The sequence below is a fragment of the Streptomyces sp. NPDC002669 genome (assembly GCF_042889165.1).
Taxonomy (GTDB): domain Bacteria; phylum Actinomycetota; class Actinomycetes; order Streptomycetales; family Streptomycetaceae; genus Streptomyces.
Window position 1 is genome coordinate 1 of sequence record NZ_JBIAQQ010000017.1, and the last position, 114952, is coordinate 114952.

92 protein-coding genes and 1 pseudogene (1 of these 93 cut by a window edge) are annotated in these 114952 nt (G+C 73.3%); 45 read left to right on the forward strand and 48 right to left on the reverse strand.

Annotated features, from left to right (window positions below; translation table 11 throughout):
• Positions 1-1156 (forward strand): DUF6986 family protein (locus ACFYW1_RS23870; RefSeq protein WP_388996645.1); only part of this gene is annotated, 1156 nt, incomplete at its 5' end.
• 27 nt (positions 1157-1183) lie between these two features.
• On the opposite strand, the gene ACFYW1_RS23875 is transcribed toward ACFYW1_RS23870, so the two are convergent.
• Entirely contained in the window at positions 1184-2212 is a 1029-nt protein-coding gene (locus ACFYW1_RS23875) for a LacI family DNA-binding transcriptional regulator (protein ID WP_388996648.1), read from the reverse strand.
• Positions 2213-2475: 263 nt separating this feature from the next.
• Between ACFYW1_RS23875 and ACFYW1_RS23880 the strand changes: the two genes are divergently transcribed.
• On the forward strand, positions 2476-3414 hold the full coding sequence (locus ACFYW1_RS23880; RefSeq protein ID WP_388996651.1) for an ROK family protein: 939 nt from the start codon (positions 2476-2478) through the stop codon (positions 3412-3414).
• A 124-nt stretch (positions 3415-3538) separates the two neighbouring features.
• Positions 3539-3725 (forward strand): annotated as a pseudogene (locus tag ACFYW1_RS23885) (carbohydrate ABC transporter permease); the annotation flags it as partial.
• Between the two features lie 46 nt (positions 3726-3771).
• On the opposite strand, the gene ACFYW1_RS23890 reads toward ACFYW1_RS23885, so the two are convergent.
• Positions 3772-4296 (reverse strand): excalibur calcium-binding domain-containing protein, encoded by a 525-nt coding sequence (locus ACFYW1_RS23890; protein WP_388996654.1) that lies wholly within the window; start codon positions 4294-4296, stop codon positions 3772-3774.
• Between the two features lie 387 nt (positions 4297-4683).
• Between ACFYW1_RS23890 and ACFYW1_RS23895 the strand changes: the two genes are divergently transcribed.
• Positions 4684-5721, forward strand: a complete 1038-nt coding sequence (locus tag ACFYW1_RS23895) for an NUDIX domain-containing protein (protein ID WP_388996657.1) — start codon at positions 4684-4686, stop codon at positions 5719-5721.
• On the opposite strand, the gene ACFYW1_RS23900 is transcribed toward ACFYW1_RS23895, so the two are convergent.
• From ACFYW1_RS23900 to ACFYW1_RS23915, 4 genes are all read right to left on the reverse strand, one after another.
• Positions 5680-6390, reverse strand: a complete 711-nt coding sequence (locus tag ACFYW1_RS23900) for an MBL fold metallo-hydrolase (protein ID WP_388996660.1) — start codon at positions 6388-6390, stop codon at positions 5680-5682. The two genes, ACFYW1_RS23895 and ACFYW1_RS23900, sit on opposite strands and share 42 nt — an antisense overlap.
• Positions 6391-6519: 129 nt before the next feature.
• Positions 6520-7680 (reverse strand): DUF1266 domain-containing protein, encoded by a 1161-nt coding sequence (locus tag ACFYW1_RS23905; protein ID WP_388996663.1) that lies wholly within the window; start codon positions 7678-7680, stop codon positions 6520-6522.
• Entirely contained in the window at positions 7677-8837 is a 1161-nt protein-coding gene (locus ACFYW1_RS23910; protein ID WP_388996666.1) for a DUF1266 domain-containing protein, read from the reverse strand. The genes ACFYW1_RS23905 and ACFYW1_RS23910 overlap by 4 nt, the downstream gene beginning before the upstream one ends.
• A gap of 92 nt (positions 8838-8929) precedes the next feature.
• The gene (locus tag ACFYW1_RS23915; protein ID WP_388996669.1) at positions 8930-10294 is read right to left on the reverse strand and encodes a dipeptidase; all 1365 of its coding nucleotides are present in this window, start codon (positions 10292-10294) and stop codon (positions 8930-8932) included.
• Between the two features lie 183 nt (positions 10295-10477).
• Here ACFYW1_RS23915 and ACFYW1_RS23920 point away from each other — a divergent pair, with 183 nt between their 5' ends.
• Positions 10478-11692, forward strand: coding sequence for a geranylgeranyl reductase family protein (locus ACFYW1_RS23920; protein ID WP_187438762.1), 1215 nt, complete (start codon positions 10478-10480; stop codon positions 11690-11692).
• Positions 11693-11809: 117 nt separating this feature from the next.
• On the opposite strand, the gene ACFYW1_RS23925 is transcribed toward ACFYW1_RS23920, so the two are convergent.
• Positions 11810-12217, reverse strand: coding sequence for a nitroreductase family deazaflavin-dependent oxidoreductase (locus tag ACFYW1_RS23925; RefSeq protein ID WP_388997085.1), 408 nt, complete (start codon positions 12215-12217; stop codon positions 11810-11812).
• A 235-nt stretch (positions 12218-12452) separates the two neighbouring features.
• Between ACFYW1_RS23925 and ACFYW1_RS23930 the strand changes: the two genes are divergently transcribed.
• The 3 genes from ACFYW1_RS23930 (at position 12453) to ACFYW1_RS23940 (ending at position 15316) form a co-directional block, all read left to right on the forward strand.
• Complete coding sequence (locus ACFYW1_RS23930) at positions 12453-13178, forward strand: TetR/AcrR family transcriptional regulator (protein WP_388996673.1); 726 nt, start codon at positions 12453-12455, stop codon at positions 13176-13178.
• 189 nt (positions 13179-13367) lie between these two features.
• Positions 13368-14654 (forward strand): sensor histidine kinase, encoded by a 1287-nt coding sequence (locus tag ACFYW1_RS23935; protein WP_388996676.1) that lies wholly within the window; start codon positions 13368-13370, stop codon positions 14652-14654.
• A complete protein-coding gene (locus ACFYW1_RS23940; protein WP_388996679.1) occupies positions 14651-15316 on the forward strand; it encodes a response regulator in 666 nt (221 codons plus the stop codon). The genes ACFYW1_RS23935 and ACFYW1_RS23940 overlap by 4 nt, the downstream gene beginning before the upstream one ends.
• Before the next feature lie 77 nt (positions 15317-15393).
• Here the strand turns inward: ACFYW1_RS23940 and ACFYW1_RS23945 are convergent, their stop codons facing one another.
• Both ACFYW1_RS23945 and ACFYW1_RS23950 read right to left on the reverse strand, forming a co-directional pair.
• Positions 15394-16149 carry a maleylpyruvate isomerase family mycothiol-dependent enzyme gene (locus ACFYW1_RS23945; protein ID WP_388996682.1) on the reverse strand — a complete coding sequence of 252 codons (756 nt, stop codon included), beginning with the start codon at positions 16147-16149 and terminating at the stop codon, positions 15394-15396.
• Positions 16146-17435, reverse strand: coding sequence for an MFS transporter (locus tag ACFYW1_RS23950; RefSeq protein WP_388996686.1), 1290 nt, complete (start codon positions 17433-17435; stop codon positions 16146-16148). The genes ACFYW1_RS23945 and ACFYW1_RS23950 overlap by 4 nt, the downstream gene beginning before the upstream one ends.
• Positions 17436-17557: 122 nt before the next feature.
• Between ACFYW1_RS23950 and ACFYW1_RS23955 the strand changes: the two genes are divergently transcribed.
• Positions 17558-18772: an ROK family protein gene (locus ACFYW1_RS23955; RefSeq protein WP_388996689.1), complete on the forward strand. Its 1215-nt coding sequence runs from the start codon at positions 17558-17560 to the stop codon at positions 18770-18772.
• A gap of 196 nt (positions 18773-18968) precedes the next feature.
• Positions 18969-19259, forward strand: a complete 291-nt coding sequence (locus tag ACFYW1_RS23960) for an SHOCT domain-containing protein (RefSeq protein ID WP_388996692.1) — start codon at positions 18969-18971, stop codon at positions 19257-19259.
• Between the two features lie 179 nt (positions 19260-19438).
• Here the strand turns inward: ACFYW1_RS23960 and ACFYW1_RS23965 are convergent, their stop codons facing one another.
• Entirely contained in the window at positions 19439-19960 is a 522-nt protein-coding gene (locus ACFYW1_RS23965) for an ATP-binding protein (RefSeq protein WP_388996696.1), read from the reverse strand.
• 187 nt (positions 19961-20147) lie between these two features.
• Complete coding sequence (locus ACFYW1_RS23970; RefSeq protein WP_388996699.1) at positions 20148-20465, reverse strand: hypothetical protein; 318 nt, start codon at positions 20463-20465, stop codon at positions 20148-20150.
• A 194-nt stretch (positions 20466-20659) separates the two neighbouring features.
• Between ACFYW1_RS23970 and ACFYW1_RS23975 the strand changes: the two genes are divergently transcribed.
• A complete protein-coding gene (locus ACFYW1_RS23975) occupies positions 20660-21793 on the forward strand; it encodes a PLP-dependent cysteine synthase family protein (protein ID WP_388996702.1) in 1134 nt (377 codons plus the stop codon).
• Between the two features lie 29 nt (positions 21794-21822).
• Here the strand turns inward: ACFYW1_RS23975 and ACFYW1_RS23980 are convergent, their stop codons facing one another.
• The 4 genes from ACFYW1_RS23980 to ACFYW1_RS23995 form a co-directional block, all read right to left on the reverse strand.
• Entirely contained in the window at positions 21823-22302 is a 480-nt protein-coding gene (locus ACFYW1_RS23980) for an SRPBCC family protein (RefSeq protein WP_388996705.1), read from the reverse strand.
• Positions 22303-22363: 61 nt separating this feature from the next.
• A complete protein-coding gene (locus tag ACFYW1_RS23985; protein ID WP_388996708.1) occupies positions 22364-23911 on the reverse strand; it encodes an SDR family oxidoreductase in 1548 nt (515 codons plus the stop codon).
• A 105-nt stretch (positions 23912-24016) separates the two neighbouring features.
• The gene (locus ACFYW1_RS23990; RefSeq protein ID WP_388996710.1) at positions 24017-24460 is read right to left on the reverse strand and encodes an SRPBCC family protein; all 444 of its coding nucleotides are present in this window, start codon (positions 24458-24460) and stop codon (positions 24017-24019) included.
• A gap of 99 nt (positions 24461-24559) precedes the next feature.
• A complete protein-coding gene (locus ACFYW1_RS23995; protein WP_388996713.1) occupies positions 24560-25396 on the reverse strand; it encodes a DeoR/GlpR family DNA-binding transcription regulator in 837 nt (278 codons plus the stop codon).
• Positions 25397-25584: 188 nt separating this feature from the next.
• On the opposite strand from ACFYW1_RS23995, the gene ACFYW1_RS24000 reads away from it, so the two are divergent.
• Positions 25585-27963: a hypothetical protein gene (locus ACFYW1_RS24000; protein WP_388996716.1), complete on the forward strand. Its 2379-nt coding sequence runs from the start codon at positions 25585-25587 to the stop codon at positions 27961-27963.
• On the opposite strand, the gene ACFYW1_RS24005 is transcribed toward ACFYW1_RS24000, so the two are convergent.
• From ACFYW1_RS24005 to ACFYW1_RS24020, 4 genes are all read right to left on the reverse strand, one after another.
• Positions 27933-30371: a right-handed parallel beta-helix repeat-containing protein gene (locus ACFYW1_RS24005; protein ID WP_388996719.1), complete on the reverse strand. Its 2439-nt coding sequence runs from the start codon at positions 30369-30371 to the stop codon at positions 27933-27935. The two genes, ACFYW1_RS24000 and ACFYW1_RS24005, sit on opposite strands and share 31 nt — an antisense overlap.
• A gap of 152 nt (positions 30372-30523) precedes the next feature.
• Entirely contained in the window at positions 30524-31162 is a 639-nt protein-coding gene (locus ACFYW1_RS24010; protein WP_388996722.1) for a hypothetical protein, read from the reverse strand.
• Positions 31163-31355: 193 nt separating this feature from the next.
• Positions 31356-31838: a DUF6643 family protein gene (locus ACFYW1_RS24015; protein WP_388996725.1), complete on the reverse strand. Its 483-nt coding sequence runs from the start codon at positions 31836-31838 to the stop codon at positions 31356-31358.
• A gap of 494 nt (positions 31839-32332) precedes the next feature.
• Positions 32333-33121 (reverse strand): SAM-dependent methyltransferase, encoded by a 789-nt coding sequence (locus ACFYW1_RS24020; protein WP_388996728.1) that lies wholly within the window; start codon positions 33119-33121, stop codon positions 32333-32335.
• A gap of 440 nt (positions 33122-33561) precedes the next feature.
• Here ACFYW1_RS24020 and ACFYW1_RS24025 point away from each other — a divergent pair, with 440 nt between their 5' ends.
• A complete protein-coding gene (locus tag ACFYW1_RS24025) occupies positions 33562-34872 on the forward strand; it encodes a TerD family protein (protein ID WP_388996731.1) in 1311 nt (436 codons plus the stop codon).
• Positions 34873-34923: 51 nt separating this feature from the next.
• Here the strand turns inward: ACFYW1_RS24025 and ACFYW1_RS24030 are convergent, their stop codons facing one another.
• Positions 34924-36096 (reverse strand): glycosyltransferase, encoded by a 1173-nt coding sequence (locus ACFYW1_RS24030; RefSeq protein WP_388996734.1) that lies wholly within the window; start codon positions 36094-36096, stop codon positions 34924-34926.
• Positions 36097-36154: 58 nt separating this feature from the next.
• Between ACFYW1_RS24030 and ACFYW1_RS24035 the strand changes: the two genes are divergently transcribed.
• The 4 genes from ACFYW1_RS24035 (at position 36155) to ACFYW1_RS24050 (ending at position 39793) form a co-directional block, all read left to right on the forward strand.
• Complete coding sequence (locus ACFYW1_RS24035) at positions 36155-36940, forward strand: glutamate racemase (RefSeq protein ID WP_388996737.1); 786 nt, start codon at positions 36155-36157, stop codon at positions 36938-36940.
• A gap of 59 nt (positions 36941-36999) precedes the next feature.
• Positions 37000-37563: a hypothetical protein gene (locus ACFYW1_RS24040; protein ID WP_388996740.1), complete on the forward strand. Its 564-nt coding sequence runs from the start codon at positions 37000-37002 to the stop codon at positions 37561-37563.
• Positions 37564-37687: 124 nt separating this feature from the next.
• Positions 37688-39283, forward strand: coding sequence for an apolipoprotein N-acyltransferase (gene lnt, locus ACFYW1_RS24045; protein ID WP_388996743.1), 1596 nt, complete (start codon positions 37688-37690; stop codon positions 39281-39283).
• 30 nt (positions 39284-39313) lie between these two features.
• Positions 39314-39793: an NUDIX domain-containing protein gene (locus ACFYW1_RS24050; RefSeq protein ID WP_388996746.1), complete on the forward strand. Its 480-nt coding sequence runs from the start codon at positions 39314-39316 to the stop codon at positions 39791-39793.
• 85 nt (positions 39794-39878) lie between these two features.
• Here ACFYW1_RS24050 and ACFYW1_RS24055 read toward each other — a convergent pair whose 3' ends face one another.
• Complete coding sequence (locus ACFYW1_RS24055) at positions 39879-42269, reverse strand: ATP-binding cassette domain-containing protein (protein WP_388996749.1); 2391 nt, start codon at positions 42267-42269, stop codon at positions 39879-39881.
• Positions 42270-42855: 586 nt separating this feature from the next.
• Here ACFYW1_RS24055 and ACFYW1_RS24060 point away from each other — a divergent pair.
• From ACFYW1_RS24060 to ACFYW1_RS24070, 3 genes are all read left to right on the forward strand, one after another.
• Complete coding sequence (locus ACFYW1_RS24060) at positions 42856-43944, forward strand: polyprenyl synthetase family protein (RefSeq protein WP_388996752.1); 1089 nt, start codon at positions 42856-42858, stop codon at positions 43942-43944.
• A gap of 95 nt (positions 43945-44039) precedes the next feature.
• The gene (locus ACFYW1_RS24065; RefSeq protein WP_388996754.1) at positions 44040-44633 is read left to right on the forward strand and encodes a PadR family transcriptional regulator; all 594 of its coding nucleotides are present in this window, start codon (positions 44040-44042) and stop codon (positions 44631-44633) included.
• A gap of 128 nt (positions 44634-44761) precedes the next feature.
• Positions 44762-46489, forward strand: coding sequence for an acyl-CoA dehydrogenase family protein (locus ACFYW1_RS24070; protein WP_388996757.1), 1728 nt, complete (start codon positions 44762-44764; stop codon positions 46487-46489).
• A gap of 81 nt (positions 46490-46570) precedes the next feature.
• On the opposite strand, the gene ACFYW1_RS24075 is transcribed toward ACFYW1_RS24070, so the two are convergent.
• On the reverse strand, positions 46571-47890 hold the full coding sequence (locus tag ACFYW1_RS24075; protein ID WP_388996760.1) for a phytase: 1320 nt from the start codon (positions 47888-47890) through the stop codon (positions 46571-46573).
• Between the two features lie 272 nt (positions 47891-48162).
• On the opposite strand from ACFYW1_RS24075, the gene htpG reads away from it, so the two are divergent.
• The 5 genes from htpG to ACFYW1_RS24100 all read left to right on the forward strand — a co-directional run bounded on the left by htpG (position 48163) and on the right by ACFYW1_RS24100 (position 56065).
• Entirely contained in the window at positions 48163-50094 is a 1932-nt protein-coding gene (gene htpG, locus ACFYW1_RS24080) for a molecular chaperone HtpG (RefSeq protein ID WP_388996763.1), read from the forward strand.
• A gap of 342 nt (positions 50095-50436) precedes the next feature.
• Entirely contained in the window at positions 50437-51912 is a 1476-nt protein-coding gene (locus ACFYW1_RS24085; protein ID WP_388996766.1) for an MFS transporter, read from the forward strand.
• A gap of 221 nt (positions 51913-52133) precedes the next feature.
• Positions 52134-53522, forward strand: a complete 1389-nt coding sequence (locus ACFYW1_RS24090; RefSeq protein ID WP_388997088.1) for an MFS transporter — start codon at positions 52134-52136, stop codon at positions 53520-53522.
• Between the two features lie 92 nt (positions 53523-53614).
• Positions 53615-54760, forward strand: coding sequence for a glycosyltransferase (locus ACFYW1_RS24095; protein WP_388996769.1), 1146 nt, complete (start codon positions 53615-53617; stop codon positions 54758-54760).
• A gap of 99 nt (positions 54761-54859) precedes the next feature.
• Complete coding sequence (locus ACFYW1_RS24100) at positions 54860-56065, forward strand: aromatic acid exporter family protein (RefSeq protein WP_388996772.1); 1206 nt, start codon at positions 54860-54862, stop codon at positions 56063-56065.
• A 45-nt stretch (positions 56066-56110) separates the two neighbouring features.
• Here the strand turns inward: ACFYW1_RS24100 and ACFYW1_RS24105 are convergent, their stop codons facing one another.
• Positions 56111-58318 (reverse strand): FAD-dependent oxidoreductase, encoded by a 2208-nt coding sequence (locus tag ACFYW1_RS24105; RefSeq protein ID WP_388996775.1) that lies wholly within the window; start codon positions 58316-58318, stop codon positions 56111-56113.
• Between the two features lie 94 nt (positions 58319-58412).
• Complete coding sequence (locus ACFYW1_RS24110) at positions 58413-60218, reverse strand: hypothetical protein (protein WP_388996778.1); 1806 nt, start codon at positions 60216-60218, stop codon at positions 58413-58415.
• A 262-nt stretch (positions 60219-60480) separates the two neighbouring features.
• Between ACFYW1_RS24110 and ACFYW1_RS24115 the strand changes: the two genes are divergently transcribed.
• From ACFYW1_RS24115 to ACFYW1_RS24145, 7 genes are all read left to right on the forward strand, one after another.
• The gene (locus tag ACFYW1_RS24115) at positions 60481-61860 is read left to right on the forward strand and encodes an extracellular solute-binding protein (protein ID WP_388996781.1); all 1380 of its coding nucleotides are present in this window, start codon (positions 60481-60483) and stop codon (positions 61858-61860) included.
• A gap of 58 nt (positions 61861-61918) precedes the next feature.
• A complete protein-coding gene (locus ACFYW1_RS24120; RefSeq protein ID WP_388996784.1) occupies positions 61919-62950 on the forward strand; it encodes a carbohydrate ABC transporter permease in 1032 nt (343 codons plus the stop codon).
• Complete coding sequence (locus ACFYW1_RS24125) at positions 62950-63876, forward strand: carbohydrate ABC transporter permease (RefSeq protein ID WP_388996787.1); 927 nt, start codon at positions 62950-62952, stop codon at positions 63874-63876. Before ACFYW1_RS24120 ends, ACFYW1_RS24125 begins: the two co-directional genes overlap by 1 nt.
• A gap of 175 nt (positions 63877-64051) precedes the next feature.
• Entirely contained in the window at positions 64052-66847 is a 2796-nt protein-coding gene (locus ACFYW1_RS24130) for a hypothetical protein (RefSeq protein WP_388996790.1), read from the forward strand.
• Between the two features lie 105 nt (positions 66848-66952).
• Positions 66953-67927: an acetylxylan esterase gene (locus ACFYW1_RS24135; RefSeq protein ID WP_388996793.1), complete on the forward strand. Its 975-nt coding sequence runs from the start codon at positions 66953-66955 to the stop codon at positions 67925-67927.
• 111 nt (positions 67928-68038) lie between these two features.
• Positions 68039-68749, forward strand: coding sequence for a hypothetical protein (locus ACFYW1_RS24140; protein WP_388996796.1), 711 nt, complete (start codon positions 68039-68041; stop codon positions 68747-68749).
• On the forward strand, positions 68746-69387 hold the full coding sequence (locus ACFYW1_RS24145; protein ID WP_388996799.1) for a hypothetical protein: 642 nt from the start codon (positions 68746-68748) through the stop codon (positions 69385-69387). Before ACFYW1_RS24140 ends, ACFYW1_RS24145 begins: the two co-directional genes overlap by 4 nt.
• Before the next feature lie 30 nt (positions 69388-69417).
• Here ACFYW1_RS24145 and ACFYW1_RS24150 read toward each other — a convergent pair whose 3' ends face one another.
• The 11 genes from ACFYW1_RS24150 to ACFYW1_RS24200 form a co-directional block, all read right to left on the reverse strand.
• A complete protein-coding gene (locus ACFYW1_RS24150) occupies positions 69418-71139 on the reverse strand; it encodes a protein kinase (RefSeq protein ID WP_388996802.1) in 1722 nt (573 codons plus the stop codon).
• A gap of 55 nt (positions 71140-71194) precedes the next feature.
• Positions 71195-74209: an alpha-mannosidase gene (locus ACFYW1_RS24155; RefSeq protein ID WP_388996805.1), complete on the reverse strand. Its 3015-nt coding sequence runs from the start codon at positions 74207-74209 to the stop codon at positions 71195-71197.
• Between the two features lie 122 nt (positions 74210-74331).
• On the reverse strand, positions 74332-75045 hold the full coding sequence (locus ACFYW1_RS24160; RefSeq protein WP_388996808.1) for a polysaccharide deacetylase family protein: 714 nt from the start codon (positions 75043-75045) through the stop codon (positions 74332-74334).
• Positions 75042-76145, reverse strand: coding sequence for a Gfo/Idh/MocA family protein (locus tag ACFYW1_RS24165; protein WP_388996811.1), 1104 nt, complete (start codon positions 76143-76145; stop codon positions 75042-75044). Before ACFYW1_RS24165 ends, ACFYW1_RS24160 begins: the two co-directional genes overlap by 4 nt.
• 104 nt (positions 76146-76249) lie before the next feature.
• Positions 76250-77884, reverse strand: coding sequence for an FAD-dependent oxidoreductase (locus ACFYW1_RS24170; protein ID WP_388996814.1), 1635 nt, complete (start codon positions 77882-77884; stop codon positions 76250-76252).
• A gap of 14 nt (positions 77885-77898) precedes the next feature.
• The gene (locus ACFYW1_RS24175) at positions 77899-79071 is read right to left on the reverse strand and encodes a LacI family DNA-binding transcriptional regulator (RefSeq protein ID WP_388996818.1); all 1173 of its coding nucleotides are present in this window, start codon (positions 79069-79071) and stop codon (positions 77899-77901) included.
• A 222-nt stretch (positions 79072-79293) separates the two neighbouring features.
• Positions 79294-80364: a LacI family DNA-binding transcriptional regulator gene (locus ACFYW1_RS24180; protein WP_388996821.1), complete on the reverse strand. Its 1071-nt coding sequence runs from the start codon at positions 80362-80364 to the stop codon at positions 79294-79296.
• Between the two features lie 88 nt (positions 80365-80452).
• On the reverse strand, positions 80453-81691 hold the full coding sequence (locus ACFYW1_RS24185) for a mandelate racemase/muconate lactonizing enzyme family protein (protein ID WP_388996824.1): 1239 nt from the start codon (positions 81689-81691) through the stop codon (positions 80453-80455).
• Positions 81692-81703: 12 nt separating this feature from the next.
• Positions 81704-82666: a D-2-hydroxyacid dehydrogenase gene (locus ACFYW1_RS24190; RefSeq protein ID WP_388996827.1), complete on the reverse strand. Its 963-nt coding sequence runs from the start codon at positions 82664-82666 to the stop codon at positions 81704-81706.
• On the reverse strand, positions 82663-83640 hold the full coding sequence (locus ACFYW1_RS24195) for a PmoA family protein (protein WP_388996830.1): 978 nt from the start codon (positions 83638-83640) through the stop codon (positions 82663-82665). The genes ACFYW1_RS24190 and ACFYW1_RS24195 overlap by 4 nt, the downstream gene beginning before the upstream one ends.
• 174 nt (positions 83641-83814) lie before the next feature.
• On the reverse strand, positions 83815-84006 hold the full coding sequence (locus ACFYW1_RS24200; RefSeq protein ID WP_388996833.1) for a DUF6381 family protein: 192 nt from the start codon (positions 84004-84006) through the stop codon (positions 83815-83817).
• Positions 84007-84134: 128 nt separating this feature from the next.
• Here ACFYW1_RS24200 and ACFYW1_RS24205 point away from each other — a divergent pair, with 128 nt between their 5' ends.
• Positions 84135-84851: a ribonuclease H gene (locus ACFYW1_RS24205; RefSeq protein ID WP_388996836.1), complete on the forward strand. Its 717-nt coding sequence runs from the start codon at positions 84135-84137 to the stop codon at positions 84849-84851.
• A gap of 234 nt (positions 84852-85085) precedes the next feature.
• On the forward strand, positions 85086-85877 hold the full coding sequence (locus ACFYW1_RS24210; protein WP_388996839.1) for a CDP-alcohol phosphatidyltransferase family protein: 792 nt from the start codon (positions 85086-85088) through the stop codon (positions 85875-85877).
• On the opposite strand, the gene ACFYW1_RS24215 is transcribed toward ACFYW1_RS24210, so the two are convergent.
• Entirely contained in the window at positions 85843-86292 is a 450-nt protein-coding gene (locus ACFYW1_RS24215) for an adenylyltransferase/cytidyltransferase family protein (RefSeq protein ID WP_356935603.1), read from the reverse strand. The genes ACFYW1_RS24210 and ACFYW1_RS24215 overlap by 35 nt on opposite strands.
• 234 nt (positions 86293-86526) lie before the next feature.
• On the opposite strand from ACFYW1_RS24215, the gene ACFYW1_RS24220 reads away from it, so the two are divergent.
• The 3 genes from ACFYW1_RS24220 to ACFYW1_RS24230 are packed head-to-tail and all read left to right on the forward strand — an operon-like array spanning position 86527 to position 90727.
• On the forward strand, positions 86527-87792 hold the full coding sequence (locus tag ACFYW1_RS24220; protein ID WP_388996842.1) for a glycosyltransferase: 1266 nt from the start codon (positions 86527-86529) through the stop codon (positions 87790-87792).
• Positions 87789-89477, forward strand: a complete 1689-nt coding sequence (locus ACFYW1_RS24225; RefSeq protein ID WP_388996845.1) for a lipopolysaccharide biosynthesis protein — start codon at positions 87789-87791, stop codon at positions 89475-89477. The genes ACFYW1_RS24220 and ACFYW1_RS24225 overlap by 4 nt, the downstream gene beginning before the upstream one ends.
• Positions 89474-90727: a hypothetical protein gene (locus ACFYW1_RS24230; RefSeq protein ID WP_388996848.1), complete on the forward strand. Its 1254-nt coding sequence runs from the start codon at positions 89474-89476 to the stop codon at positions 90725-90727. Before ACFYW1_RS24225 ends, ACFYW1_RS24230 begins: the two co-directional genes overlap by 4 nt.
• On the opposite strand, the gene ACFYW1_RS24235 is transcribed toward ACFYW1_RS24230, so the two are convergent.
• Positions 90687-92198 (reverse strand): hypothetical protein, encoded by a 1512-nt coding sequence (locus ACFYW1_RS24235; protein ID WP_388996851.1) that lies wholly within the window; start codon positions 92196-92198, stop codon positions 90687-90689. The two genes, ACFYW1_RS24230 and ACFYW1_RS24235, sit on opposite strands and share 41 nt — an antisense overlap.
• 105 nt (positions 92199-92303) lie before the next feature.
• Between ACFYW1_RS24235 and ACFYW1_RS24240 the strand changes: the two genes are divergently transcribed.
• A complete protein-coding gene (locus tag ACFYW1_RS24240; RefSeq protein ID WP_388996854.1) occupies positions 92304-93461 on the forward strand; it encodes a glycosyltransferase in 1158 nt (385 codons plus the stop codon).
• 4 nt (positions 93462-93465) lie between these two features.
• Here the strand turns inward: ACFYW1_RS24240 and ACFYW1_RS24245 are convergent, their stop codons facing one another.
• The 4 genes from ACFYW1_RS24245 to gmd form a co-directional block, all read right to left on the reverse strand.
• The gene (locus ACFYW1_RS24245; RefSeq protein WP_388996857.1) at positions 93466-94293 is read right to left on the reverse strand and encodes a glycosyltransferase family 2 protein; all 828 of its coding nucleotides are present in this window, start codon (positions 94291-94293) and stop codon (positions 93466-93468) included.
• On the reverse strand, positions 94290-94985 hold the full coding sequence (locus tag ACFYW1_RS24250; RefSeq protein WP_388996859.1) for a hypothetical protein: 696 nt from the start codon (positions 94983-94985) through the stop codon (positions 94290-94292). Before ACFYW1_RS24250 ends, ACFYW1_RS24245 begins: the two co-directional genes overlap by 4 nt.
• On the reverse strand, positions 94982-97243 hold the full coding sequence (locus ACFYW1_RS24255; protein ID WP_388996862.1) for a LamG-like jellyroll fold domain-containing protein: 2262 nt from the start codon (positions 97241-97243) through the stop codon (positions 94982-94984). The genes ACFYW1_RS24250 and ACFYW1_RS24255 overlap by 4 nt, the downstream gene beginning before the upstream one ends.
• Before the next feature lie 408 nt (positions 97244-97651).
• Entirely contained in the window at positions 97652-98665 is a 1014-nt protein-coding gene (gene gmd, locus ACFYW1_RS24260) for a GDP-mannose 4,6-dehydratase (protein WP_388996865.1), read from the reverse strand.
• Positions 98666-98794: 129 nt separating this feature from the next.
• On the opposite strand from gmd, the gene ACFYW1_RS24265 reads away from it, so the two are divergent.
• Positions 98795-99781, forward strand: coding sequence for a GDP-L-fucose synthase family protein (locus tag ACFYW1_RS24265; protein ID WP_388996868.1), 987 nt, complete (start codon positions 98795-98797; stop codon positions 99779-99781).
• Between the two features lie 57 nt (positions 99782-99838).
• Here the strand turns inward: ACFYW1_RS24265 and ACFYW1_RS24270 are convergent, their stop codons facing one another.
• The 3 genes from ACFYW1_RS24270 to ACFYW1_RS24280 form a co-directional block, all read right to left on the reverse strand.
• Positions 99839-101332: an exopolysaccharide biosynthesis polyprenyl glycosylphosphotransferase gene (locus ACFYW1_RS24270; protein WP_388996871.1), complete on the reverse strand. Its 1494-nt coding sequence runs from the start codon at positions 101330-101332 to the stop codon at positions 99839-99841.
• Between the two features lie 717 nt (positions 101333-102049).
• Positions 102050-103045 (reverse strand): MASE1 domain-containing protein, encoded by a 996-nt coding sequence (locus tag ACFYW1_RS24275; protein ID WP_388996874.1) that lies wholly within the window; start codon positions 103043-103045, stop codon positions 102050-102052.
• A gap of 68 nt (positions 103046-103113) precedes the next feature.
• Positions 103114-103944: a PP2C family protein-serine/threonine phosphatase gene (locus ACFYW1_RS24280; RefSeq protein ID WP_388996876.1), complete on the reverse strand. Its 831-nt coding sequence runs from the start codon at positions 103942-103944 to the stop codon at positions 103114-103116.
• Between the two features lie 255 nt (positions 103945-104199).
• Between ACFYW1_RS24280 and ACFYW1_RS24285 the strand changes: the two genes are divergently transcribed.
• On the forward strand, positions 104200-104499 hold the full coding sequence (locus tag ACFYW1_RS24285; RefSeq protein ID WP_356935589.1) for a DUF1876 domain-containing protein: 300 nt from the start codon (positions 104200-104202) through the stop codon (positions 104497-104499).
• A gap of 138 nt (positions 104500-104637) precedes the next feature.
• The gene (locus ACFYW1_RS24290; protein WP_388996880.1) at positions 104638-105750 is read left to right on the forward strand and encodes an XdhC family protein; all 1113 of its coding nucleotides are present in this window, start codon (positions 104638-104640) and stop codon (positions 105748-105750) included.
• A gap of 90 nt (positions 105751-105840) precedes the next feature.
• Here ACFYW1_RS24290 and ACFYW1_RS24295 read toward each other — a convergent pair whose 3' ends face one another.
• Positions 105841-107544, reverse strand: coding sequence for an acyl-CoA dehydrogenase family protein (locus tag ACFYW1_RS24295; protein WP_388996882.1), 1704 nt, complete (start codon positions 107542-107544; stop codon positions 105841-105843).
• An 83-nt stretch (positions 107545-107627) separates the two neighbouring features.
• Positions 107628-108239 carry a TetR/AcrR family transcriptional regulator gene (locus tag ACFYW1_RS24300; protein ID WP_388996885.1) on the reverse strand — a complete coding sequence of 204 codons (612 nt, stop codon included), beginning with the start codon at positions 108237-108239 and terminating at the stop codon, positions 107628-107630.
• Positions 108240-108513: 274 nt separating this feature from the next.
• Here ACFYW1_RS24300 and ACFYW1_RS24305 point away from each other — a divergent pair, with 274 nt between their 5' ends.
• The gene (locus ACFYW1_RS24305) at positions 108514-110199 is read left to right on the forward strand and encodes a histidinol-phosphatase (protein WP_388996888.1); all 1686 of its coding nucleotides are present in this window, start codon (positions 108514-108516) and stop codon (positions 110197-110199) included.
• A 52-nt stretch (positions 110200-110251) separates the two neighbouring features.
• Here the strand turns inward: ACFYW1_RS24305 and pgm are convergent, their stop codons facing one another.
• Positions 110252-111892, reverse strand: a complete 1641-nt coding sequence (pgm, locus tag ACFYW1_RS24310) for a phosphoglucomutase (alpha-D-glucose-1,6-bisphosphate-dependent) (protein ID WP_388996891.1) — start codon at positions 111890-111892, stop codon at positions 110252-110254.
• 252 nt (positions 111893-112144) lie between these two features.
• Here pgm and ACFYW1_RS24315 point away from each other — a divergent pair, with 252 nt between their 5' ends.
• Together ACFYW1_RS24315 and ACFYW1_RS24320 are read left to right on the forward strand one after the other, a co-directional pair.
• Positions 112145-112663 carry a GNAT family N-acetyltransferase gene (locus ACFYW1_RS24315; protein ID WP_388997091.1) on the forward strand — a complete coding sequence of 173 codons (519 nt, stop codon included), beginning with the start codon at positions 112145-112147 and terminating at the stop codon, positions 112661-112663.
• Between the two features lie 104 nt (positions 112664-112767).
• The gene (locus tag ACFYW1_RS24320) at positions 112768-113085 is read left to right on the forward strand and encodes a cupin (protein WP_283850208.1); all 318 of its coding nucleotides are present in this window, start codon (positions 112768-112770) and stop codon (positions 113083-113085) included.
• Here the strand turns inward: ACFYW1_RS24320 and ACFYW1_RS24325 are convergent.
• On the reverse strand, positions 113075-114334 hold the full coding sequence (locus ACFYW1_RS24325; RefSeq protein ID WP_388996895.1) for an MFS transporter: 1260 nt from the start codon (positions 114332-114334) through the stop codon (positions 113075-113077). The two genes, ACFYW1_RS24320 and ACFYW1_RS24325, sit on opposite strands and share 11 nt — an antisense overlap.
• Before the next feature lie 78 nt (positions 114335-114412).
• Between ACFYW1_RS24325 and ACFYW1_RS24330 the strand changes: the two genes are divergently transcribed.
• Positions 114413-114952, forward strand: the 5' portion of a protein-coding gene (locus ACFYW1_RS24330; protein WP_388996898.1) for a LysR family transcriptional regulator. The gene runs 345 nt beyond the window's last position; 540 of the gene's 885 nt are visible here — the first part of the coding sequence; it begins with the start codon at positions 114413-114415; its stop codon lies off the right edge, out of view.

The following is a 114952-nucleotide window of genomic DNA, read 5'->3' on the forward strand; positions in this document are numbered from 1 at the left end:
CGTACCCGGCGACACGTTCGCCGCGGGCACCATCCGCTCCTGGGGCGACCGGGCGCTGGAGGCCCTCGACGAACACGCCCCCGACGCCGCCGCGTTCGCCGCCGTCCTCGGCATCCCGGACGAGCTCGCCGGCCCCGTTCACGACCGGGTGCGCGCCAAGCTGGAGCGCGAGCCGGTCGAGGACCTGCGCATCGACTTCGAGGACGGTTACGGCCCCCGTCCCGACGCCGAGGAGGACGCGGCCGCGGCCCGTGCCGCCCGGCTGGTCTCGGAGGCGTACGCGAACGGCACGGCGGCCCCGTACACGGGCATCCGGATGAAGTGCATGGAGGCCGCCGTGCGCGACCGGGGCATCCGCACCACGGACATCTTCCTCACCGGTCTCATGCGGGCGGGCGGCCTCCCCGACGGGCTGGTCCTCACCCTGCCCAAGGTGACGTACCCGGAGCAGGTCACCGCCTTCGTCCGGCTCCTGGAGGCGTTCGAGGAGGCCCACGGCCTGCCTGCCGGGCGGCTCGGCTTCGAGATCCAGATCGAGACCAGCCAGTCCATCCTCGCCGCCGACGGCACCGCCGCCGTCGCCCGCATGATCGACGCCGCCCGGGGCCGGGCCACCGGCCTGCACTACGGCACCTTCGACTACAGCGCCTGCGTCGGCGTCAGCGCCGCCTACCAGGCCAGCGACCACCCGGCCGCCGACCACGCCAAGGCCGTCATGCAGGTGGCCGCCGCGGGCACCGGCGTACGGGTCTCCGACGGCTCCACCAACGTCCTGCCGGTCGGCCCCACCGACCGGGTGCACGAGGCATGGCGGCTCCACTACGGACTCACCCGCCGGGCCCTGGCCCGCGCCTACTACCAGGGCTGGGACATGCACCCGGGCCACCTGCCGACCCGCTACGCGGCCGTGTACACCTTCTACCGCGAGGGTCTGGAGCAGGCCGCGGCCCGCCTCGCCGCGTACGTGGCCAAGGCCGGCGGGGACGTCATGGACGAACCCGCCACGGCCAAGGCGCTCAGCGGCTACCTCCTGCGCGGCATCGACTGCGGCGCCCTGGACACCGCCGAGGTGGCCCGCCTGACCGGGCTGACCCGTGCGGACCTGGACGCGTTCGCCTCGCCGCGGCGGGCCGGGCTCACGGTGACCGCGCCCTGACGGCCGGCCGCCGGGGCGCCGCGCGGCTCAGGCGGGCGGCAGCTCGCCCGAGCCGCGCGGGATGAGCGTGGTGGGCAGCTCCACGCGGGCCGGAGTGTGATCGGCGCCGTCCAGGCGGCGGAAGAGGTGCTCGGCGGCGGTGCGGCCCACGGCGGCGGCGTCCTGGGAGATGACGGTGATGCCGAGCAGATCGGCGAGTTCGATGTCGTCGAAGCCGACCAGGGCGATGCGGCGCTCCTGCTCCGCGAGGACGCGCACCGCCGTCACCGTCACCCGGTTGTTGCCCGCGAAGATCGCGGTGACGGGCTCGGGGCCGGAGAGCATCCCCTCGACGGCGGCCCGGACCCGGTCGGGCCCGGTGGAGCCGAGGGAGACCCAGGCGTCCTCGACCCGCGTACCGGCGTCCGCCATCGCCGCGTGGTAGCCGCGCAGCCGCTCGGTGGCCGTGTGGATGTGCGGCCGGTCGCCGATGAAGCCGATCCGCCGGTGGCCGTGCGCGATCAGGTGGGCGACGCCCTCGCGGGCACCGCCGAAGCTGTCGGAGAGGACCGTGTCGGCGTCGACCCGGCCCGCCGGGCGGTCCACGAAGACGGTGGCGACGCCCGCCTTGATCTCCGGCTCCAGGTAACGGTGGTCGTCACCGGCCGGGATCACGATCAGCCCGTCCACCCGGCGGGCGCACAGCGCGAGCACGAGCTCCTGCTCGCGCTCCGGGTCCTCGGCGCTCGACCCGTTGATGAGCAGGGCGCCGTGGGCCCGGGCCACCTCCTCGACCGCGCGGCTCAGCGGACCGTAGAACGGGTCGGCGAGGTCCTCCAGGACCAGGCCGATCGAGGCGGTGCGGCCCTTGCGCAGGACCCGCGCGCTGTCGTTGCGGCGGAAGCCGAGCGCCTCGATGGCCTCCTGGACCCGGCGCTCGGTGTCGGGGGTGACGCCCGGCTCGCTGTTGACCACGCGGGAGACCGTCTTGAGGCCCACCCCGGCGCGGGCGGCGACGTCCTTCATGGTCGGCCGGTTGCCGTAACGGGGCTCGGGGTGACGGGCGGTCTCGGCCACGATGCGCTGTCCTGTCCTCGGGGGCGGGCGGTCCGGCGGGGGTCCGCGGGCGTCGCCACGGGGACGGCCGGAGGCTGTGCCGTCGAGCATAGGCCCTGGACAACGTTGTCAACTGAATGGAGACTGGGCAGACCGATTCCTGACCCCCGGGGTCCTTTGTTCGGATCGGGCCGGACCGGCGCATGCGTGCCGAGCCTCGCGAGTCCGGCATGATCCGGAGGGGAAGCCCCAGGTCCCCGCCGCCTACTCACGGAGCCTCACCGATGCATACCGACCTCGTCGCCGCGCTGGACATCGGCGGTACCAAGATCGCCGCCGCGCTGGTGGACGGCGACGGCGGGCTGCTCGTGCGGGCGCAGCGGCCGACCCCCGCCCGGGAGGGCGCCGAGACGGTGATGGCGGCGGTGGAGGAGGTCGTCGCCGAGGTGTCCGCCGCCCCGTCGTGGGAACGGGTGAGGGCCGTCGGAATCGGCAGCGCGGGCCCGGTGGACGCGTCGGCCGGCACGGTCAGCCCCGTCAACGTCCCGGCCTGGCGCGACTTCCCGCTGGTGGAGCGGGTCGGCAAGGCGGCGGGCGGACTGCCCGTCGAACTGGTCGGCGACGGGGTCGCGATGACGGCCGCCGAGCACTGGCTGGGCGCCGCCCGGGGGTACGACAACGCGCTCTGCATGGTGGTGTCCACGGGGGTCGGCGGCGGGCTGGTCCTCGGCGGCAGGCTCCACCCCGGCCCCACGGGCAACGCCGGACACATCGGCCACCTCAGCGTGGACCTGGACGGCGACCCGTGCCCGTGCGGTTCGCGCGGCTGCGTCGAGCGCATCGCCAGCGGTCCGAACATCGCCCGCCGGGCGAGGGAGGCCGGCTGGCGGCCCGGCCCGGACGGCGACGACTCGGCCGCCGCGGTGGCCGCCGCGGCGCGCGCCGGGGACCCGGTCGCCCTCGCGTCGTTCGAGCGCGCCGCGCAGGCCCTGGCCGCCGGGATCGCGGCCACCGCCACGCTCGTCGAGATCGACATCGCGGTGGTCGGCGGGGGAGTGGCCGGCGCGGGCGACGTCCTCTTCGGCCCGCTGCGCCGCGCCCTGCGCCAGTACGCCACGCTCTCCTTCGTCCGGCAGCTCACGGTGGCCCCGGCGGTGATGGGTACCGACGCCGGGCTGGTGGGCGCCGCCGCGGCGGCGATGAGGGTGGGCGCCCGGGGGTGACGGGAGCCGTCCGGCGGGCGCGTGACCGGGCTGTGGCAGGGGCCGCCCACCCCCGCCGGAGCCGCTCGGGCCGGATCGGGGTCCACGCCTTCCTCATGGCGGTCTCCCTCGGCTTCCTCGCCCGGCGCCGGTCTTCGTCTCCGACGGCGACGAGCTCCCCGGCCCTGAACAACCTCGGGGGCCAGTTCTTCACGGACTGCAACCCGCGCGGCGCGGGCCCGGTGATCGTCGCCCTGCCCCCGGTCGTGGTCTTCCCGCTGCTCCAACGGCACTTCATCGCGGGATTCGCCCTCGGGCCCGGCAAGGGCTGAGCACCGTCCCGGACCCGAGGAAGGGGCGCCCCGCCCCGGGCGGCCGCTACTCGCAGCCGACCCCGTCCCCGTCCCGGTCGAGATGGCGGCCGTAGCCGGGCTGGCCCACGCGGATGGGGTCGGCGCCGGCCGCGCGCACGGCGCTGCAGTTGGCGTAGTACGTGCTGCTGCCGCCGCCCCCGCCCGACCCGGATCCGCCGGAGTTCCCCTCGTCCTCGGCCTCGGGCGGGACGGTCACCCGGACGGTCCGGGTCTTCGTGACGGTCGGCGCCGGCTCCGGGCTCGCGGTCACCGTCTCGGTGACGGTCGGCGCCGGGGTGGCCGTCACCGTGGCCGTGGCGGTCACCGTGGCGGACGGTGCGGCCTCGGCGTCCGCGGTCTTCTCCGTCCTGGCCGGATCGTCCGCGCCGCCGATGCCCATGCCGATGAAGAGCAGGAGGAGGGCGGCCGGGATCAGGATCCGCTTGCGCGCCCACTTCGGACGGGAGTCCGGCGAAGGGGGCGGCCCGTACGGGTTGTTGGCGGGCGGCAGGGGCGGCTGACCCCACGGCGGCTGCTGACTTCGAGACATATGTCCCCCCTGGTACGGCTCATGGAGGGATGAACGTAACTGCCCCGTCGAACGCCCAGGAGTCACATGTTCCGTTGGTGATTCAATTGTGATGAAAAGGTGGAAGGTCAGTGCCCGGGTGGTGGTCGCGGCATCCGTCGGCATGTGCGGCGCCGCCCGGTGACGGGCCTGCCGCACCCGGCCGGGCGGGGACGTTTCCCGCCCTCCTCTCCGCTTCGACTCCCTTTGTGCGCCCTGGTACCGGCCACGGGCCCGACCGGAGCCGTGCCGCGGGCGCGGGCGGCGGACGGTCGTCGGTTCCGTTCGGGCAACAAGCATCGCCACGGCCTGGTTTTCGCGGCAGGGTGTTGCGGGCAAGCCACAGGGGGCTACGGAAGAGGGGGAACCGTGATCATCTGGATCAACGGTGCGTTCGGCGCGGGCAAGACGAGCGCCGCGCGCGAACTGATCGATCTGATCCCGAACAGCACCTTCTACGACCCCGAACTGGTCGGCGCGGGGCTGCGCCATCTGCTGCCCCAGAAGAGGCTCGCCGAGGTGACGGACTTCCAGGACCTGCCGATCTGGCGGCGTCTGGTGGTGGACACCGCGGCGGCCCTGCTCGCCGAGGTGCCAGGGGTGCTGGTGGTACCGATGACACTGCTGCGCCAGGAGTATCGCGACGAGATCTTCGGCGGGCTCGCCTCCCGCCGCATCCCCGTGCGCCATGTCCTGCTCTCACCTGAGGAAACGATCCTGCGTCAACGGATCGCCGACCGGGTGGAATTCCCCGACGACCCGGAGCACAGCGAGCGGGTACGGCAGTGGGCCCACCAGCACATCGAGCCCTACCGGGCGGCGCTGCACTGGCTCGCCCAGGACGCCCACGTCATCGACACCGGCACGCTCACCCCGTCCGAGACGGCCGGGCTCATCGCCGAGGCGGTCAGCAGCGGGGCGGCGTCCCCGTGCGAGATCGTGCAGACGCCCGAGCCCACCGGGGAGACCGTGGCGGCCGGCGTCCTGCTCTTCGACGAACACGACCGGGTGCTGCTCGTCGACCCGACGTACAAGCCCGGCTGGGAGTTCCCCGGCGGGGTGGTCGAGTCCGGGGAGGCACCCGCCCAGGCCGGCATCCGCGAAGTGGCCGAGGAGATAGGCATCCACCTCGACCGGGTGCCGAAACTCCTCGTCGTCGACTGGGAGGCGCCCCACCCGCCCGGTTACGGGGGGCTGCGGCTGCTCTTCGACGGCGGACTGCTGACCGGCGCGGACGCCGGACGGCTGCTGCTGCCCGGCTCCGAACTGCGCGGCTGGCGGTTCGTCACCGAGGACGAGGCGGCCACCCTGCTGCCCCCGACCCGCTACGAACGGCTGCGCTGGGCCCTGCGCGCCCGGGAGCGGTCAACCGTGCTCAACCTGGAGGCCGGAGTCCCGGTCGGCTGAGGCGAGCATCGCGGCGGCGGCGCCGGTGGTGAGCGGATCGCCGTGGCCGAAGCAGACCGTGGCCGGCTCCAGCGCCGCCAGCCGCCGGAAGGAGGCCACGGCCTGCGCCCGGTCGATGTTGAACACACCCAGCATCACCCGGTCGACCCCGGCCACGCAGTCCCCGGTGAACAGCACGCCGTGGTGCGGCAGATGGATCCCGATGGAGCCCGGGGTGTGGCCCGGCGCGTGGACCACCCGGGCCCCCGGGCCGAAGCCGATCTCGTCGCCGTCGGCCAGCTCCCGGTCGACCCGGGTCGGCGGGGCGGGCGGAACGGTGCGCGCGTGCTCCCACAGCGGGCGTTCCCAGTCGAGCAGGACCGGGTCGGCGATCTTCTCCTCGTCCCGGATCACCGCCGCGTCCAGGCCGTGGGCGAGGATCTCGGCGCCGTACCGGTCGGCGAGCTCCTGCGCGGCGCCGTAGTGGTCGCAGTGCCCGTGGGTGATCACGATCCGCGAGATGCGGGCCGGGTCCAGGCCCAGGCCGCGCACCCCGCCCTCGATCGCGGCCGCCGCGTCGACGTCGCCCGCGTCGATCAGGGTGAGGTCGGTGCCGTCGCGCCACAGGTACGCCTGGCCGATGCGGAAGCGGAACATGTGCAGTTGGGGGAGTACTTCGACGATGTCCATGCCGCGAACGTACGTGGACGGCCCGCCCGGAGTCGCCGTTCTACGCTCTGGGCGAGCTTCGCCGAACGCGTAGCGGCGCCGCGGCCGCGCGAGCGCCCCGGGGCACGCGGGAGGAGACGCGGACCGGGGTCAGCGCCAGGGAACGTTCCGCCACGGACTGCCCTCGTCCGTCGCCAGGAGACGGTGGGCGGTGACGTTCTGCTCGTAGTACGTGCCGTACTGCTCGTCGTCGAAGCGCAGCACCCGGCCCAGTGTGTACGCGGCGGAGAAGTCCTCCCACGACGCGTAGGCGGACCTGCTCAGCGCCCCCGCGTGCACGATCGCCCGCTCGGCCTCGTGGGGGTGGCAGAACCGGGCGGACAGCCCCCAGCGGGCCAGGTTCACGGCCCGCCCGTAGTCGTAGCCGACCGTGGTGGTGACCGCCCCGTCCGGCGCCAGCAGTCCGTCGGCGCGAAACCGCGCCTCGTACCGGACGATGCGCCGCACCAGCTCCTCGACGTGCAGGACCGTGTCATGGCCCAGCCCGAGGTCCTGGACGTGCCCGGCGGCGGTCTCGCGCCACAGGTCGACGGGCGGCGGCCCGCCGAGAGAGGCCCGCAGCCGCTCCCGCACCCGGAGCGCGAAATCGGGCTCCGGCGGACTGTTCCGGCCGTCCAGCAGATGCTTCAACTGCTCCTGCCAGCCGGCGCGTTCGGTGATGCCCCACGCCTCGCGGAGCAGTTCGAGCTCATCGGCGTAACCGCGGTACACCGCACCGACCTCGTTCCACGGCACGCCGTTCCCGATCGCCAGATGCGCGCCGCAGGCCAGGCCGTGGGCGAGCGGCCCGTGCAGCGCGCCGTGCCGCAGCGCGATCAGCCGGCCCCCGGACGGCCGGTCGTTCTCCGCGTGGCACCGCAGCCACATCGCGCGGTGCTGCGCGGTGGTGGGAAGAAGGACCTGTGCCGGGCTGCCGGGGTTGACCACCAGCGACTGCCGCGGGTCGGACCAGCCGAACTCGGCGATCCACTTGAGGGAGACCCGGTGGAACACCCACTCGGGATGCCAGGGCGGCAGCATGCCGTGAGTGAGCACCTGGCGCCAGGAGCGTCCCGCCCCGTCGCGGTCGGAGCGCCAGACCACCATGTCGGGCTCCGCGTCGACCTCCGCCTTCGGCGCCAGGATGTAGAGGCGCGCATCGGCCAGTACCCGCAGCTGCGCCTCCACGTCGCCGCGCGCCCCGGCCTCGTGCAACAGGTGCTCGGTCACGGTGGGGGCGGCCCAGGGCGCCGGGTGCGGACGGGGGTTCATGACCACGGGATGTTCCGGTAGGGGCTCGTCGGGTCCCGGGTGAGGATGCGGTGCTGGGTCAGCGACTGCGCGTACTTCTCCTCGGCGTCGTCCTCGCCGTCGAACGCGATCATCCGGGTCAGGGCGTAGCCGAGGGAGAACTCCTCCCAGGAGCGGTACGTCCGGCGCGCCAGCTCACCGATCCGCACGACGGCCCGCTCGGCCTCCTGCGGGTCGCAGTAGCGCGCCCCCAGCCCCATCCGTACGACATTGACGGCACGGCCGTGGTCGAAGGCGGACAGGGTGTCGATCCGACCGCCGGGAGCGAGGACGCCGTCGGCGCGGAACCGCTCCTCGTACCGTGCCACGCGCCGGAGCGCCTGGTCCGCCTCCGCCAGGTCACCGGCCGGTGCGCCGCGCCGGCCCAGCGCCCCGGCGACGCCCTCGGACCACTCCTGGAGGCAGGGCGTGCGCCCCAGCCGGTCGGCCAGCGCGCGCCGGACCCGGAGCACCGACTCATGGGTGCGGCCGACGAGGCGGGCGGCCATCAGCGCGTCGAGGGTCTGCCGGTGGTCGGCGCGGCTCTCGATCTCCCACGGGTTGCGCAGCCATGCGCGATCCGTCGCGTAGTCCGCGTAGGCGGTGCCGAGCCGGTTCCAGACGAGGCCGTTGTGCACGGCGAGATGGGCGCCGACGGCCAGGCCGTGCGCGACCGGGCCGTGCAGCGGACCGCCGCCGTCCGTGAGCAGCAGACCCGCCGGCGGTCCGGCGGACCGCGCGTCGGCGGCCGCCCACGCCCTGCGGTTCCTCGGGCGGGCGTCGAGGGTGAACGCGCCCGGCGTCGCGAGGTTCACACCGAGCCGCCACCTGTTGTCCGGCCAGCGACCGGCGAGCTCCGTCAGCGTCGTCCGGCGGAACACCCACTCCGGATGCCAGGGCGGCAGCATGCCGGCCGTCAGCACCGGGACGCACGTCCGGCCGGTCACGGGGTCGTGCTGCGAGGGGAACGGGGCGATGTACCCCGGGGCGTCGGCGTGCAGCCGGGCGACCATCACATGGAGCCGGCAGCGGGAGAGCGTGTCGAGCACCGCTTCCGGATCCCCGCTCGCCCCGGACTCCCGCAGCAGTCGTTCGGTCTCCGTCGGCGGCGCCCAGCCGGTTTCCGTCCCCGTCGTCACGGGCCGATCCTACGGAACCGGGCCCGGGCCGACCCGTGGCGGGTCGGTCCGGGCCCGGACCGCCGGAACCCGGCGCGGTCGGTGACGCGGGATCAGGACTGCTTGGACTGCGCGTAGTTGAGCAGGAACAGGGCCTCGGCGAGGGACAGCCGCTCCAGCTCCTGGGGGGACACGCTCTCGTTCACCGCGTGGATCTGCGCCTCCGGCTCGCTCAGACCGATCAGCAGGATCTCCGCCTCCGGGTAGAGGGCGGCGAGGGTGTTGCAGAGCGGGATCGAGCCGCCCATCCCGGACGTCTGCATCTTCTCGCCGGGGTACGCCACCTCCATCGCCTGCGCCATGGACGTGTACGCGGGACTGGAGGTGTCCGCGCGGAACGGCTGGCCCTGGCCGACCTGTTCCACCGTGATCCTGGCCCCCCACGGGGTGTGGGCCCTGAGGTGCGCGGTCAGCAGCTCGGTCGCCTCGGCCGCGTCCTGGCCCGGCGGCACCCGCAGGCTGATCTGCGCGCGGGCGCTCGCCTGCACCGAGGGCGTCGCGCCGAGCACCGGCGGGCAGTCGATGCCGATGACGGTGACGGCGGGCCGGGCCCAGATGCGGTCGGCGACCGTGCCCGTGCCGATCAGCCCGACGCCGTCGAGGACCTTGGCGTCCTGGCGGAAGTCGGCCTCCGGGTACTGCAGCCCCTCCCACTCGGTGTCCGTGGCCAGCCCGTCCACGGTCGTGGTGCCGTCCTCGGCGCGCAGCGACGCCAGCAGCTGGATCATCGCGGCCAGGGCGTCCGGGGCGGCGCCGCCGAACTGCCCGGAGTGCAGGTTGCCTTCGAGGGTGTCGAGCGTGACCCGCAGCATCGTCATGCCGCGCAGCGTCGCGGTGACCGTCGGCAGGCCGACCCGGAAGTTGCCGGTGTCGCCGATGACGATGGTGTCGGCGGCCAGCAGCTCGGGGTGCGCCTCCGCGTACCGCTCCAGGCCGCCGGTGCCCTGCTCCTCGGAGCCCTCGGCGATCACCTTGACGGAGACCGGGACGCCGCCGTTCGCCTTGAGGGCGCGCAGGGCGAGCAGGTGCATGATGAAGCCGCCCTTGCAGTCGGCCGAGCCCCGGCCGTACCAGCGGCCGTCGCGCTCCGTCAGCTCGAACGGCGGGGAGAGCCAGGCGGACTCGTCGAGCGGCGGCTGCACGTCGTAGTGCGCGTAGAGCAGCACGGTCGGGGCGCCGGCCGGGCCGGGCAGGAAGCCGTAGACCGACCGTGTCCCGTCGGGGGTGTCGAGAAGGGCGACGTCCTGGAAGTCCTCGGCGCGCAGCGCGTCGGCGACCCAGTCGGCGGCCGCCTCGCACTCGCTCTTCGGGAACTGCGCGGGATCCGCCACCGACTGGAAGGCCACCAGCTCCGTCAGCTCCGCCTTGGCACGGGGCATCAGCGAGGCGATGGTCTCGGAAATCGGACGGGCGGTCATGGGCACGCTCCTCATGGGTGCGACGTTATGTGTACGAATCCGGCTACATGCATGCCGGGGGTGCGGCGGTGCGTGCAGGGCGAACGCACGGCCGATCCTCCCACAGGGGGGACCGGGACCGGCGCGCCGTAGGATGCCGTGAGCAGCATGGGCCACTGGTGGGATCGGGAGCAGAAGCACATCGTGAGCAGCGAGAACGCAGACGCCGTACATGAGCACGAAGAACCGGCCGTGTGGGACGTGGTCGTAGTCGGCGGCGGACCGGCCGGAGCCTCCGCTGCATACGCGGCGGCGGTGGCCGGCCGACGGGTGCTGCTCCTGGAGAAGGCGGAACTTCCCCGCTACAAGACCTGTGGCGGCGGCATCATCGGCTTTTCGCGCGATTCGCTGCCGCCGGGGTTCGAACTGCCGCTGCGGGACCGGATCCACGCGGTCACGTTCTCGCTCAACGGCAGGCTGGCGCGGACCCGCCGCTCCAAGCGGATGCTCTTCGGGCTCATCAACCGTCCCGAGTTCGACGCGGGCCTGGTCGAGGAGGCGCAGAAGGCGGGCGCCGAACTCCGCACCGGCGCGACGGTGACGAGGGTCGAGCAGCACGGCGCCTCGGTGCCGGACCGGCGCACGGTCGCCGTGGTGCTGTCCGGCGGCGAGACGATCCTGGCCCGCGCGGTCGTCGGTGCCGACGGCAGCGCGGGGCGGATAGGAGCCCATGTCGGGGTGAAGCTCGACCAGGTGGACCTCGGCCTGGAGGCGGAGATCCCGGTTCCGGCCACGGTCGCGGAGGACTGGGCGGGCCGGGTGCTGATCGACTGGGGCCCCATGCCCGGCAGTTACGGCTGGGTGTTCCCCAAGGGCGACGTCCTGACCGTCGGTGTGATCTCGGCACGGGGCGACGGCGCGGGGACCAAGCGGTACCTGGAGGACTTCATCGCCCGGCTCGGTCTGGCCGGCTTCGAGCCGAAGATCTCCTCCGGGCATCTGACGCGCTGCCGCAGCGAGGACTCCCCGCTGTCGCGCGGGCGGGTGCTGGTGTGCGGCGACGCGGCGGGGCTGCTGGAACCGTGGACCCGCGAGGGGATCTCCTTCGCGCTGCGGTCGGGACGGCTCGCCGGTGAGTGGGCGGTCCGGATCGCGGAGTCGCACGACGCGGTGGACGCCAGGCGCCAGGCGCTGAACTACGCCTTCGCCATCAAGGCCGGTCTGGGCGTCGAGATGGGTGTCGGCCGGCGCATGCTGAAGCTCTTCGAGCGCCGCCCGGGAGTGCTGCACGCGGTGCTGACGGGATTCCGCCCGGCCTGGAACGCGTTCGCCGGAGTCACCCGGGGGACGACCTCGCTCGGCGAACTGGTCCGTACGCATCCGCTGGCGCAGCGGGCCCTGTCGGCGATGGACCGCTAGCGGCGACGGGCCGCCGGGGTTTCGGCCCGATGCGTGCGGGGCGGGCCGGGGCCGAGCGGCCGGGAGTCCGGTCCACGAGGCGTCGGGTGGGCGGGGCGTGCGGGGCGGGCCGGACGGTCAGCCCCGCACGGTGAACCGGAAGACGGGGTGGTCCGGGCAGGCGGCCAGGATCTCGGCGTCCGTGGACTTCGCGGTGACGCCCCGGAAGTACTCGTTGACCTGCCAGCCCCACTGCTCCAGATAGGTCCGGACGATCATCGCCTTCTCCGCGTCGTCCGCGATCTCCACGGCGTCGAAGGCGCGGACCTTCCGCCCCACCCGCAGCTCGCCGCCGCCGGCGGCCCGCATGTTGCGCACCCACTGCGAGTGGCCCCGGGCGGAGACGAGGTACTGCCCGCCCTCGTGGGTGTGCGGGTTCACGGGGATGCGCTGCATCTGCCCGCTCTTGCGGCCGCGCACCGACAGTTCGGCCGAGCCCTGGAGGCTGATGCCGTGCCGGGCGAGCCAGCCGATGATGCTGTTCATCCGGACGTTGAAGGCGCTGCCCCGGAGGTAGTACGGCTGTGCCTGGGCGGGGGCCTGTGCCGGGTGCTGGGGCTGGACCCGGGTCTGAGCCGTCTGCTCCTGGGACATGGTGACTCCTTCACACTTTGAGAGCGGTGCTCTCGCTTGAGATCAGTGTGCACGAGAGTGGTGCTCGAAATCAAGAGCGGTGCTCTCATTGTTGGTCGGTGCTCTCTCTCGTGGCAGACTGGCGGGCATGAGCACAGTCCGAGGAGTCCGGGAACGGGCCCGTATCGAGATCACGGCAGCGATCAAGGACGAGGCGAAGAAGCAGCTCGCGGCCGAGGGCGCGGCGAAGCTCTCGTTGCGCGCCGTCGCGCGGGAGCTGGGCATGGCGTCCTCCGCCCTCTACCGCTACTTCCCCAGCCGCGACGAGCTGCTCACGGCCCTGATCGTCGACGCGTACGACGCCGTGGGCGAAACCGCCGAGGCCGCCCACCGCGCCGCCGTGGCCGAGGCCGCCCCGCACCTCGCGCGCTGGATCGCCGTGGCCCGCTCCGTACGCGACTGGGCCCTGGCCCACCCCCACGAGTACGCCCTGATCTACGGCTCGCCCGTGCCCGGCTACACCGCGCCCCAGACGACGGTCGGCCCCGCGGCACGCGTCGGCCGGATCCTGATCCGTGTGGTCGCGGACGCCTACCACTCGGACGGACTCGCCCTGCCTCCGCTCGCCGACGACCTGCGCGCGGAGGCCGGGCGGATGGCCGCCGAGATCGCCCCCGAGCTTCCCCCGGAGGCAGCGGCCCCGCTGATCGCCGCCTGGTCGCAGCTGTTCGGACTGGTCTCCTTCGAGGTCTTCGGCCAGTTCCACAAGGTCGTGGAGGCCCGCGAGACCTTCTTCCGGGAAGCCGTCACCGAACTGGCCCGCTCGGTCGGCCTGCTCGACAGCCGCCGGGGCCGGGATTCCTTCCGCCCCTGAGGAACCACCCGGCACGGCCGGAGGTGCGTGGTAGGAGGGGTGCATCGTCCGGGGACGCGCGGTGTCCAAAGCGGTCGTGGCGGTCGGGGCGCCGCGCCGGGCCCGTACGCCCGTACTCCACCGGGAGTACGGGCGACCACCACGCCCGGCTGACGTCCTTGCCGGGGCTCGCGGTCTAGCGTGACCGGCATGGAAGAGCAGCGCTCACGCAGAGGCGGCGGCCCCTTCCGGCCGCACGGCGAGCCGCCCCGGTGGCTGACGGACGAGCGGGGGGAGGCGGCCGGCCGCCTCCCCTGGGCCTCGACGATCCTGATCGGCGTCCTCGTCATGGTCGGATCGACCGTCGCGGCCCGCTGGCAGGTGGACGAGCGGGCGCCGCTCGACCCCTTCGCGCGGCTGCTGCTCCTCCTGGCCGTCGCCGTGCTCCTGCTGCGCCACCGCCACCCCGTGGCGGCCGTCTTCGGCGCTTCGGCCGCGGTGACGGTCTACCTGGCGGCCGGCTATCCGTACGGGCCGGTCTTCCTGGCCGTCGCCGTGGGCTGCTTCGGCGCCGTCGTCTCGGGGCACCGGAAGGCCGCCTGGGCGGCCGTCGGCATGGTGTGGCTGGGCCACGTCGTGACGGGCCACTGGCTCTACCGGTGGCTGCCGCCCTCCGACGACCACGCCGCGCCCTGGGGCCAGGAACTGGGCATCGCCGCCTGGGTGCTGGCCATCGTCGCCGCCGCCGAGTTCGTACGCGTACGGCGTGAGCAGTGGGCGGACCGGCGGGCGGAACGGGAGGCCGCGGAACGGCGGCGGGCGGACGAGGAACGGCTGCGGATCGCACGCGAACTGCACGACGTCCTGGCGCACAGCATCTCCGTCATCAACGTCCGGTCGAACGTCGGGCTCGCCCTGCTGGACTCCGATCCCGAGCAGGCCCGTGCCGCCCTGACCGCCATCAAGGCGGCCAGCAAGGAGGCGCTGGGCGAGGTCCGCCAGGTCCTCGACACCCTGCGCACCCCCGGGGACGCCCCCCGGGCCCCGGCTCCCGGACTCGACCGGCTCCCCGAACTCGTCGAACAGGCGGCGGCCGCCGGACTGACCGTCACCGTCGAGACCGACGGCGTGCGCCCGCCGGTACCGCCGGGCGCGGACCTCGCCGCCTTCCGGATCGTGCAGGAGGCGCTGACGAACGTGGTCCGGCACTCCGGATCGCGCACCGCGCGAGTCCGCGTCGGCTACCGGACCGATCGCATCCGGCTCCGCGTCGACGACGAGGGACCCGCCACCGGCAAGGACGCGGGCGGCAGCGGCAACGGCCTGGCCGGGATGCGGGAGCGGGCCGCGGCCCTGGGTGGCACGATCGAGGCGGGCCCCCGGGCCGACGGCGGCTTCCGGGTACGGGCCGAGCTCCCGCTCCCGTCCGGCCCGGGCGGCTCGTCCGGCCCGCCCGCCCCGTCCGACGCGACGGCGCACGAGGAGGAGACACCGTGATCCGCGTACTGCTCGCCGACGACCAGCTGCTGGTCCGGGCGGGCTTCCGGGCCCTGCTGGACGCCCAGCCCGACATCGAGGTGGTGGGGGAGGCCGCGGACGGCGAGGAGGCCGTGCGCCTGGTGCGCGAACTGCGCCCGGACATCGTGCTGATGGACATCCGGATGCCGCGTCTCGACGGCCTCGCCGCGACCCGCGCCCTCGCCGGGGACACCGCGTCGGCCGACGTCAAGGTGGTCATGCTCACCACCTTCGAGCTCGACGAGTACGTCTTCGAGGCGATCCGCTCCGGGGCCTCCGGCTTCCTCGTCAAGGACACCGAACCGGACGAACTGCTGCGCGCGGTACGCGCGGTGGTGGGCGGTGACGCGCTGCTCTCGCCCGGCGTCACCCGCCGTCTGATCGCCGAGTTCGCGGCCCGGTCCAAGGAGCCCGCGGTTGCAGCGGGACTGGACCGGCTCACCGAACGGGAGAGGGAGGTGATGGCGCTGGTCGGCATGGGGCTCTCCAACGAGGAGATCGCCCGGCGGCTGGTGGTCAGCCCGCTCACCGCCAAGACCCACGTCAGCCGCACCATGGTCAAGCTGGGCGCCCGCGACCGGGTGCAACTCGTCGTGCTCGCCTACGAGTCGGGGCTGGTGCGTCCGGGCTGGCTCGGCTGACGGGACCCGGCGAAGGGACCGGGCGCGCCCCGCCGGGGCGGTGGGCGCCGAGCCGACGCAGCCGCCCCGGCCCGCCGTCAGGACCAGGTGATCCCGGAGTTCTCGCGCCAGATCCGGGCGGGCTCCGGGTCGCCCGTCACGGTGACCGCCGTGAACGGCAGCCGGTTCCAGAGCGTCAGATACAGGTCCTCGGCCGGCGCGCTCACCTCGCAGTCCACCGGTTCCTCCGGGGAGGCTCCGTCCGTCCGCCCGGTCCGCGGCGGCTCCGCCGAGAGCCGGACGGTCCAGGCGGCACCGGTGTCCGTGGCCCGGACCCGCAGCGAGTACGGGGTGTCCGTGCGCACCCGGCTCTTCGGGCGGCTGTGCATTTTGAGCAGCAGCTCGTCGATGCCGTCCTCCGCGTGGGCGGCCCCGACCGGTGACGGCCGTCCGCCGAGGGCCGACTCCGCGTCCACCCGGTGGATGGTGGTCTCGTGCGCCTGCCGCCGGGCCCAGAAGGCCAGCGGCGACGGGGCGGGCAGGAAGGTCCAGCACTCCAGTTCGGCCGGTGCGGCCTCCAGGGCGTCGACCAGGAGGCCGTGGCCCTCGCGGAACCAGTCGAGGAGCTCCGCCCCGTCCAGGTCGGGTTCCCCGCCGTCGGGGTGGTACGAGGTGTGACCCTCGGCGACGAACGCGGTCGCCCAGCGGTGGACCATGCCGGTGTGCCGGAGCAGGTCGCGCACCCGCCAGTCGGGGCAGGTCGGCACCGGGGCCCCGGTGCCGGCCCGCTGCGCGGCGTCCGCCAGCAACTCTCCCTCGGCGGACAGCGATCGGATGTGATCCGTGATCTTCATGCCCCGATTGTGGCAGCGCTCCGGGACTCCCGGTGCGGCGCGACCGGCTCCTCCCGCGACGTGACCGGCCGTCCGTGCGCGGTCGCGTTGCGGGCCCCGTACCCCAGCGCCGCGGCCGCGAGGGCCAGCAGCGCCACCGTGGTCAGGGCGGCGGGCAGGGAGAACCAGTCGGTCAGGAAGCCGATCGCGGGCGGCCCGAGCAGCATCCCGCCGTAGCCGAGCGTCGAGGCGGCGGCCACTCCGCCGGGGCCGGCCAGTTCGCCCGCCCGGCCGACCGCGACCGGGAAGATGTTGGCCAGGCCGAGGCCGGTGACGGCGAAGCCGATCAGGGCGGCCCAGGCGGAGGGCGCGAGCGAGCCGAGCAGCATCCCGGCGGCGGCCGTCGTGCCGCCCACGACGAGGGTGCGGGTCTGGCCGAGCCGTTCGAGCATGGTGGTGCCGGTGAGCCGGCCCGCCGTCATGGCCAGTGCGAACAGGGAGTATCCGGCGGCGGCGACCCCGGGGTGGGCGTGGAGGTCCTGCTCCAGGTGGAGCGCGCCCCAGTCGGCCAGCGCGCCCTCCCCGTAGGCGGTGCAGAGCGCGATCACGCCGAACAGGACCACCAGGCGGCGGGTCCGGCCGTCCGGCCGTCGCGGTTTCCCGGCGCCGTCCGTCCCCGGCGCGGCGACGGGGGCCGGGTGACGCAGCAGCACCGGCCCCGCCGCGGCGGTGACCAGGAGCCCGGCCCCGGTGAGGGCGAGGAGGTGCGCGGCGGGGGAGAGGCCGCCCGCGACCAGTCCGCCGAGCCCGGCGCCGATCATCCCGCCCAGGCTGAACGCGGCGTGGAAACCGGGCATCACGGGGCGGCGCAGGGCGGCGACCAGATCGACCGCGGCGCTGTTCATCGCCACGTTCATCCCGCCGTACGCGGCACCGAAGACCAGCAGCACCAGGCCGAGCGCGAGCGCCGAATGCGTCTGTGCGGGCAGGGCGATGGCCAGGGAGAGCAGGACCCCGCAGACCACGGTCACCGGATGGCTGCCGAAGCGCCGGCACAGCCGGCCGGTGAACATCATGGTCACCACGGCCCCCGCGGACACACCGAGCAGGGCGAGGCCGAGGGTGGTGGCCGAGGCGCCGGTCTGATGCTTGATGGCCGGGATACGGACCACCCAGCCGGCGAAGAGGAATCCGTCGAGGGCGAAGAACACGGTGAGGGCGAGACGGAGACGGGCCGACGGGGCTGCGGCGGTGTTTCCGCCCGGTCCCCCCGACAGTGCCGTCCGCAGTTTGTTTAGTAGCGGCACAAACTCAGCATAGGGGCGCCGGGACAGTGGGTGCAAGACGGATGCGCACGGGGGAACGCAAGCGGCGCGACCGCGCCACCGGGGCGTCGGAGGCACCTTCGGACCATGGGAGACTCGCCCCCATGAACGGCAAGGTGTCCACCACCCGGACAAAGCTGGAGAGGGGCCGCAGCGCGCTCGGGCCCGCGCTGGAACTGATCCACACCGGACGCGCGCCCACCCGCGCGGTCCTCACCTCCGAGCTGGGGGTGACCCGGGCGACGGCCGGTGCGGTCGCCGCGGAACTGGAGGCGCTCGGCCTGATCAGGGTCGATTCCCGGCCAGGTTCCGCCGCCGGGTCGCAGGGCCGGCCCTCGCACCGGCTGGCCGTCCGGGAGTCCGGCCCCGTCGCCATCGCCGCCCAGGTGCACGCCGACGGGTTCCGGGCCGCCCTCGTCGGTCTCGGCGGCCGGCTGGTGGCCACCGCCCCCGGCTGCGTCATGGTCACGGCCGACCCGGCACAGGTCATCGGCGAAGTGGTCGACGCCTGCGCCCGGTTGCTGCGGGAGAGCGGACTGCGCTGCGTCGGCGCCGGTCTCGCGGTCCCCTCGGCGGTCGCCGAACCGGAGGGCAACGCGCTCAACCCGCTGCACATCGCCTGGCCGGCCGGCGCCCCGGTGAGCGAGATCTTCGCCGCCCGCGTGCGCGAGGCGGGCATCACCGGGCCCGCGTTCACCGGGAACGACGTCAACCTCGCCGCGCTCGCCGAACACCGGCACGGCGCCGGCCGGGGCGCCCGGCACCTGCTCTGCGTGGCCACCGGCCACCGCGGCGTGGGCGGGGCCCTGGTGCTCGACGGCCGCCTGCACACCGGGAGTTCGGGACTCGCGCTGGAGGTGGGCCATCTCACGGTGAACCCCGAGGGGCGTCCCTGCCACTGCGGCGGCCGCGGCTGCCTGGACGTCGAGACCGACCCGCTGGCCTTCCTCGTCGCCGCCCGCCGCGAACCCGGCCCGGAGGAGTCCCTGCTCAAGCAGGCCGGCGACCTGCTGCGCACGGAGTACGAGGACGCAGCGGTACGGAGCGCCGCCGAGGAACTCACCGACCGGCTCGGCCTCGGACTCGCCGGACTGGTCAACATCCTCAACCCCGACCGCATCATCCTCGGCGGACTGCACCGCGCCCTGCTCGACGCCGACCCGGAGCGGCTGCGCGCGGTGGTGGCCGACCGCAGCCTGTGGGGACGCAGCGGCAGCGTGCCGATCCTGCCCTGCACGCTGGACCACAACAGCCTGGTGGGCGCGGCGGAACTGGCCTGGCAGCCGGTGCTGGACGACCCGCTGGCCGCGCTCGCCTGAGACCCGGGGCCCGGACCCCGCGCGGGGGAGGGGCGGCCGGAGCGGGGCCGGGAGCAGCGGAGGGGGCGTCACGTACTCCCGAGGGGGTACGCACACGGCCGCCGGCCGCACGACGACCCGGGCCCCCTGCCGGGGCCAGTCTCGGAGGTGTCGGGAAAACCTCGACACGAACCCCCGAACGAGGGAGCTGACCGAGATGAACACCCTGGCGCACGGCGGTGGACCCGGGCCCTGGATCCTCCTCTTCCCGCTTTTCTGGGCGACCGTCGTCATCGGCGGCCTCACCCTGCTGCGCAGGACCGTCCGGCGCGGCGGCCGGGCCCCCTGGCAGGCCCGTACCCCGGGAGGGACGCCCGCCGAACCGTCGCCGATCACCCTGCTCGGCCGCCGCTTCGCGGCCGGGGAGATCGACGAGGACGAGTACTGGCGCCGGCTCTCCGTCCTGGACGAGCAGTTCGGCCGCGGCGTCAAGGGAGCGGGGGCATGACCTCGGCCCCGGCCGCATCGCCCGCCGGGGCCGCGCCGGATGCCTTCGCGGCCCGGCCCGGCCGGCGCCGGAGACCCCCTCGGCCGTGCCCCCGGCGCGCCGCCCACGGGCGGCACGCCGGGGGCATGCCACAGGGACTTTCGTCCGGATCGGGCCCGGCATGATCCGGACGAGAGGTTCTAGCCGACCACCGCCGACCGCGCGACGGAGGGCAGCCCGAGCCCCGGCTCCGTGACGAGGTCCGGCTCGAACGGGCCGTCGGTGGTGGCCCCGTACACCGAATGCGGTGCCGGTGCGACGCACCGGGGTGGGGCCGGAAGGGTGAACCAGACAACCTTGCCGGCCCCGCCCCTCGGGCGGACTCCCCAGCTCTCGCTGACCGCGGCGATCAGTGCGAGCCCGCGCCCCGACGTGCTGGACGTGCTCGCCTCGCGCACGGTGGGCATCCGTGGGTCGTGGTCGTGGACGGACACCGTCAGCCGTTCGAGCAGCAGCTCGATCTCGACGGTGCATGACTTGTCCGGCTGGGCATGCCGGTGAACATTGGTCAGCAGTTCGGTGACGCCGAGCGCGGCCTGGTCGATCAAGGGATCGAGATGCCAGTAGCGCAACTGCGCCGAGATGATTCTGCGGACCTGACCGATCCGCGACGGCAGGGCCTGGAGCTCCACCGTGCAGTGCCTGCTTGGCTCGCTGATCACGGCTGCGACTCCCCGAAATAGGTCCGGAAGAAGACGGAGTGACGGACGAGGCAGCCGACTGGCTGCCGAATCCGGTCCGGCGGCGCTTACCACAGTGTCACCGCCGGTGAACCATGAGTGATGCGTGTCCAATGTCACCCAGGGGTCGCGGCTCCGCAACTCGCGGTGTTCCGGTGGCGCCGCCGGATCAGGTCGTCCGCCCGCCCGCGCTGCGCAGCGTCTCCAGGAAACGGCGGGCCGGTCCCGTCCGGTCCGGGCCGTGATCGCGCTGCCCCATCGTCAGCCGGTACCGCGTCCCGTTGAGCCGGGCCACGGCCGCCCCGGCCCCGGCGAACCACGGCCTGCCCGCGCTCACCGCCCCCAGCGGCGCGCTGTCGATCTCCCGTCCGTTACTGGTCAGCAGGGCCAGCCTGCCGTCCTTGACGATCACCTGCCCGGCCCGCGTGAGCGAGCGGGCCCAGCGTTCGATCCGTACCCCCGTGGCACTGAACTCCGTTTCCGGCATGACGGCTTCGCCCCCTTCGTGATGCTTCTGATGGGAAGTCTGCACAAGCGGGGGCCGACGCGCCAGGCCGCGTCGGCGCCCGTTCGGCCCCGCGGGGCCAAGGCAGCCCTATGGGGCCTCAAAGTAAACGTTTGTGCAGGTGGGGGGAATATCGTGGGGCCGGGAAGTCCGGTCGTACGAGGAGGAGCGCGCTGATGGACATCGCTGGACACAGGGGCGACGGGCGTGTCGCGACGACCGTCGACGTCGACCGTTCCGACGCCGACTACCGGGCCTGGCTCAAGGAGGCCGTCCGCAAGGTCCAGGCCGACGCCAACCGTTCCGCCGACACCCACCTGCTGCGCTTCCCGCTGCCCGAGGCGTGGGGCATCGACCTCTACCTGAAGGACGAGTCGACGCACCCCACCGGCAGCCTCAAGCACCGGCTGGCCCGCTCGCTCTTCCTCTACGGGCTCTGCAACGGCTGGATCCGGCCGGGCAAGCCGGTGATCGAGGCGTCCAGCGGTTCGACGGCCGTGTCGGAGGCGTACTTCGCCAAACTGATCGGCGTCCCGTTCATCGCCGTGATGCCCCGCACCACGAGCCCCGAGAAGTGCCGGCTGATCGAATTCCACGGCGGCCGCTGCCACTTCGTGGACGACTCGCGGAAGATGTACGAGGAGTCCGCCGCGCTCGCCGAGGAGACCGGCGGGCACTACATGGACCAGTTCACCTACGCCGAGCGGGCCACCGACTGGCGCGGCAACAACAACATCGCCGAGTCGATCTACCAGCAACTGGAGCTGGAACGCTACCCGGAGCCGACCTGGATCGTCGCCACGGCGGGCACCGGCGGTACCTCGGCGACCATCGCCCGCTACGTGCACTACATGCAGTTCGACACCCGGATCTGTGTGCCCGACCCGGAGAACTCCTGTTTCTTCGACGGCTGGACCCGGCACGACCCGCTGGCCACCAGCGACTGCGGCTCCCGGATCGAGGGCATCGGCAGGCCCCGGATGGAACCGAGCTTCGTGCCCGGCGCCATCGACCGGATGATGAAGGTGCCGGACGCGGCCAGCGTCGCGGCCGTGCGCGCCCTGGAGAAGGCCATCGGCCGCAAGGCGGGCGGCTCCACCGGGACCGGGCTGTGGAGCGCGTTCAAACTGGTCGCCGAAATGGTCGCGCAGGGCAGCACGGGCAGCGTCGTCACGCTGATCTGCGACCCCGGCGACCGCTACCTCGACAAGTACTACTCCGACAGCTGGCTCGCCGACCAGGGCCTGGACATCGCCCCGTACACGGCGACCATCGAGTCCTTCCTCGCCGACGGGAAGTGGCCCTGCTAGGGGGTGTCCCGCCAGTCCCGCCGGGGAGTTCAGGACGCCCGGCCGGCCAGCCGCCCGTCGAGGTTGCGCACCGCGCTCCGAAAGGCCCGGCCCAGCCCCGGCCGGCCCAGCCGCAGGGCGAGCCGGAAGGGCGCGGAACCGTCGGCGGCGAACGTCCATCGCACCCGGGTCCCCGTCCCGGCCGGGGTGAGCCGCCACTCCTCCAACAGGGCGCGCACCCCTGGGGCGTTGGCCTCGTCGACCCGGTAGGCGTACCGCTCGCCGGGCTCCGCCGCCACGATCGTCTCGCGGAGCGCCCCGCCCCCCTTGAGCCGGATCTCGCGGCCCGCGCCGTCGTCGGTCGGCCGGGCCGCCGTCACCGCCGTGAACCACTCGGACCAGCCCGGCACGTCGTCGGCGAGGGCGCGGTAGACGGCGTCGGCCGGTGCGGACACCTCGGCGGCGAAGACCAGCCGCAGCGGGGCGGAGTCGATGAAGTCGAGCCCCACGGAACGGAGTCGGCGTGGCATGGAACGCACCTCCCGTGCGATCGGTGACGGACGGGTCGCGCACACCATAGCTGGCGTACCGTCAGTTGTCTTCGTGCGCCCGACGGCCGGCCGGGGGACCGGGCGGAGGGCCGGACGGGACGCTTCGGGCGGCCGTGGTGATGTTCCGGGCCATGCCGCCGAACACCACCGCGTGGAACGGCCACACGCTCCACCAGTAGGCGTGGCCCAGCAGCCCGCGCGGATGGAACAGGGCCCGCTGCCGGTAGACCGTCCGCCCCCGCTCGTCCCGGCCCACCGAGAGGTCCAGCCAGGCCGGACCCGGCAGCCGCATCTCCGCGCGCAGCCGCAGCAGTTCGCCCGGCACGATCTCCTCCACGCGCCAGAAGTCCAGCGAGTCCCCGACCCGCAGCCGCTGCGCGTCCCGCCGCCCGCGCCGCAGCCCGACGCCCCCGACGATCCGGTCCAGCCACCCCCGTACGGCCCAGGCGAGCGGGAAGGAGTACCAGCCGTTCTCGCCGCCGATGCCCTCGATCACCCGCCAGAGCGAGTCCGGCGCCACCGGCACCGTCAGCTCCCGCTCGTCGCGGTAGAGGCTTCCGCCGGCCCAGTCGGGGTCGGTGGGCAGCGGGTCGCTGGGCGCACCCGCCGCCGTCGCGGACGACCAGCGGGTGTCCACCCGGGCCTCCTTGACCCGTTGGAGGGCCAGCCGCAGCGCCCGGTCGAAACCGATCACGCCGTCCGGCGGATCGGGCACGTACCGGGCGATGTCGTGCTCGCGGCAGACCACCTCGTGGCGCAACGACTCCGCCAGCGGGCGGGCGATGGCGGGCGGCACCGGGGTCACCAGCCCGATCCACAGGCCGGAGAGCCCCGGCGTGAGCACCGGCACGGGCAGGATCAGCCGCCGAGGCAGCCCGGCGACCTCGGCGTAGCGCCGCATCATGTCCCGGTACGTCATGACGTCCGGGCCGCCGATGTCGAACGTGCGGTTCACCTCGGCGGGCAGCGTGGCGCAGCCGGTCAGGTAACGCACGACGTCCCGCACCGCGATCGGCTGGATCGAGGTGCGCACCCAGCTCGGGGTGATCATCAGCGGCAGCCGTTCGGTGAGGTGGCGCAGGATCTCGAACGAGGCCGAGCCCGACCCGATGACCACCGCGGCCCGCAGCACGGCCGTCGGCACCCCGGAATCCAGCAGGATCCGCCCCACCTCGGTCCGTGACCGCAGATGCGGCGACAGCTCCCGCCAGGGCACCCCGGCCGGGGTGAGCCCGCCGAGATAGACGATCCGGCCGACCCCCGCCGCCCGCGCCTGCTCGCCGAAGATCCGGGCCGCCTCGCGGTCCCGCTCCTCGAACCCGGGCCCGGAGCCGAGCGCGTGCACCAGGTAGTACGCCACGTCCACACCGGCCATCGCCGCCCGCACCGACGCGGCGTCCCCCACGTCGCCCTCGACCACCTCGACCCGGTCCGCCCACGGATGGTCCCGCAGCTTGCTCGGGGTCCTGGCCAGCGCGCGCACCCGATGGCCGGCGTCGAGGAGCGCGGGCACCAGCCTGCCGCCGATGTACCCGGAGGCACCGGTCACCAGACAGCGCAGCCGCGCGTCACCGGAGGATTCGTCCACCCGCCCGAGTCTCGCACCGATCACCGCGCGGGGCGGGCACAGGCCCCCGAACGGTGGAACCCGGCCACCCGGCCGCCACGATCCGGACGAAAGGCGCCACGGCCGTCACCGGGCCACGGGGTCCAGCATGCTGTCGAGCACCCGGCCGAAGACCCGGCGGCCCGCACCGGCGATCAGCGGATCGCCCCACCGCGGCAGCAGCCGGACGGTCAGCTCCTCCACCCACACCACATGCGATCCGGAACCGGTCGGATACACATCGATCGAGGCCCGGCCCCGGATCAGCCGGCCGCGCTTCTCCAGCCTGCACAGCCCCGCGCGCCCGGCGGCGGGCGGGGACCACCGCACCACTTCCATCGGGTCGTCGAACCCCAGCGGGCCCACCCCGGTACGCGCCACGAAGACCGTCCCGACCGAGGTGGGAAGCCCCGTGGGCACGGTGATCCTGGTCAGCGGAACCTGCGCGGCATGCCGTTCCCAGTCCGTGACGCGGCGCCAGGACTCGGCCGCGGTCAAGGAACTGAATCGCTCGATCCGGAAGACTGCCACCCCACGATCCTAGGGCGTGTCCGACCGGTACGGCCCGGCCCGCGCGGTCCGGCCGCCCCTTCGGGGAGGACAAACGGAATCCGCCGGTGAGTGCTCGGCTCAGGAGCCGCTCTCCGCGCCCCGCCCCGCCACCACCAGACCCGGCAGGTGCTCCTCGATCTCCGCACGGGCCGCGGCCGACAGCCCGTCGTCCGTCACGAACGTGTCGACCTGCTCCAGTGACGCGAACGAACTCAGGCCCACCGTGCCCCACTTGGTGTGATCCGCGACCACCACCACGCGCCGCGCCGACTGCACGAACCGGCGGTTCGTCTCGGCCTCCGCCAGATTGGGCGTGGAGAGACCCGCCTCCACCGAGATCCCGTGCACCCCGAGGAACAGCACGTCGAAGTGGAGGGAGCCGATCGCCCGGTCGGCCACCGGACCGACCAGCGAGTCCGACGGGGTCCGCACCCCGCCGGTGAGCACCACCGTCGCCGCCCCGTCCCGCGCTCCCGACGAGGACCCCGCCCGCTGCGCGGAGTGGAACGCGTCGGAGACCCGGACCGAATTGGTCACCACCGTCAGATCCGGTACGTCCAGCAGCCGTTGGGCGAGCGCGTACGTCGTCGTGCCGCCGGAGAGCGCGATCGCGCTGCCGGGCGCGGCCATGGCCGCCGCCGCCCGAGCGATGTCCTCCTTGGCGGCCAGCTCCAGCGCCGACTTGGCCTCGAAACCGGGCTCGTGCGTACTGGCCCCGGCCACCGGGACGGCCCCGCCGTGCACCTTCTCCACGACCCCCATGCGGGACAGCACGTCCAGGTCCCGGCGCACGGTCATGTCGGAGACGTTCAGCCTCCGGGTCAGCTCGTTGACACGGACCCCGCCGCGCCTGCGCACCTCGTCGAGGATCAGGGCACGCCGTTGCTCCGCGAGCAGATTCTGATTCTCGCTCAACGCGGGGTCCCGTCCTTTCCTCCGGCCGTGCGCCAGTCCCTCCGAACGGGGTCATCCTGCCACGCGGTGTGGCCGCCCGCCGCACCGGGGAGATTCGGGGGAGAGGGTGCGGACACCAGCCCTCTTCCACGATTCTGGTGACACCGCATCAGCACCTCCCCCCACGACCAAGAGAGCGAGTCACCTCAGTGCCACCTGCCACCCCGGCCCCGCAGAGTCCCGGGCCCGCGCTGGAGCTGCTGGTCCACGGCGTGGGCGGCGCCACTCCCCAGGAGATGCTCGACGACCCGTCCACGGTCAGGATCACCGGCGACGCGACCGCCGCCATCTACCGGCGCGCCGACGACCGGGAAGCCGAACAGCACCCGGAGCGCTACCGCGACCGGCCCATCGCCGAGGCGTACTGCTGGTCCAACCTGACCTCCGGGAACGGCTCCCGCGCCCTGTGGCTGCTGCTCCTGCCGTTCATGGTGGTCAACCTCGCCCACTGGATGCGCCCGACCGCCAGGAGCCGCACCCGCGCGGTGCGCCTGTACGGCGTCCTCGTCCGGCTCCTCGCGCTCAGCCTCACGGTCCTGCTGACCGCGGCGGTCTGCGAGGTCGCGCTCGACCTGACGGCCTGGCAGTGCGCGGGCGTCCCGGACTGCTCGAACCAGCGCTCCTGGCTCGGCTTCCTGTCCACGGCCCAGGGCGGCTGGTGGTCCCAGCCGGGCCGTCGGCTCGCCCTCGCCGGCCTGGTGCCCACCGCCCTGGTCGTCCTGCTCTGGTTCCTGTCCAACCGGACCTGGAGCGCGTACGAGTCGCAGCGCCCCCTGGCCGGATCGGAACCCGAGGACGACACCCTCGTCGAGCCGGTCGCCGAGCCCGGCGGCCGGCCCGCCCTCGGCCGACCCGGATTCTGGTACGGCCGCCGCCTGGTCGCCCGGCTGCGCGCCGCCCACACCGCCGCCGGGTTCCTGACGGTCGCCGCGTCGGTCGCGGGGGCCGCCGCGCGCCAGGACCGGGCGGTCACCGGCCCGGTGCCGGACCTCCTCGGCCGCCTGATCGAGGCGGCGCTGGCCGCGGGCGCGCTCGTCGTGCTCTGGGTCGTCTGCCGCCGCGGCCGCAGCGAACGGCGCCTCGACAACCGGCTCGACCGCGCCCTCATCACCTACCTGCCCGGCGCGGCCCTGGCCCTGCTGCTCCTGGCCGCGGTGTACGCCTCCTGGTCCCGCCCCGACTGGACCTCCTCCGGCACCCTGCCCGGCGACTTCGCCTTCAGCGCCATCGCCCTCGGTCAGGGGGCCCTCGTCGTCGTGCTCGCCGTGGTGGCCCTGAGCCTGTACCGCCGCACCCCCGAACCCCGCACCGTCATGTACGGACTCGGCGGACCGGTGGTCGCGATGCTCGCCTGCGCCCTCGGCGGCGTCATGAGCGGCGGGGTCTCCCAGCGCGTCGCCGACTGGCTCGACGGCCCCGGCACCCCCGGCATGGGCAGGAGCTCCGTCATCGAGGGACCACCGGTGCTGCTCAGCTGGCAGGCGTCCGTCATCCCCGTCCTCCTGGTGCTGCTGGCCGTCCCCGCCCTCCTGCTGCTCGTACGGACCTGGCTCGCCGCCCGCGCACTGGAACCCGGGATCGACCAGGAGTACGAGCAGGAGCGCCCGGACCCCGCCCGGACCCGGCAGATCGCCCGCATCCGGGCCACGGCCGCCCTCACCGACTCCGCGCCCTGGATCCTCGGCCCGGTCTGCGCGGCCACCCTGCTGCTCGGCGCGGGGGCGGTCGTCGGGGCCTGGGCGAGCGGAGAGGTGCCGGGGCTCGCGATGAAGGGCAGCGGGCCGTTCGTCGAGTCCCTCGCGCAGGCCGCCCAGTCGACCGGCTCCTGGATGATCGGCCTCGGCTTCATACTCTTCGTCACCTGGGGCCGGCGCGCCTACCGCGACGCCTCCGCCCGGCGCACCATCGGCATCCTCTGGGACGTCGGCACCTTCTGGCCGCGCGCCGCCCACCCCTTCGCACCGCCCTGCTACGCCGAACGGGCCGTCCCCGACCTGGCGTCACGGATGTCCGGCTGGACCGCGCTCACCCGGGGCAGGCTCGTCATCTCCGGACACTCCCAGGGCAGCGTCCTCGCCGCGTCCGCGGTCTGGCAACTGCCCGCCGGCACCCGCCGCCGGGTCGCCCTGCTCACCTACGGCTCGCCGATCGAGCGGCTGTACGGGCGCTGGTTCCCGGCCTACTTCGGCCCCGTACCGCTGGGGGCGCTGCACCGCTCCGTGCACTGCTGGCGCAACCTGTGGCGGGCCACCGACCCGATCGGCGGCCGGGTCCGCCTCGACGAGGGGCCGGGGCCCGAGGTGGACCGGGGGCCGCTGAAGGACCCCCTGGTCTACGGACGGACCCCGCAACACCCGCTGCCCGAAGCCGTCCTGGGCCACTCCGACTACCAGGCCGACCCGGTCTTCGCCCAGGAACGGGCCGCGCTGCTGGACCGGCTGGGCCCCGTCCTGCCCCACCAGGCCGACGGGACGGGCGACACCGGATCCCCCCGCCCTCAGGGGAGTTCGGGCAGGTCCTCCGGGTAGAGCAGGCTGAGGTCGTCCGTGCTCGGCTCGGCGAGCTGGGCGACCCGGCCCGCGTGCCGCTCCACCATCGACTCGAAGGTCTGGCGCGCGGTGCGGCCGTTGCCGAACGCGGGCCCCTTCGGCAGCTCCGCGAAGTACTTCAGCAACGCCTCCCCGGTCCCGTCCGCCAGGCTGTACTCGTGCTCGTCGGACTGCTGCTCCACGATCCGCAGCAGCTCGGCGGGCTCGTAGTCGCTGAAGGTGATGGTCCGTGAGAAACGGGACGCCACACCGGGGTTCACGGTGAGGAACCGCTCCATCTCACGGGTGTACCCGGCGACGATGACGACCACCGCGTCCCGGTGGTCCTCCATCAGCTTCACGAGCGTGTCGATCGCCTCCCGGCCGAAGTCACGGCCGGAGTCCTCGGGCGACAGGGCGTACGCCTCGTCGACGAACAGCACTCCGCCGCGCGCCCGGTCGAACGCCTCCTGCGTGCGGATGGCGGTCGAACCGATGTGCTCACCGACCAGGTCGACCCGGGACACCTCGACCAGATGGCCCCGCTCCAGCACCCCGAGCGAGGCGAGGATCTCGCCGTACAGCCGTGCCACGGTGGTCTTGCCGGTGCCGGGGGAGCCGGTGAAGACGAGGTGGCGCCGGACCGACGCGGCCTTGAGCCCGGCCTCCCGGCGCCGGCGGCCGACCTCGATCATGTCGGTGAGGGCGCGCACCTCCCGCTTGACGCTGTCCAGGCCCACCAGCGCGTCCAGTTCGCCGAGGACGGCGTCCGGCGAACGCGCCGGTTCGACGGCGGGCGCCTCGACCGGGACGGGCTCCGCGGCACGCTGTCCGGGCACCCCGCCGAGCAGCCCGGGGGCCGACTGGGTCGCCGTCAGCACGGTGGGGGCCGGGGGCGCCGCGGGGGAGCGCAGCGCGCTCTCGTCGCTCGTGCAGTCCTCGACCACGGGACCGGCCCCCTGGCCGTCGCCGTGCGCGCCGCCCTCGGCGAACTCGTAACCCCCGCGTGAGCAACGCTCGGTGCGGCAGCGGGACAGCGTCGTGCGGCAGCCGTCCATCACGTGGAAGCCGTAGCCGTCGCTGCCGGTGACCCGGCACTGGCGGAACGTGCCGCGGCCCTCGGCGGAGACGTAGAAACCGGCCTCGGCGGTCGAGGTGACCGTGCAGCGCTCGATCGTCGGGTCGGCGCCCTTGGTGACGATCACTCCGGTCTGCACCGCGTCGACGGTGCAGTTGTTCAGCGTGCCGCCGCTGCCGTGGTCGCGGAACCAGGCGCCGGTGGACGCCTCGCGGATCCGGCAGTCGTCGAGCTGCGCGGTCGCCCCGTCGCTCACCGACACCGCGGTGTTGCGCACCTGGGACAGGTCGCTGTCCACCACGTCGGCGCGCGAACCCCGGTCGAGCACGAAGAGGGCGTCCGGCACGTCGTGGACCCGGCAGGAGTCCAGCACCACGGTCGCCCCGTCGCTCACCCAGACCGCGGGATAGTCGCCCGTGCTGTCGTGGATCTCGCACTGGTTGGCGTCGACCCGGGTGCCGGGGTCCCAGACGGAGAGTCCGTTGCGGCCGAACCGGCGCACCGTGGAGCGGGTCAGGGTGAGCACCGAACGGGAACGCAGGTCCACCGCGTTCTCCGGGATGTCGTGGATGTCGCAGTCGGCCAGCGTCAGTACGGCGTCGGTGTCGAGCGTGATGCCGTCCGCCGAAGTCCGGTGCACCGTGCATTCGCCGAGGTGGGCGGAGGCCCGGGCGGTCACCTGGACGCCGCTGCCCTTGACCTCGTACACCTCGCAGCCCACCCCCTCCAGGCCGCTGCCCTCCCCGGTGACGCTCAGCCCCGCGCCCGAGGCGTGATGGATCCGGCAGCGCTCCAGACGGGGGTGCGCGCCGTCGCGCACCGAGACCCCGGCCTGCCCGGCGGAGACGACCTCGCACTCCTCGAACACCCCGCCCGCGCCGTCGAGCACGGCGATGCCGACCCCGGCCGGGTTGTCGACGGTGCAGCGGCGCACGGCCGGCCGTGCCGCGCCGCGCACCTCGATCCCGGCGGCGGAACGGGTCACGATCCGCAGATCCGCGATCTCCGGCGCGCCGTCCTCGACGAGCAGCGCCGGGACGGTCGAGTCCTGGCCCTCCACGTGCAGGTCCGAGACGACGGCGGAGGCCCGGACGGTCAGCGGCACGCCGTCGACCGGGGCGATCCGCACGGAACCGACGGAACCCTCCGGCCCCCGCAGGGTCACCGCGCGGTGCAGGACCAGGTTCTCCCGGTACGTGCCCGGTGCGACGGTGAGGACGTCGCCGTCCGCCGCGGCCTCCAGGGCTGCGGTGAGGGAGGCGTATTCGCCTGTGCGGCGCCGCCACCGCGATGTGCCGGTGTGCGTCACCTGGACCGTGCCCTGTGCCATGGCGCTGTTGTGCCCCCACCTCGTGCGTGCGTGATGCCCGGACCACCGGTCTTCCGGCAACGGCGGACCCCGGGCACGCCCACCGGGAAAGCGGGCGGGCCGGTCCACCGTAGCGCGCGCGACGGGCGGGAGTTGTCCGGATCAGGAGGTGATCAGTTGCCGGTCCCGGTCCTGCCCCAGTCCGGACCCGTCTCGGCCCAGGCCCGGTCGATCCGGGCGTACCGTCTGCGCGTCATGGACCGGACGGCCAGCCGGCGACCGCCCTCGACCAGTCCGGCGGCGAGCAGGGCCACCCCGACGCCGGCCAGCACCGCGTGGGTGCGGGCGGCCGGGGCGTCCATGGGGCGCTGCGCGGCGCGGCCGTCGGGACCGGTCCAGATCTCCACCCTCGAACCGGACCTGACGCTGCGCGACCAGGTCGTGACCGTGCCGCTGCGGACCGTGCCGTCCGGGGCCCTCCAGCGCGCCACCACCGAGGCCCGCGGGCCCCGTTCCCCGGCGGCCTCGGGATCGGTGACCAGCCGTGACGCACCCGGCGCCAGACGCACCACGACCGCGGTCGTGGCGTGGAGCCGGGCCCGCTGCTCCCGCACCGTCCGCTGCAGGGCCGTGTCGGTGAGCGTGCCGCACACCCAGCCCAGGGCCGGGGCGGCCACCGCCATCAGGAGCAGCGAGACGAGAGCCGTCCACGCCTCGCACCGGTCGGTGGCGCGACGCAGGGGATTGCGGCGCCAACGCCACACCCCGATGACCGCTCGCACAGTCCGGCACCCCCTTCCCGCATCCGTCATAACCCGGTACGGCCCGCTCCGGGTGCCGAAGGGACGAAGAGAGGGCAACTTCACCCGGTCGGTGCGGAGGCCGCCCCGGGGGTTCTCGCGCGACGGGCCGGGTTGACGGACCGTCCGCCACCGGAACACCGGGGCCGCCGTCGAGTCCCCATGGCTCGACGACGACCCCGTGCGTTCGTGTGCGACCGCCGGCTCAGTACCCCCGGCCCTGGTACGGGCGGTTGTACGGGTCCTCGTGGGGCGAGGGCGCCGGGGCGGGGCGGGGCGACGCCGGACGCATCGCCTCGTACCCGGTGCCCGGCGCGGGCCGCTGGTACTGCTGCTGCGGCGACGGGGGCGGCTGGTACCCGCCGCGGGGCGCGGCGGGCTGCTGCGGGATGTACGGCGCCGGGGCGTGCTGCAGCTGGGCGGGCTGCATCGGCGCGTAACCCTGCGGAGGCGTCGGCTGGGGGTAGCCGTACGACGGGCCGGGCTGGGAGGGCGCCGCGGGAAGGGCCGGCAGGGCCGCCGGGAGAGCCGGCAGATAACCATTGCCGGTGTCATAGGCGGCGGGCACTCGGATCGGAGCGATCTGAGGGGTGCCCCGCTCCGCGACCAGGGAGTCGTAGATCGGAGTGTCGGGGAACGACGAGGTGGCGTAGTAGCCGCCGCCGAAGGTGGAGCGAGGGGAGGTCATGGCACCTAAGTTAAGCCCACGATGTGCTGGTTGGGGAGACCTAATCTCGGGGGTATCCGTTTTATGTGGTTTCTGGCCGCCTGACCTGCTGGAACATTGATAAAGGTCCCGTTAGTGACAGGGGCTTTTCGGGGGTGGTCCGCATGGTTGACGAGAAGTCGCGGACGGACTGCGAAGGGCGACATCGACGGGGCGCCCGCAGGGGCCGGGAGGGTCCGGTCCGCGCGCCTCTGACCTCGCACTCCTCGGCCCCGGAGGGGTGTCACCGGTGAGCGGTCGGCAGGCCGTGCGGCCCGACCGGATCACCGGTGATCACTTCCCCATTGCGCGCCGTGCACACTTCTTTTGCGGGGAAAACGGCGCGGGTCCCCCGCCGACCGAAACCTGGCGTCGGCGAATGACGCTATTCGCTGTGCACATGACCGTTTTCACGCACGCGACCCATGGCGTCAGCCGCCGTGAGCGCGACGGGAGTTGTCACGCGGAGCGAATTTTCACTTCCGGGCGACGAAACCCCACTGGTCAACGGGTTCGGCATCGATTTCGTTCCCCTCCGGACGCCACAGGGAGATGGAACCGAAGCCCGGCTCGATCAGTTCCATGCCCTCGGCGCTCGCGAGGATCTCCTCGGGCCGGCGCACCAGGTAGGGCGGGGTGTCCCCCGAGGCGTACGCCTCCTGAGCGGCCAGCGTCTGCGGTGTGGCGACGGTGTCGCAGAGCACCAGGCAACTGCCCGCCACGACACCGGCCATGTACCGGCGCATGAGGTCGATGCCGTCCCGGGGAGCGACGTGCCCCAGCGTGGACAGCACCATGACGGCCACCGGCTGGGTCAGGTCCAGGGTCTGCCCGGCCTCCTGGAGCACCTGCTCGGCATCCAGCATGTCCGCGTGCACGTAGTTCGTCATGCCCTCCGGCGCACTCGTCAGAAGGGCGCGGGCGTGGGCCAGGACCAGCGGGTCGTTGTCGACGTAGACGATCCGCGCCTTCGGCCGGATGCTCTGCGCGACCTCGTGGGTGCTGTTCTGGACGGGCAGCCCGGTCCCGATGTCGAGGAACTGGGTGATCCCGGCCTCGCCGGCCAGGTGGCGAACGGCGCGCGCCTGGAAGGCCCGTGACGCCAGGGCGAGGTCGCGAGTCTGGGGGTAGGTCGCGATGACCTGGTCCCCCAGCTCCTGGTCCACCGGGTAGTGGTCCTTGCCGCCGATCCAGTAGTTCCACACCCGGGCCGAGTGCGGTATCCCGCTGCGGATCGCCGTTTCGAGATCGAGCTTTTCGCCCATGCGGGGCCCCTCTTCTGGTCGCGTGCGGCCGGACGCGCCAGTACGTCGTTGCGTCAACTGGTTCTGTCCATGCGCTTCTTCCGGCCGAGGATAGGGCTTCGACGGGCCGACCGCTTCGCGCCGCCGTGGCCGGAAAGGGAGAGGGCGGGAACGTTCCGACGGCATCTTCCCCGATGCCGCACCGATTTCTGGCTCGAAACCGCGCACGCGCGCACCGGTCCGCCGGGGCCGCCGCAAGGCCCGTACGCACGATCCGGGCCGGTGACGGCACCGTGCCGGCGCCGACGGACGGGCCCGGACGAAGGGGGATCCCGTGTTCACGGGCCCGTTCGTGAGTCCCGTACCGGCCGGGGGGATTAGGTTGTCGGGGAAAGCTTTTCGGGCAGCCGGACTTGCGATGGGGGCGAAACATGACCATGCCTAAAGGAGCCAATGTTCCGGTGACGGCTCAGGCCGTGCGGGTCGAATTGGGGTGGCGCACCTCCCCGGGAGCCCCGGACGTGGACGGCTCGGCGCTCCTCCTCGTGTCGGGAAAGGTGCGCGACGACGCCGACTTCGTCTTCTACAACCAGCCCTCCCACGCATCCGGGGCGGTGCGCCACGAGGGCAAGCGGAGCACCGGCACGGGGACGACGGACAACCTCGCGGTCGACCTGGCGCGCATCGAGCCGGTCATCGACCGCGTGGTCCTGGCCGCCTCCGCGGACGGCGGCACCTTCGGCCGGGTGAGCGGGCTGTACGTGCGCGTCACGGACGCGTCGGACGGCAGGGAGATCGCGCGCTTCGACAGCACGGACGCGACGGTGGAGACCGCGTTCATCCTCGGCGAGCTCTACCGGCGCCAGGGCGCCTGGAAGTTCCGCGCCGTCGGCCAGGGGTACGGCTCCGGCCTGGAGGGGCTCGCGACGGACTTCGGGATCTCCGTCGACGAACCGCAGCAGCCGCAGCAGATCCCACCGACCCAGCCGACCCGACCGGCTCAGCCGACCCAGCCGTATCACCAGCCTCAGGCACCGCAGCAGTACCAGGGTGCGACGCGGGCCGACCACCGGACACCGGCCCAGCCCGTGTTCCCGCCCGCCCCGCCGGCGGCACCGCCCGCCCCCGCACCCGTCCGGCTGACCAAGGTGACCCTCACCAAGGACGCCCCCTCGGTCTCCCTCGCCAAGCAGGGCGGCACCTCGGGAGCGCTCCGGGTGAATCTCAACTGGGAAGTGCGCAAACAGTTCAAGGGCTGGGGAAGCAAGCTCGGCCGGGCCGTCGCCCAGCACGCGGACCTCGACCTCGATCTCTGCGCCCTCTACGAACTGACCGACGGGCGCAAGGGAGTCGTCCAGGCGCTGGGGAACGCGTTCGGCGCGCTCCAGCACCCCCCTTACATCCACCTCGACGGGGACGACCGCACCGGCGCCGTCGCCACCGGTGAGAACCTCACGGTCAACCTCGACCACAAGAACGAGCTCAGGCGCGTCCTGATCTTCGTCACGATCTACGAGGGCGCCCGGAGCTTCGCCGACCTCCACGCCACCGTCACCCTCCAGCCCCAGCACGGCGCACCGATCGACTTCTCGCTCGACGAGTGCACCGTCCCGTCCACCGTCTGCGCCCTCGCGCTCCTCACCAACAACGGGGGAGACCTCACGGTGCAGCGCGAGGCCCGCTACCTCGTCCCCGAGCGGGGAGTGAGCCCGCAGCGCACCATCGACTACGCCTACGGCTGGGGCATGAACTGGACACCCGGCCGTAAATGACCCCCCGAAGGTCCGGCCGACCCTGCGGCCCCCGGCCGATGACCCCTGCGCTCATCGGTCGGGCGCGGCCTCGGGACGGGCGTAGGTACGCCCCTTCCAGGCCGCACCCCGGCCCCGGTGGTGCTGCACCGCCGAATCGACCGTCATCAGCAGGTACAGCGCGGCGGTGAACGGCAGCAGCAGCGCCCACCAGGGCGACTGCCGGTAGTGGGCCAGCATCGGCAGGTACGTCCCGGTCATCACCGCCCACGCGCCGCCGCCCGCCCACGCGGCCACCGGGTCGTCGCCCAGCAGCCCCGCCACGAGCGTCACCGGCGGCGCGAGATAGACCAGCGAGAGCCCCAGCACCGTCCCCAGGAGCAGCGCCGTGCTGTGCCGCAGCTGGGCGTACGCGCTCCGGGACACCATCCGCCACAGGTCCGCGAGCCGCGGGTACGGCCGCACGCTGTCCACCCGCTCGGCGAGCCCCAGCCAGATCCGCCCGCCGCCGCGCCGCACCGCCCGCGCCAGCGACACGTCGTCGATCACCGCCTGCCGGATCGACTCCGGAATCCGCGCCCGCTCCGCCGCCCCGGTCCGCAGCAGCACGCAGCCACCGGCCGCCGCAGCCGTCCGCGCCCCGGCCCGGTTCACCCACCGGAACGGGTAGAGCTGCGAGAAGAAGTACACGAAGGCGGGCACGACCAGCCGCTCCCAGCCGCTCGACACCCGCAACCGGGCCATCTGCGAGACCAGGTCGTACTCGCCCGTCACCGCCGCGGCGACCAGCTCCCGCAGGCTGTCCGGCTCGTGCGCGATGTCCGCGTCCGTCAGCAGCAGGTACTCCGGCTCCCGGGCCCGCGCCAGCTCGATGCCGTGCCGCACGGCCCACAGCTTGCCCGTCCAGCCGGGCTCCGGCTCACCGGGCGACACCACCGTCACCGGCAGCCCCCCGTACCGCACGGACAGCGCGCGGGCGACGTCCCCGGTGCCGTCCTCGCTGCAGTCGTCCACGAGGAAGACCTCGGCCCGGCCCGGGTAGTCCTGCGCCAGCAACGACGGCAGGCTCACCGGCAGCATGTCGGCCTCGTCACGCGCGGGAACCACGACCGCGACCGACGGCCAGCGGTCGGGAACCCCCCGACGGGGCAGCCGCTGGTCGGTCCGCCAGAAGAACCCCTGGCCCAGCAGCAGCCACACCCACGCGGTCAGCGAACCCATGGCGATCCAGGCAACGGCGCTCATTCGCCGCAGTCTGCCCCACCCGGACAAAACCGCAAGGGCGGTCGACTATGGTGACCGGGTGAAGATCGCGCTCATGGACTCCGGAATCGGCCTGCTCGCCGCGGCCGCCGCGATACGCCGACTGAGGCCCGACGCGGATCTGGTGCTCTCCTCCGACCCCGACGGCATGCCCTGGGGGCCCCGTACGACCGAGTACGTGACCGCCCACGCGCTCGACGTGGCCCGCGCCGCCGCCGCCCACCGGCCGGACGCGCTGATCGTCGCCTGCAACACGGCCTCCGTCCACGCCCTGCCGGCGCTGCGTGCCGCGCTCGAACCCGGGCTTCCGGTCATCGGCACGGTCCCCGCGATCAAGCCGTCCGTGGCGGGCGGCGGCCCCGTCGCGATCTGGGCCACGCCCGCCACCACCGGCAGCCCGTACCAGCACGGCCTCATCCGCGAATTCGCCGGGTCCGTCGAGGTCACCGAGGTTCCCTGCCCCGGTCTCGCCGACGCCGTGCAGCACGCGGACGAGGCCGCGATCGACCGGGCCGTCGCCGCGGCCGCCGCGCTCACCCCCCGCGACGTGCGGGCCGTCGTCCTGGGCTGCACCCACTACGAACTGGTCGCCGAGCGCATCCGCGCCGCCGTGCACCGGCCCGGCCTGCCGCCCGTCGAGCTGCACGGCTCGGCCGACGCGGTCGCCGCCCAGGCGTTGCGCCGGATCGGTGCCGGACCCGCTCCGTCGGCCGAACCCTCCACCGGTCTCACCGTGCTCCTCAGCGGCCGCTCCACCGACCTGCCGGAAGCCGCCCTGGCCTACGCCGAGGGGCGTCTGCTGGGAGCCGTCAGCCCCGCCCGCTGACCCCTCCGGGGCCGTCGCTCCCCCTCCCGGCGTGCGGAATCCTGAGTACGCTGCTTGGCATGAGGGATCACCTCCGCACACCCCCGCGCACCGGAACCGAATCCCGCTCCGAGGTCTGGACCGGCCGGGCCACCAACCGGGTCCAGTGGGTGTTCGCGGTCGCGGGCGCGGCCTGTCTGGCGCTGGGCGTCCAGCTGGCCGTCAGCTCGAACTGGACTTCGGGAGTCGTCGCCCTGCTGATGTCGGTGGTCGGCTGCGTCGCCGCCGGGCTGCTCATGCTGTTCGGAACGCTCGCCTTCGTGAACGTGGCCGTCCGGATCGACGGCGACGCCCTGGAGGTGCGCTGCGGCCACATGGGCCTGCCGCGCCGCAGGATTTTGCTCACCCACGTGGTGGGCGCGGAGTTCGTGCCCCGGGTCACCCCGCGCCAATGGGGCGGCTGGGGCTACCGCTGGCGCCCCGAACAGGGCACCGCCGTGGTCGTCCGCAGGGGCGAGGGGCTGGTGCTCCGCCTCGGGGACGGCAGGACGTTCACGATCACGGTCGACGACGCGGAGGCGGGCGTGCGCTTCATCCGCGAACGCCTGCACCTGCCGGCGGGCGGCGCGGCGGCCGGGACCTGACCCCCCCAGGACCCGCACCCGCTCCGGACGGGCCCCGGCGGAGCCGCCGACGCCCGGGGGAGCGGACCGCCCCGGGCGGGCGGGGGCTGCCGGACCCACAGCCGCCCACCGTAGACTCCGCCTGGTGAGCGCCACCATCACCCCAGTCGACGCCCCGCAGCCGGTGCCTGCGCCCGCGTCCCGGAAGTCTCGCCTCGTACTGCGGCCCGCCGCCGCCGTGCTCTCGGGCGCACTGCTGTACCTGAGCTTTCCCCCGCGCCCCCTGTGGTGGCTGGTCCTGCCCGGTTTCGCCTTGCTCGGCTGGGTGCTGCACGGGCGCCGGCTCCGCGCGGGCTTCGGACTCGGCCTGCTCGCCGGGCTGGGCTTCATGCTGCCGCTGCTGCACTGGACGGGCGAGGAGGTCGGTCCGGTGCCGTGGCTGGCGCTCGCCGCGGCGGAGGCGCTGTTCATCGCGGCCGGCTGCGTCGGGATCGCCGCCGTCTCCCGGCTGTCCTGGTGGCCGGTGTGGGCCGCCGCGGTCTGGGCGCTCGACGAGGCGGTCCGGGCCCGGATGCCGTTCGGCGGATTTCCCTGGGGGAAGATCGCGTTCGGGCAGGCGGACGGCGTGTTCCTGCCGCTCGCGGCGGTCGGCGGCACACCGCTGCTCTCCTTCGCGGTGGTGCTGTGCGGCTTCGGCCTCTGCGAGGCGGTGCGCCAGTTCCTGGCCCGCCGCGGCACCGGACAGGTGTCCCGGACGGCCGTCGCGGCCGCGGCCGTGAGCGTCGTCGTCCCCGTCGCCTCCGCCTTCGCCGCGCTACCGCTCGTCGACGACTCGGCCGAGGACGGCACCGCGACCGTCGCCGCGATCCAGGGCAACGTGCCCCGGCTCGGCCTCGACTTCAACGCCCAGCGCCGCGCCGTCCTGGACAACCACGTGAACCGTACGGAGCAGCTGGCCCGGGACGTGAAGGAGGGCAAGGTCCCGCAGCCGGACCTCGTCCTGTGGCCGGAGAACTCCTCCGACCTCGACCCCTACCGCAACGCCGACGCCCGGATCCTGATCGACGGAGCGGTGCGGGCGATCGGCGCGCCCACCGTGATCGGCGCGGTGCTCGAACCCGAGTCCGACACCGCCAAGCTGCGCAACACCCTCATCGAGTGGGACCCGCGGCGCGGCCCGGTCGACACGTACGACAAGCGCCACATCCAGCCGTTCGGCGAGTACATGCCGATGCGGTCCGTCGCGCGGGTCTTCAGCTCGGACGTGGACCGGGTGCGGCGCGACTTCGGGTCCGGCAAGAAGGTCGGCGTCTTCGACCTGGCGGGCACCCGGGTGGGGCTCGTGACCTGCTACGAGGCCGCGTTCGACGATGCCGTCCGCGACACGGTCACGCACGGCGGGCAGCTGATCGCCGTGCCCAGCAACAACGCCACCTTCGGCCGCAGCGAGATGACCTACCAGCAGCTGGCCATGTCCAGGGTGCGGGCGGTCGAGCACAGCAGGTCCGTCGTCGTCCCCGTCACCAGCGGGGTCAGCGCGATCATCCGCCCGGACGGGGAGGTCGTCGAGCAGACGAAGCTGTTCACGCCGGACGCGCTCGTGGACGAGGTGCCGCTGCGGTCCTCGCAGACGCCCGCGACCCGGATGGGCGCGCTCCCCGAGGGCGTCCTCGTACTGATCGCCGCGGCCGGGCTCGGCCTGGTCGCCCTGCGCACGGTGCGGCAGCGACGCAGCAGGTGAGCGGCCCTTCGGGCCACGTAGGGTCGCCCCATGGCCATTCCTGAGTTCATCCGTGAGATCCGCGCCACCGCGGGCCGACAACTGCTCCTGCTGCCGGGCGTCACCGCCGTCGTCTTCGACGACGAGGGCAGAGTCCTCCTGGGGCGCCGCGCCGACACCGGCAAGTGGTCGGTCATCGGCGGCATCTGCGAGCCGGGCGAACAGCCGGCGGCGACGGCGGAGCGCGAGGTGTACGAGGAGACCGCCGTGCACTGCGTGGCGGAGCGGGTGGTGCTCACCCAGGCCCTGGAACCGGTGCAGTACGCCAACGGCGACCGCTGCCAGTACCTGGACGTCACCTTCCGCTGCCGGGCGACGGGGGGACAGGCGCGGGTCAACGACGACGAGTCGCTGGAGGTGGGCTGGTTCGAGGTGGACGCGCTGCCCCCGCTGAACGATTTCGCGCTCTTCCGGATCAAGCAGTCGCTGGCGGACGAACCCACCTGGTTCGAAGCCACCGCACAGCGGTGAATCCCGGGGTCCGTCGTCCGGTCCGGACGCCGGGCCCCCGCCTCGTACCGGCCGCCCGGACCCGTTCCGGACGGCCGGGCCCGGCTCAGCCGCCCACGTAGGCCGCGAGGTGCTCGCCGGTGAGGGTGGAGCGCGCGGCGACCAGGTCCGCGGGGGTCCCCTCGAAGACGATCCGGCCGCCGTCGTGACCCGCGCCGGGGCCGAGGTCGACGATCCAGTCGGCGTGCGCCATGACCGCCTGGTGGTGCTCGACGACGACCACCGACTTGCCGGAGTCGACGAGCCGGTCGAGGAGACCCAGCAGCTGCTCGACATCGGCGAGGTGCAGCCCCGTGGTCGGCTCGTCGAGGACGTAGACGCCGCCCTTCTCGGACATGTGCGTGGCCAGCTTGAGCCGCTGCCGCTCGCCGCCGGACAGGGTGGTGAGCGGCTGGCCCAGACCGAGGTAGCCCAGGCCGACGTCCACGAGGCGTTCCAGGATCTTGTGCGCCGCGGGAACGCGGGCCTCACCGGCGCCGAGGAACTCCTCCGCCTCGGTGACGGACATGGCGAGCACCTCGCTGATGTCCCGGCCGCCCAGGCGGTACTCCAGCACCGATGCCTGGAACCGCTTCCCCCCGCACTCCTCGCAGGTGGTGGCGACGCCGGCCATCATCGCCAGGTCGGTGTAGATGACCCCGGCGCCCTTGCAGTTGAGGCAGGCCCCCTCGGAATTGGCGCTGAACAGGGCCGGCTTGACGCCGTTGGCCTTCGCGAAGGCCTTGCGGACCGGTTCGAGCAGCCCGGTGTACGTCGCCGGGTTGCTCCGCCGGGAGCCACGGATCGGGCTCTGGTCGATCGACACCACGTCCGCACCTGCCGGGATCGACCCGTGCACGAGGGAACTCTTGCCGGAGCCCGCGACCCCGGTGACGACGCACAGCACCCCGAGCGGGATGTCGACGTCGACGTCCTGGAGGTTGTGCGCCGTCGCGCCGCGGATTTCGAGCGCGCCGGTGGACGTCCGCACCTTCTCCTTGAGGCGGGCGCGGTCGTCGAAGTGGCGGCCGGTGCGGGTGCCGCCGGTCCGCAGCCCCTCGACGGTGCCCTCGAAACAGATGGTGCCGCCCTCCGTACCGGCACCGGGCCCGAGGTCGACCACGTGGTCGGCGATCGCGATCGTCTCCGGCTTGTGCTCCACCACCAGCACCGTGTTGCCCTTGTCCCGCAACCGCAGCAGCAGCTTGTTCATCCGCTGGATGTCATGGGGATGCAGCCCCGCGGTGGGCTCGTCGAAGACGTAGGTGATGTCGGTGAGCGGGGAGCCGAGGTGGCGGATCATCTTGACGCGCTGTGCCTCGCCGCCCGACAGCGTGCCCGCGGACCGGTCGAGCGAGAGGTAGCCCAGCCCGATCTCCACGAACGAGTCGAGGGTCTGGCGCAGCGTCGCGAGCAGCGGCGCCACCGACGGCTCGTCCAGCCCGCGGACCCATTCGGCCAGGTCGCGGATCTCCATCGCGCACGCGTCGGCGATGGAGAGCGCGCCGATCCGGGAGGACCGGGCCGCCTCGCTGAGCCGGGTGCCGTCGCACTCGGGGCAGGTGGTGAAGGTGACCGCCCGGTCCACGAACTCCCGGATGTGCGGCTGCATCGCCTCCCGGTCCTTGGCCAGGAAGGACTTCTGGATCTTGGGGATGAGCCCCTCGTAGGTGAGGTTCACGCCCTCGACCTTCACCTTGGTCGGCTCCCGGTGCAGGAAGTCCCGCATCTCCTGCTCGGTGAACTCGCGGATCGGCTTGTCCGGGTCGAGGAAGCCCGACTCGGCGTAGACCCGCACGGTCCAGAAGCTCTCCGACTTCCAGCCGGGGATGGTGAACGCGCCCTCGGAGAGCGACTTGGAGTCGTCGTAGAGCTGGGTGAGGTCGATGTCGGAGACCGATCCCCGGCCCTCGCAGCGCGTGCACATGCCGCCGGTGCGGCTGAAGGTCGCCTTCACCGCCTTCTTTGCGCCGCGCTCGACGGTGATCGCACCGCTCGCCCGGACCGAGGGGACGTTGAAGGCGTACGCGCCGGGCGGGCCGATGTGCGGCTGCGCGAGCCGGCTGAAGAGGATGCGCAGCATCGCGTTGGCGTCGGTGGCGGTGCCGACCGTGGAACGCGGGTCGGCGCCCATCCGCTGCTGGTCGACGATGATCGCGGTGGTCAGCCCCTCCAGCACATCGACGTCGGGCCGGTCCGACGTCGGCATGAAGCCCTGCACGAAGGCGCTGTAGGTCTCGTTGATCAGCCGCTGCGACTCCGCGGCGATCGTGTCGAACACCAGTGAGCTCTTGCCCGAGCCGGAGACACCGGTGAACACCGTCAGCCGGCGCTTGGGGATCTCGATGCCGACGTCCTTGAGGTTGTTCTCGCGCGCGCCGTGCACGCGGATCACCTCATGGTTGTCGGCGGCGTGCGGCGCGGGCGGCGGGGTGTCCGTACTCGTGGCCGTGCTCATCGTGTCTCCATCCGTCGCGGGACCGCCCTCGCGGTCCCGTGGTGTCGTGCGGCCCGGGCGGTTCCGGGCGGTGTGTCCCGCCCTCCCGCGCCGGTGCGGGCGCGGCGGCGGGTGGTCGTCGGGGTGATCGGCGGTGCCGGCCGGGGCGGGCCCGGGGCCCGGCCGTGCGGTGTGCACCGGGCCGGACCGGGCGACGGCCGCGGGGCGGAGTGCTCGCGGCCGGGCGGCTCGTCCGCCTCGTGCCCGGTGGGGTCGCGGCAGAGTAACACCCGGTGGGCGGCCTCCGGTTCGTGAACCGGGACTCACGGTCCGCGACGCCGGGCGGGCGCCGCGGCGCGGCCGACGGCGGTGCGGTGCCGCGGAATCCCGATGTCCATGCGCCTCACGCTACGGGCGGGGCGCCGGGGCCGCTTCTCCATTCCTGATCGATCGCGCCCCGTCCCCGCCGCTCGTTTCCGTTCCCGTCCCCGGCCGTCGCCCGGTGCGCCTCCTGAGACAATCGCGTCCCCGACGCACGCGCCGTCGTACGGCACTCCCGCGCGTCCGCGCGCACGTCACCCGCCCCTCACGCAGGAGAACACCCGTCATGACCGACACCGCCGGCTTCGGCGAGGTACTGAAGCGCGCCGCCGGACACGAGCGCCGTTTCACCGCGCTCTTCGAGGAGTACTTCGACACGTTGGGCACCCGGCTCGACGCGCCGTCGTTCAGCCGCTTCACGCCGGAGTGCGTCCGACTGCTGCGGGACCTGTCCCTGCGCGGCGGCAAGCGGATGCGGGTGGTCCTGCTCCACGAGGCGGCCCGGCTGGTGACCCCCGAACCGGTGGCGGGGCTGGACGCCGCCGCGCTGAGCATCGAACTGCTGCAGACCCACGGCCTGGTGCACGACGACCTCATCGACGACAGCCCCACCCGCCGGGACGGCCCCTCCACCTACTACGCCTACCGCGAGCGGTTCCCCGGGCACCCGCAGGCGGCGATCGGCCTGACCGTGCTCGCGGGCGACCTGGCCCTGGCCCTGTCCCTGCGGGCGCTCCTGGAGGCCGAACTGCCCGTACCGGTACGCCAGGCCATGGTCGAGGTGCAGACGCGGGCGGCGGCCGACACCTTCGTCGGTCAGATCGTCGACCTGGAACGCGACTTCACCACCACCGTCCCCGACGAGGACGTCCTGCACGGCGTGGCCGACTACAAGACCGCCCGCTACTCCCTCCTCGCCCCCCTCCAGCTCGGGCTCCTGGCGGCGGGGGAGCGGCCGGAGCGCTTCGACGAGGAACTGCGCCGCTACGCGCGGCTGGTCGGGATCAGCGGGCAGATGCGCGACGACTACCTGGACCTGTTCGGGGACGCGGCCGTCATGGGCAAGCCGACCGGCACCGACATCCGGGACGGCCGGCGCAGCTACACCGTCGGCGCCCTGCTGTCCGCCACCGGCGGCACCGACCGGGACGTGGTGGAGGCCGCGCTCGGCGACCGGTCCTGCACGCCGGAGACCATCGCCGCCGTCCGGGAGATCGGCGAGCGCAGCGGGGTGGCGGCCCGGATGCGGGCGGACATGCGACGCCACGCGGAGCAGGCGTCCGAGGTGGCCGCCGGCTGGCGGCCGCGGTGGCGCGAGGAGGCGGTCGCCTTCTTCGAGCGGCTGCCGGTGTGGAGCGTCGAGCGGGCCATGTGACCGGCGGAGGCATGAGTTCCGTCGCCCGGGTGAGCCGTGTCTCACCCGGGCGGCCCGACTTGTCCATGCAACGAGTTGCATAGAAAGATCGGGGCATGGCGATCGAACACGCGATCCTGGTGTCCCTGCTGGAGAAGCCCGGCTCCGGCTATGAGCTGTCCCGGCGGTTCGAGCGGTCCATCGGGTACTTCTGGACCGCCACCCACCAGCAGATCTACCGCGTGCTCAAGCGCATGGAGGGCGACGGCTGGGTCGAGGTCCGGGAAGTGCCGCAGGAGGGCCGTCCGGACAAGAAGGAGTACTCCGTCGCCGCCCCCGGACGGGCGGCCCTCTCGCAGTGGCTGCACGAGCCGATCGAACCCGAGAGCGTCCGGCACGACCTCGCCGTGAAGATCCGGGGATCGGCCTTCGACGACCCGGCCGCGCTGATCCGCGAGGTGCGGCGGTACCGGCAGGTGCACGCCGAGCGGCTCGCCCACTACCTCGCGGGCGAGGAACGCGACTTCACGGGCCCACGGACGCCCGACCCGGTTTCCCCCGGCACCGCCCCGCCCGGCGCCGGTCCGCTCGACGCGGGGCGGGAGCTCCAGCACGTCGTGCTGCGGGGCGGCATCGCGTACGAGCGGATGACGCTCGCCTGGCTCGACGACGTGCTCGCCACGCTCCACCGGCTCGGCCCCGGGCACTGAACCACCCCCTCCACGACCCGCGGCCCCCGGCTCCGCACACGCGCGCCCGGACGCGCCGCCCCCCGCCGCCGGGACGACCACCCGGCCGGCGCCACCCCTCCCACCGCCCCGAAACGGAAGGCACCCCCATGACCGATCCGCTGCTGTTCAACCCGCGCACCTACGACCCGGCGCACTTCGACCCCGAGACCCGCAGGCTGCTGCGCGCCACCGTCGACTGGTTCGAGGCACGCGGCAAGCGCAAGCTGATCGAGGACTACCGGTCGCGGGCCTGGCTGGCCGACTTCCTCGCGTTCTCCGCCCAGGAGGGGCTGTTCGCGACCTTCCTCACGCCCGCCTCCGCCGCCGCCGAGGGGGAGCGGGAAACCCGGCGCTGGGACACCGCCCGCATCGCCGCGCTCAACGAGATCCTCGGCTTCTACGGCCTCGACTACTGGTACGCCTGGCAGGTCACCATCCTCGGCCTCGGCCCGGTCTGGCAGAGCGACAACGCCGCCGCGCGCGAGCGGGCCGCCGAACTCCTGCGCCGGGGCGAGGTGTTCGCCTTCGGCCTGTCGGAGAAGACGCACGGCGCCGACATCTACTCCACCGACATGCTGCTCACCCCCGACGGCGAGGGCGGCTTCCGGGCCACCGGCTCCAAGTACTACATCGGCAACGGCAACGCCGCCGGTCTCGTCTCCGTCTTCGGCCGCCGCACCGACGTCGAGGGCCCGGACGGCTACGTCTTCTTCGCCGCCGACAGCCGCCACCCGGCGTACCGCCTCGTCAAGAACGTCGTCGACTCGTCGAAGTACGTCAGCGAGTTCCGCCTGACGGACTACCCGGTCGCCGCCGAGGACGTCCTGCACACCGGCCGCGCCGCCTTCGACGCCGCCCTCAACACCGTCAACGTCGGCAAGTTCAACCTGTGCACCGCCTCCATCGGCATCTGCGAGCACGCGATGTACGAGGCCGTCACCCACGCGCAGAACCGCATCCTGTACGGCCGCCCCGTCACCGCCTTCCCGCACGTGCGGCGCGAGCTGACCGACGCGTACGTCCGTCTCGTCGGCATGAAGCTGTTCAGCGACCGCGCCGTCGACTACTTCCGCTCCGCGGGCCCCGACGACCGCCGCTACCTGCTGTTCAACCCGATGACGAAGATGAAGGTGACCACGGAGGGCGAGAAGGTCATCGACCTGATGTGGGACGTCATCGCCGCCAAGGGCTTCGAGAAGGACAACTACTTCGCCCAGGCCGCCGTCGAGATCCGGGGGCTGCCGAAGCTGGAGGGCACCGTCCACGTCAACCTGGCGCTGATCCTGAAGTTCATGCGGAACCACCTGCTGGACCCGGCCGGCTACGAACCCGTACCGACCCGGCTGGACGGGGCCGACGACACGTTCCTCTTCCGCCAGGGGCCGGCCCGCGGTCTGGGTGCCGTGCGCTTCCACGACTGGCGCCCGGCCTACGAGGCGTACGCCCACCTGCCCAACGTCGGCCGCCTGCGCGAACAGGCCGACGCGCTGTGCGAATTCGTCGCCACCGCCCCCCCCGACGAGGAGCAGAGCCGTGACCTGGACCTGCTCCTCGCGATCGGCCAGCTCTTCGCGCTGGTCGTCCACGGCCAGCTGGTCCTGGAGCAGGCGGCCCTGACCGGCCTCGACGAGGACGTCCTGGACGAGCTGTTCGCCGTTCTCGTACGGGACTTCTCCGCGCACGCCGTCGAACTGCACGGAAAGGACTCCGCCACCGAGCAGCAGCAGCTCTGGGCCCTGGGCGCCGTCCGGCGCCCGGCCGTGGACGCGGGGCGCTCGGACCGGGTCTGGAAGCGGGTCGAGGCGCTGTCCGGGTCGTACGAGATGGCGCCGTGACCGTTCCCGTGAGCGTCCGCTCCGGCCCGCGACGGGCCGGAGCGGACGTCCTGGGCGAGCCCTCGACCGCCGGTGCGGGTGTCAGTCGGTGTCGCGGGGGTCGAACGACTCGGTGTCGACCGTCAGCGGCTCGGGGAAGGCGGACGCCACGGCGTTCCAGGGCGTCAGCTTGAAGTTGGTGGCCTCGCGCCCGCCGTCCGCGGGAGTGGCCTCGCCGTCGTGGGTCACCAGCAGGCCCCGGGGGAAGGACCGGCCCAGGGGGACGTTGACGACGGTGGAACCGTCCGAGTGCTGCACGCCGTCCACGGCCGGGCCGTCGTCGAGGGTGAAGGAACCGACGTGGTCGTTGCCGCCCTTTCGCCCGTACACCGCGAAGGTGTTGTCGCCCTGGCTGGAGGCGAGCACGTAACCGGCGCCGTCCGCCGCGTGGTACACGGTGACGCCCTCCGCGTCGGCGCTCAGGTTCTTCCCGCCGAAACCGGGGTCATGGGCGGTGTCGAGGACGCATTCCTCCTCCTCGGCGTCGTACGTCCACGGCGTGCCGTACTCACGGACCCGGTCGATCATCTTCGGCGTGTCGAACTCCTCGTCGTCGAGGTCGACGCGCCACAGGCCCACGGCCTCCTGTGCCATGTACAGGACGTGCTCCTCCTGGTCGACGGCCATGCCCTCGACCTGCGGGCGCTCGCCGGGATCGGCGCACGGCCGCCAGCCGGTCCCGTCGGGCAGGGTGAAGGAGGCGGGCAGATCGAGCGTGTCCTCGGTCCGGTAACCGACCCGGCCGCCGCGGTCCTCCAGTTCGAGCAGCCGCAGCCGGGTCTCCTCGCGCTGCGAGGCGACGACGTAGGCGTCGTCGCCGTCGCTGAACGCGGCGAGCCCGTAGGCCGTGCGCTGCTCGTCCACCTCGGCCTCGCTCGCGGCGAAGACCGGCCGGACGTCGGGGGCGGTCACGTCCCTCAGCGGCGGCCGGCCGGCCGCGACGGCGGCGGGGTCGATCGCGAAGGCCCGGATGCGGTCACGGCCCCGGTCGCTCACGAGCGCCAGGTCCGTCTTCCTGCCGCCCAGCTCGAACCCGTAGACGATGTCGACGTTGTTGAAGCGGCCGGGCGCCGCGTCCTCGCCCGGTGCCGGGGGTGCGGCGATGTGCTGCAGACGCCTGCCGTCGAGGCCGTACACATCGAGACCGGCCTCCTTCAGGGTGCCGATCACGAGGCTGCGGCCGGGACGGTCGGGGTCGACCCAGACGGCGGGATCGTCCGCGTTGGCGTTGCCGCCCGCCTCGTCGTCGTGGACGGCGGGCGTCTCCACGGACGCGGTGACGGACACCGGCTGCGGTGTCGCGGGGGCACCGGCCACCAGCGCGAGTGCGGCGGTCAGCGCTGTCAGAGCGGAAGTGCTCACAGTACTCCTCGGTAGCGTTACGGTCGGCGGTGACGCTATGGGGGCGGCATGGAGGGCGGGCGACGGCGCGATGAACGGCGGATTGACTCTCAACTCCCCTGCGCGCGACCGCAGTCGACGAGCGTCCTCGAATGCCGGGGAAGCGGCGCACCACGCACCGGAGGAGAGCGGTTCCGCCGGGTTCCCGCGGATCGCCCCGGGGAGATCATCGGCTGAACTAAAGTTCTCTGGTCCGGATCCCAACCAAGCGGACCTGAGAAGGAATCACGGTTATGCCCACTGAGACGTTCGAGTTTCAGGTGGAAGCTCGCCAGCTTCTGCAGATGATGATCCACTCGATCTACTCGAACAAGGATGTGTTCCTGCGCGAACTCGTCTCCAACGCCTCCGACGCGCTCGACAAGCTGCGGCTCGAAGCGCTGCGCGACGACTCGCTCGACGCGGACGTGTCCGACCTGCACATCACCATCGAGACGGACCGGGAGGCCCGCACGCTGACCGTGCGGGACAACGGCATCGGAATGTCTCACGAGGAAGTGGTCCAGCTCATCGGGACCATCGCGAACTCGGGCACGGCGAAATTCCTGCGGGAACTCAAGGAGGCCGAGGACGGCGCCGCGGCCGAGGGACTGATCGGCCAGTTCGGCGTCGGTTTCTACTCCAGCTTCATGGTGGCCGACGAGGTCACGCTGCTGACCCGGCGCGCGGGCGAGAGCCAGGGCACCCGGTGGACGTCCACCGGCGAGGGCACGTACACGATCGAGACCGTCGACAGCGCCCCGCAGGGCACCGAGGTCACCCTCCGGCTCAAGGCGGAGGACACCGAGGACCGGCTCTACGACTACACCTCCCCGTGGAAGATCAGGGAGATCGTCAAGCGGTACTCCGACTTCATCACCTGGCCCGTGCGGATGGCCACCGAAGCCCCCGGGGCCGCGGACGGCGAGGAAGGGGCCGACGACGCCCCGCGCGAGCCCGAGACCCTCAACTCGATGAAGGCCCTGTGGGCCCGCTCGCGCGACGAGGTCACGGACGACGAGTACCACGAGCTGTACAAGCACATCAGCCACGACTGGATCGCCCCGCTCGAAACCATCCGCCTCCAGGCGGAGGGCACCTTCGAGTACCAGGCGCTGCTCTTCATCCCGTCGCACGCGCCCCAGGACCTGTTCATGCAGGGGTACAAGCGCGGCATCCAGCTCTATGTGAAGCGCGTCTTCATCATGGACGACTGCGAAGCGCTGATGCCGCCGTACCTGCGCTTCGTCAAGGGCGTCGTCGACGCGCAGGACCTCTCGCTCAACGTGTCCCGCGAGATCCTCCAGCAGGACCGCCAGATCCAGCTGATGCACCGGCGCCTGGCGAAGAAGGTGCTGGCGACGGTCAAGGACATGATGTCCTCCGAGCCGGAGCGGTACGCCACGTTCTGGCGGGAGTTCGGCCGCGTCGTCAAGGAAGGGCTGCTGAGCGACTTCGAGAACCGCGACGCCATCCTCGACGTCGCCTCCTTCGCCACCACCCACGACAAGGACGAGCCGACCACGCTGCGGCAGTACGTGGAGCGGATGAAGGACGGCCAGGAACACATCTTCTACCTCACGGGCGAGTCCCGGCAGGCCATCGAGAACTCCCCGCACATGGAGGCGTTCCGGGCCAAGGGCGTCGAGGTGCTGCTGCTGACCGACCCCGTCGACGAGGTGTGGGTCGGGACGGACGTGGAGTTCGACGGCAAGAAGCTGCGGTCGGTGGCCAAGGGCGAGGTCGACCTCGGCACCGAGGAGGAGAAGAAGGAGGCCGCCACCGAGCGCGAGAACCGGCAGCAGGAGTACGCGGACCTCCTCGGCTGGATGACGGAACGGCTGGGCGAGACCGTCAAGGAGGTGCGGCTCTCCTCGCGGCTCACCGTCTCGCCCGCGTGCATCGTCTCCGACACGCACGACGTGACACCCGCGCTGGAGAACATGTACCGCGCCATGGGCCAGGAGGTGCCGCACGTCAAGCGCATCCTCGAACTCAACGCGGAGCACCCGCTGGTCAGCGGCCTCAACCGGGCGTACGCCGACCGCGGCGAGGAGGCCGGCACCGGCCTGGAGGAGACGGCCGAGCTCCTGCACGACCTGGCGCTCCTCGCCGAGGGCGGCGAACTGGCCGACCCCTCGCGCTTCGTCCGGCTGATGGCCGACCGCCTGGAGCGCACCCTGTGAGAAGGGCCGCCGCGCCCCGGCCCGTGCGGCACCGCCCGCCCGCGGCCACCGGGGCGCCGGCCCGGCCGTGACGCACCCGGACCACCGGGACCGGCCCGTCACCGTTGCCCTCGCACCGGTGACGGGCCGGTGCCCTGTCCCGCCCGCGGGGCCCGGCGGGCGGGGGTGCAACGGGCGCCCCGGCACCGGACGTTGCCCGTACGGGTCACCTTCGTCCCCCTCCGGACGGCAGTGGGCGTGGGCGGCCGCGACGGACTGCTAACTTGCGTCGAGCGACTCACTCAAACGTGTTCGGCCATGTGGCGCCGCCCGCGTCGGCGCATCCCCGACGGAGGTCCCGTGATGTCCAGTGCCCAGCCCCGGGCCGGGAGCAGGCCCCCCGGGGCCCCGCCGGGGGAGGCGCGCGGCCTGGTCGCCGTACTCGCCCTCGCCGGGATCGTCGTCTCCCTGATGCAGACGATGGTGATCCCGCTGGTGCCCGAACTGCCCCGGCTGCTGCACGCGTCCGCCTCCGACGCGGCCTGGGCGATCACCGCCACGCTGCTCGCCGGGGCGGTCGCCACCCCGGTCATGGGCCGGCTCGGTGACATGTACGGCAAGCGCCGCATGCTGCTGACCGGCCTCTGCCTGCTGGTGGCCGGTTCGGTGACCGTCGCGCTCGGCGAGGGACTGGGCCCGGTGCTCGTCGGCCGTACGCTCCAGGGCCTGGCCGCCGGCGTCATCCCGCTCGGCATCAGCATCATGCGCGACGAACTGCCCGCCCACCGGCTCGGATCGGCGATCGCGCTGATGGGCGCCTCGCTGGGCGTCGGGGGAGCCCTGGGCCTGCCCGCCGCCGCGTTCCTCGCCGAACGGGTCGACTGGCACGTGCTGTTCTGGGCGTCGGCCGGCGCGGGGGCGCTGGCCACCGTCCTCGTCCTGGCCCTGGTGCCCGAATCGCCGGTGCGCCCCGGTGGACGGTTCGACCTGGTGGGCGCCGCCGGGCTCTCCGTGGCCCTGGTCTGCCTGCTGCTCGCGATCTCCAAGGGCGCCACCTGGGGCTGGGGCAGCGCGGCCACCCTCGGCCTGCTGGGCACCTCGGCCGTCGTCCTGGGGCTGTGGGGCCGGTGGGAACTGCGGACCGCGCAGCCGCTGGTCGACCTGCGGACCACCGCCCGCCGCCAGGTGCTGCTGACGAACGTCGCCTCGGCCGTCTTCGGCTTCGCGATGTTCGCGGTGTCGCTCGTGCTGCCCCAGGTGATCCAGCTGCCGGAGGCCACCGGATACGGTCTGGGAGCCTCGCTGCTGACGGTGGGTCTGGTCATGGGACCGTCCGGGCTGGTCATGATGGCGGTCGCGCCGCTGTCGGCACGCGTCTCCCGCAACCAGGGGCCGAGGACCACCCTGATGGCCGGTGCGGCGGTGGTCGCCGCCGGGTACCTCCTCGGCATCGTCCTGATGTCGGCGATCTGGCAACTGGTGCTGGTCTCGGCCGTGATCGGGGCCGGGATCGGACTGGCCTACGGGGCGATGCCCGCCCTCGTCATGGCCGCCGTGCCCGTCTCGGAGACGGCCGCCGCCAACAGTTTCAACACCCTCACCCGGGCCATCGGCACCTCGGCCGCCAGCGCGGTGGCGGGAGTGGTCCTCGCCCAGATGACCACCTCGTTCGGCCCGCTCACCGTGCCGTCGCAGAGCGGCTTCCGCACCGTCATGGCGATCGGCGCGGGCGCGGCGCTGGTGGCCCTGGTCTTCGCGTTCCTCCTGCCCGGACGGCACTCCGCCGCACCGTCCTCCCGGCCCGCGCCTCAGCCCTCGCCCGCACCCGCCGAGGGCTGAGGCGCGACCGCCGCCGGTGACTGCGGGCCGCCCGCCGAAAACCGGTGGACCAGACCTTTGCGAGCCGCATAGCTTGTGCGGCCGTGACTGATGCCCCGCAGCGTTCATCGAGTGACTCGCCCACCACGGCAACGGCAACGGCCCCGGCCACGGCGGCGAAGATCCCGCAGGGACTGTTCTCCGGACCGTACGCGTCGGCCACCGCCGTCTTCGCCACGGTGATGTTCCTGACCGGGCTCGCCGCCCTGGCCGTGGTCCCCACACTGCCCACGGCCGCCCAGGACCTGGACGGCGTGGCGCTCTTCCCGCTGGTGGCGGGATGTTTCGTGGCGGCGAGCCTGCTGGGCGGGGTGCTGGGCGGCCACTGGGCCGACCGCTCGGGGGCGCACCGCCCGCTGGCAGCGGGCATGGTGCTGGCCGTGGTCACCCTGGTCGTCTCGGCCGCCAGCACCTCCGTCTGGCAACTGGCCGCCGGACGCTTCGTGGACGGCGTGGCGGGCGGAATGATCGCGGTGGCGGTCAACGCGGCGATCGGCCAGGCGTACCCGGAACGGCTCCGGCCGCGCGCCCTGGCGCTGATGAGCGCCTGCTGGATCGTTCCGTCGCTGGTCGGCCCGCCCCTGGCGGGACTGGTGTCCGAATGGTGGTCCTGGCGGGCGGTGTTCTACGGACTGGCCGCCCTCACCGCGCTCCCGGCCCTGGCCGTCGTGGCCCTGCTGCACGGCCGCTTCCGGCCCGCCGCGCCGGGACCGTCGAAGAACGCGGTACCGGCACCGCCGAAGGACGGCGCGCAGGAACCGCCGAAGGACGGCGCGCCGCGCCCCCCGCTGCTGGTCGCGGTCGCGGTGAGCGTGGGCGCGGCGCTGGGCCAGTACGGCGCGTCGGGCCGGGACACCCGCCACCTGCTGTTCGCGGCGGTGGGCCTCGCCCTGCTGGCGGTGTTCGCCACGCGGCTGCTGCCGTCCGGCACCGTGCGCGCCGCGCGCGGCCTGCCCGTCACGGTGCTGCTGCGCGGCCTGAGTTCGGGGGTGTTCTTCACCCTGGAGGCACTGGTGCCGCTGATGCTCGTCACCGACCAGGACGTGGCCCCCGTGGTGACGGGCCTGGCCTTCACGGGCGCCGCCGTGGCCTGGGCCGCCTCCTCCTGGGTGCAGGGCCGGCTGCCGGAGCGGACCCCGCGCCACCGCCTCGTCATGATCGGCGCCCTGATCCAGGTGGCGGCGGTCGTGGTCGCGACAGTCGGTTCGATGCCCGGCGCGCACCCGGCCGTCGCCGCCTCGTCCATGGTCGTCGCGGCGGTCGGCATGGGCCTGCTCGCCCCGTCCCTCACCGTGCTGTCGCTCTCCCACGCGCCGGCCGGCCGCCAGGGCTACGCGAGCAGCGCGATGCAGACCACCCAGAACCTGGGCCAGATCCTGGTCCTGGGCGCGGCGTCCGCCGTGTTCCACGCCTTCCCGGCCCTCGGCCCGCCCGACGCGGTCGGCTACGGCGCGGCCTTCGCCCTGCTGCTCGTACCGGGTGTCCTGGCCGTCCTGCTCGCCCCCGGGTCGGGTAACGTGCCGGGCACGGGCCGGGGGGCCAGGGGCGACCGGGACGACTGCCGGGCCTGACGGCCGAGCGGTCCACGAGCGACGAGGAATGCGCCGAAATCGGCGGAAAGCCGTCCTGTGGGCAGAGGGGGGACATCTCTAGGCTCGACCGCATGCGTGTACTTTTCGCCTCGACTCGCGGTTCGGGTCACTTCCACCCACTTGTCCCCCTCATCGACGCGTGCACGGCGCGTGGTGACGACGTCCTGGTCGTCGCGCCACCGGCCCTCGAAGGGTTATTGGCGTCCCGGAAGCAGCCGTACCGCATCGGCCGGGAGCCGGACCCGGAGGAACTCGCGGGGATCATGGCGCGGGTGCTGACGCTGGCCCCGGACGACGGGGTCGCCCTCATGGTCGGGGAGGTGTTCGGCCGGCTCTGCACCGCCGCGATGCTCCCCGCGATGGAGGAGGCCTGCCGTGACTGGCGGCCCGACCTCGTCCTGCACGAGACGTTCGAGTTCGCCTCGGTGGTGGCCGCCGAGCGCCACGGAATCCCGCACGCCCGGGTGGCGGTCTCGGCCGCGGGGTTCACCGCGTCCACCGACCGGTTCCCGGCCCCCGTGCTCGACTCCTACGGCCCCGGCATCGCCCGACGGCTCCTCGACACCCCGTACCTGACCCGGCTGCCCGCCTCCCTGGACCCCTCGCCGTACGCCACGACCCACCGCTACCACGAGGAACTCCGGCCGCAGGCGCTGCCGGACTGGTGGGGAGGGGCGACGGAACCGCTGGTCCACGTCACCCTCGGCACCGAGGCGGGCGCACTGCCGACCGCGACCCGCCTGTACCGCGCGGTCCTGGACGCGGTGAGCGGACTGCCGGTGCGCGTCCTGCTCACGACGGGGCACCACATCGACGCGCCGGCCCTCGGACCGCTGCCGCCCCACGTCCACGCGGAGCAGTGGGTGCCGCAGGCGGACGTCCTGCGCAGCGCCTCCCTCGTGGTCTGCCACGGCGGTTCGGGAACGGTCTACGGGGCCCTCGCGGCCGGTGTTCCCGTCGTCTGCGTCCCCCTCTTCGCCGACCAGCCGGACAACGCCCGACTGGTGACCGGGGCGGGTGCGGGAGAGTCCGTCACCCCGACCGGGGCCCCGGAGGACGAGGCGTCGGTACTGGGCCCCGAGGACGTCCGGAACATCCGCGAGGCCGCCGAGCGGATCCTCGAACAGCCCTCGTACCGCGCACGGGCCCGGGCCCTGGCCGACGAGATGCGGACCACCGCCACGGCGGCGGAACTGCTCGCCACCCTCGAACCCTGACCCGTACCGCACGACACGACGGCGCCCACCGTACGGCCGTACGGTGGGTCTCGCCGTGCCCGGACGCTTTCGTGGCGCGCGGGCGGGCAGGGGAAAAAGATGGCACGAGTATCCGCACCCGTGATCGAGCTCGTCCGGCGCACGACCGAGCCCGTCGGAGCGCAGACCCTGCGTTCCACCGCGGCCTCCGTCATCGCCTACGTCGTGGCGGTATGGACCCTTCCGCATCCGGCGCCGCTCACCGCCCCGCTCACCGCCCTCCTCGTCGTGCAGGTCACCCTCTACGCGACCCTCACCACGGGAATCCGCCGGGTGAACTCGGTCGTGGTGGGGGTGCTCATCGCCAGTGCGCTCAGCTCGCTGGTGGGCCTCAACTGGTGGAGCCTCGGCCTGACGATCTTCGTTTCGCTGATCATCGGACGGCTGGTGCGCGTCGGTGAGTTCGTGCCCGAGGTGGCGATCAGCGCGATGCTCGTGCTGGGCGTCTCACAGGTCGCCTCGACCGCCTGGGACCGGGTGCTGGAGACCCTGATCGGGGCGGGCGTCGGGCTGCTGTTCAATTTGCTCCTGGCCCCTCCGGTGTGGGTGCAGCCGGCGGGCGCCTCCATCGACGGCCTGGCTCGCGAGATGGGCGGGATGTTCCGGGCGATGGGTGAGGAGGTGAACGGACACGTCTCCGTCGAGCGGGCGGCCGAGCGGCTCCATGCGGCCCGCCGCCTCGACCACGACATCGTGGAGGTCGACGCCTCGCTGCGGCAGGCCGAGGAGAGCCTCACCCTCAACCCGCGCGTGAGACAGGGGCTGCTGCACCGGGTCGTGCTCCGCACCGGCCTGGACACCCTGGAGATCTGCGCCGTGGTGCTGCGGGTGCTCACCCGTACCCTGACCGACCTGGCCAAGGCCCGTACCGAGGAGACGCTGTTCCCCGCCGACGTGGCCGAGGCGCTGACGGAACTGTTCGGGCAGATGGCGGGTGCCGTCGAGAGCTTCTCGGAGCTGATCACCACTCCGGTCGCGGAGAACGCGGAGGAGGCGGAGGACCGGCTGGCCCAGGCGCTCGCCGCCGGCCGCGCGACCAGGGACCGGGTGGCCGACCTGCTCCTGGAGGACGTCCAGGAACACCCCCGGCAGTGGCAACTGCACGGCGCCCTGCTCGCCGAGGTGGATCGCATCCTGGACGAACTCGACATCGACAAGCGCACCGAACGGCTGGGCAAGGAGCTCGACCGGCGCTCGGCGCAGCTCCACGAACGCCACCCCTGGCTGCGCGCGGTCTCCCGGCGTCTGGAGGGCGAACACCGCTGAGGGCGGACCGGGCCGCGTCCTCGCGGCCCGGTCCGGCCCGGCGCCTCAGGCGTAGGCGCGCACCGCCACGACTCCCGGCCGGGGCGCGCCGTTCGTCGCGTCCGCGCACACCCGCAGCGCCGAGACGGCGCGGGGCGCGAACCGGTGGACGCGGTGGCGCACGCGGTTTCCGGTCTCCTCGACGAGCGGGTGCCAGTCGCCGTCGACCAGGGCCTCGACGCGGTAGTCGCGCACCAGCTCCGGCATGATCTCGAACGGTGCGCGGTGCAGGTGCAGATTGTTGAGGAACTCGTCGACGTCGTCGTCGAACACCAGCTGCACGGTGCCGATCTCGACGGGGGAGTCCCAGTCGAGCCGCAACCAGCCCGGCCCCTCGTCCGCCGCCTGCCACGACTGCGGTCCGCCGTAAGGACGCTGGAAACCGCCGACGGCCTTGTACGGACCGAACGCCGCCGTGGCACCCGCCCGGAAGCAGAAGCTGCGCCGGCGCAGCCCGCGCGCCACCCACTCGGTCACCAACTGGCGCTCCCCGGAACCTTTCTCGCGGGCCAGCGCCAGGACGCCCGTGCGCCGTTCGGCGGCCAGGTGCAGCGCGACGCCCTCGGCCGCCCGCACCACGACGACGGCGTTCCGCGGCTCCTCGGGGCGCCAGACCAGCGGCACCCCGACCCACTGGCCCTTCCCGGCCGCGACCTCGACCGTGCGGGTGTCCAGCCGGCTCACGGGCACGGCGTTCTCCGCCCGGACGGTGTCCCACAGTTCCACCCGCAGCGTGGTCGCCGCCGCGGCGTCGACGAACAGCTCGAAGCCCTCCAGGGACGGTTCCACCGGCAGGACCACGCCCAGGTCGCGGTCGAGCGGGAACGGCTCGGTGCCGGGGCCCGGTTCGACGGCCAGCACGGACAGGGTGCTCGACGCGCTCACCCGGGCCGCGCGCGCCAGATCGTCCGGATCGGTGTTGCGCACCCCGACCAGCGAGGCGTCCTGCCGCAGCAGGATCTGCTGCAGACGCCGGTCCGCGGCCAGTTCGCGCGGGGCCAGCCCGTCCCGCACGCACAGCGCCGCCCCGGTGCCCGCGGCCTCGCCGATCGCCGCGCAGGTCGCCATCACCCGGGTCGTGCCGAACGCGACGTGGGTGGCGGAGATGTTGCGGCCCGCGAGGAGGAGATTGCGGACGTTGCGCGAATAGAGGCTGCGGAACGGGATGTGGTACACGCCGTCCGGGTGGATCTGCCGCGCCTCCGGGCTGGTCGAGTACATGCCCTGCACCGGGTGCAGATCGATCGACCAGCCGCCGAACGCGACCCGGTCCTCGAAGGGCTCCTGCCCCATGACCTCGTTCTGCGTCAGCACGTGGTCCCCGAGGAAGCGGCGGTACTCGCGCTTGCCGGGCAGGGAACCGACCCACTCCAGGGTCAGCCGGTCCGCGTCGAACTTCCCGGAGTTCTTGATGTGGTCCCAGATGCCGTGGATCACGGACCAGAGCTCGTCCCGGATGCGTTCGTTGTCGTGGACGGTGTCGAGTTCGCCGCCCCACTCGATCCACCAGTAGTCGCAGCCGTTGTCACCGGTGCGGATCAGCCGGTGCTCGGGGATCGAGGTGTCGAGGATGTTCTTGGCGAAGGACGGCGGCACGTACTTCACCGGGTGCCCGGCGTCCTTCGTGTAGAAGAGGATCGTGGAGCCGAGCAGCTCCCGGTCGGGGACCTCGGGCGCCCAGGACTCCCCGTACTCGGCGCGGGACTCCCGGCCGATCCGGTGCTCGGCGCCCGCGAGGTGGCCGACCAGCCCGTCGCCGGTGCAGTCCAGGAACACCGGACCGGTGAAGGTGATCAGCCGTTCCGAGCCCATCGTCCAGCCGGTGACCGAGGTGATCACGCGTTCCTCGGCCGGGCCCTCGGCGGCCACCTCGCGGACGTCGGTGTTGAGGAACAGGGTCAGATTCGGCTCGGCGAACAGCGCGTCCAGGACCACCTGGTCCCAGTAGTGGGGATTGCCCTCCGGATTGCGGTACTGGTTCTCCAGGATCAGTTCGCCGATGATGCCCGTCTCCCGGGCCCACCGCTGGGCGCCGTGCGCGGTGGCGCCGCACACCCACACCCGTACCTCGCTGCTCGAATTCCCGCCGGGCACGGGGCGGTTGTGGACCAGGGCGACCCGCAGGCCCAGCCGCGCGGCGGCGATGGCCGCGCAGACGCCGGCGAGTCCTCCGCCGACGACGGTGATGTCGCTCGTCACGGTCTCCGTACGCATGACGCGTCCGTTCCTTTCTCCGGAGTCTCAGGTCTCGGAACCCCGCGCGGAGGGGAGGAGGAGAGGGAACGTCCGCTCCCCTCCGCACGGCACATCAGGGCGCCAGCCGGGAGTCCGAGAGGCGGGGCGAGGGCGGCGGGGCGCCGTCCAGCGTCGCGGAGTGCAGTGCGGCGTGTTCCTCGCGGGAGACCACGGCCCGGCCGCCGCGCACCGTGAGCCGGTGACCCCGCGGGGTCGTCCAGCGCACCTCGGCGCAGTCACCGGCCACGGCCACCTCGGGGGCCGGCCCGGTGCTCCGCGCGGCACCGGACGGAACCAGGGACAGGGTCCCCGCCGCGAAGGCGTCGCCCACCTCCGCCCAGTCCAGCTCGACGGGGGTGCCGCTCTCCAGGAACACCACTTCGATCCGCACCCCGTCGGCGCGCGGGACCAGCCGGGTCGCCGGGGCGCGCCCCGCGAAGGTGCCACCGGCCGTCCGGAAGTCCAACCGGGCCGTTCCCAGGTCGAGTTCGACGCCGCCGTCGACCGTCGTCGCCTCCGCGAGGGGCGGCGCGCCGATCGCGTCCACCACCAGGCGCAGCGACCGCACCCGGAACCGGTCGCCCGGCCCGATCATGTCGAGGTGGTGGTGCCGGTCGCCCGCCGGGCGGGCGAACCCCGCCAGCCAGGCCACGTGCGGGCCGCTCTGCACGGTGGAGAGCACGCCCGAGGCGAAGTCGAAGTCCTCCGCCCCGTCGTCCTTCACCAGATGGACGTGCAGATGACCGGCGGTCCCGTCCGGGCGCACCCAGTGGCCGAACAGCGGCCGGCGCTGCAACCAGGTGTCCTGGTGGTTGACGCTGCCCAGGGTGGTGACCGGATCGAGCCAGGTGGTGCCGGTCTCCGGGGCCGGGCCGTCGGCGAACAGCTCCCGGTGCTCGTGCTCGCTCCCCAGCTCCGTCAGCCGGGGCAGGACCCAGTCCGGCATCCGGTAGTCCACGCAGGAGTCCACTCCGGTGGTCATCTCGCCCCGGACCGGGCGGGGTTCCGGTGCGCCGAGCAGCCCGCCGACCGCCTTCGCCAGGGCGGGCGGCACCCCCAGGTCGTTGCTGTAGCAGCGGGCCATGGGGCCGGAGAGCTGACGGGTCGGCGGGTGCCAGCGGGCGAGGAAGTGCAGCCAGAGCCGGTCGTGCAGCCGCTCGTTGAGCTGCCGCACCTCCTCGTCCCGGACGTGTTCCCTGATCAGGGTCAGCGTCTGGAGCACCACACCCCAGTAGGACGGGCTGTTGAACTCGGTGAAGCTGCCGGTGCCGTCGATCGCCGCGCACAACCGCGCCATGCGGTCCTTGCCGTACGCGAACAGCACTCTGTCCTCGAGGAGTTGACCGGCGGCGAGCGTGACGAAGGTGCCCATCGCGGCGACGTTGGTGTACCCCATGGGGACGTTCCGGCGGACGATCGAGGCCGCCGCGTGCCGCACCGACTCCCGGAGCTCGTCCAGTACGGCGGGCGGCAGCCGGTCGCCGTGCCGGGCGTGGACGAGCAGCAGCTGGATGCCGAGGAAGTCCGCCCAGTTCCAGTCGGGCGGGTCCATCTCCGCGGCCGGCTCCTCGGCGTAGTAGCCCCAGATGCCGTAGGTGGGGCTCTCCACGGACCGGTCCTGGAGGGCCGCGACGCGCAGGATCGCGGCGTGGGCGCGCTCGGCGTCGCCCTCGCCGTCCCGTTCCAGCAGGAGCAGGGCGTACTGCAGGGAGTTGCGGGTGGGGTGGGCGGGGCCGCCCTTGATGCGGGTGTGGATGGGGTTGTACGGGGCCTCGACCTGCAGCAGGTCCGCCCCGGCGTCCCAGCAGCGGTCGCCCTCGGCGAGCGCCGTTCGCAACAGGACGCGGTCGTACGCGTCGGCCGACCAGGCAGGGTGCACGGGAAGTCCTCCAGCTCGCGACCGTCGGACCGACGGTCTCCGGAAAAGCTTGGGAAACGTTTTCCAGAGGCTAGGCCGACGTCAACGGTCCGGCAAGGGGCGCATGGTGGGTTCCTGGTCGGAAAACACCCGGACATCGGTCCGGGCATCGAGGACGGGCCCGTGTTCACCCATTGACGCGGCCATATCGGCCGGTGCAAGGTGACCCCGGCTGGAAAACGCTTTCCAGTCAGTTCCGGTACGCCCCTGAATGGAGTCCCCGATGAGACCCTCCCTGCGCACCGCCCTGACGGGCGTCACCGCGGGTGCGCTCGTCTGCGTGCTTGCCTCGTGTTCCGGCTCCGGCGACACCGCCGCCGACGGCACGGTGACCATCACCGTCTCCGGGCGTCCCCCCGCGACGAACGCGGCCGCGCTCAAGACGTTCGAGGCCCGGGTGGCGGAGTTCGAGAAGGCCAACCCCAAGATCGAGGTCAGGACCAACGAGTACCAGTACGACCAGCAGAGCTTCCAGACCAAGGTGGGCGGCGGCAGCCTGGAGACCGTCGTCCGGGTGCCGCTGACCGAGATGTCGGGGCTGATCAAGCGCAGGCAGATCGCCGACCTCACCTCGGACTTCAAGGGGCTGAAGCACAGCGAGGACTTCAACGACGTCGCGCTCGGGGCCGCGAAGGGCGTGGACGGCAAGCTCTACGGCATACCCACCGAGGAGTACGCCCTCGGCCTGGTCTACAACCGGGACCTGTTCGAGAAGGCCGGGCTCGACCCGGACAAGCCGCCGACCACCTGGCCCGAGGTCCGCACGGCGGCCGAGGCGATCTCCAAGAAGACCGGTGCCACCGGATACGCGCAGATGACCAAGGAGAACACCGGCGGCTGGATGCTGACCGCGATGGCGTACTCCTTCGGCGACAGCATGCAGGCGGAGTCCGGCGGCAAGTGGGCCAACACCTTCGACCGTCCCGGCAGCGGCGCGGAGAAGGCGCTGAAGACACTGAAGGACATGCGCTGGACGGACGACACGATGGGCCGCAACCAGCTGCGCAACATCACCGACATGGAGAAGGACTTCTCCGCCGGGAAGATCGGCATGACACTCGCCGGCCCGAGCATGATCGGCCACTACGTCCAGCAGTACAAGGGCGACCCGAAGACCATCGGCCTCGGTGCCATGCCCGTCGGCGGCACCGACAGGCGCACCCTGGCGGGCGGCACCATCGCGGTGATCAGCCCCCGGGCCACCGCGCGACAGCGCGAGGCCGCCACGAAGTTCATCGACTTCTACTACCTCTCCACCAAGTACGACGCGACGCTCGCCGCGAAGGACGCCCAGGCCAAGAAGCAGGACGGTGCGGTCATCGGCGTGCCGGGCGTCCCGTTCTACGAGCCGGCCGTCTCCGACCCGGTCGACGCCGCGGTCAACAAGGAGGCCAACGTGCCGGTCGGGAACTTCGCCCCCTACAGCGCAGCGCTCGGCGACTACGAACTGGTCATCGAGCCGCCCGTCGAGGCGCAGAACGTCTACAAGGCCCTCGACACCGCCGTCCAGGCCGTGCTCACCCGCGAGGACGCCGACCCGGCCGAGCAGTTGAAGAAGGCCGCCGCACAGGTCGAGTCCCAGGTGGAGCGGGCGCAGAACTGACGGCGCAACCGGCACACCAGGCAGCCAGCACAGCACGAGGAGAGGCGAGGAGACGTCGATGAGCAGGTCGCAAGCGCCTGTGGCGGCCACCGGCAACGGCACCGGGGACGAGCGGACGGAAGAACAACGCTCCGCCGATCCCTCCGCGGACCGGTCGCGGACCGCCGACGGCCCGCCGCGGACCGCCTCCCCGCACCGCGGCGGCCCGGCGGAACGCCTCGTCCGCTGGACCAGGCAGGGCGGGATCACCACCATCCTGTTCGGCCTGCCGATGGTGCTGTGCTTCGCCTACTTCTCCTGGTGGCCGATCGTCCAGAGCGTGCGGCTCAGCTTCCAGCAGACCAATCTGGTCGACCCCGCCACCTGGGTGGGCCTGGACAACTTCCGGCACGTGCTGGACGACCCGCTGCTGTGGAAGGCCGTCGGGAACACCGCGCTGTTCGCCGTGCTCGCCCTGGTGATCGGCTTCCCGGTACCGCTCTTCCTCGCGGTGCTCATCGCCGAACTGCGGCGCGGGGGCACACTGTTCCGCATCCTCGCCTACCTTCCGGTGGCGATCCCGCCGGTCGTCTCGGTCCTGTTGTGGAAGGTGTTCTACGACCCGGAGGCCGGCCTGTTCAACCAGCTGCTGGCCCAGGTGGGCCTCGGCCCGTACCCCTGGCTCCAGTCCACCGACACCGCGATGCTGTCGATCGTCCTGGAAGCCACCTGGGCGGGCTTCGGATCCACGGTGGTCATCTACCTGGCGGCGCTCGGATCCGTACCCACCGAGCTGTACGAGGCCGCCGAGATCGACGCCGCGGGCATCTGGCGCCGCGTCTGGCACATCACCCTGCCGTCGCTGCGCGGTGTCGTCCTGATCATGCTGCTGCTCCAGATCATCGGCACCCTCCAGGTCTTCACCGAACCCTTCGTGATGACGGACGGCGGCCCGGAGGACTCCACCATCACCGTCCTGATGCTGATCTACAACTACGCCTTCCGGAACGGCGACTTCGGTGCCGCGACCGCGCTCAGCGTGATGCTGGCCGTCGTGCTCGGCGCGCTCTCGGCGATCTATCTGCGGGCGACGAGGAGCTGGAGCAACTGATGGCCGTACAGACCCCCCTGCGCACCCGCCGCCGCACCCGCCCGCAGGAGAGCGGACGCGGACTCATCTCCGACGCCGACCGGCGGCGGACCTCCGTACGCCTCTCGCTCCGCTCCGTCCAGACCCTCTCGCTCCTGCTGCTGCTCGCCTTCGGCGCCGCACCGCTCTACTGGACCTTCAAGGGCGCGGTCTCGCCCACCCAGGAACTGCTGCGCCACCCGCTGGAGCTGTGGCCGGACCACGCGCAATGGGACAACCTCTCCCGCGCCTGGAACGAACTCCAGGTCGGCCAGTACCTCTGGAACACCGTGGTCCTGGTCACCGGCTCGGTGATCGCCCACCTCGTCGTCGCCACCACCGGCGGCTACGTGCTGTCCGTGCTGCGCCCCAAGTGGGCCGCACCCGTGCGGTGGATGGTGCTCGCCACCCTCTTCCTCCCCGGCTCCATCTCCCTGGTGGCGCTCTACCTCACCGTGCTCGACCTGCCGGGCCTCGGCATCTCGCTCGCCAACAGCCCCTGGGGCGTCTGGCTGCCGCACGCGGCCAGTGCCTTCACCGTCCTGATCGTGATGAAGTTCTTCGACGGCATCCCCCGCGAACTCTTCGAGGCGGCCAAGGTCGACGGCGCCGGGCCGTTCGTCGTCTTCCGCCGGATCGTGCTGCCCATGTCCCGGCCGATCCTCGCGGTGGTGACCCTGCTGACGGTCATGAACTCCTGGAAGGACTTCCTCTGGCCCCTGATCGTCATCCCGGACACCGAGAAGCAGCCCATCTCCGCCGCGCTGCCGCGCCTCGCGGAAACGGCGGAACAGTCGCTGCTCATCGCCGGGATGCTGCTCGCCATCCTGCCCCCGGTCGTGCTGTTCCTGATCTTCCAGCGGCAGATCGTGCGCGGCGGGGGAGGTTTCACCGGCCTCAAGGGATGAGTACCACCCGGGCACACGCGCGGACCCGGTCCGCGCGGCCGACGGCGGCAGCGGTGCGCGCCGACGGCAGACGGACCGGTGTGCTCCGCCGGGGTACAGCCGACGGAGCACACCACCGCCCGGGAGACCCGGAAAACGCACCGCGCCGATCCGATCGAATCGAGAGGAAGCCTCGATGGAACAGAACGGCACGACCCGGCCGGGCCCCGCGGCACCGGCCAGAGTAATGGGCCGCTCCCGGCGGCCCGCCGCGTGGGGCGGGGCGGCGGCCCTGCTGGCCTGTCTGCTGGTGGCGGCACCCCTGCCCGGTACGGCACCGGCCGCCCACGCGGCCGGCACCCTCACCGTCACCTCGCCCGACCTGCTCTTCGTCAAGGGCCAGGCGAGGATCACCCTCGCCTCCGACCAGGCGTCCGTGGCCTGGAAGGCCGTCGACGACCAGGGCCTGACCGTCGCGTCGGGCACCGCACCGGTCGCCGACGGCTCGGCCACCGTCGATGTCACGAAGCTCGGCAGCGGCTACTACACGCTCACGGCGACCGCCGGCACCACCACCCGTACCGCCAACTTCGGCGTACTGACCGCGCTGACCGGCAAGGAACAGCAGGACAAGCGCTTCGGCACCGGCATCCACTACGGGTGGAACGGCGGCGACGACCAGAAGCTGCTGCGTTCGGTCAAGCTCATGGGCATGCACGGGATCCGCTCCGACATCAACTGGGGCGCCATCGAGAAGACCCCCGGCGAGTACTCCTGGAGCACCTACTCCACCGACCAGCACATCCCGTACGCCAAGTCGCAGGGGCTGACCGCCCTGCCCATCTCCGGCTACCGCAACGCCAACTACGACGACAACCGCACCCCGGCGTCCGACGCGGCCCTGGACGCCTACGGGAAGTTCACCGCCGCCGCGGTGGAGCGGTACCAGCAGTCCTCGAAGGAAATCGAGATCTACAACGAGTACAACTCGACCGGCTTCAACAACGGCACCTGCGGCATCACCGCCGACTGCTACCTCAAGCTGCTCAAGGCCAGTTACGGCAAGGTGCACGCCAAGGTCCCCGACGCCACCGTCGTCGGCGGCGGCCTGGCCGGCCTCCAGACCGACTGGCTGAAGCGGCTGTACACGGTCGGCGGCCTGAAGTACATGGACGCGCTCAGCGTCCACCACTACGGCTACCCGAACCCGCCGGAGACCGCCCTGGCCAAGCTGCCGCAGGTGCGCGCCGACCTGGACGCGGCGGGCGGCAAGGACTTCCCGCTCTGGATCACCGAGAACGGCTACCCGACCCACAGCGACGGCGTCACCCCCGCCCAGCAGGCCGCGTACGTGCCGCGCGCCCAGATCTTCTCCTTCGCCTCCGGCGTCGACCGCTACTACTGGTACGACCTCACCAACGACGGCACCGACGCCACCAACAAGGAACACAACTTCGGCGCCTTCAAGCGGCCCACCGCCGAGGTCAAGGCATGGCAGCCCAAGCCGTCCGTGGTCACCGAGGGCGTCCTGATCCGCCAGCTCGCCGGCCGCGCCTACGCGGGCCGCGACGACGCCGGTTCCGACGACATCCGCTCGTACCGCTTCGGCACCGGGACCGAAACCGTCCGGACCCTGTACACCACCGCGGACGCCCCGAGGACGGTGGAGCTGAGGGCCTCCGGCCCGGTCACCACCACCGACCAGACGGGCCACGAGAAGACGTACCTGCCGGTCGGCGGCAAGGTGCAGCTCGGCATCGACGACAAGGTGCTGTACGTCAAGGGCGCGGTGAGCGCGGTCGAGGCGGTGAACGCCCCGGTGTTCTCCCTCCGGCTGCCGCGGCACTCCAACACCGAGGAGACCGTCGACGCGGTGCTCCAGATCGACGGCACCAGGGGCCGCACCCCGCTGCCACTGCCCTACACCTTCCGGATCGCCGGTGAGGAGCACCGGGTGACGGCCAGGCCCGGCGAGGTCGTCCGCAAGAGCGTCGAGCTCCCCACCTCGGCCCTCACCGGCCCGCGCACGGTCAGCGGCACGGTCGGACTCGGACCGGTCGGCCTCGCCCGCCTCACCTCCGACACCGAGGTGCTGCCGCCGACCCGGGTCACCTTCGACCCGGTGGTGAAGAAAGCGGCCCCGTTCGCCGCGGCGATGAAGATCACCGTCACCAACAACCGCGTCCGCGGCCCGCTCGAACTCACCGCGTTGGAATGGCAGGTGAACGAGGGCAACGCCTACCTGGACCGGGGCACCGTCGACGGACCGATCAGGGTCGGAGCCGACTCCAGCACCTCGTACACCGTGGACGCGCGCAACATCAAGCAGTGGAAGCGCTACTGGACGGCCGCCCACATCACCACGCCCGACGGCACCAGGACCGCCGTGGGCGCCTGGAACGGCTGGGGCGCCGTCCAGCCGTCCGGCACCGACACCACCACACCGATCGACATCGTCGGCGACGGCACGGTGAACCACAAGGGCGGCTACAACGGCGCGGCCGATCTGTCCGGCACCGTCCGGCCCCAGTACACCGACGCCGGACTCGTGCTCAAGGGCGCCATCACGGACAACGCCCTGGCCCAGCCCGCCACCACCGCCGAGAACATGTGGCTGGGCGACAGCATCCAGTTCGCCGTCACCCCCGAACTGCCGGGTCGCAGCAAGCAGTACGTCGAGTTCGGCGCCTCGCTCGTGGGCGGCGAGCCGCAGGTGTACACCTGGCGGGCACCGGCCGGCCAGTCCACCGGCCCGACCCCCGGCGCCACCGCGCAGATCACCCGGGACGGCACCACCACCCGCTACACGGTGACGGTGCCGTGGGCCTCGCTCGGCCTCGCCGGCAAACCCACCGAATCCATCGGCCTCGGTCTCGTCGTCAACGACAGCGACAACGACGGCCGGGTGCGCGGCTGGACGGAGTGGGGCGGCTCCATCGCCAACAACTCCAAGAGCGCCGCCGGACTGCGGGCCGTCCAGCTGACCGACTGACCCGCCCCCGAACAGGCGGGGCCGGGCGCACCTGACAGCGCCCGGCCCCGCCGCTCCGTGCCACCCCCGCACCGTTCCCGGTCCCACCGCGAGGAGAACGACCCCATGGCCCTGTTCGACCTGCCGCTGCACGAACTGCGCGCCTACCGGCCGCGGATCGACGAACCGGAGGACTTCGACGCCTTCTGGGCGAAGACCCTGGCCGAGACCCGCGCCCACGACCCCGCGGTCGCCTTCGAACCCGTCGGGACCGGACTGACCGGCATGCGCACCTGGGACGTCACGTTCGCCGGCTTCGGCGGCCACCCGGTCAAGGGCTGGTTCAACGCCCCCGCGCACGCCGAGGGACCACTGCCGCTCGTCGTCCAGTTCCACGGCTACAACGGCGGCCGCAGCCTCCCGCACTGCTGGGGCATGTGGCCGCTGGCCGGCTTCGCCCACTTCGTCATGGACGTACGCGGCCAGGGCAGCGGCGGCAACGTCGGCGACACCCCGGACCCGGTCGGCTCCGGCCCCTCCCACGCGGGCTTCATGACCCGGGGCATCGAGGACCCGGAGACCTACTACTACCGCCGGGTCCACGCCGACGCCGTGCGCGCCGTCGAGGCGGCCCGCTCCCACCCCCTCGCCGACCCCGCCCGCACCGTCGTCCTCGGCGGCAGCCAGGGCGGCGGCATCACCCTCGCCGTCGGCGCACTCGTCCCCGACCTGGCCGCGATCGCCGTCGACGTGCCCTTCCTCTGCCACTTCGAACGGGCCGTCACCCTGACCGACGCCGACCCGTACGCCGAGATCGTCCGCTACCTCAAGATGCACCGGGGCAAGGAGGGGACCGCGCTGCGCACCCTGTCGTACTTCGACGGGGTGTCCTTCGCCGCCCGGGGCCGCGCCCCCGCGCTCTTCTCCGTCGGACTGATGGACCGGACGTGCCCGCCTTCCACGGTCTTCGCCGCCCACAACGCGTACCCGGGGGAGAAGGCGATCGAGGTCTACCCGTTCAACGGACACGAGGGCGGCGCCATGTTCCAGGAGGCCGCCCAGCTCCGCTGGGTGCCCGAGGTCCTGGCCGGGGCGGTCTGACCCGCCGCCGTCCGGCCGGGTGGTGTGCGTCACGGACAAGGTGTGGACAGCACGTATAAGGTCCACCGGGGTGATCCACAACCCCGTGAACTGCAAGGACGAGGGCGGACGGTGCGACACAGGGTCTACGCGCACGCGATGCGCGTCATCGCGTGCGCGCTGATGGCATGGCAGGTCTGGACGATGTGGTACATCTCCAGCCACGAGGCGGTGGGGGTGAAGTGGTCCTGCGACCTGGCCGGGGGATGCGCCAGTGATCAGCTCGCGTCGATGTCCCCGATGCTCGGGATCGCCTTCGCCGTCGCGCTCGGCCTGCTCGGCGCCCGGTACCTGCACCGGGCGGCACCGGGCGCGATGATCGCGCTCTGCGCCGTCGCGGCCGCGGTCGGCTGGTACGACGCGCTGGCGGAGGGCCTGGTCGAGCGGGACACCGTCACCAGCTTCCACATCCTCCTTCCGCTCGGCGACTTCTCCGTCTCCACCTGGCTCACCTTCCTGTGGTCCGTCGCGGGCGCGGGCTGCCTCGCCGCCTGGTGGGGCGCGGCCGTCAGCCTGCGGCGCACCGGGGGGCTGCGCAGGCTCTCCCGCCGCTGCCGCACGGCCGACGCGGTGCTGGAGGGCTGGCGGTCGGTGGGCCGCAAGTACGGTGAGGTCACCGTGGTGTTCGCCGACGAGGACGGGGTGCGCCACGAGGTCCCGGCCGTCGTGGAACGCGTCGCCCTCAAGCGGGACGTCCGTGCCCTGTACGACACCGACCGTCCCGACGACCCGGACCGCACCCGGGTCGTCATTCCCCGCCGGAAGCTGCTGCGTCTCACATGATCACGCCGAACTCCTCCACCTCCTCCCTGCGCCGGTTCTTCCGGCTGTTCAGCGTGGTGTCCGTGCTCGGCACCGGACTCCTCCTCACCGCGGTGGTCCGGGGCGCCGTGGACGGCCCCCGCTGGCTGCTGTTCCTCGCGCTCCCCGCGACGGCCCTGGCCCTGACGGCGTTCGGCAAGGTCGCCGAGAGCGCGACCTCGGGCCTGGCCTCCCCCGGACTGCGCGCCGCCGGCCCGCGCGCCTTCGCACCCGCCGTGGTCAACGGAGTGAAGGCCGTCAACAGGGCCGACGGCCGCCCCGTCGCCGACGGACGGGCGGGGAACTCGGTGTTCGTCTTCGACCTGACCGTGGTGGCCGACGACCTGCCCCCGTACCGGATCGAGGTCCGTCACCCCCTCGACCTCCAGGGACTGCTGCACAGCTCCAGGGCGGTCGTCGAGTACGACCCGGAGCAGCCCTGGCGGGTCGTCGTCCCCAACAACCCGCCGCGCGAGTGGCTGGCCCGCGCACAGGTCCTCACCCCGCCCACGGGCGAGGTGAGAACTCCGGCCGGCACCTTTCCGACCGGCTCCCGGACCCTGGCGGCGGGCGTGGCGGTCGCGGTCGTGCTGCTGGTGCTGATCCGGGTGCTCGGCTGAGAGCCTGCCGGGGGCCGGGCCGCCCGGGGCTCAGCTGTCGCGCGGGGACTTCTTGAGGACCTTGCCGTTGATGTCGGCCCGCAGGTAGGCGCCGCCGTACTCGTCCGAGACATAGACGCTGACCGTCGGCTGGTAGTCCTCGAACGGGGACGCCGGGTCGACGTCCACGTAGTGGCTGGTGGGTGCGGCGACGCCGAGTTCCTTGTCCGCCCGGCGTATCAGCCCCGGCAGGGCGTCCCAGTCGAACTTCTCCAGGTCCACGGACTTGGCGCCCGACATGAGGGTGCCACCGGCCCGTTCGCGGGTGGCCCGGCCGTCCCGGTAGGAGTAGACGTCGTACAGGCTCTTGTTGCTCCTGAGCGGGGCCTCGACGCTGGCGTGCTCCTCGTGCAGTGTGAACGAGGTGATCCGGGTGCCGCCCATCACCGGCTTCAGCGCGGCGATGACGGAACGCACACCGTCGGGCGTCAGCAGGTTCTCCGGCTGCTCCGGGGCCGTCTCCCCGGCCTCCGCGGTCTTTCCCGTTCCCGCGGACTGTCCCGCCTTCCCGCCGGCGGCGGAGGGGCCGCGGGTGGCCCCGGCCGAGGCGGACGGAGGGTCGTCGGAGGCCCGGCTGTCCGCGTCGGGCAGCAGCGACCACACCAGGGCACCGGTCAGGGCCGTCCCGGCGAGAGCGGTGGTGACCGCGACGGCACGGCCCCGCCGGACCCGGCGGCGCGCCTCCCGAGTCCCCAGCGTCCCGGGCGTGCCGCCGCCCGCGCCAGGCGCCGGGGGCGCGGCCGGAGGGGCGCCCAGTACCGCGGTGGGACCACCGGTGGGCACCGCGTCCTGCGGGGCGGCCGACGGCCGCGTCCGCGGCGGCACCGCGTCCCTCGGGACACGGGGGTCCTGCCGGGGCGGCGCCGCCGCGGACGCGGTGCCCACCGCGGCCAGCATCCGGTCCAGCTCCTCGGCCCCCGGCCGGGCCGCCGGACTCCGGGTCAGCAGCGCCTCCAGCACCGGGGCCAGCGGACCGGCCCGCCGGGGCGGCGGGATCTCCTCGTCGAGCACGGCCGCGAGCGTCGCCAGCGTGGTGGCCCTGCGCAGCGGATGCCGGCCCTCCACGGCCACGTACAGCATCATGCCGAGCGACCACAGGTCGGAGGACGGGTCGTCCTCGTCGCCCCGGATGCGCTCGGGCGCCATGTAGTCGGGGGAGCCGATGATCGATCCGGTCGCCGTCAGACTCGTGGACTCCCGGATCGCCGCGATGCCGAAGTCCGTGAGCACCGGACTGCCGTCCGTCCGCAGCAGCACGTTGGCCGGCTTGACGTCCCGGTGGAGGATTCCGGCGGCGTGGGCGGCGCGCAGCGCGGACAGCACCCCGCGCCCCAGTCCGGCGGCCTCCGCCGGGGTGAGCGTGCCCTCGGCCAGCCGCTCCGCGAGGGAGGCGCCGGGCACCAGCTCCATCACGATCCACGGGTACGTCCCGGCGCCGCCGTCCACGATGTGGTGGACGGTGACGACGCCCGGGTGGTCGAGCCGGGCCAGCGCACGGGCCTCGCGCAGCACCCGCTCGCGCAGCAGCCTCGCCGACTCCGGATCGTTCTCGGCGAGCGCCGGGTCCGGGGGCCGCACCTCCTTGAGCGCCACATCGCGGTGCAGGGCCAGGTCACGGGCCCGCCACACCATGCCCATGCCACCACTGCCGAGCCTGTTCATCAGCTCGAAACGGTCGTCGACCACACGGCGCACAGGCCCCCCAGCGTTCATGGAAAAGAGGGTACGGGGCGGGTCCGCGGCGAAACGCACCCACCCCGTACGCGGCTCAGGGCCGGGCGCCCGGCGTCAGCCGCAGCGTCACGATCTGGAACGGCCGCAGCGTCAGCCGCACCACCTCGCCCGTCACCTCGGCGCCCGTCCCGTCGGCGAGCGGACGCTCCAGCAGGTCCGTGACGCTCGCCCCGGCCAGCGCGAAGCCCGCCGTCAGCCGCGCCGAGGCCCGCCCGCCGTGCGCCTCGTGGAGCCGTACCACCACGTCCCCACTGCCGTCGTCCGCGAGCTTCACCGCCGTCACGACCACCGCCTCGTCGTCCACCGAGACCAGCGGCGCCACCGCGGCGCTCCCCGGCACCCGGCGCTCGGGCAGGGCGAACCGCCAGCCCTCGCGGACCGCGTCGCCGACCGTCGCCCCCGGCAGCAGCGCGTACCGCAGCCGGTGCACCCCCTGATCGGTCTCCGGGTCCGGGTAGCGGGGCGCCCGCAGCAACGACAGCCGCACCGTGGTCGTGGTGGAGCCGTCCTCGCGGACCGTACGGGTCACGTCGTGCCCGTACGTCGAGTCGTTGACCAGCGCCGCGCCCCAGCCCGGCTCCCCGACGTGCAGGAAGCGGTGCGCACAGATCTCGAACTTGGCCGCCTCCCAGCTGGTGTTGGTGTGCGTCGGCCGCCGGACGTGCCCGAACTGGGTCTCCGCCGTGGAGTGGTCGGCACGCACGTCGATCGGGAACGCCGCCTTGAGGAACTTCTCCCGCTCGTGCCAGTCGACCTCGGTGTCGACGTCCAGCCGCCGGGCCCCCGGCCGCAGCGTCAGCAGCTGGGTGACCCGGGACGCGCCGAAGCTGCGCACCACCTCGACCCCGTCACCGCTGCGCCGCACCGAGTCGGCCCCGGTCAGATCGGTCACCGTGTTGCGGTAGAAGGCGTCGACGTCCCAGGCGTCCCAGTGGTTGGGCAGGTCCGGGTGGATCTGGAGCAGGTTGGCCGCACCGCCCGGCGCGACCGTCTCCCGCCCGGTCACCAGGTCGACGACCGAGACCACGAGGCCCCGCGCGTCCACGGTCACCCGCAGCAGCCCGTTGTCCAGCCGGAAACCGGACCCGTGCGCCGTCACCTCCACCGCCGCCTCCCGCCGGTCCGGTGCGGGCACCGCGCCCCCCGCGGCCACCCCGTCCCGCTCGTGCGGCGCGGAGTTGAAGACGACCGTGGCGTCACCCTCCGGAGCCCCGGCCAGCGCCCGCTGCGCGGCGTCGATCACCGCTTCCAGCTCCTCGGCGATCCCGGCGTACGTCGCCTCCGCCTCGCGGTGCACCCAGGCGATGGACGAGCCCGGCAGGATGTCGTGGAACTGGTGCAGCAGCACGCTCTTCCAGATCCGGTCCAGCTCCTCGTACGGATAGCGGAACCCGGTCCGCACCGCCGCGGTCGCCGCCCACAGCTCCGCCTCCCGCAACAGGTGCTCGCTGCGGCGGTTGCCCTGCTTGGTCCGCGCCTGCGAGGTGTACGTGCCGCGGTGCAGCTCCAGGTACAGCTCGCCCAGCCACACCGGCGGCCGCTCGTACTCCGCCTCGGCGGCGGTGAAGAAGTCCGCCGGCTTCTCGATCGTCACCCGGGGCGAGCCCTCCAGATCGGCCAGTCGCCCGGCGCGCGCCAGCATCTCGCGGGTGGGGCCGCCGCCCCCGTCGCCCCAGCCGAACGGGACGAGCGAGCGCGTCGCACGGCCCTTGTCGCGGAAGTTGGCCTCGGCGTGCGCGAGCTCCCGGCCGGACAGTTCGGCCACATAGGTGTCGACCGGCGGGAAGTGCGTGAACACCCGGGTGCCGTCCAGCCCCTCCCACAGGAAGGAGTGGTGCGGGAACGGATTGGTCGTGTTCCACGAGATCTTCTGGGTCAGGAACCAGCGCGAACCGGAGAGCGCCACCAGCTGCGGCAGCGCCGCCGAGTACCCGAACGAGTCGGGCAGCCACACCTCCTCGGTCTCCACCCCGAACTCCTCCAGGAAGAACCGCTTGCCGTACACGAACTGCCGGGCCAGCGCCTCCGATCCGGGCATGTTGGTGTCCGACTCCACCCACATCCCGCCCACCGGCACGAACTGCCCGGCGGCCACCTTCTCCTTCACCCGGGCGTACAGCTCCGGCCGGTGCTCGCGCAGCCAGTCCAGCTGCTGCGCCTGCGACATCGCGAAGACGAACTCCGGGTGGTCGTCCATCAGCGCCACCACGTTGGAGGTGGTACGGGCCACCTTGCGCACCGTCTCCCGCAGCGGCCACAGCCACGCCGAGTCGATGTGGGCGTGCCCCACCGCCGACAGCCGGTGCGCCGAGGCGTGCGCGGGGGAGGCCAGCACGGCCCGCAGCCGCTCCCGGCCGGCGGGCGCGCTCGTCCCCACGTCGTCCAGGTCCAGCGCGTCCAGACAGTCCTCCACCGCGCGCAGGATCTCCCAGCGGCGCGCCGAACCCAGCGGCAGCTGCCGCATCAGCTGGTCGAGCACCTCCAGGTCCTGCACCAGCTCCCACACCTGCCGGTCGAAGACCGCGACGTCCATCCGCTCGACGCGGTACAGCGGCTCGCTCCCCGCGGTCTCCCGGTCGCCCAGCGCGCTGACCCCGTCCAGGATCTCCGGGTTGGCGGCGGCTTCGAGCAGGTACGTGAACTCCTCGCCGCCCGCCACCCGTTCACCGACGCGCAGCCAGGTGTTGCGCGGGTTGAGCGCCTTGACCACACTGCCGTCCGGCCGGTGGGCCAGCGCCTCCGCGGAGAAGCCGGGCCGGTCCCTGGCGAACCCCAGGTCGATCACCGCCTCGACGGTCTCACCGGCCCAGTCCTCCGGCACCCGGCCGGTCACCCGGAACCAGCTGGTGCCCCAGGCCGGCCCCCACGGGTCGCCGACGGCACCGGGCCCGTAGGACGCGGCCACCGCCTCGGCGAAGGGCACCGGTTCGCCGGGGGCGTGCCAGACCTCGAACGCCAGCGGGGCCGTACGGGGGTGGACGGCGGGGCGGATGCGCTCGCGCAGGACGCGGTCGAGCCGTTCCTCGGTCAGTGTGCGGTCGTCATGCATGGGTGAAAGGGCCCCTCTGGATCGAAGGTGTGGTGAGCGAAGGCGGTGGGGTGATCGAAGGCATGGTGAACGTGGTGATCAACGACGGGGTGACCGGCGGCGCGGTGCGGCGGGGGAGTGGTTCACGGGAGCTCGTCGAAGCCCACGCAGGGCAGCGACAGCCCGGCGGCCAGGGACAGCAGACCGTCCAGCCGGGCCGGGGTCACGTGGTTGGCGGGGTGGGCGTCGGCGACGCAGTGCGCGTACAGGGTGACCACGCCGCCCTCCCCGGCGGTCCGGCGCAGCGCCGCCTCGACCCCGCCCAGGTCGTCCCCGTACGCGACGGCGCCGCGCCCGCTGTCCACCGAGCAGCCCGGCAGGACCCGACGGGCGGTGAGGTCGTGGGCCGGTACGCGCAGTTCGTCCGCGAGGGCCGGATCGGCGCGGCGGCCGACGGGCACCCCGCCGCGCAGCCGCTCGAAGAGCGCGAGGAGCAGCCGGTCGGTCTCCTCGTTCCGGGCGCTGCACGGATAGGCGAAGCTCCGGGCCGGAAAGCCGAGGCGGCGCAGCCGTTCCAGGGCGGGCACCACCTCCCGGTCGAGATAGGCGGCCGGTCCGTGCGCCGCGACGAACTCGGGCGCGCGTTCGTGCCGCAGGCCGTGGCAGCCGATGCTGTGGCCGTCGTCCGCGAGCCCGCGCAGCAGCCGCACCTCGTCCCGGTCGAGCCGGTCGGGCTCGCAGACGAAGAAGGTGACCCGCGCCCCGTACGAGGAGAACAACGGCGCGACGGCGGCCCACTCGCGCACGTGCCGGTCGTCGAAGGTGAGCAGCAGGGCCCGCTCCACGCGTCCGGTCACCGCCCGGCCCCCTGCGGCGCCCAGCCGGGGACGGAGCCGTGCAGCGCCGTGTGGAAGGGATCGCCGGGGACGATCTCGCCGGCCAGGACCGTGCGGCCGGTGAGCGCCGCCTTGTACATCGCGGTGATCAGCTCCAGGGACCGGCGGCCGTCCCCGGCGCTCGCCCGGGGCCGCCGGCCCGCCCGCATGTCGGCCAGGAGCGAACGGAGCTGGGCGTCGTGCGAGCTGGGCACGTCCTTCGCCGGGGAGGTCCAGCGGGCCACCCGGTCCGGATCGACACCGGGGGCCGGGGTGTAGGTCCAGTCGTCGTTCCCGTACCCGTAGAGGTGGTTCAGCTCGATCGTGGCGTCGCGCAGGTCGATCCGCAGATGACTCGACTGGCGCGGCGAGAGGGCGCTGTTGACCACGGTGGCCAGGGCGCCGGAGGCGAAGCGCACGGTGGCGGTGGTGACGTCGTCGGTCTCCACGTCACGGGCCAGCCGGGCGGCCATGGCCCGGATCTCCGTCCAGTCGCCGAGCAGTTCGAGCAGCAGGTCGATCTGGTGGATGCCCAGCCCCATGGCGGGACCGGCGCCCTCGGTGGCCCACTTCCCGCGCCAGGGGACCGCGTAGTAGGCGTCGTCCCGGTACCAGGTGGTCTGGCAGTGGGCGACCAGCGGTGCCCCCAGCTCGCCGGAGGCGATCAGGGCCCGGGCGTGTTCGGCGCCCGAGCCGAAGCGGTGCTGGAAGACGATCGGCGCGTACGGGCCGTCCTCTCCCTCGGCGGCCGTCATGGCGTCGTACTCCGCGAGGCTGAGCGCGGGCGGCTTCTCGCACCACACCCACGCCCCGGCGGCCAGGGCGGCGACGACCTGCTCGCGGTGGGCGACGGGCGGCGAGGCGACGACCACGAGGTCGGGACGGACCTCGCGCAGCGAGGCGGCGAGGTCGGTGGAGTGGTGGGGCAGCGAGAAGTCGGCGGCGAACGAACGGGCCGCCGCCGGGTCGGCGTCGACCGCACCGAGCACCGCGAAGTCCGCGGGCAGCCGGAGGAACGCGGGCATGTGGACGGCGCGGGCGATGTTGCCCGCGCCGACGAGCAGGACACGAAGAGGAGCCATAGTCACAGGGAGCCGTCCGGGCCGAGGGCGTGGTCGCCGAGGTTGGTAAGCGTTTTCCAGGAGGTCGGGAAGAAGCCCTTCCCGAAGGAAGGGCAGGAGTGGGGTCAGAGAGTGGCGTAGAGCGCGTCGGCGCTGGTCACCGGCCCGGTGCGGAGCCGGTGCGGCCACTCCAGGGCGAGCCCGAGCGAGTCGCTCAGCCGGTCCTGGAAGGAGGCGAGCCGACGTTCGTCGCCGCGCACCGCGCGCGGCGGCAGCCGGTGCTCCAGGCAGTACGAGACCAGCGCGCCGACCGCCTCGCCGATGCTCCACTGGCCCGCGTGGCCGCCGACCGCCGGGGCGCTGAGGTGCGTGGCGCCGATGTTCCGCCCGGCCGGGAGCAGGTTCTCCACGCGCACCGGCAGCAGCGCGCCCAGCGGCAGCTGGAACGGCAGGCACTCCAGGTCCAGGCCCGCGCCGCCGCCGGTGCCCGGGTGCAGCGTGATGCGGGAACGCAGGGTGCCCACGCTGTCCGTGAAGGTCTCGGCGCCCGGCGCCCCGGCCCGTGCCGCGACCGTCAGATGCTGTTCCAGCAGGGTGAACTCGGCCCGGATGCGCCGGGATTCGCGTACGTGCGGTGCCTTGGCGAACCCGTCCGGCGTGCCCGTGACGTCGGGCCTCGGCCGCAGCTCGGGGTAGCCGTGGCCGCCGTCGTGCCGGGGCGCCCGGGTCTGCATCCAGTACAGGAACGACAGCGCCTGCTCCCGCGCCTCCCGCTCGGCACGGGCCCGCACCTCCCGACCGGCCCCGGCGAGCGGCAGCCCGGTGTAGGCGGTCTGCTCCCAGTCGACCAGGGTGATGTCGCTGTCGAAGGTGCCGGGCAGGTACCGGCTCCGGGCGAGCGCCCGCAACCGGTGCCAGCGGTCGTTGGGCGGCGCGCCCCAGGGCGGGACCTCGTCCGGTTCGTGCAGGAAGAGCGGCACGGTGCGGGCCGGGCCGCCGCCGGGCTCCGCGGTCTCCCAGGAGAAGGCGCCGGACCACCGGTCGTAGCCGGCCGGCCGGTCCACGGTGTGGTCCTCGCCGGGGCGGTGGTCCAGGGCGAAGGCCCAGGAGACGGGCTGCTGGTCCAGCGGGTCGGCGACCGCCGCCGCGTGCGGCTCACCGGTCTCCTCCCGGGACTCGGCGCCGGTGACGTGCTCGACGCCCGCGAGGTCGAGCAGCTCGCCCAGGTCCGTCGCGTCGACGACGTACGGGGCGGTGACCGTCAGCTGCCCGCCGTCCGCGGTCTCCAGGGCGACCGCGGCGACCCGGTCCCCGTCCGTTTGGGCCGCGACCGGCCGGTGGCGGAGCAGCAGGGTGAGCCGGCCGGCGGCGAGGTGCGGGGCGAGCAGCTCCTGGACGACGGCGAGCGCGGCTCGCGGCTCGTGGCTGAGGTGGCCGGTGGTGCTCAGCCCGGGATCGAGCAGGGGATCGGCGAACGGCCCGGGGCACAGCGGGTAGTTGCGGCGGTAGAAGTCGCGGATCCGTTCGCGCAGGTCCCGGTAGCCGGGGGAGACGGGGTCCAGCTCGATGCGGTGGCCGTCGGCCAGCGGCACCGCCTGCGCGGTGAACAGGCCACCGGGCCAGTCGGTGGCCTCGGTGAGCACGACGCGGTGTCCGAACCGGACGGCGGTCAGCGCGGCGGCCAGACCGCCGAGGCCGGCACCGACCACCAGGACATCGGTCCCGAGTTCGCGGGTACGGGGGGTGGGGGCGGCGAACACAGGAGTCTCCTCCCTCAGGGCCGACGGGCGGCGACGGTACGGAGCCGGACCGGGACGGACTCGCGCGTCCTGATCCGGACGGGGAGCACGATCTGCTCGGCGTCGCGGTACGGGTCCTCGCCCGCCGCGCGCTCCGCGATCCGCTTGACCAGCTGCTCGACCGCGCGGCCGCCGATCTCCCCGGCGGGCAGCCGGGCGGCGAAACTGGTGAGCGGCAGCAGGTCGTAGGGGCCCGCGTCGTCCATGCCGGCCAGCACGATCTCGTCGGGCACGGCGATGCCGAGCGAGGCCAGGTCGGCGGCGGCGGTGGCGACGGCGAAACCGTGCGCGCACAGCAGCGCGGTCGGCGGCTCGGCGGAGGCGAGGAGCTCGGACAGCAGCCGCTTGCGGTCCTCCTCGGGCAGCGCCGTGTACGAGCGCAGCGCGGTGAACCGGGGGAGCAGCGGCTGGTCGTGGGCGCGCAGCGCCTGCTTGTGCCCGGTCATCCGGTCGTGGACGCTGGTGCACTGCGTCTCGCCCCAGAGCGTCGCTATGCGGGTGTGACCGTCGGCCAGCAGGTGCTCGGTGAGCCGGTAGCCGACGTCGTAGTTGTCGGCGGTGACCGCGTCGACGGCGAAGCCGGGGAAGTACCGGTCGACCAGCACCATGGGGATGCGCAGGTGCCGGAGCTCCTCCAGCACACCGGGATCGGGCGACCCCTGGACCGGATAGAGGATGATTCCGTCGACCCGGTCCTCGGCGGCCTGGCGCAGCGCCTGGTCCTGGCGGGCCAGCGACGCCGCGTGGTCGGCGTGCCCGGTGGCCGTCATCTGCACCGCGGAGTCGGAGAAGAACAGTCTCAGCCCCCGCTCCGAACAGCCGGACTCGATCCCGCGCAGCACCTCGGACTGGTACGGGCCCTGGCCGCTGATGACGCAGGCGACCACACCGGAGCGCTGCGCGGGGCCGGGCTCGCCGGTCCGGCCGTCCGGATCGGCGACGAAGGTGCCCAGACCGCGCCGGCGCACCAACAGCCCTTCCGCGACGAGGTCGTTGAGTGCCCGCACGGCAGTGGTGGAACTGACCCCGAAGCGCTCGCGCAGCTGGTTCTGGGTGATGAACGGGGCGCCGGCCTCGTACTCGTCGCGCGCGACCTCGGCCCGCAACTCATCCTTGATGCGCTGGTACTTGGGCCCTGGCGTACCCATCCAGCCACCGCCTTCCCGGGTTTGACGCGTCAAATGACGTTGGCTTCAGTGTGGCGGCGGTTGACGCGTCATTTCAAGAGTGTTTCCACGAAAAATTGATTCAATTAGCGCGTCAAACAAGGTGGTTGTCGCTTCGACGCATCAAAGAAGCGGCCCGGACGAAGGCTCCCGGGCGGGGGAGCCCCTCGTCCGGGCTCGGGGCTTTCGTCGGCCCGTTCCGGCTCAGCCGGTCGTGCGGGGCGGCGGCGCGGTGCTGGCCCGCACCACCAGGCGCGACGGCACGGCCAGCGTGCGCGGCGAGGGCGTCGCGTCGCCCAGGGCCAGCAGCAGCGCCCGGCGGCCGATCTCCTCCAGCGGCAGCCGCACCGTCGTCAGCGCGGGCGTGACGTCACCGGCCACCGGCAGGTCGTCGAAGCCCACGACGGAGACGTCGGAGGGCACGCCCCGCCCGAGGTCGTCCCGGAGCGCCGCGAGCGCCCCCAGTGCCATCGCGTCGTTGAGCGCGAAGATCGCGGTGATCCCCGGTGACCTGCGAAACAGCCGCACCGTCGCGGTCCGTCCGCCGTCCCGGGTGAAGTCGGCCTCGACCCGGTGCCGTTCCTGCACGACGATGCCCAGCTCGGCGGCCCGCTCCAGGAAGCCGCGCAGCCGGTCCTGCACGGAGACCAGGGCGAGCGGCCCGCAGACGACACCGACCTCGGTGTGCCCCAGCCGGGCGAGGTGCTCGGCCACGGCCCGGCCGCCCTCGTGGTTCCCCGGCACGATCGTGTCCACCGGCAGGCCCTCGTGCGCGACCGCGGTCACCCGGCCGCCCTGGGCTGCGAAGGATTCCAGCTCCTGGATGAGCGAGGGGCTCCTGCCGGTGAATCCCGAGCCGGCGAGGACCACGGCCCGGGCCCGCTGAGCCCGCAGCCGCGCCACGTACTCCGCCTGGAGCTCGGGCTCGTGGAAGGTGCCGGCCAGCATCACGAGGAGCTTGTGGTCGCGGGCGACCTCCATCACGCCGGCGGCGATGGCGGAGTAGTACGCGTCGTTCACGTCGTGCACGAGCAGGCCGACGATGGAGGTGGTGGACCGCACGAGCGCGCGGGCCGGTGCGTTGGACACGTAGCGGAGCCGGGCCGCCGCCTCCAGGACGCGCTCCTGCAGCTCCTGGGTGACGTTGCGGTCGCTGTCGCCGAGGACGCGCGAGGCCGTGGCGAGGGACACCCCGGCATCCTGCGCGACCTGCTGGAGCGTCACGGCCGACGACGGGCGGGGACGGGCGGAACGTCGATTGACCTGGCTCTGCATGGGGCTACGATAGCCGCCCTGAAAGCGTTTTCCCATCGCGCGGGCAAGCGGATCCGGCGCTCGGCGGTGCTCTCCTCCCGCGCCCCGCTCACTCTGTCCTCCATCGGCCGGGCTCGGCCGTCGGCATCCTGGTCAGGCAGCGGTAGACGGCATCGCCGCGGAAGGCGAACCGCCGTTCGGTCTCCGGAGTGAGCCGGACGCCGAGTCCCGGGGCCCGCGGGGCGAGCAGCCGGCCCGACTCGATGCGGAACGGCTCGACCAGCAGCTCGGACCGCAGGGCGTATGCGGGCAGCGGCCACTCGGCCAGCCGACCGCCGCCGGCGAACGCGGCGTGGTAGTTGGCCGCCTGGCACACCGCACTGCCCCAGCAGTGGACCACCGGGGCGACGCCGTGTTCCGCGGCCCCCGCGAAGACGGCCAGCGTCTGTCGTGGCCCGCCGACGACCGTGGCGTCCGGCTGGACCATGTCGTAATACCCCGCAGCCACGCGCTCCAGCAGCTCGCGCGCGGTGGTGACGGTCTCCCCGCCCGCCACCGGGCAGCCGGCCGCCCGCCGCAGGGCGGGGTACTCATGCGCACGGGCCGGCCCCAGAGGCTCCTCCAGAAAGCGCACCGGCTGCGGTGTGCCCGCCCCGACCGCGTCGAGGAACGCGAGCGCGTCCGCCGCCGACTGGCCGGGGTCGTCGAGGTTCTGTGCCATGTCGACCGCGATGCCGACTCCGTGCGGGGCCGCGTGCTCCAGCGTCCACACCACCTTTTCCGCCTCGTGGCCCCGCGCCCTGATCTTGAAGGTGTCGATCCCGAGCGAGGCGACAGCGGCGATCTCGGTGCTCATGGCCGACGGGGACGCCGAGTCGCCCCCACTGGCGTAGAGCCGGATCCTGTCCGTGCGACGGCCGCCCAGCAGCTCGTACGCGGGCACACCGGCCCGTTTCCCCAGGGCGTCGAGCAGGGCCGCCTCCACGGCGGAGACGACATGACGGGCCGCTCCCTGAAGACTCCAGTACCCCGTGACGAGCACCATGTCCCGGTACCGTTCCGCCAGGTCGCCGGCCGGGCGCCCGACCAGGTGGGGGACCAGCAGCTCGACCGTCGACACGAAGACGTGCGGTGCGAACACGGCGAGATACCCCTCGCCCAGACCGGTCGTCCCGTCGTCCAGGGTCACCTCGACCAGTCCCGTCGTGCGCCACCCCGTGGGCAGCGCCACGCGCACCTCCAGATTCTCCGGGTCGGCGTACGGGGCGCTGAGCAGGACCGGCCGGACCGCCGCGATCCGTGCTCCGGGGGCGAGCGCACCCATGTGCGAGGAAGTGTGTTCGGCCATGTCGTCGCGTCCTCAGAATCCCCTGGCCCACCGCACGGGGTTGCGCAGCGGGGCGTCGGTCTCGAAACGGCGCAGGTTCTCGGCGAACAGGTCGATCACCCGCGCGGTCTCGTCCGTCGAACCACCCGCGGTGTGCTGGGTGAGAATGACGTTCGGGCAGGTCCACAAGGGATGTCCGGCGGGCAGCGGCTCCTGTCCGGTGACGTCCAGCACCGCACCGCCGAGCCGCCCGGAGGACAGCTCGGACATCAGCGCCTCCTCGTCCACCAGTGACCCCCGGCCCGCGTTCACCAGGACGGCCCCGGGCCGCATCCGGGCCAGTCGCCGCGCGTCGAGCAGCCCGCTCGTACCGGGCGTCCCGGGCAACAGCCCCACCACCACGTCGAAGTCCGGCAGTCGCGCATCGAGCTCGGCCGGAGTGCGGATGTCGCCCGAGCCGCGCGCGAAGTGCGAGATCGGGCAGCCGAACGGCCCGAGCAGTTCGGCGAGCCTCCGGGCGATCGACCCCCGGCCCAGCATCAGGACCCGGGCACCGGACAACAGCCGCAGCCGCGGCCGGACGACGGACTTCGCCCAGGTACCTCGGGAGCGCAGCCCGGAGAGCTCGTCGATGCCGCGGTGCAGTGCGAGTACGCCCGCCAGGCACGACTCGGCCACCGGGTCGGCGAAGACATCGCCCAGGTTGGTCACGGTCAGCCGACGGCCGAGAACCGGCCAGTCCAGGCCGAGATAGCCGTCGATCCCGACCGAGGCGAGCTGCAGCCACCGGAGCCGGGGCGCCTCGGCCACCCGGGCGGCCTCGGGGTTGCCGAGTGCGATGTCCGCGTCGGCGAGGGCACGGTCGTCGGCCGCGGAGACCGTCCCCGGCTCGGCGAACCACACGGGCCCGGAACCGAGTTCCCGCAGACGGGCGCGGCCGGACTCGCCGAGCGGCAGCTCCACGTACAGGCCGGGGCCGTGATCGCCCGCGTTCACCACGGGTGCTCCGCGAGGTACTCGGTGATCCGGTTCCGGTCCCAGGCCCCGTCCGCGACGGTGATCCGGTAGCGGCGCGCGAGGGTGTCGCCCGGGGCGAGCTCCAGCTCCTCGTGGAAGGCGAAGGAGGGGGCGACGGCGGCGAACGGCTCGTTGCGCACGAACCAGTGGGCCGGGTGGGTGCCGCCCGCTCCCGAATGGTCGTTCTCCGGGGCGTGCCGGAAGATCAGCGTGGCGTGTCCGTCGGCGCCGTCGTGTTCGCCGCCGTAGGCCAGCCAGGGGGCCTGCGTCCCCATCAGCCCGGGGCCCTCCCCGTCCGGGCCGATGATCCGCCCGCCGCGGAAGGCGCGCGGTCCGCGCCAGAAGAGGCCGGTGTAGCCCGCGGCCTCCCGGCCGTGGGTGGTGGGGCTGCCGAAGCGCAGCGGCTCGGAACGCCGGTTGGTGACGGCACTCGACCAGGTCAGCGTCCAGCTCCCGCCGGCCCCCGGGGCCGCGTTCCCGGCGCGGTGTCCCTTCCCGCGTTCGCCCTCGTACTCGACGTCGTGCAGCTCGATCCGGCGCAGCTCGTCCGCCCAGTGCGTGCCGTCGTGGTGGCGCCAGCTCAGCCGTTCCGTGACGACCGCGCGACCCGCCTCTGCCGCCACCTCGTCGAAGCCGAGGTGCGCCATCGAGCCGACCAGCTCGGGCAGCGGTTGGTAATCCCGCCCGTGCACATAGGTGTTGCCTCCCCACAGGTTCTGCCCGGAGAGGTGGGAGGCCGTCATCTGGAGGCCCTTGTGCCAGCGGTGATCATTGGGCCGGTAGTCGCTGACAACGTTATCAGTCAAGGTGCGCAGGGGGTGTACGTACGGCTTCGGGGCCTCCCAGGCCGCCTCGGGGCGGTAGACGTAGCTGATCAGCTCGATGCCGTGGCGTTCCTCCGTGACCGTGACCCGGTCCCCGTGGACGTGGGTGATGCGCAGTGGACCGTTCATGTCCCCAAAGTCTCCCGATGCGACTGGAAAGCGCTTACCGAACCGTAGGGGCCACGGCCGGAGAACGTCAACAGGAGGTACGGGAGGGGCGGGGCGCGACAACGGCTGCGCGACGGCGACGGCCCGCCGCCCACTCATGGAAGGGCGACGGGACGTCGGCGTGCGACGGCGGGCCTACCGGGTCGGGCGGATGTCCTCGCCACCCATGGTGCCCTGCCGGTCGCTCTGCTCCCGCAGCAGCCGGGCCTTCTCCTGAAGGCGTCGGCGCTGATCGGGGTCGGTGGTGCGCTCGGCGGCCTCGGTCATGTGCTGGGCCTTGTCGCGCAGCTGTTGCGCACGGTCACCGGATTCACGTGCAGCGCTCATCATCGCTCCTTGTGCGTAGGGAAGAGCGGGCCCCCTCAGAGAACCAGCGCCGCCGGACCGCCGCACCTCGAATCGTCACTCAGCGTCACGGATTCGTGGGGGGATGCGGCGCTGGCATGATCGGGGGCATGAACGAAAGCATCATCGCCGCGTGTGACGGGGCGTCGAAGGGCAATCCCGGACCTGCGGCCTGGGCGTGGGTCGTGGCCGACGCGCAGGGGCGGCCGGAACGCTGGGAGGCCGGGCCGCTGGGCACCGCCACCAACAACGTCGCCGAACTCACGGCGCTGCGTGAGCTGTTGGAGTCAACGGACCCGGCCACCGCGATCGAGGTGCGGATGGACTCGCAGTACGCGATGAACGCGGTGACCAAATGGCTGCCGGGGTGGAAGCGCAACGGCTGGAAGACGTCGGCCGGCAAGCCGGTGGCCAACCGCGACCTCGTGGTCCGGATCGACGACCTGCTGGTCGGCCGGTGCGTGCGCTTCACCTACGTCCCCGCCCACCAGGTGGACGGCGACCCGCTCAACGCGCTCGCCGACCAGGCGGCCAGCGAGGCCGCGGTGGCGCAGGTGCCCGCCGGTACCGCGCACGGCGCCACCCAGCTGCCGACCCCCGCCCCCGGCCGGGCGACCGAGGGACGGAGCGGCGGCACGGCGGCGAAGCGGAACGGCGGCGCGGCGCGGAAGACGGGCGGCGCGGCGCGCACCGCGCGTTCCGGCGCGACCATCAAGGCCAGGTTCGCCGGCCGCTGCCACTGCGGGAAGCCCTACGCGGCCCAGGACCCGATCGCCAAGAACCCCAACGGCTGGGGCCACCCGGAGTGCCGCACCGCCCCCGCCTGAGCCGACGCCGCCTCCTTGCCACCCCGTACGGGCCGGTCCGCCCGGCTCGGGCCCGGACCGGTTCCCGCCCCGGCCCGTGCGGACCGGTTCCGGACACGACCGGGTGCCGTTCCCCGGCCGGAGCCGGGCGAGTGGCCGCGCGGGACCGGGGCGGCGTGCCATGATGCGGCTCCGGCGGCGGTGTCGGGGCGGCTTCCCCGACGCCGTCGGCAACGGCTGCACGCTGGGGGGCGGATGGGAACCACGGGCACGGTCATGCGTGAGCTGCGCGGGGCGCAGAAGACGGCCAAGGGGGTCTCGCTCTACTCGCGGTACGTGAACCGTCCGGCCGGGCGGGTCCTCGCGGCCGGTGCGTACCGCATCGGTATGACGCCCAATCAAGTCACCTTGCTGAGCGCGGCGTTCACCTTCTCCGCCATCGCCTCGGTGGCGCTCGTCCGGCCCTCCTGGAGCCTGGCCGCGCTGGTCTGGGGCGGTCTCGTCGTCGGTTTCGCCCTCGACTCGGCCGACGGGCAACTGGCCCGGCTGACCGGACGGGGCGGGCCGGACGGCGAATGGCTCGACCACGTCGTGGACTGCGCCAAGATGATCCTCGTGCACACCGCCGTGCTGATCTCGTTCCGGCGGTTCTTCGACCTGTCGTCCGAGGGCTGGCTGCTGCTGCCGCTCGGCTTCCTCTTCGCGGCCGTGCTCACCTTCTGCGCCGGGCTGCTGCGCGAACAACTGGGCAAGGCGCAACAAGGCAGGACACAACAAGAAGGCAGGACACAACAAGGCGGGGCGCAATCGGACGGTGCCGCCGCACCGCCCGTCGCGGGCAGAACGGCGGCCCCGGTCTCCCGGCTGCGGGCCGTGGCACTGCTGCCCGCCGACTACGGAGTGTTCTGCCTGGTCTTCCTGCTGCTCGGCGACCGCACCGCGTTCCGCCTCGGCTATGCGGTGCTCGCCGCCGTGCACGCGCTGTTCCTGGTGATGTTCCTCGCCAAGTGGTTCAGGGAGCTGAGATCGCTCCGGACTGCGGGCTGACGAGCGAGTCCAGCGCCCGGCGCAGCTGGGTGCTGGAGGTGTGCACCGTGTACGGGAAGTAGACGACCTCCACACCGACCTCGGCGAAGTCGCGCTCCAGCCGCCTGCCCTTCTCCGTGTCCCGCCAGTCGTCCCCCTTGAAGATCACGTCGAACCGCACCTGCTGCCAGGTCTCGACCTTGTCGGGCACCGTCTCGACGAACGCCGCGTCCACGTAGCGCACGCTGCGTACGATCTCCAGGCGCTCCGGCAGCGGGATCACCGGTCTGTGACCCTTGGCGAGCGCCGCCATCTCGTCCGAGACGACCCCGGCGACGAGGTAGTCGCACTGACTGCGGGCATGCCGCAGGATGTTGAGGTGCCCCACATGGAACAGGTCGTAGACCCCCGGAGCGTAGCCGACCCTGTGCGCCATCCGTTCTCTCCCCACGGTGAACGCGACATCCGTCTTCCGTGGCCGTTGTCCGGACATGGCGTCCGGTGCCATGGGATATCGGTATCGGTGTTGATGGTGCAACGACCTTACTGTGAAGACCACTTGCGCATCTCGTGAACGGATAAGCTCGCTTTTGGGGCTGTTCCTCAAGGGCGTTTCCCGACGCCGTTCCTTGGGGAGCACGGATTGTTCCGGGGGGAAGGGCGGGCGTCCATGTCCGATGCAGATCATCACGAGCCGTTCGGGGGCCGCACCCTGCTGGTCGTCTCGACGAACTACGCGCCGGAACTGACCGGCATCGGCCCGTACGCCGCGCAACTCGCCGAGCACTGGGCCGGCTCCGGCGCCGAGACCCACGTACTGACCGGCATGCCGCACTACCCGTCCTGGCGGACCGACGCGGAGTACCGCGGAGTGTGGCGGGTCACCGAGGAACGGGCCGGGGTCACGGTGCACCGGCGAAGACATTATGTGCCGTCCCGTCAGACTGCCCTGCGCAGAGGGCTGTTCGAGGCCACCGTACTCGGTCACGCCCTGCTCTCCCCGCCCGCGACGCGTCCGCCGGACGCCGTGGTCGCCCAGCTGCCCAGCCTCGCCGGCGGGGTCGTGGGCGCCCGGCTGGCCCGCCGTCACCGGGTCCCGTACATACCCGTCGTGCAGGACCTGATGGGTGCCGCCGCCGCACAGAGCGGCATCCGGGGCGGGGGCAGGGCCGCCGCCGTCGCCTCGGCCGCCGAACGGTACGCGCTGCGCGCGGCGACCCTCGTCGGCGTCATCCACGAGAGCTTCGTCCCCCGCGTCACCGCGTACGGGGTGGACCCGGACCGCGTCCGCCTCGTGCCCAACTGGTCGCACGTGCGGGCCCCTTCGGCCGACCGGGCCGCCACCCGGGCCCGGCTGGGCTGGGGCGAGGGCACCCCGGTGGTCCTGCACTCCGGGAACATGGGCCTCAAGCAGGGCCTGGAGGTCCTCGTCGACGCGGCCCGGCTCGCCCCGGAGATCCGCGTGGTGCTGATGGGGGACGGCAACCAGCGCGAGGAACTGCTGCGGCGCGCGGCGGGCCTGCGCAACCTCGACGTCCTGCCGCCCGCCGACGAGGACACCTTCACCGACGTCCTCGCCGCCGCCGACGTGCTCGCGGTGACCCAGCGGGCGTCCGTGCTCGACATGAGCGTCCCGTCCAAGCTCACCTCGTACTTCGTCTCGGGCCGCCCCGTCGTCGGCTCCGTCGCCCCGGGCGGGGGCACCGCGCAGGAGATCCAGCGGTCCGGCGCCGGCCTCCTCGTCGCCCCCGAGGACCCGGCGGCCCTGCTGTCGGCCGTGCGCAAGCTCGTCGAAGCACCCGCCGAGGCGGACCTGCTCGGTGCCAACGGACCCCAGTACGTCACACGCCACCTGAGCCGGGAGGCGGGCCTGGCCCGTTTCGACGCGCTGCTCACCGAGGTCCTCGCGGACACACAAGGGAGACCACGCCGATGAACCAGCCGATCCGCGCCCTGGCGGACCAGGACGAACCCGCGCTGCTGAGGGACCAGTTCCGCCAGCTCCTGCGCTACCGGGCGCTGCTCGCCTCCGGCGTGGTCGTCGGTCTGCTCGGCGGCGGCTGGCTCGCCCTGAGCGGCGAGGAGAACTACACCTCGACGGGCGAGGTCGTCGTGCGCTCCGCCACCTCGGACCCCTTCGCCGCCGGGGCCTCCGCCGACAAGGGCATCAACATCGGCTCCGAGCGGCAGACCGCCGTCAGCGACACCGTGGGCAGCCTGGCAGCCGTCGTCCTGGCCCGGAAGGGCGACCCGGTGGAGGTCGGACCGCTGCTCTCCGGCCTCCAGGTCACCAACCCGCCCAACACCCTCGTGCTCCGCTTCGCCTACACCGGCCGCACCCCCGCACTGGCCAGGGGACGGGCCCAGGCACTGGCCGACGCCTATCTGGAGATACGCAGACAGCGCACCGAGAACAGCATCGCCCACATGGTCCAGGGCTACCGCGCCCAGCTGACCCCCCTCACCGAACAGCGCGACCAACTGGCGGAACAGACCTCCGGCGGCAACGACGTGACCAGCGCACGGGCCAACCTCGTGGTCGCGATCTCCGAACTCACCCGGAAGATCTCCGAGTTGCGCGCCCTGGACACCACCCCCGGATACCTGACGAAGAAACCCGCCGCCCCCACCGAACCCACCGGCGCCGGACTGCCCCTGCTGCTGGGACTCGGCGGCGTCGTCGGCCTCGCGCTCGGGCTGCTCCTGTCCTGGGTGCGCCTGGTCTTCGACCCGGCCGTGCGCTCCACCCGCGAACTGGTCCGCTCGCTCGGCGCCCCCCTGCTCGGCACCCTGCCCAGGGAACGCGCCACCGCCGGGACACTGCTCGCCGTCGGACGCGGCGGGAGCCGGCTCGCCGAGGAGTACCGGGCGGTGGCCTTCCGGCTCGCCTACGATCCGTCGTTCTCCCGGCGCCGCCGGCTCCTGGTCACGGCCCCGCGCGGGGCCGGCGCCGAGGCGGCCGCCGCCGCGGTCAACCTGGCCGCGGCCTTCGCCGAGATGGGACGCGACGTCATCCTGGTCGAGGCCGACCTGCGCACCCCCTCCCTGGCCGGGGACCTGGGCCCCGCCGTGCAGGGCGTCCGGCCCCGGTGGGCGGCGGAGGGCGAACGGGCCTGGCCCTCGGAGAGCCGGATGAACGTGGAGGTACCGGGTTCGGGCGCCTTCACCCTGATAGCGGGCCGCCGCACCGGCAACGTGCCCCGCGCCCTGACCTCGCCCCCCGTCGGGCGGATCATCGCCGAGGGCGACCGGCCCGACGCCGTCGTGATCGTGCTCGCCCCGCCCGTGCTGGCCTACGCCGACGCCGTCGCGCTCCTGGACCGGGTGGAGGGCGTCGTCGTGGTCTGCGACCCGCGCGACGTGCGCCGCAGCGACCTGGAACGGATCCGCGAGATCATCGAGGCGGCCGACGGCTCCGTGCTCGGGGCCCTGCTGCACCCCGCCCGCGGCCGCTACGAGCGCCGGGCCCTCAGGAAGGCCGAGAAGCGCCGCGCGAAGGCGGCCCGGCACGGCTCGGCCCCGGGCCCCGGCGGCGACGACCGCAGCGGCCCGGAGTACACCGGTGACCCCGCCGAGACCCTGGGCCTGCGCACCTTCGACTCCACCGCGGGACACGGATGAGGGCACGCACCGCGATCGTCTGCTCGGTCGCGGACCAGGGCGTGGCGGCGCTCACCAACATCCTGGTGCTGGTCACGGCCGCCCGCCTGTCCACCGTGGCCGACTTCGCCCGCTTCTCGGCGGTCTACCTCGTCTTCACCGTGCTGCTGGGGTCCTTCGGGGCCTACGTCGGCCAGCCGCTGGTGCTGCGCCGCGGCGACGCCGACGAGGTGCGCGGCGCCTGCCGGTCGGCGGTCGCCTTCACCCTGCTCGCGGCGGCGGCGCTCGGCGTTCCGACGGCCGCCGTCTGCCTGTCGCTGCCCGGCGCCACCGCACAGGCCCTGGCGGCACTGGGACTCGTCCTGCCGGTCGTCCTGGGCCAGGACGCCCTGCGCTACGCCTTCTCCACCCTGCACCTGCCGCACCTGGCGCTGACCGGCGACCTGCTCAGGCTCGGCTGCGCCCTGGGCGCGCTCCTCGCCCAGCCGCACGGCACCCCGGCCGCCCGGCTGGTCGCCGTGTGGGGCCTGTCCGCGGTCCCGGCCCTGCTGCTGTCGGCCGTACTGCTGCGCCGCCGGACGGCCAGTGCGCCCCCGCGCCCGGGAAGCCTGCTGCGCCGCGACCACCTGGGGCGGCGCTTCGTCGTGGAGTTCGGGGTGGGCAACGCCACCGCCCAGCTCTCCGTCCTCGGACTCGGCGCGGTCGGCAACCCCCTGGTGGTCGGCGCACTGCGCGGCGCCACCACCCTCTTCGGGCCGCTGAACGTGCTGTTCACCTCGGCCACCGGATTCGGCCCGCCGCTGCTGGGCCGCATCCCCTCCGCCCGCCGCCGGACCCGGGCCGCCGCGGTGCTCGCCGCCGTCCTGGCCGCCACGGCCGCCGCCTGGGCCACCGCACTGGCCCTGCTGCCCGACGGCGTCGGCCGCCGGCTGCTCGGCGACACCTGGCCCACGGCCGCCGCCCTGCTCCCGGCGACCGGCAGCCAGTACGCGGCGATGGCCGTCGGCACCTGCGGGCTGCTGGCCCTGCGGATGCTCGACCCCCGCACCACCCTTCCCGTCCAGGTGGTCTTCTCGCTCACCGCCGTCGCCCTCCTCATCGGCGGATACGCGCTCGGCGGGGTGCCGGGCGCCGCCTGGGGCCTGTGCCTGGGCTCCGTCTGCAAGGCGGTGGCCACCTGGACCCGGGTGGCCCGGCTGGGGCGCCGCACCGCGCCGGACCGGCCGCCCGTCAGCGCGGACGCCGCTCGCCCCGCTCCCGGAAGCTCGTGACCAGCAGCAGACAGAGCGCCGCGACGGCGAGCTTCCCGACGGACTGCAACAGCGGCCCGCGCAACAGGATGAAGGTGTACCCGGCGAGCAGCGGCACGGCGACGGCCACCACACTGCCCGGCCCCGGCCCGTCCCGGGAGACGGCGCGCGCGTAGCGCCGGTCGGTGCGGGCGGCGGCGTACCCGGCCAGGGCGAAGGCACCGGCCATGCCCGGCCCGCCGAAGTCGACCCAGAGCTCGGCCCACAACGGCGCCGACAGGTTGGTCATCCGCATCCCCATCCACTGGCCGACGCGCACCCCGGTGTCCTCGGGCTTGCCGTCCCACACCGACCGGGGCACGAAGAACAGTGCGGAGCCCGCCATTTGGCGCCCATAGGTGTGACCGCGGGTGTCGACCCAGGTGATGGCGTTGGCGAACATCACCGTCTGGTCGTAGTCCTTGGTGGCCAGCGGCTCGAACACCGACGACGACTCCACCGGCCGGTACCCGTCGCCGTCGTAGCGGAACCGGTCCGCGTACGGGAACACCACCAGCGCCCCCACCACCCCCAGAGCCAGCACCGAGCGGTACATCGCCGAACTGCTCGGGAACGCGGTGAACAGGAGCGAGACCAGGACCGTCAGGAACCAGTAACGGGCGTTGGAGACGGGGTTGTTGACGACGACGTTGAGGAGCAACAACGCACCCCAGGCCAGCACCGTCGACGGGGAACGACGGGCCCGGCGCGACGTCACCAGCCGGCGCGTGCAGAAGAGCAGCCCCAGCAGCGCGGGCACCGTGCCGAAGCCCTTGAGGAAGGCCGACCCCACATTGGACCCCTCCGACACCACCCCGCTGGCCGCGACCGAGGCACTGATCTCCTGGCGGCTGGTGAAGAAGACGGCGGGGCCGCCCACCTTCATGACGTAGTAGCCGCTCGCCGCGAAGGCCAGCAGCACCAGCACCCTGAGCCGCATCCGGTGCACGGTGGCCGGACCGGTCCCCGAGCGCGCGGCCCGCCGGCGCAGCGGTCGCCGGTTCGCCAGCAGCGCCCCGAGGTCGAACGCGGCACAGCCCACCAGGACCAGCGCCACGGCCGTCACCAGATCCCCCCGCGGCCCCACCACCGGGGTGGGCGTCTGCCCGATCACCGCCTGCGCGAACGGCGCCACCCCCATCGCGATGTACACGAACATCCAGAAGATGCCCTGCAACAGCCGCCGCCGGGTGGACAGGACCATCGTCGCGAGCCGGGCCCCCGCGTAGCAGGTCAGCACCAACTGGAGCCAGTACGCGTTGTCCCGGACGCCCGAACCGGGCTGGGCGGCGATCACCGCGGGCAGGAAGCACACCAGGCCGAGGATCAGCGGCACGGCCAGCGCCCGCGACAGCATCGCCCACGACATGGGCTCGGACGGCGGCCGGACCGGTTCGCGCGGACCGTGCCCCGGTACGGGCGCGGACGGTTCCGCCTCGTGCACGGACGTCATGCGCTCCCCGTTCCGTGGGCCTGTGAACACTCTAACGAATCAACCCACTTGGGGCGGTTCGGCTGACTAGTCTGGCGGGGTCGGCCGAGGGCGAGGGGAACCCTGGTGAAGATCCTGCACGTCGTCACGCTCCACACTCCGGACCACGCCTTCGGCGGTCCGACGCGGGTGGCGCTCAACCTGTCGAAGGTGCAGCGGGCCGCGGGCGACGACGCCCGGATCATGGCCCTGGGCGACGGTTTCGACGGACCGCTGCCGCGCGAGGTCGAGGGGGTGCCGGCGCACCTCTTCCGGGCCCGCCACCTGCTTCCCGTGTTCGAGGTCAGCGGCATCACCTCCGGGGCGCTCCTGCGCACCGCCCGCCGCATGATGCGCGGGGCCGACCTGGTCCATGTGCACCTGATGCGCGACCTGGTGACCCTGCCCGCCGCACTGCTCGCCCTGGCCACCCGCACCCCGCTGGTCGTCCAGACCCACGGCATGGTGGACCCCACCGAGAACCGGGTCGCCCAGGTGACCGATCTCCTCGGGGTGCGCACGGTGCTGCGCCGCGCCGACGCCGTACTGCACCTGACCGAGACGGAACGCCTCGATGTGAACGCCGTCGCCGCACCGGTGCCGCTGACCCGCACCGTCCGGCTGGTCAACGGGGTGCGCCCGCAGGAACGCAAGCCCGCCCGGAAGCCGGGCCGGCCGCCCACGGTGCTCTTCCTGGCCCGCATCCAGGAACGCAAGCGCCCGCAGGACTTCGTCGCCGCGATGCCCGCGGTCCTGGCCCGCCACCCCGACGCCCGCTTCGTGCTGGCCGGGCCCGACACCGGCGCCCTGCGCGGCACCCTCGAACTCGCCCGCGGGCTGGGGGTGACGGACTCGCTCGACCACGTGGGGCCGCTCGACCACGAAGCGGTCCTGGCCGCGGGACGGCAGGCCGATGTGTACGTGCTGCCGTCGATCGAGGAACCCCTGGGCGTGTCCGTCCTGGAGGCGATGTCGGTCGGCACCCCCGTGGTCGTCACCCGCACCTGCGGTCTCGCCCCCGACGTGGCACGGGCGGGAGCGGGCCGGGTGATCGACAGCCGGGTCGGCCAGGACGCGAGGAACGCGCGCGGGGTGGCCGACGCCGTACTGGAACTCCTCGAACCCGAGGCCAACGAACGGGCCGGCCGGGCGGCCTGGGACCTCGTCAACGCGGACTTCACCATCGAGGCCGTGACCGGCACCCTCCGGCGGACCTACGAGGACGTGGTCCGCCGGAGAGCCTGATGCGTCAGACCACCCTTCCCTCACGGGACTTGAGACCGATCTGCCAACGGTAGAAGCTCATCGCCAGGGCGAAGTCGAGCCCGGCCCGCCCGTCGAGGAACCCCCGCCGGTACACGTACATGTACGCGAACGACACCAGCGGCTTGAACGGCGCCTTGTGGAACAGCTGCCCCTGGCGCGACTTCACCCTCCGCACCTGCTCCTTCACCTCGGGGTGGTGCTCCAGCCACGCCTCCCAGTCGGAGTAGCGGTTGTGCCGCTCGAACCAGGCGGTGACCGGGTCGAGGTCCTGGTGCTCGATCGGATGGCGCAGGGTGCCGACCGACTCGGCGACGGGCTGGTAGTGCCCCTCGACCTCGCCGATGCCCGGCGCGTCGAGGTCGCCCACCTCCGGGTACCGGCAGCGGGTCCGGTCGGTCAGCGACCGTTTGCGGATGGTGTAGCCGTGCCGCAGCCGCTTCCCGGAGAACCAGTAACCGAGCGGGATGTCGTACGCGGCCGCCCCGGGCCCGCCGGGGGCGGAGAAGACCTGCCGCAGCTCGGCCAGCAGACCGGGGCCGATCCGCTCGTCCCCGTCGAGCAGCAGGATCCAGTCCAGGTCCGTGCGGACGTGGTCCAGACACCACTGCTTCTTGCGGGGATGCCCGCCGTCCCAGGTGTACGTGACCACCTCGGCCCCGCACTCCTCGGCGATCTTCACCGTGTCGTCCGTGCTGTGCGAGTCGACGACGACGACCGCCTCGAAGTGGCCGAGCACCGACTTCACCGCCTCGGCGATGTTGAGGCCCTCGTTCTTCGTGGGGATCACCACGGCTATCGGCAGCTTGTTCATCGGGAACCTCCTTCGGGCAGCCAGGCGTAGCAGCCGGTCGAGGTGAAGGCGCGGGCCGAGGCGGGGACGGTGATCCCGCTCCGCTTCCCGGCGGGGGCCGAGCCCGAGGCCAGGTTCCGGCCGTCCGCACCGGCGATCCGCCAGCTGCAGTTCCCGGTGGGGGAGACGCTGCGGTAGCGGCCGGGCCGGACCGCGGCGCCCTCGTACGTGCCGTCCGCGTACCCCCGGTCGGCCTCCCGCAGCAGGTCCCGGTGCCGGGTGCAGAGGTTCTCCACGGCGGGCCGCGCGTCGGGGATCTCACCCGTCACGATCGCGCCGACCGCCACGTCCCGGTCGGCCTTCACCAGGTAGCCCAGCCTGTCGCAGGTCTCCTGGCCGGTCTGGAGCACGGCCGCCGGGTCCATGCCCCGGGGCACCCGGTCGGTCAGGTACTTCTTCTGCTCCTTGGTGAAGGAGCCGGTGGCCGGGGTGAGCCGATCGGTGGGCAGCTTCGGCGGTTCGCCCGTCCGCGGGGCGGAGGGGGTGCCGGACGCGGTGGTGCCGGGACCGGACGACGGGGCCGTGAGCGGCGCCCGGTCCGCCGCGGGCCCGGCCACCCGGTCCGCCTCCCGGTCCGGTGAGGACGAGCCGCAGGCGGCCAGCACCGCCGCGAGTACGGCGACGGCACCGGCCCGGAACAACGGATACCTCATCCACCCGTCCTCAGCGCGTAGTGGGCACCGACCTGCGCACTGCTCAGCGCGGTCGGATAGACGGCGGTCTCGTCGACCTGCCCGGCGAAGAAGTTGCTCGTCGGCCTGCTCGGCCAGCCGTTCAGGTTGTCCCCGCCGACCCGCCAGTAGCCGTCGTACTTCTCGTTGCCGGTGTACAGGGCGGACGAGGCGCGGAGCTGTCCGTCCACGTACAGCGCCATGCCGCCGGGGCCCTGCGTGGCGACCACGTGGTGCCAGGCGCCGTTGTTGTAGGCGGAGGGCGTGGTGACGGTCCGGACGCTGCCGCTCTTCACCCCGAAGACCAGCCGGCCGTCGTCACGCATGTACACGTGCTTGTCGTACTGGGTGCTGTTCTGCATGGTCAGATTGGAGAAGCCGATGATCCTGCCCCCCTTGGCGGTCGTGGTTCTGATCCAGGTCTCCACCGAGAACCTGGCCGGCTGCGAATGGCGCCGGTTGCTGTACGCGTACTGGTTCGAGCCGTTGAAGCCGATCGCGGTCGACGGGCCCGCGACGGCGGCCGGGGTGCGGCGGTAGGCGGGGGAGTTGCGCAGGAACCCGTTGTCCAGCCCCGGGCCGGTGTCACCGGCGAAGGTCGAGGAGCCCTCGTCGTACCGCCAGTAGAGCGAGGCGCCGTCGGCCAGCACCTTGGCGGGGTACTTCTCGGCCGCGGACGTCACGGTGGCGGACACGGCGGCCGACTTGGCGCTGGTGTTGGTGCCGTCGCTCGCGCTGATCCGGTACGAGTGGGTCTCGCCCGGGGCCACGTCCGTATCGGTCCACCGCAGCTGCGGCCGGTCCCAGAACAGCGAGTACCCCGTCGTGGTGTGCACCGGGGTGCTCGCCCCGTCCTTGTAGACGCGGTAGGTGAGTTCCCCGTCGTCGGTGTCGAAACTGGTCTGCCAGTTGACCTCCACCTTGCCCGGCGAGACCGTGGACAGGCTGACGTTGGGCACCCACGGGGCCCCGGTGTCGGGACCGTCGGCGAACCGGGTCAGGCCCTGCTGGGCGGAGCCGTTGACGGTGGTGAATTCGCCGCCGACCCACAGGTAGTGGTGGCCGCCCTTGTCGGCCTGCGCCATCACCCGGGGCCCGACCGGTTCCCCGATCCCGTCGTTGGTGTCCGGGAACCAGGGGAGCAGTTTCGGGTCGTCGACGGACTGGGCCAGCAGGTGCTTGCGCGGCTGGTTGGGGAACTCGCCCATGCTGGCGCAGTCGTGCGCGTGACTCCCGCTGTACAGCACGCCCTTGTGCACCAGGACGGCCTGGGTGGCGCCCAGGCAGGTGTCCCGCCAGCGCTGCTCGAAGTCATCGAGGTCCAGCGCGATCCGGCCGTCGAACACACCGCCCCCGGTGCCCTCGTTGGCGGTGTAGAAGCCGGTGGTGTCCGTGGTGAGGTCCTGCACCGTCGAGGTGTTGGGAATGAAACCGGCCGGGTAGCTCTTCTTCACGGCCCCGCTCGTGGCGTCCACCACCGCCAGCGCGTGCGAGGTGGTGCCGTTGACGGTGAAGAAGTCACCGCCGAGCAGGACGTGCTTGCGGTCGGGCGTCAGCTCCACGGCCCGGCCCACCTCGTCCGCGTCGGCCTTCCACGGCTTCAGCGCGCCCGCCGTGGTGACCGCGGCGAACATCTTCCGGGCCTGCCCCGCGACGCTGGTGAAGTCGCCGCCCAGATAGACGGTGTCGGCGGTGACGGCGAGGGCCCGCACCGTCGCGGACACGGCGAACTTGAAGTCCTGGCGCGGGGCGCAGGTCGCGACGTCGATCGCGGCGATGTTGCTCACCCCGACCCCGTTCACCGACCCGAACCGCCCACCGGCGTAGAGGGTCTTCTGGTCCGGCGAGAGCACCAGGGAACGCACGGTCGCGGTCCCCGACGAGACCGTGAACGACAGGCTGCACCCGGTCGGCGCGCCCGTCGCGGCGTCGAACGCGGCGAAGTTCACCGCGGGCTGCTCCGAGGTGCCGGGCGCGGCGTCCGGCGGCCGGACCGTGGAGAAGGTGCCGCCGGCGTAGACGACACCGGCGTCCGAAGCGGCCAGCGACCAGACGATGCCGTTGGTCTGCCAGGTGGTGAGGTCGTCCGCGGTCAGGGCGACCGGCGGGGTGAGGGCCGCGGCCGGGCCGCCCCCGGACGCGGCGGCGGTCAGTGCTCCGGCGAGCAGACAGAGGGCCGCGGCCGCCGCACGCGTCCGGCCCCCCGCGAGGGGTCTGCGCCCCGTGATCGGTTTCATCATTCGGCTCCGAAGGTGAGAACGGTCCGCGGCCCGGGGGCCGCGCTGGTCGCCCCGCCCCGCCGGCGGCGGGGACGGAGGAGCGTCCCGCTTCCGGTGGGGGCGGGCACATGGCCATGGCCGGGGCGGACCGCCCCGGCCCCCGGGGGGGGGGGGGGGGGGGGGGGGGGGGGGGGGGGCGGGCCGCGGCCCCCCCCCCCCCCCCCCCCGCCCGCGGGGGGGGGCGGCGCGGCCGCCCCCGCCCGCGCCCCCGCCGCCCCCCCCCCCCCGCCCCCCCCCCCCCCCCGCCCCCCCCGCGCCGCCCCCGCCCCCCCCCCCCCCCCCCCCCCACGATTCCCGGCACCGCCGCCCGGGCCGCGCGGTGGTGCACCGGCCCGGTCCGGGGGCGGGCGCCGGATGCGCGAAGCTCCTTCATCGGTCCACCCGCACGGAGGCCCCGGCGAGTTGGTCGGACAGCTGGCGGATGTCCGCCTCGACCATGATCCTGGCGAGCTCCCGCGAGCGCACGGCCGGTTTCCAGCCGAGCAGTTCCTCGGCCTTCGTGGCGTCCCCGATCAGCGCGTCGACCTCGCTGGGACGCTCGTACTTGGCGTCGTAGCGGACGTGCTCGCGCCAGTCCAGGCCCGCGTGCGCGAAGGCGTACTCCAGGAACTGCCGGACGCTCACGCCCTCGCCGGTGGCCACCACGTAGTCGTCCGGTTCGTCGCACTGGAGCATCCGCCACATCGCGTCGACGTACTCGGGCGCGTAGCCCCAGTCGCGCACGGCGTCGAGGTTGCCCAGATGGAGACGGGTCTGCAGACCCGCCTTGATCCTGGCCACCCCGCGGGTGATCTTCCGGGTCACGAAGGTCTCGCCGCGCCGCGGCGACTCGTGGTTGAAGAGGATCCCGTTGACCGCGAACATCCCGTACGCCTCACGGTAGTTGACCGTCGCCCAGTACGAGTAGACCTTCGCGACACTGTACGGGCTGCGCGGGTGGAACGGGGTCTTCTCGTTCTGCGGGGGCGGGGTGGCGCCGAACATCTCCGACGACGACGCCTGGTAGATCCGGGTGTCGATGCCGCTCGCCCGGACCGCCTCCAGCAGCCGGATGGTGCCGAGCCCGGTGATGTCACCCGTGTACAGCGGCGCGTCGAACGAGACGCGCACATGCGACTGCGCGCCCAGGTTGTAGACCTCGTCCGGCCGGATGTCGCGCAGCAGGTTCACCAGCGCGACCCCGTCGGCGAGGTCGGCGTGGTGCAGGACGAACGTGCGGTTCTCCTCCTCCGGGCCCTGGTAGATGTGGTCTATGCGCTCGGTGTTGAAGCTCGACGAGCGGCGTATCAGTCCATGGACCGTGTACCCCTTGTCGAGCAACAACTCGGACAGGTACGAACCGTCCTGTCCGGTCACGCCGGTGATGAGCGCGGTCTTCGCCACGTCTCCCCCTATCTGTGGTCGGCCGGGAGGCTGTTGTTCCCCGCCGGGAATTTCTCACCGAAACATCGGATTCGGGCGATCTGCGGCACAACGTCACCGCGGGCCGCGGCTGCTGGCAGAATCCGGGCCATGACGACTGATCTCCCCGGCTCTCCCCAGGAATCCGTCCACCCCCTCCTCCTGCGGTCCGGCGCCCGTGTGTTCGTCGCGGGACACCGGGGTCTGGTCGGCTCGGCGGTGGTGCGCCGCCTCGCCGCCCAGGGGTACGAGGTGATCACCCGCGACCGCGACCGCCTCGACCTGCGCGACGCCGAGCGGACCGGGACCTTCCTGCGGGAGACCCGTCCGGACGCCGTGGTGCTGGCCGCCGCCAGGGTCGGCGGGATCATGGCCAACAGCACGTACCCGGTGCAGTTCCTGGAGGACAACCTGCACATCCAGCTGAGTGTCGTCCCCGGGGCGCACGCGGCCGGTGTCGAGCGGCTGCTCTTCCTCGGCTCGTCCTGCATCTATCCCCGGCTCGCCCCGCAGCCGATCCCCGAGAGCGCCCTGCTCACCGGCCCGTTGGAGCCGACCAACGAGGCGTACGCGCTGGCCAAGATCGCCGGGGTCGTGCAGACCCGGTCCTACCGGCGGCAGTACGGCGCCTCGTACATCAGTGCCATGCCCACCAACCTCTACGGGCCGGGCGACAACTTCGACCCGGAGACCTCGCACGTCCTGCCCGCGCTGATCCGCCGCTTCCACGAGGCGCGCCGGGACGGTGTGCCCGAGGTCACGCTCTGGGGCTCCGGAAGCCCCCGCCGCGAATTCCTGCACGTGGACGACCTGGCCGCCGCGTGCCTTCTGCTGCTGGAGCGCTACGACGGCGACGAACCGGTCAACATCGGCTGCGGCGAGGACCTGACGATCAGTGAACTCGCCTTGCTGGTAAAGGAAGTGACGGGCTATCCGGGAAGGATCGGGTGGGACGCGACGAAGCCCGACGGCACCCCCCGCAAGCTGCTGGACGTCTCCCGGCTCAACGCGCTCGGCTTCGCACCGCGGATCGGGCTGCGCGAGGGCATCTCCGGCACCTACGCGTGGTGGCTGGAGCGGCAGGACGCGCGGGGCTGAGCCGGGCCGTGTCCGGTGGTCGCGTTCCTCGCCGTTCCGCATCGACGGCCGCCGCCCTCAGTACGCCCCGCGGCCGTCGGTGACGGCGCGCAGCGTACGGGCCATGAGCCCCATGTCCGTGGCCACCGACCAGTTGTCGACGTACCACAGGTCGAGCGAGACCGTCTCCTGCCAGGACAGGTCCGAACGGCCGCTGACCTGCCACAGACCGGTCAGCCCGGGTTTCACCGCGAGCCGCCGCAACTCGCGCTCGTCGTAGCGGGAGACCTCCTCCGGGAGCGGCGGCCGCGGGCCGACCAGCGACATGTCGCCGCGCAACACGTTGAGCAGTTGCGGTAATTCGTCGAGGGAGGTGCGGCGCAACAGGCGCCCGATCCGGGTCACCCGGGGATCGCGGCGCATCTTGAACATCGGGCCGTCGATCTCGTTCGCCGCGACCAGTCGGGTCCGGTGGCGCTCGGCGTCCACCACCATGGTCCGGAACTTCCACATCGTGAACGGCCGGTTGTGCCGGCCCTGCCTGGTCTGGCGGTGGAACACCGGCCCGTCGGAGGCGATCCGCACCGCCGCTCCGATCAGCAGCAGCAGGGGGGCCAGCACCAGCAGACCGAGGGCGGCGCCGACGCGGTCCACGACGGCCTTGAGGAACGGCTGCGGACCCCGGCGCAGGGGCGGTGCGACATGCAGCAGGGTGAGTCCGGCCGCGGCGACGGGCCGGACCCGGCCGGCCGCGACGCCGGAGAGCCCCGACAGCACGGACAGCGAGAGTCCGCCGTCGTGCAGGCCCCAGAAGAGCCGGCGCAGCCGTTCCTCGGAGAGCTGCGGTCCCGGCACCACCAGTGCCAGGTCGGCGTCCTGGGCGAAGGCCCCGCCCAGCACCGTGGACACGTCGTCGTCGGCCGGTTCCGGTGCGAGCCGGCCCGGCACCGGCACCCCGCACTCCAGCGGCGCGCCGCCCACCGGTATCGCGGCCACGACCGCGTACGGATGACCCGCACGGGACGCGAGCGAACGGACGACCCGTTCCACCCCGGCGGCCTCGCCGACGACCAGCACCCGCCGGACCGCCCGCTCACGGCGCCCCGGCCACGGCAGCCGCCGCGCCGCCTGCGCCGCGCAGCCCACCAGCAGACCGGGCAGCAGGGCCACGACGGCCGTCCGGGGATCGGTCGAACCACCGGTCACGGTCCGCAGCACGGCGAGCGCGCCTATGAGCAGCAGCCAGTCGCCGGCGGCGCCGGATATCTTCGGCGGCCGTTGCGCGTACCGGCCGCGCGCGGACCGTACGACGAGCCACACCAGTGCGGCCGCGACGGCGGCGAACACACTGCGCGGCTGCCCGCCGCTCCACAGGACGAACCAGGCCGGAACCCCGAGTCCCAGCAGCTCGGCGCCGACGACGACCGGCGGGAACCGGACCGCCCTCCGCTTCGCCGCGGTCGGCCCGCAGGGGTCGTGCGGTACGACCGGCGCCCTCCACAATTCGTCACGTCCATTGCCGCGAGGCCGGTTCGGAACGGAACGCGGGCGCGGCGCCCCCGCCAGCCCCACGAGTCCTGATCGATCCGAATCGGGTAGCTCGACATGCCCCATGAACCCCCCAGTCACAGTTGCATCGCCACAAACGGGACGCATCCGCCGATCCCGTGGACTGACGGATGCGCCCTCGCTCGGTGCACGATATCCACAGACGTGCCATTTCGCTGGAGTTCTCGTGAAGTTCAGACATGCGCACTGACTCGGGTCTCGTCCCGTTCCGCGCCGGATCTTGTGATCTGTGGGTGACTGTTGGCATTTGGAAGGCACCTGAATCGGGTTGTGTGCGGACATGTACGCCATCGACTGCGTGGCCCGTCCACCAGGTTCGTCCGCGACCGCGCGGTGCCGGGAGACCTTCCCCGGCCAACAAACGAATGAACGGGCGCGAGGTGACGCCCCGACAAAGAACGGGGCCGGAATCTCACGTTCAGGGCATGGTGGCGGCATATGCCGTGGCTCTGCCGCGGCCGTGGGAGTGGGTGCCGCCCCGGGGCGCGGGGCCACCGGGAGGGGTGGACGGGGGCGGCCGATGGCCGGATCGTTTCGCCATGTGCGATCGGGTCCGTGCGCCGGTGTCCGCACCCGCGCCCGGGTCCGTGCGCCCGTGTTGGGGGCCGCGTGCTCCTGGGGCGTTCCCGGCGCGCGGCCATACCCGTGCGTACCGACGCCCCGGGCGCGGGGCGTCCGGGGCGTGCGGTCGTCGGGTGCGCGCCGGGCCGGCGCGCCGGGTCAGCGGCTGTCGAGTTCGTTCCCGGACCGGGGCGGCCAGGCGGCCGTGCCCCGCCCGGGCGCCAGATGGTCGACCACCTCGGCCAGCTCCTCGCAGGCCCGCTCGATCCTGGACCGGATGTTGTTCTGCTCGGTCACCACCGCCGCGAGCAGGAGCGCGGTCAGGGCCACGCAGCCGTTGAGCACGGTGAGTTCGACCATCACGTGCAGGATGCTCCGGCCCTTGAACGGACCCACTCCCTCCGTGCCCGCCACGACGGCCAGGACCGACACCAGGAGGGCGCAGGGCGCGCTGCCCGCCAACTGGAAGCGCAGGGCCGCCCAGATGAGCAGGGGAAACACCAGGTAGATCAGCGACAGCGAGCTCCTGGTCGCCGGCAGCGCCACCGCGACGGAGACGACCAGCAGCGCCCCCGCCTCGATCCACCGGTCGGTGGCCCGTGGCATCCGTGCCCGGCGCAGCACGAGCAGCAGGGGAGTGACCACCAGGACGCCCATCGCGTCCCCCGACCACCACGCCGCCCAGACCGGCCAGAACCCGTCCGGGGGCAGCTTGTCGTCCAGCACCAGCATGCCCGTGCCCACGGTCGCGCTGATCACCATCCCGCCCAGCGCGCCGAGGAAGACGAGCACGACACCGTCGCGCAGCCGGTCCAGTTCCCTGCGGAAACCGGCCCTGCGCAGTATGAGGTACGAGCAGAGGGGGGCCAGGGTGTTGCCTGCCACGACGACGAAGGTGGAGGGCGTGACCGAGCCGCTGAGCGTGGCGACCACGAGGAGCGAGCCCAGCGCGATGCCGGGCCAGACCCCCGGGCCCAGGCAGAGCAGGGCGCCCAGCGCGATGCCGGTGGGCGGCCACAGTGGGGTGACGACCGCGCCGTGGACGGCCACCTCCTGGATCAGACCGAGCCCTCCGGCCGCGTAGTAGGCAGCGGCGACGGCCAGGTTGCGCAGTGCGGCCGCGGCCGCACGTCCGGTTCTCTCGCTGCGGATCACACATCTCATCAGACACCGGCCGGACGGGTGGCGGCCGTCTGACACGCGCGGCCCGGCGGGTCCGGGCCTCACTTCCGGCCGGGAACGCCCCCGTGCCGGAGCACGAGAACGGCGGCGTCGTCCTGGTGCCCGGTCTGCTCCGCGGCCCCCAGGACAGCGTCGGCCAGTTCCCCGGCGTCGGCGCGCACCCGTGAGCGCACCAGTCGGGCCACCGTGTCCAGCCCCTGGTCGATCGGGAACGAGGGCCCCTCCACCACCCCGTCGGTGAGCAGCACGAACGCCCCGGAGCCCGCCAGCCGCCGCCGGGTGACCGGGTAGCGCTCGCCCGGCTGGACGCCCAGCGGCAGACCGCCCTCGTCATGGGTGATGCCGAAGTGCCCGTCGGCCGTGGCCCACACCGCCGCGACGTGCCCGGCGCGGGCGCTGTGCAGCTCCCGCGCCTTCGGGTCGAGGCGGACGAACGTACAGGTCGCGAAGAGACCGGAGTCCACCGACACGAGCAGATCGTTGGTCCGGCCCACGATCTCGCCGGGGTCCGCCTCGGTGGCGGCGATGGCCCGCATGGCGACGCGGATCTGGCCCATGAACGCGGCCGCCTCGACGTCGTGACCCTGCACGTCCCCGATGGCGAACGCCAGCGCGCCGTCCGGCAGCACGAAGCCGTCGTACCAGTCGCCGCCGATGTCCAGCCCGCTGCGGGCCGGGGTGTACCGGGCGGCGGTCTGGAGCCCCGGCCGGGCGGGCAGCGAGGCGGGCAGCATCTCCCGCTGGAGGGCCTCCGCCAGTTCCACCCGGGCCTGGTGCAGCTCCACCTCGCGGCGCGCCCGGGAGGTCAGCTGCTGCAATGTGGTGAGCAGCTCCTGGGCGCTGGCCGAACGGGGCGGACGACGCCGGTTCATGGGCCGCTCCCCCCTGCGTCTCGTCCGCGGGGCGCGAGGCGCGGCACGGGTACTGCCGCAGGGCCCTCCGGGGCATCGCCGGACCGGCGCCGTCGCCCGTCTCCGGCGGATTTCGGTTCCCTGCATCCTACGGCGGAGGCGCGATCCGCGCAGGGCGAGCGGGAACGGGCGAACGCACCGGCACGGGTGGATCCTGGTGACAGGACCGCGTCGAGGCGGTGCACCGGACCGGACGCGGTCGCAGGGAGGTGCGCGATGACCCGCACACTGGAGTGGCGGCTCCGCCTCGGCCTGACCGAGGACGACGGGACGACCAGGGCCGAGGCGGTGCTGGACACCGGCGCCGCGAAGCTCACCGGCCACGGGGTCGCCCGCTGCAATCCGCAGGACGTGGACGTGCCCGCCATCGGCGACGAACTCGCGGCGAGCCGCGCCATGAAGGACGTCGCCGCACAGCTGATGAGGGCCGCCGACAAGGACCTGGAGGACGTCGGGGCCGGGCCCGCGAGCGGACCCGTCTCCCCGCCGTACGCATGGTCCGACACCACGGGCTGAGCCCGGGGCGGCCCCAGGGCCCGGACGCCCCGCGGCCGTGCGCGGCGCGGGGCCGCCTCCCCCTGCCCGCCGCGCGGGGACACGGCCGCGCCGCTCCGGAACGGCCGGTGGCGGCGCCGGAGCGGGGAGGGGCGGCCGATGCGTGAGATCCTCCCGGCGCTCGCCCGCTGGTACGCCGCCGGGGAGCCGTTCGGGCTCGCCACCGTCGTCGCGGTCGGCCGCAGCGCGCCGCGCGGCCCCGGCGCGGCGATGGCCGTGGGGCCGGGCGGCGAGGTCGTGGGCAGCGTCTCCGGCGGCTGCGTCGAGGGCGCGGTCCTCGAACTGGCGAAGGAGGCCGTGGAGACCGGCCGGGCCCGGCTGGAGACCTTCGGGTACGGCGACGAGGACGCCTTCGCCGTCGGGCTCACCTGCGGAGGGGAGATCACCCTCCTGGTGCGCCCCGTGACGGCGGCGCGCGACCCGGCCTTCGGCGAGGCCGCCGAGGCGGTCGCCGGTGACCGGCCGGTGGTGGTGGCCACCGTGGCGGACGGGCCGGCCCCGCGCGGCGCCTGCCTCGCGGTCCGGCCGGACACCGTGACGGGGACGCTGGGCGCGAGCGGCCTGGACGCCGCCGTGACCGCCGACGCGCGCGGGGAACTCGCCCTGGGCGCCACGGGCCTGCGGCACTACGGCCCGCACGGCGAACGGCGCGAGGACGACGTCGCCGTGTTCCTCCAGTCGTTCGCCCCGCCGCCCCGGATGCTGGTCTTCGGCGCGATCGACTTCGCGGCGGCGACGGCCCGGATCGGCGCGTTCCTCGGCTACCGGGTCACCGTCTGCGACGCCCGCCCGGTGTTCGCCGACCCGCGCCGCTTCCCGACCGGCGCGGAGGTCGTCGTCGACTGGCCGCACCGGTACCTGAGCGGCACGCAGACCGACGGGCGGACCGTGGTGTGCGTGCTCACCCACGACCCCAAGTTCGACGTCCCGCTGCTGGAGGTGGCGCTGCGCGCCCCGGCCGCGTACATCGGGGCGATGGGCAGCCGGCGGACCCACGAGGACCGGCTCGCCCGGCTGCGCGGGGCCGGGCTGGGCGAGGCCGAACTGGCGCGGCTGCGCTCGCCCGTCGGCCTGGACCTGGGCGCCCGTACGCCGGAAGAGGTCGCCGTCTCGATCGCGGCGGAGATCGTCGCCCTGCGCTGGGGCGGCACCGGCCTCCCGCTCTCGGACACCGCCGGGGCGATCCACCGGCCGCGCCCCGGGCCCGGATGACCGCAGGCCCGGGCCGCCCACGGCACCCGGCCGTCCCCGGCGGGCGTGGCCCGGGCCGTGCCCGCCGGGCACCGGGGGAGCGCCCGCGGATCAGCCGGCGGCGCCGAAGTGCCGTTCCACGATCGCCGCCGCGTCGGTGCCGCGCGGCAGGATGCCGTACTGGTGGCCGCGGCCCTCGCCGAGCCGGGCGGCGACGAACGCCTCGGCCGACGCCGAGGGGGCGTGCCGGAGCATCAGCGACGCCTGCAGGGCCAGTGCCATGCCCTCGACGGTGGCCCGGGCCCGGGTCTGCGCGGCGAGCGGGTCGCCCAGGTCGTCCGCGAGCTCCCGGCGCACCCGGCGCACATGCGCGTCCAGCACGGCACTGGCGCCCGCCGTGGTGTCCAGCTCCGCCCAGAAGGCGTCCAGCGAGTGCGGGGTCCTGGCGATGCCCCGGAGCACGTCGAGGGCGATGACGTTGCCGGACCCCTCCCACACCGCCATCACCGGCTGCTCGCGGTAGCGGCGGGCCAGCGGCCAGTCCTCGGTGTAGCCGTTGCCGCCCAGGCACTCCAGCGCCTCGTAGGCGTGGTGCGGGCCGCGCTTGCAGATCCAGTACTTCGACACGGCGGTGGCCAGCCGGCGGAACATCACCTCGGACTCGCCGCTGTCGCTCTCGTAGGCGTGCGCCAGACGCAGCGAGATCCAGGTCGCCGCCTCCGTCTCCAGCGCCAGGTCGGCCAGGACCGCCGCCATGGCCGGCTGGTCGGCCAGCCGGGCGCCGAAGGCGCTGCGGTGCCGGGCGTGCCAGATCGCCTCGGACACCGACTGGCGCATGCCCGCGGTGGTGCCGAGCACGCAGTCCAGCCGGGTGTGGTTGACCATCTCGATGATGGTCGGCACACCGCGGCCCGGCTCGCCGACCCGCACCGCCCAGGTGCCGTCGAACTCCACCTCGGACGAGGCGTTCGACTTGTTGCCGAGCTTGTTCTTCAGCCGCTGGACGCGGATGGTGTTGCGGGTCCCGTCGGGCAGCACCCGCGGCACGAGGAAGCAGGTGAGCCCGGCCTCCGCCTGGGCCAGGACCAGGAAGGCGTCCGACTGCGGGGCGGAGAAGAACCACTTGTGGCCGGTCAGCAGATGGGCCCGGCCCCCGGGGTCGGAGGCCGACGGGACGGCCCGGGTGGTGTTGGCGCGGACGTCGGAGCCGCCCTGCTTCTCCGTCATCCCCATGCCGAAGGTGAGCCCGGACTTCTCGCCCGGGGCGATCGTGCGGGGGTCGTACGAACGGCTCAGCAGCCCCGGCAGCCAGTCCCGCCCCACGTCCGGATCGCGCTGCAGGACCGGGACCACGGCGTGCGACATGGACATCGGGCAGGCGTGACCGGGCTCGACCTGGGCGAACAGCATGAACGAGGCCGCCCGCCCCACCGCCGCGCCGGGCTTCGGGTCGGCCCAGCCCGCCGTGTGCGTGCCGTGCGCGACGGCCGCGCCGATGATCTCGTGGTACGCGGGGTGGAACTCGATCTCGTCGACGCGGTGGCCGTAGCGGTCGTGGGTGCGCAGGACGGGCGGGGAGGTGTGGGCCAGCTCCGCGTCGGTCTGGAACCGCTCGGAGCCGACCAGCGTGCCGATCTCGTGCAGCTCCGGTTCGTGCCGGGCGGCACCGAAGGCGCGGACGGCCTCGACGAGCGGCTGATTGGTGCCGTACTCGTCGAGACCGGTCCTGGGCGGAGCCTGGTTGGTGACCTCGTGGGTGGGGTGCGGCGCGGGGGCCGTGGCCCCGGGGCCGGTCCGGTGCGCGGTGACGGTCATGGCGGTCCTGTCCTGGGTCGACGGGGGTGGGCGGCGGTCGGTCCGGGTCCGGAGCCGACCGGGGGTGGCCGTCCGGCGGGCGCTCAGGCGCTCCCGGCGCCGACCGCCCTGAGGCACAGCATCGTGATGCCCTCCACTACCGGTGCCGGGTCGGTCCGCGGGCCGACCGGCGACAGCGGGCCGATCAGCGCCTCACCGATCGCGCCGATCACGGCGGCGGCCGACAACCGGGCGTCCTGGGCGGGCAGTTCACCCGAATCGACACCGGCGACGATGATCGTCTCGGCGAGGTCGTGATAGCCGCGCCGGTAGGTCAGCCGCTCCTCCTCGACGAGCGGGTCGACCGGTTCCGCCAGCAGCGCCCAGGCCGTACGGGGAGCACGCAGAGCACGGTACGAGAAGACCTCGACGAGGGCGCGCAACTGCTCGGCGACCCCCTCCCGGGCCCGTACGGCCCTGCGCACCGCGTCGAGCTCGTGGCCCGCGACGTGCCGGAAGACCGCGGCCAGCAGATCCTGCTTGGAGGCGAAGTGGTTGTACACGCTGCCGGTGGAGACGTCGGCCCGCCGGGCGAGCGCGGACACACTGGCGGCGGCGTAGCCGCCCTCGGCCAGCAGCTGCCGAGCCGCGTCGAGCAGCCGCTCGCGGTGCGCGAGCCGGGTCGCCTCCGTACGGGCGGTGGGTCGGTAGGCCACGATGATCTGAACCTCGATTCATATCTTCAACTCTCCACTCAACCACTGTCGCCCCCCTCGACGCAATGGTTCCGCGGCGGGTGAGAGGAAGCGGACACCGCCCCGGCCCGGCGGGAGCCCCTCGGGGGCCCGGCACCGGTGTGCCACGGGGGCGCCCCTCACATTTCGGCCCCGGTTCACCCGGCCGTTCCGGAACCGGGAAATCCTCCTGGCGGCGGCACCGGGGTCCAAACCGCGGAACGCTGCCGCCCCGCACGAAGGAGAACCACGCCCCATGTACCGCCCCGTGCCCGAATGGGCCGACCCCCAGGTGCCCGCCGAGTCGCTCGACCCCCAGGGGCTCAGCCGCCGAGGGCTGATGCGCCGCGCCGGCCTGTTCGGAGCGGCCTTCGCCGCCGCCTCGCTGCCGCTGCCCGCCCTGGCCGACGGGCGGGGGAACCGGTCCCACGGACACGGGCACGGGGGAGGCGACGGGCGCGCCCCCGATCTGGTCTACCTGGTCGGGGACCACCACAACCACTCCGTCTACAGCCACGACGCCAAGTACACCTTCTCCCAACTCGCCTCGGCGGGGCAGAAGTTCGGCCTCGACTGGATGGTCTTCACCGAGCACAGCAACGTCGGCCACGCCGAGCGCGGCGCCGCGCTCGAACACCGGGAGATCCTGCGGGCCCGTGCCGAGAACAGGCGCATGCTGATCTTCCAGGGGCTGGAGTGGTACATCCCCGGCGCCGAGCACTGCACCGTCTTCTCGCCGCCCGGACGGCACGAGGTCGACCTGCTCACCCGCTTCGAGGAGACCTTCGACGGCAAGCTGCTCGGCTACACGGCCGGCGCCCCGACGCACCCCGACACCCCGCGCAACGAGGCGCACGCGATCAAGGCCCTCAAGTGGCTGGCCGAGCAGCGCCGTACCCGGTACGTCGACGACGTCCTCGTCCTCGCCAACCACCCCATGCGGCTCGGCATCGACTCCCCGCACGAGATGCGCGGCTGGCGCGACGCCGCCCCCGAGATCATGATCGGCATGGAGGGCGCCCCCGGCGCCCAGGCCGGTGCGATCCCGGGCTGGCACCCGGACACCAACGTCCGCGGCGAGTACACCAATTCGCCCTCCGCCGACTCCTGGCCCGGCTACCCGCGCGAGGCGTACGTCACCTACGGCGGCTTCGACTGGGCGACCGCGACCGTCGGCGGCCTGTGGGACGCGATGCTGGCGGAGGGCAAGCTCTTCACCATCACCTCCAACTCCGACGTCCACCGCGTCGCACAGGACACCTGGGTCAACGGCGCCTGGCCGCCCGGACAGGACTTCGACGGCACCGGCCGCCTCCCCGACCCGTACGACACCACCGAGCCGCAGCCCGGCGGCGACTTCTGGCCCGGCCAGTTCAGCCGCACGCACGTCGGCGTCACCCGGTACGGCTACCGGCACGTGATGGAGGGGCTGCGGGCCGGTCGGGTCTGGGTCGACCACGGCCACCTCGTCGACGGCGTCGACGTCAAGGTGCGCGGCGAGCGCGGCAACAGCGCCACGCTCGGCGGCCGGCTGCGCGCCCGGCGCGGCGAACGGCTCACCCTCACCGTCACGGTGACCGCGGCCTCCCGCCGCAACCCGTACGGTGTGCTGCCGCGCCTGGAGCACGTCGACGTCATCCGCGGCGCGGTCCGCGGCCCGGCCGCCGACCGCGACGACTGGCACGCCCCGGACACCCGGGTCGCCCATACCGCCGATGTGTCGGGCCGCCGCGGCACGTACACCCTGCGCATCCCGGTCGGGCGCGCGGACGAATCGTTCTACCTGCGGCTGCGCGGCAGCGACGGCAGGCGCAACGGGACGGGCTTCCTCGGCGCGGCGATCGACCCGCACGGCCCGCAGCCGCACGAGCCCGGCAAGGGCAACCCGTGGCTCGACACCTGGTTCTACACCAACCCGGTCTTCGTGGACGTCGTGCGCTGAACCCGCCGGACGGCCGGGGCGGCCCGGGGAACGGGGCCGCCCCGACCGGCGCTCAGGCGTCCAGCGCCGCGGAGACCACGGCCTTCGCCTCCTCCTGGACCCGCGCGAGGTGGTCACCGCCCAGGAAGGACTCCGCGTAGATCTTGTAGACGTCCTCGGTGCCCGAAGGACGGGCGGCGAACCAGGCGTTCTCCGTGGTCACCTTGATGCCGCCGATCGGCGCGCCGTTGCCCGGCGCCTCCGTGAGCACGGCCGTGACCCGCTCACCGGCCAGGGTGTCGGCCGTGACCTGCTCGGGTGACAGCCGGGCGAGCACCGCCTTCTGCGCGCGGTCGGCGGGGGCGTCGATCCGGGCGTACGCCGGTTCGCCGAACCGCTCGGTGAGCGCCGCGTAGCGCTGGGAGGGGGACTCTCCCGTCACCGCGAGGATCTCGGAGGCGAGCAGCGCCAGGATGATGCCGTCCTTGTCGGTCGTCCACACCGAGCCGTCCCGGCGCAGGAACGACGCACCGGCGGACTCCTCGCCGCCGAAGCCGAGCGAGCCGTCCAGCAGCCCGTCCACGAACCACTTGAAGCCGACCGGGACCTCCACCAGTTCGCGGCCGAGGTCGGCGGCGACCCGGTCGATCATCCCCGACGAGACCAGCGTCTTGCCGACCCCCGCCGAGGCCGCCCACCGGTCGCGGTGCGCGTACAGGTAGCCGATGGCGACGGCGAGGTAGTGGTTCGGGTTCATCAGCCCGGCGTCCGGGGTCACGATGCCGTGCCGGTCGGCGTCGGCGTCGTTCCCCGTCGCGATCTGGAACCGGTCCCGCTGCTCGATCAACGAGGCCATCGCGTACGGCGAGGAGCAGTCCATCCGGATCTTCCCGTCCCAGTCCAGCGTCATGAAGCGCCAGGTGGGGTCCGTCAGCGGGTTGACCACGGTCAGGTCGAGCCGGTGCTCCTCGGCGATGCGGCCCCAGTACGCGACGGAGGCGCCGCCCAGCGGGTCGGCGCCGATGCGCACCCCGGCCGAGCGGATCGCGTCCAGGTCGAGCACCGACGGCAGGTCCGCCACGTACGCACCGAGGAAGTCGTACGTCCCGGTGGTCGACGCCGCCCGCGCCCGGGCGTACGGCAGCCGGCGCACGTCCTTCATGCCGCCGGCGATGATCTCGTTGGCCCGGTCCTGGATCCAGCCGGTGGCGTCCGACCCGGCCGGTCCGCCGTTCGGCGGGTTGTACTTGAACCCGCCGTCGCCGGGCGGGTTGTGGGACGGGGTGACCACCACGCCGTCGGCGAGCCGCGAGGTCCTGCCCCGGTTGTGGGCGAGCACCGCGTGCGACACCGCGGGCGTCGGGGTGTAGCCGTCCGCCGGGTCGACGAGCACGGTCACGTCGTTGGCGGCGAACACCTCCAGGGCGGTGACCCGGGCCGGCTCCGACAGCGCGTGGGTGTCGGCCCCCAGGAACAGCGGACCGTCCGTGCCCCGGCGCGCCCGGTACTCGCTGATGGCCTGGCTGGTGGCGGCGATGTGGTCCTCGTTGAACGCGGTGGCCGCGGACGAACCGCGGTGGCCGGAGGTGCCGAACGCCACCCGCTGGTCCGGTTCGGCCGGATCCGGACGCAGGGCGTAATACGCCGTCACCAGCCGGGCCACATCGGTGAGGTCCTCCGGCCGGGCCGGCTGTCCAGCTCGTTCGTGCGGCATCTGCCCACTCCTCCGTATCGGTCGGTCGTCATGATCTTTCCCCGCCACATCTTCGCGGGTGGCCGGTGCCGTCCGACGACCGCCCCGCCGCGGACCGGGCGGCGCGGGGGCGCCCGACGGCGGGCCGATTTCGTTGGAGCCACCGGGCCGCTGCGGCATATGTTCGTCCATGACGACGGACGGTTCACCGCGCACCGGACGACGCGATGGGATTTTGGCCGGACCAGGAGGGGCGAGATGACGACGGACGAGATGACGACGGCGGACGGGCACGCACGCAACGACGGTGTACGCGACGGCGGCGTACGGCTGCGCCGGGCCACCGCGGAGGACGCCGGTCCGCTCACCCGGCTCTTCCTCGCCTCCCGCGCCGCCGCCATGCCGTACCTGCCGAAGGTGCACAGCGACGAGGACACGCTCGCCTGGATGACCCATGTCGTCCTGCCCGGGACGACGGTGTGGATCGCGGAGACCGGCGCCGGGAACGGGACCGGGCGGGGGGAGCCGCTGGGGTTCGTCTCCGTGGACGGGGCCGAGCTGGAGCATCTGTACCTGCGTCCCGACGCGCGGCGCCGGGGCATCGGGTCGCTGCTGCTGGACCGGGCGCGCCGCTCCTCGGCCGGAGAGCTCACGCTGTACGTCTTCCGGCGCAACACCGACGCGCGGGCCTTCTACGAACGGCACGGCTTCACCGCGATCGCGTTCGACGACGGCAGCCGCAACGAGGAGCGGGAACCGGACGTCAGGTACCGGTGGACCGCGAACGGCTGACGAAGCCCGTTCCGCAGGTCCCGACGGGCCGTCGCGATCCCGACGCGGCCTCGTCGCCCCGCGTCAGGATCGCGGCGGGCCGGGGGCTGCGGCACAGTGGGCACATGGACGACCTGAATGCCCTCGCCGACGAGCACCTGGCCGCGGCCCGCGACTCCGCGCACGGCCGCAGCGCCCACCGCCTGCTGCACGAGGGGCCGCTGCGGCAGACCGTCATCTCCCTCACCGCCGGCTCCGCCCTCGACGAGCACAACGCCCCCGCCGCGGCCTCCCTCCAGGTGCTCCGCGGCCGGGTCCGGCTCACGGCGCCCTCGGGCGACGCGGAGCTGGGCGCCGGGACGCTCCACCCGATCCCGCAGGAGCGGCACGGGCTGCTGGCGCTGGAGGACGCCGTGGTGCTGCTGACCGCCGTCAACGAGTGACGGCCCCGGCACGGGCCCCGGCGGCCGCCCGCACCCGCTCCAGGATCCACATCACCAGGCTGCCCGCGGCGAGCGCCCCGCCCAGCAGGGAGATCCCGTTCCAGCCGGCCCGCGACCACACCACCGAGGCGAGCGCGGCCCCGGTCGCACCGCCCATGAAGAACAGCGTCATGTAGGCGGAGTTGATCCGGCTGCGGGCCTCCGGACGGAGCGCGTAGATCACGTGCTGGCCGCTGTTGAGCCCCGCCTGCTGGGCGATGTTCAGCAGGACCACCCCGACCGTCAGCCACAGCAGCGACGACCCGCCGGCCAGCATCGGCAGCCAGGAGAGCGTGAGCAGCACGGCCGCCGCCCCCGACACCAGCTGCACCCGGCCCCGGTCACTCAGCCGGGCCGCGATGTTCATGCCCACCACCCCGATGACGCCCACCAGTCCGAAGAGCCCGATGGCGGCGGCGCTCCAGCCGAAGGGATCCCGGGTCAGCAGGAACGTCAGCGCGGTCAGCTGCACGCTGTACGAGGCCATGGAGAACGCGCCGATGACCGCCCGCCTGCGCAGCACGGGTTCGTGCCGCAGCAGGGACAGCGTGGAGCGCAGCAGCCCGGTGTACGACATCGCGGCCGCGTCGCCCGTCCGGGGCAACCGGGGAAGCCGACGGTGCAGGAGCACCGCCATGACCGCCATGAGCAGGGCGTTCACCCAGTACACGGTCCGCCAGCCGCCCAGTTCGGACAGCGCGCCCGCGGCCAGCCGCCCGAACAGCCCGCCGAGCAGGACCCCGGACATGACCACGCCGACGACCCTGCCGCGTTCGGCCGGTGCCGCGAGGGCCGCCGCGAACGGCACCACGACCTGCGCCCCGACGGAGGCCAGCGCGGTCAGCAGGGTCCCGGCGATCAGCAGCGGGCCGGCCGGGGCGGCGGCCGTCACCAGGAGGAAGAGGGCGGTCAGCGCGAACAGTCCCACCGCGAGCCGCCGGCGGTCCAGGACGTCCCCGAGCGGGACGAGCAGGATCAGCCCCAGCGCGTACCCGGCCTGCGCGGCGGTCACGACCATCCCCGCCGCGGTGGTCCCGATGCCCAGGTTCAGCTCGATGAGGTCCAGGAGCGGCTGCGCGAAGTAGTTCCCGGCGCAGGAGAGACCGGCGGCGACGGCCATCAGCAGGACCAGGCCGCGGCTGAGCGCGGGCGGTTCGGGAAGGGCGCGGGCGACGGCCCGGCCTCGGGTCACGTGGGTGGAAAGAGCCATGCGCACAGCCTCTGTGAACTCCATCTATGAGTCCAACACATGTTTTTCATTTCATCGATCGTGGTTCACGATGGATGGATGGAACTCCAGCAGATGCGGTACGTGGTCGCGGTGGCCGAACTGGGCAGCTTCACGCGTGCCGCGAAGAGGTGTCTGGTCGTCCAGTCCGCGCTGAGCCATCAGATCGCCCGGCTGGAGAAGGAGTTGGGGGCCCGGCTCTTCGACCGCACCAGCCGCCGGGTACGGCTCACCGCGGCGGGCGAGGTGTTCCTGCCGGAGGCCCGGCAGGCGCTGGACGCGGCGGAGCGGGCCCGCTCCGAGGTCGCCGCCGCGGCGGGGGAGGTCCGCGGCCGTCTCGCGGTCGGCGCCATCCCGACCGTCTCCGCCGTCGACATCCCGGCCGCGCTGCGGGCGTTCCACCTCCGCTACCCGAAGGTGCGCATCGTCCTGCGGGACGGGGCGAGCAAGGACCTGGTCCAGGAGGTGCGGGACGGGACGCTCGACGTGGCGTTCCTGGGCGTGCTGCCGAGCTACCGGCCGAAGGGGGTGAGCGACCACGAGCTGAGCACCGGCGAGCTGGTCGCCGTCGTCGCCCCGGCCCACGACCTGGCGGGGCGG

What these genes read in the sequence shown, in the direction of transcription:
- ACFYW1_RS24280 (WP_388996876.1), bottom strand. Translation starts at nt 103,944, where the DNA reads ATGAACCGGCGTCGTCCGCCCCGTTCGGCCAGCGCCCAGGAGCTGCTC.
- ACFYW1_RS24250 (WP_388996859.1), bottom strand. Translation starts at nt 94,985, where the DNA reads ATGAGGTATCCGTTGTTCCGGGCCGGTGCCGTCGCCGTACTCGCGGCG.
- ACFYW1_RS23945 (WP_388996682.1), bottom strand. Translation starts at nt 16,149, where the DNA reads ATGAAGATCACGGATCACATCCGATCGCTGTCCGCCGAGGGAGAGTTG.
- ACFYW1_RS23935 (WP_388996676.1), top strand. Translation starts at nt 13,368, where the DNA reads ATGGAAGAGCAGCGCTCACGCAGAGGCGGCGGCCCCTTCCGGCCGCAC.
- ACFYW1_RS24115 (WP_388996781.1), top strand. Translation starts at nt 60,481, where the DNA reads ATGAGACCCTCCCTGCGCACCGCCCTGACGGGCGTCACCGCGGGTGCG.
- ACFYW1_RS24245 (WP_388996857.1), bottom strand. Translation starts at nt 94,293, where the DNA reads ATGAACAAGCTGCCGATAGCCGTGGTGATCCCCACGAAGAACGAGGGC.
- ACFYW1_RS23880 (WP_388996651.1), top strand. Translation starts at nt 2,476, where the DNA reads ATGCATACCGACCTCGTCGCCGCGCTGGACATCGGCGGTACCAAGATC.
- ACFYW1_RS24225 (WP_388996845.1), top strand. Translation starts at nt 87,789, where the DNA reads ATGAACCAGCCGATCCGCGCCCTGGCGGACCAGGACGAACCCGCGCTG.
- ACFYW1_RS24030 (WP_388996734.1), bottom strand. Translation starts at nt 36,096, where the DNA reads ATGAGCGCCGTTGCCTGGATCGCCATGGGTTCGCTGACCGCGTGGGTG.
- ACFYW1_RS23970 (WP_388996699.1), bottom strand. Translation starts at nt 20,465, where the DNA reads ATGCCGGAAACGGAGTTCAGTGCCACGGGGGTACGGATCGAACGCTGG.
- ACFYW1_RS24120 (WP_388996784.1), top strand. Translation starts at nt 61,919, where the DNA reads ATGAGCAGGTCGCAAGCGCCTGTGGCGGCCACCGGCAACGGCACCGGG.
- ACFYW1_RS23980 (WP_388996705.1), bottom strand. Translation starts at nt 22,302, where the DNA reads ATGCCACGCCGACTCCGTTCCGTGGGGCTCGACTTCATCGACTCCGCC.
- ACFYW1_RS24105 (WP_388996775.1), bottom strand. Translation starts at nt 58,318, where the DNA reads ATGCGTACGGAGACCGTGACGAGCGACATCACCGTCGTCGGCGGAGGA.
- ACFYW1_RS23925 (WP_388997085.1), bottom strand. Translation starts at nt 12,217, where the DNA reads ATGAACAGCATCATCGGCTGGCTCGCCCGGCACGGCATCAGCCTCCAG.
- ACFYW1_RS24095 (WP_388996769.1), top strand. Translation starts at nt 53,615, where the DNA reads ATGCGTGTACTTTTCGCCTCGACTCGCGGTTCGGGTCACTTCCACCCA.
- ACFYW1_RS23905 (WP_388996663.1), bottom strand. Translation starts at nt 7,680, where the DNA reads ATGAACCCCCGTCCGCACCCGGCGCCCTGGGCCGCCCCCACCGTGACC.
- pgm (WP_388996891.1), bottom strand. Translation starts at nt 111,892, where the DNA reads ATGCCGCACGAACGAGCTGGACAGCCGGCCCGGCCGGAGGACCTCACC.
- ACFYW1_RS24220 (WP_388996842.1), top strand. Translation starts at nt 86,527, where the DNA reads ATGTCCGATGCAGATCATCACGAGCCGTTCGGGGGCCGCACCCTGCTG.
- ACFYW1_RS24090 (WP_388997088.1), top strand. Translation starts at nt 52,134, where the DNA reads ATGTTCCTGACCGGGCTCGCCGCCCTGGCCGTGGTCCCCACACTGCCC.
- ACFYW1_RS24040 (WP_388996740.1), top strand. Translation starts at nt 37,000, where the DNA reads ATGAGGGATCACCTCCGCACACCCCCGCGCACCGGAACCGAATCCCGC.
- ACFYW1_RS24065 (WP_388996754.1), top strand. Translation starts at nt 44,040, where the DNA reads ATGGCGATCGAACACGCGATCCTGGTGTCCCTGCTGGAGAAGCCCGGC.
- ACFYW1_RS24145 (WP_388996799.1), top strand. Translation starts at nt 68,746, where the DNA reads ATGATCACGCCGAACTCCTCCACCTCCTCCCTGCGCCGGTTCTTCCGG.
- ACFYW1_RS24265 (WP_388996868.1), top strand. Translation starts at nt 98,795, where the DNA reads ATGACGACTGATCTCCCCGGCTCTCCCCAGGAATCCGTCCACCCCCTC.
- ACFYW1_RS24150 (WP_388996802.1), bottom strand. Translation starts at nt 71,139, where the DNA reads ATGAACGCTGGGGGGCCTGTGCGCCGTGTGGTCGACGACCGTTTCGAG.
- ACFYW1_RS24295 (WP_388996882.1), bottom strand. Translation starts at nt 107,544, where the DNA reads ATGACCGTCACCGCGCACCGGACCGGCCCCGGGGCCACGGCCCCCGCG.
- htpG (WP_388996763.1), top strand. Translation starts at nt 48,163, where the DNA reads ATGCCCACTGAGACGTTCGAGTTTCAGGTGGAAGCTCGCCAGCTTCTG.
- ACFYW1_RS24235 (WP_388996851.1), bottom strand. Translation starts at nt 92,198, where the DNA reads ATGACGTCCGTGCACGAGGCGGAACCGTCCGCGCCCGTACCGGGGCAC.
- ACFYW1_RS23960 (WP_388996692.1), top strand. Translation starts at nt 18,969, where the DNA reads ATGAACACCCTGGCGCACGGCGGTGGACCCGGGCCCTGGATCCTCCTC.
- ACFYW1_RS24205 (WP_388996836.1), top strand. Translation starts at nt 84,135, where the DNA reads ATGAACGAAAGCATCATCGCCGCGTGTGACGGGGCGTCGAAGGGCAAT.
- ACFYW1_RS23915 (WP_388996669.1), bottom strand. Translation starts at nt 10,294, where the DNA reads ATGACCGCCCGTCCGATTTCCGAGACCATCGCCTCGCTGATGCCCCGT.
- ACFYW1_RS24050 (WP_388996746.1), top strand. Translation starts at nt 39,314, where the DNA reads ATGGCCATTCCTGAGTTCATCCGTGAGATCCGCGCCACCGCGGGCCGA.
- ACFYW1_RS24200 (WP_388996833.1), bottom strand. Translation starts at nt 84,006, where the DNA reads ATGAGCGCTGCACGTGAATCCGGTGACCGTGCGCAACAGCTGCGCGAC.
- ACFYW1_RS24135 (WP_388996793.1), top strand. Translation starts at nt 66,953, where the DNA reads ATGGCCCTGTTCGACCTGCCGCTGCACGAACTGCGCGCCTACCGGCCG.
- ACFYW1_RS24180 (WP_388996821.1), bottom strand. Translation starts at nt 80,364, where the DNA reads ATGCAGAGCCAGGTCAATCGACGTTCCGCCCGTCCCCGCCCGTCGTCG.
- ACFYW1_RS23930 (WP_388996673.1), top strand. Translation starts at nt 12,453, where the DNA reads ATGAGCACAGTCCGAGGAGTCCGGGAACGGGCCCGTATCGAGATCACG.
- ACFYW1_RS24085 (WP_388996766.1), top strand. Translation starts at nt 50,437, where the DNA reads ATGTCCAGTGCCCAGCCCCGGGCCGGGAGCAGGCCCCCCGGGGCCCCG.
- ACFYW1_RS24055 (WP_388996749.1), bottom strand. Translation starts at nt 42,269, where the DNA reads ATGAGCACGGCCACGAGTACGGACACCCCGCCGCCCGCGCCGCACGCC.
- ACFYW1_RS24215 (WP_356935603.1), bottom strand. Translation starts at nt 86,292, where the DNA reads ATGGCGCACAGGGTCGGCTACGCTCCGGGGGTCTACGACCTGTTCCAT.
- ACFYW1_RS24210 (WP_388996839.1), top strand. Translation starts at nt 85,086, where the DNA reads ATGGGAACCACGGGCACGGTCATGCGTGAGCTGCGCGGGGCGCAGAAG.
- ACFYW1_RS24195 (WP_388996830.1), bottom strand. Translation starts at nt 83,640, where the DNA reads ATGAACGGTCCACTGCGCATCACCCACGTCCACGGGGACCGGGTCACG.
- ACFYW1_RS24290 (WP_388996880.1), top strand. Translation starts at nt 104,638, where the DNA reads ATGCGTGAGATCCTCCCGGCGCTCGCCCGCTGGTACGCCGCCGGGGAG.
- ACFYW1_RS24015 (WP_388996725.1), bottom strand. Translation starts at nt 31,838, where the DNA reads ATGACCTCCCCTCGCTCCACCTTCGGCGGCGGCTACTACGCCACCTCG.
- ACFYW1_RS24175 (WP_388996818.1), bottom strand. Translation starts at nt 79,071, where the DNA reads ATGGGTACGCCAGGGCCCAAGTACCAGCGCATCAAGGATGAGTTGCGG.
- ACFYW1_RS24070 (WP_388996757.1), top strand. Translation starts at nt 44,762, where the DNA reads ATGACCGATCCGCTGCTGTTCAACCCGCGCACCTACGACCCGGCGCAC.
- ACFYW1_RS24005 (WP_388996719.1), bottom strand. Translation starts at nt 30,371, where the DNA reads ATGGCACAGGGCACGGTCCAGGTGACGCACACCGGCACATCGCGGTGG.
- ACFYW1_RS24060 (WP_388996752.1), top strand. Translation starts at nt 42,856, where the DNA reads ATGACCGACACCGCCGGCTTCGGCGAGGTACTGAAGCGCGCCGCCGGA.
- ACFYW1_RS24020 (WP_388996728.1), bottom strand. Translation starts at nt 33,121, where the DNA reads ATGGGCGAAAAGCTCGATCTCGAAACGGCGATCCGCAGCGGGATACCG.
- ACFYW1_RS24325 (WP_388996895.1), bottom strand. Translation starts at nt 114,334, where the DNA reads ATGGCTCTTTCCACCCACGTGACCCGAGGCCGGGCCGTCGCCCGCGCC.
- ACFYW1_RS24100 (WP_388996772.1), top strand. Translation starts at nt 54,860, where the DNA reads ATGGCACGAGTATCCGCACCCGTGATCGAGCTCGTCCGGCGCACGACC.
- ACFYW1_RS24285 (WP_356935589.1), top strand. Translation starts at nt 104,200, where the DNA reads ATGACCCGCACACTGGAGTGGCGGCTCCGCCTCGGCCTGACCGAGGAC.
- ACFYW1_RS24010 (WP_388996722.1), bottom strand. Translation starts at nt 31,162, where the DNA reads ATGACGGATGCGGGAAGGGGGTGCCGGACTGTGCGAGCGGTCATCGGG.
- ACFYW1_RS24255 (WP_388996862.1), bottom strand. Translation starts at nt 97,243, where the DNA reads ATGATGAAACCGATCACGGGGCGCAGACCCCTCGCGGGGGGCCGGACG.
- ACFYW1_RS24155 (WP_388996805.1), bottom strand. Translation starts at nt 74,209, where the DNA reads ATGCATGACGACCGCACACTGACCGAGGAACGGCTCGACCGCGTCCTG.
- ACFYW1_RS24315 (WP_388997091.1), top strand. Translation starts at nt 112,145, where the DNA reads ATGACGACGGCGGACGGGCACGCACGCAACGACGGTGTACGCGACGGC.
- ACFYW1_RS24130 (WP_388996790.1), top strand. Translation starts at nt 64,052, where the DNA reads ATGGAACAGAACGGCACGACCCGGCCGGGCCCCGCGGCACCGGCCAGA.
- ACFYW1_RS23955 (WP_388996689.1), top strand. Translation starts at nt 17,558, where the DNA reads ATGAACGGCAAGGTGTCCACCACCCGGACAAAGCTGGAGAGGGGCCGC.
- ACFYW1_RS23900 (WP_388996660.1), bottom strand. Translation starts at nt 6,390, where the DNA reads ATGGACATCGTCGAAGTACTCCCCCAACTGCACATGTTCCGCTTCCGC.
- ACFYW1_RS24165 (WP_388996811.1), bottom strand. Translation starts at nt 76,145, where the DNA reads ATGGCTCCTCTTCGTGTCCTGCTCGTCGGCGCGGGCAACATCGCCCGC.
- ACFYW1_RS24305 (WP_388996888.1), top strand. Translation starts at nt 108,514, where the DNA reads ATGTACCGCCCCGTGCCCGAATGGGCCGACCCCCAGGTGCCCGCCGAG.
- ACFYW1_RS24185 (WP_388996824.1), bottom strand. Translation starts at nt 81,691, where the DNA reads ATGGCCGAACACACTTCCTCGCACATGGGTGCGCTCGCCCCCGGAGCA.
- ACFYW1_RS24320 (WP_283850208.1), top strand. Translation starts at nt 112,768, where the DNA reads ATGGACGACCTGAATGCCCTCGCCGACGAGCACCTGGCCGCGGCCCGC.
- ACFYW1_RS23975 (WP_388996702.1), top strand. Translation starts at nt 20,660, where the DNA reads ATGGACATCGCTGGACACAGGGGCGACGGGCGTGTCGCGACGACCGTC.
- ACFYW1_RS23890 (WP_388996654.1), bottom strand. Translation starts at nt 4,296, where the DNA reads ATGTCTCGAAGTCAGCAGCCGCCGTGGGGTCAGCCGCCCCTGCCGCCC.
- ACFYW1_RS24125 (WP_388996787.1), top strand. Translation starts at nt 62,950, where the DNA reads ATGGCCGTACAGACCCCCCTGCGCACCCGCCGCCGCACCCGCCCGCAG.
- ACFYW1_RS24230 (WP_388996848.1), top strand. Translation starts at nt 89,474, where the DNA reads ATGAGGGCACGCACCGCGATCGTCTGCTCGGTCGCGGACCAGGGCGTG.